Raw genomic sequence first — 110676 nt, forward strand, 5'->3', positions numbered from 1 at the left:
ATGCGCTGGTGCAGCTGCAGGGCGGGGCTGATGGGCGGGACCTGCCGCGCTTTGATGCGGATCGCATCGACGCCGAGCTGGCGCTTTTTCCGGACTGGTATGTGCGCCGGCATCTGGGCGTCGAGCCGGACGCCGCCTGGTGGTCGCGCTGGGCGGCGGGAACCGCGGTCCTGCGCGAGGCCATGCGGGCTCAGCCGACTGTCGTGGTGCATCGTGACTTCATGGTGCGCAACCTGCTGGTGGCGACACCCAATCCCGGTGTGATCGACTTTCAGGATGCGCTGGTGGGCCCGGTGACCTATGACCTGGCGAGTCTGCTACGCGATGCGTTTTTCAGTCTGACGCCTGACGCGGAGCAGGCCCTCGTTGGCTATTATCGGGACCGCGCCGCTGCCGCCGGTATCCGTCTGCCGGCGGACCTGTCCCGGGCGCTGGATCGCACCGCCGCGCAGAGGCATCTCAAGGTGCTGGGAATATTCGCGCGCCTCTACCACCGCGATCGTAAGCCCGGTTATCTGGCGGATGCGCCGCGCTTTCTCGATTACCTCTGCCGTGAACTCGGTGATGATCCGGCTGGCCATGACCTGGCCGCGCTGATTGCCGAGCTGCCGCGGCCCGAGCGGGCGGACTCACCATGAATGCAATGATTCTCGCAGCGGGTCGGGGTGAGCGCATGCGACCGCTGACCGACCACTGTCCCAAGCCGTTGCTGAGTGTGGGCGGACGGCCGCTGCTCGACTGGCATCTGGCCCGCCTCGAGGCCGCCGGCTTCGAGCGGGTGGTGATCAACACCGCCTGGCTGGGCGAGGCGATCCGCGCGCATGTGGCCGGGCTGGCGCCGACGCGGCTTGAAGTGCGGATGATCGACGAGGGCGATCAGGCCCTGGAGACCGCCGGTGGCATCGCCAATGCATTGCCGCTGCTGGGCCCGGAGCCGTTCGTGGTGATCAATGGCGATGTCTGGTGCGACCTCGACCTCGCCATGCTGCCGCGAGAGCCCGAGGGGCTGGGGCATCTGGTGCTGGTGGACAATCCGGCGCATCACCCGCAGGGCGACTTCCACTTTGACGGCTATGCCATTCTCCGCGACGGCGATACGCCGCGTTATACCTTTGCCGGGATCGGCTGTTATCGCCCCGAACTGTTCGCCGGTCTGCGGCCGCAGGTGGCGCCGCTGGCGCCGCTGCTGGTGCGCGCCTGCGAGCGGCGTCAGCTCACCGGTCACCATCATCATAGTGAGTGGTGGGATGTGGGGACCCCGGCGCGTCTGCACGCGCTCGATGCCCGCCTTACACCGGACTGAGGCGGGCCACCACCGCGCGGGTCAGCCCCTCGCGGGCCTGTGCCACAGTACAGTCGACGCCCAGCGTGGCCAGGTCGGTGACCGCCATGCCGGCATGGCCGCAGGGGTTGATGCGGTTGAATGGGGCAAGGTCCATGGCAATGTTGACCGCCAGTCCGTGATAGCTGCAGCCGCGGCGGATGCGTAGCCCCAGCGCGGCAATCTTGGCGCCATCGACATAGACCCCGGGGGCATCGGCGCGCGGCGCCGAGTCGATGCCCTGTCGGGCCAGCCAGTCGACCACGCTCTGCTCGAGGCGGGTGACCAGCTCGCGCGCGCCCATGCGCTGACGGCGCAGGTCGATGAGGGGGTAGAGCACGATCTGCCCGGGGCCGTGATAGGTCACCTGACCGCCACGATCGGTCTGCACCAGCGGCGTGTCGCCGCGATCGAGGACATGCTCGGCCCGGCCTGCCTGCCCCAGGGTGAAGACCGCTGGATGCTCCACGCGCCAGAGCTCATCCGCAGTGTCGGCATCGCGCTCGTCGGTGAAGGCCTTCATCGCCGCCCAGACGCGGGCGTAGTCGCACCGGCCCCAGTCACGGATCGCGATCGCGTCGCTCATCAGAGGGTGGCGAGAACGCTCTCGTGCGCCTTCAGGTCGGCGTAAATGGCGTCCAGCTGATCACGGCTGTCGGCGGTAATGGTGGCCGTGACAGAGACATACCGCCCGCCGCTGCTCTCACTGGTGGTGATGCTCTCGGCGGTCAGGGCCGGTGCATGGCGCTGGACGATTTCCACCACGATCCCGGGCAGGGCCGCATCACTGCGCCCCATCGCCTTGATCGGAAACTCGCACGGAAAGGTCAGTCCCGGCGGGGAGTCATTCAGTTCAGCCATAGTCGCACCGTATCGATCGTGCGCCCCACGAATCCAGCCTCGGGCACCGTCTCGAGGGCGATGATATCCCTCTCCCGCACCACCTCGTCATTGCGCGAGACACTGAGGCGGCCGACGCGGTCACCGGCCGCCACGGGCGCCTCGAGTGGCTCGTTCAGACGAATCCGGGCATCCAGCTGATCGTAGGTATCCGCCGGCAGGGTGATGAACACATCCTCGGCGACGCCCACGGGCAGCGTATCGGCCACACCTTTCCACAGCCGGGGCGTCTCGACCGGCTCATCGGCGGCATACAGGCGATGGGTCTCGAAAAACCGATAGCCATAGTTGAGCAGACTCTTCGACTGACTGACCCGCTGCTCCGGCGTCTCGGCCCCCATCACCACTGAGATCAGCCGCATGCCATCGCGCTCGGCGGACGTGGCCAGGCAGTACTGCGCGGCTTCGGTATAGCCGGTCTTGACGCCGTCGACGGATGGATCCTGCCAGAGCATGCGGTTGCGATTGCTCTGGGTGATACCGCCCCAGGTGAACTCGCGCTCGGAGTAGAGGCGGTAGTAATCCGGAAACCGTTCGATCAGCGCCTGCACGAGACGGGCGGTATCCGCGGCGGTGGAGTAATGCTCGTCACCCGGCAGCCCGGTGGCGTTGGTGTAGTGGGTGTTGGTCATCCCCAGCTCGGCGGCGTACTGGTTCATCAGTGCCGCGAAGGTCGACTCGCTGCCGGCGATGTGCTCCGCGAGGGCGATACTGGCGTCGTTGCCCGACTGGATGATCATGCCGCGGATCAGGTCGTTTACCGGGATGTCATTGCCCACCTCGATGAACATGCGCGATCCCGGGGCCCGCCAGGCCTTCTCACTGATCCGCACCGGCTCGTCCATGGCGAGATCGCCCGAGCGCAGTTCGTTGAAAACGACGAATGCCGTCATCACCTTGGTGATGCTGGCCGGGTCGCGGCGGACATCGCTGTTCTGATCCACCAGCACCCGACCACTGTGAAAGTCCATCAGGATGTAGCCATCGGCGCCCAGCTGGGGCGGGTCGGGCACCGGAATGGGTTGGGACTGTGCGGCGGCGTGGCCACCGAGCAGGAGGGCGATGATCAGGATGGCGAGTCTGAGCGGTGTCATGGTCGGTGGTCTCGGTTTTCAGTCGCTGGAGTCAGCGGGAATAATGACATGTCCGGGTGAAAAACGGGCGTTCTCCAGCTCGGCCCGAAGCTGATCGACGCGCGCGGAATCGGGCAGGGGGCCAAGGCGCACTCGATGCAGGCCATCGCCCCCCTCGCGGATCACGGGGGATGCCGACAGCGGGGCCCCTCGCAACTGCCGGGCCAGTTGCCGGGCGTTGCCGGCGTGGCGGAAAGCGGCCATCTGGATCCAGTAATCGCCACGGGTCGGTTCATCGGGCGTGACCACCCGGATCTCCACCGGTGCCGTGCCGCGCTCGAGCATGCCGAGCTTGGCGGCGGCCGCGTAGGACAGGTCAATGATCCGGTCATCGGCGAACGGTCCGCGGTCGTTGACCTTCACGACAATCGACCGGTCGGTGTCCAGGTGCCGCACCTCGACCCACGTCGGCAGCGGCAGGTGCTTGTGCGCGGCGGTCATGGCATACATGTCGTAGGGTTCGCCGCTTGAAGTCCGCCGGCCCTGGAATTTGCTGCCATACCACGAGGCGATGCCGCGCTCGCGATGCCCGTCGGCACTGTCCATCACCCGGTAGGTCTGGCCGAACACCTCGTACTGCTCGGGATTGCCATAGCGACTGGCGGGCACCGACCGGGGCACCGCATCGGGGATGGCCATGGGATCGTCGATGACCCGCCCCGGCCCGTCCTGCGGCTCGGGCACGAGGCCGCTGCAACCGGCCATCAGCAGTGCCAACAGGCCGACGGCAAACCGACTCATCTTCCCCCTCCGCCGATGCGCTCGGCCAGCTGATGAACCGCCATGGCGTAAAGGGCGCTGTGGTTGTAGCGGGTGATGGCGTAGAAGTTGCGCAGGGTGATCCAGTACCTGTCACCGGCCTCGGCCTGGAGTTGCAGCAGACGCGCGTCAAGGCCGGCGCTGAGCGGGGTGGAAGGGTGAACCCCCGCGGCCGCCAGCGTTGCGACGGTGTCCTGCGGGGCCAGAGATTCGTACAGGTGTGACTGCCAGTCTTCGCCCTCGACCCGTGCCGGAACGGCAATGGGCGCATCCGCCTGCCAGCCATGTCGGGCCAGGTAGTGACCAATGCTGCCGATGGCATCGGCGGGCTCCGAGAAAAGGTCCCGCCGACCGTTTTCGTTGAAGTCGACGGCGTAGGCCCGATAGCTGCTGCTGATGAACTGCGGAATGCCCATGGCGCCGGCGTAAGACCCCAGCGGGTCGGTGGGCGCGAAGCCTTCTTCGCGGGCCAGGACCAGGAACGCCTCGAGCTCGTCGCGAAAGAATTCGGCGCGGGGTGGATAGCCGAAGCCCAGCGTGCGCAGCGCGTCGAGGACGCGGTAGTTGCCGGCGTAGCGGCCATAGAAGGTCTCGACGCCAATGATCGCGACCACGATCTCGGCGGGGACGCCGTAGGTGTCCTCGACCGCCGTGAGCCAGCGGCGATGGCGCTTTTGATAGGCACGGCCCGCTTCAATGCGTGCCTCGGTCAGGAAGATCGGCCGATAGCGCGACCAGGGCATTGCTTCGGCGGGTCGGCGGATGGCCTCGATGATATCGGGCTGATGGATCGCCTCATCGTTGATCAGCGCCTCGATACGCCGGGCGTCCCAGTCATGCCGGGCCGCGAGCGCTTCACTGAAGGCGCGGATCGCCCCGGGATCGGCCCGCACGTTGCTCGTGCCCAGCGCCAGTGGGACCAGGATCAGCAGCGCAGCCGCCGTTGTGCCGAAAAGGCGATGGAGCGTGTTCAAGATGACCACATCCGCCGGTGGGTATGAATGGACATGAGAATACCGAAGCCGACCAGAAGCGTCACCATAGCCGATCCGCCGTAACTGATCAGGGGCAGGGGCAGGCCCACCACCGGCAGCAGGCCCGAGACCATGCCGATATTGACGAAGCAGTAGACGAAAAAGGTCAGTGACAGGCCGCCGGCCAGAAGTCGCGAGAAATTATCCTGCGCCTGGTAGGCGATCCACAGCCCGCGCAGCGTGATCAGCAGATACAGAACCAGCAGGGCGCACACCCCGACAAGGCCGAACTCCTCGGCCATGACGGCGAACACGAAGTCGGTATGGCGCTCGGGGATGAACTCGAGGTGGGTCTGGGTGCCATTCAGCCAGCCCTTGCCATGGATGCCGCCCGAACCGATGGCGATCTGCGACTGAATGATGTTGTATCCGGCGCCCAGCGGGTCACGGGTCGGGTCCAGAAAGGTCAGCACGCGTTGGCGCTGATAGTCCTGCATGCCGAACTGCCAGAGCAGTGGCACGGCCGCCGCCACCAGCCCGATCAGCGCGGCGATCAAGCGCCAGCCGATGCCGCCCAGGAACAGGACCCCGGCGCCGGCTGCACCAATCAGAACGGCCGTGCCCAGGTCGGGCTGGCTGCCGATCAGCCCCACCGGTAGCGCGATGATCGCCAGTGTGGCGGCGGCGCGCCCGGTTGATACCGGCATGGCGGACCGGGCGATGACCCAGGCGACCATGATCGGCACCGCCAGCTTCATCAATTCGGAGGGCTGGAAACCCGCCACCCCCAGATCCAGCCAGCGCCGCGCGCCGCCGCCCGATTCACCCACGACCAGTACCGCCACCAGCAGCACCACGCCCAGGCCGAACAGCCAGGGGGCGATGCGCCGCAGCTGCCAGGGTGGGATCTGGGCGGCGACGATCATGCCGGCCGCGCCGACTGCCAGGCGCACGAGGTGGTCCTGGACCGCTGCGATGCTGCCGCCAAAGGCGCTGTAGAGGATGACGACGCCGAGTCCGGAGAGCAGCGCCACCAGACCCAGCAGCACCCCGTCCAGATGCAGGGCCCGCTGCAGCACATCCCCGGTCGCCCGGCGGGCCACGGCGTTAACGCGACTCTCGGCCCAGCTCACTGCCTTACTCCTCCCGATTCATCCAGGCATCGATGACCCGGCGCGCCATGGGCGCTGCCGTCGTGCTGCCACTGCCGCCGTTTTCCACTAGAACGGTCACCACCAGACGCGGTGAGGTGGCCGGTGCAAACGCGGTAAACAGCGCATGATCCCGGTGCCGGGCGTCGATGGCGGCCTCGTCATATTCCTCGCCCTGGGCGATCCCGATGACCTGGGCCGTCCCGGTCTTGCCGGCGATCCGGTAGTCAAGGTCTTCGCCAATGGCGCGGGCGGTGCCCCGCTCGCCGTGGACCACGTCGACCATGGCATCGATGGTCGTCTGCCACAGGGTTTCGTCCTCGAGGCGCATCGGCCCGACGGGGGGTGTGGCGCCGTCGCTGTCCGGGCGTCCCGCCAGCAGATGCGGCACGATGGGCGCGCCGCGGTTGGCGAGCATTGCCGTCGAGGTGGCCATCTGAATGGGGGTCGCCAGGGTGAATCCCTGCCCGATCCCTGTGTTGATGGTCTCGCCGCGGTACCAGGATTCGCCCATATTGCGCTGTTTCCAGGCGCGTGACGGCATGACCCCCTGACGTTCGCCGGGCAGTGCGAGACCGCTGTCGACACCAAAGCCGAAGCGGGTCATCCAGTCATGCATGCGGTCAATGCCCATGCGGTCTGCAAGCTCGTAATAGTAGACATCGCAGGACTCGGCGATGGCCTCGTTGAGATCGACGTCGCCGTGGCCCTCGCGTTTCCAGTCCCGCCACACCCGCGAGACATTGGGCAGCCGAAAGGCCCCGTCGCAGTGGATCTCCTCATCGGGGGTCATGGCGCCATCGGCCACACCGGCCAGGCCCAGAAAGGGCTTGATCACCGAGCCGGGCGGGTAGCGACCGCTGATGGCCCGGTTGTAGAGCGGCTGGTCGGGATCGCGGCTCAGCGTTTCGAATGCCTGGCGGTCCAGCCCGGCGCTGATCGCATTGGGGTCGAAGCCGGGCTGGCTGGCGAGCGCAAGAATGGCTCCATCGCGGGGGTCCATCGCCACGATCGCGCCGCGGTAATCCCCCAGGCTCTGTTCGGCGACGCGCTGCAGGCCGATGTCCAGAGTCAGGGTGAGATCCTCGCCCGGGGTGGGCGGGTCGCGCTCGATCACATCAATCGGCCGGCCCAGTGCATTGGTTTCGATGCGCTCCGAACCCATTTCACCGCGCAGTCGGCGCTCGTAGGCCTTCTCGAGCCCGGTCTTGCCGATGACGCTGCTGCCCCGATACGCCCGGCGGTCACGGCTGCGCAGTTCGGATTCGCTGATGCGACCGACGTAGCCAATGGCATGCGCGCCGATGGGTCCGTAGGGATAGTGGCGGATCAGGTGGGGCTGGACTTCGACGCCGGGAAAGCGATGGCGGTTGGCGGCGATGCGGGCGACGGCCGCTTCGCTGAGCTGACGTTTCAGTGGGATGGCCTGGAATCCGCGGCTGCGCTGCCGCGCGTCACGGAACGCCGCCCGCTCGGCCGCGCTGATATCCACCAGATCATCGAGCTGGTCGAGCAGGCCGCTCAGATCGTCGACGCGCTCAGGGACGATGGTCAGACGGAAGGCGGGCTGATTGTCGGCAAGCACGCGCCCCTCGCGGTCGCGGATGATCCCGCGGGTCGGCGCGACGGATGCGATGCGCACCCGATTATCCTGGGATTGGGCGGCGAAGTGGTCGTAGCGCGCGGTCTGGAGATAGGCGATGCGGCCGGCGAGTAGCAGGCACAGCAGCGCCCCGATGACGCCGGCGATCAGTAACCGGCGGCGAACGACCTGCCGCTCGCGGGGGGTGTCGCGGAACGTGCCGAGATCCATGTCAGTTGACCTGAAAGCGCCGGCGCAGGAAACGCAGCAGCACAAAGACCGGTGGCCAGACCAGGGTGCTGGTCAGCGCCGGCAGCCAGAAGCGCCAGTCGACACCCGCGCTGTCGCTGAGCCCGCGGGTGATGAACAGCAGCGCGCGGGCCAGCAGCACCAGGCCCAGCACCGTCAGGGTCTGTTGCCAGATTGGAACGTTGCGCAGGCGCTGACACAGCTGAATGGTCAGGTAGGCGACCAGGGCGAAGGCGAGTGCATGCGAGCCCAGCGCGGTCGCCTGGATGACGTCCTGCAGCAGGCCGATCAGCCACGCAACCCCCACACCCACCCGAACCGGCAGCGCCAGACTCCAGTAAAGGATGACCAGCATCGCCCATTCCGGGCGATAGGGTTCGAGCCCTGCCGGCAGCGGCAGGATCATGAGGGTCAGCGCGACCACCAACGTGACGGCGATCACCCATCGCGCGTGGGGCTGGGCGCTATTCATCGCCGCTGCCCCGGTCTTCGATCAGCAGTACCTCCTTGACCTGCCCGATCCGTCCCAGCGGCTCGACCTGGATCTCGGAAAACGCCCTGCCGTCGTCGCGTTCAATGCGCCGCACCTCGCCCACCGGGTACCCGGCGGGGAAACGTTCCCCCAGGCCCGAGGTGACCAGCAGATCCCCCTCGCGGATATCGGCGTTATTCGGCAGGCTCGAAATGGTGAGGGTATCGGTCCGGCCGGTGCCAAAGGCGACACTGCGCAGTCCATTGCGATTCACCTGGACCGGAATCCCATGGCTGGGATCGCTGATCAGCCGCACCGTGGCGGTGAACGCGGCGACCGTCTCGACCTGTCCGAGCACGCCCTCAGCGTCGATGACGGGCTGGCCGACCCGGATGCGGTCGCGCAGACCCTTGCTGATCTGGATGACATGGTTGAACGGGTCGAGATCGACGCCGGTGAGCTCGGCGATGACCACCGGACGCTCGAGCTCGTAGGAGGAGTCCAGCAGGCGGCGCAGCCGGATGTTTTCAACCTCGAGGGCGTCGAGCCGCTGCAGACGGGCCTCGTAGACCTTCTGTCGATCCTCCAGGCGCTGATTCTCGGCGATCAGTTCGCGGCGGCTCGTCAATGTCTGTTCGGCCCGATCGCCCAGCCGGGCGGGCAGGGCGGCCATCAGGCGCAGGGGCTCGGTCACCACGGACAGTGCGTGGTGGACCGGTTCGAGCAGCCCGATCCGGTGATCGGCGAGCAGCAGGCTGATGGACACGATCGCCGCCAGGACAAACCGGGCAGTGACGGATGGCGTCTGTGAGAAAAGCGGTTTAATGGTCCTGCAGCCTCCAGTGAAACACTGTGCCGGTTACACGGGAGCAGGCACGGTCACTCGCTGGTGAAAAGATCCGCGCCTTTTTCGTCCATGAGCTCGAGTGCCCGCCCGCCGCCGCGCGCCACGGATGTCAGCGGTTCTTCGGCCAGCACCACCGGCAGTCCGGTTTCCTCCATGAGCAGGCGGTCGATGTTGCGTAACAGCGCGCCGCCGCCGGTGATCACGATGCCACGATCGGCGACGTCGGCGCCAAGCTCGGGCGGCGTCTGCTCGAGCGCCGTCTTGACCGCCCCCACGATCCCCGAGAGCGGCTCCTGCAGGGCTTCGAGGATTTCGTTGCTGTTGAGGGTGAAGCTGCGCGGGATGCCCTGGGCGAGGTTGCGCCCCTTGATCTCGAGCTCGCGGACCTCGTTGCCGGGAAAGGCCTGGCCAATCTGCTGCTTGATCTGCTCGGCGGTGGATTCGCCGATGAGGATGCCGTAGTTGCGCCGCACGTAATTGACGATGGCTTCGTCGAAGCGGTCACCGCCGATGCGCACCGATGCCGAGTAGACAATGCCATTGAGCGACACCACCGCGACCTCCGAGGTGCCCCCGCCGATGTCGAGCACCATCGAGCCGCGCGCCTCGCCCACCGGCATGTCGGCGCCGATCGCAGCGGCCATGGGCTCTTCGATGAGGAAGACCTCGCGGGCACCGGCCCCGGCGGCGGATTCGCGGATCGCGCGCCGCTCGACCTGGGTGGAGCCGCAGGGCACGCACACCAGCACCCGCGGGCTGGGGCGGAAAAACCGCGCCTCGTGGACCTTCTTGATGAAGTGCTGGAGCATTTTCTCGGTGACGGTGAAGTCGGCGATGACGCCGTCCTTCAATGGCCGGATCGCCTTGATGGTGCCCGGGGTGCGCCCCAGCATCATCTTGGCTTCGCGTCCGACGGCGGCGATGGTCTTGGGGCCCCCATCGCGATCCTGACGAATGGCAACCACCGAGGGCTCATCAAGCAGGATCGACTGGCCGCGGGAATAGATCAGGGTATTCGCCGTACCTAGGTCGATTGAAAGGTCGTTGGAGAAAACACCCCGTATGCCCTTGAACATGAAGAATTCCAGACGCGTTGAAAAGACGCATCAATCTACCAACCGGCGGGGGTTTGGGCAAGATACGGCCTATGGTAGTTTTAATCGCTTAACGAACCGACACTCAGGGAATCGACGATGCCCATCGATGCGAATGAAGTCGGCCAGATCGCCCATCTGGCGCGGCTGTCCATCAGTGAACCGGCCAGTCAGGCCTACGCCCGCAACCTCTCCGAGATTCTCGATTTCGTCGAGCAGCTCAGTGCCGTCGACACCGAGGGCGTCGAGCCGCTCGCCCATCCGCTGGAAATGACCCAGCGCCTGCGGCCCGACGAGCCCACCGAGCCGGATGAGCGCGAGCGCTTCCAGGCGATCGCCCCGGCAACCGAGGCCGGTCACTACCTCGTCCCCCGCGTCATCGAGTAAATCCCATGCATGATCAGACCATTGCCGAACTGGCGACGGCGCTCGAGCGCGGCGAGTGCTCCAGCGTCGAGTTGACCCGCGCCGCGCTCGAGCGCATCGAGCGAGCGGCCGACCTGAACGCCTTCATCACCGTGACGCCTGAATCGGCGCTGGCCGAGGCTGAAGCGGCGGACGCCGCCCGCGCCCGCGGCGAGGCGGGGCCGCTGACCGGTATCCCCATCGCCCACAAGGATATCTTCTGCACCGAGGGCGTCCGCACGAGCTGCGCCAGCCGCATGCTCGAGAACTTCGTGCCGCCCTACGACGCGTTCGTCGTCGAGCGGCTGCGCGCGGCCGGCACGGTCAGTGTGGGCAAGACCAACATGGATGAGTTCGCCATGGGCTCATCCAATGAGACGAGTTATTTCGGCGCGGTGAAAAACCCCTGGGACCGTCAGGCGGTGCCCGGTGGGTCGTCGGGCGGTTCGGCGGCGGCCGTCGCGGCGGGTCTGGTACCGGCGGCCACCGGTACGGACACCGGTGGCTCCATCCGCCAGCCTGCGGCACTCACCGGGATCAGCGGCCTCAAGCCGACCTACGGCCGCGTCTCGCGATATGGCATCGTCGCCTTCGCCTCGAGTCTGGACCAGGCCGGCCCCATGGCCTCGAGTGCCGAGGATCTGGCGATTCTGCTGCAGGGCATGGCCGGCTTCGACCGCCGCGATTCCACCTGCGTCGAGCGACCGGTACCGGATTACCGGGCACAGATGGCCGCGACCGATCTGCGCGGCCTGAGGGTGGGGCTGCCCCGTGAGTTCCTCGAAGCGGAGGGCGTCGACGCCGAGGTGTCGGGCAGCATCAGCGCGGCCGCCCAGGCCCTGGGCGATGCCGGCGCCGAGGTCCGGGAGATTTCCCTGCCCAACGCCGGCATGGCGGTGCCGGTGTATTACGTGATCGCACCGGCGGAGGCGTCATCCAACCTGTCGCGATTCGACGGTGTGCGCTACGGCTACCGCTGCGAGGCGCCGGCCGACCTCGAGGATCTCTACAAGCGCAGCCGCGGCGAGGGCTTCGGCGAAGAGGTCAAGCGCCGCATCATGGTGGGCACCTACGCCCTGTCGGCGGGCTACTACGATGCCTACTATCACAAGGCCCAGCAGGTGCGCCGACTGGTGCAGCAGGACTTTGCCCGGGCGTTCGAGTCAGTGGACGTCATCGCCGGGCCCACGGCGCCGTCGACGGCGTTCCCGCTGGGCGCGAAGGCGGACGATCCGGTGCAGATGTACCTGTCCGACATCTTCACCATCGCCGTCAATCTGGCCGGCCTCCCGGCGCTGTCCGTGCCGGCGGGATTCGGCGGCGGCCGGCCCATCGGGCTGCAGCTGATCGGCAGTCATTTCGATGAGGGACGGCTGTTGGGCGCGGCCCATGGCTATCAGCAGATCACCGACTGGCACCGTCAGCGGCCGCCGGTGGAGGAGTAGCGGACATGCAATTCGAAGCAGTGATCGGGCTTGAGCTGCACGCGCAGCTCGCCACCCGGACCAAGATCTTCTCGGGCGCGCCGACCGCCTACGGGGCCGAGGCCAACCGGCAGGCGTCAGCGATCGATCTGGGCATGCCGGGGATGCTGCCGGTGCTCAACGAACGCGCCGTGGACTATGCCATCCGCCTGGGGCTGGCGCTGAACGCCGACGTGGCGGGCCGCTCGGTGTTCGCGCGCAAGAACTACTTCTACCCGGATCTGCCCAAGGGCTACCAGATCTCGCAGTACGAACTGCCGGTGGTGGGCGCCGGTCACCTTGATATCGAGCTGGACGACGGCACCCGCAAGCGCATTGGCGTCACCCGCGCGCACCTCGAGGAGGATGCCGGCAAGAGCCTTCACGAGGGGTTCACGCGCATGACCGGTATCGACCTCAACCGGGCGGGCACGCCGCTGCTCGAGATTGTCTCGGAGCCCGAGCTGCGGTCGGCCCGGGAGGCGGTGGCGTACATGAAAAAGATGCACTCGCTGGTGCGCTACCTGCGGATCTGCGACGGCAACATGCAGGAGGGCAGTTTCCGCTGCGATGCCAACGTATCGGTCCGGCCGGTGGGGGAAAACCGTTTCGGCACCCGGGCCGAGCTCAAGAACCTGAACTCATTCCGGTTTGTCGAGCGCGCCATCAACTTCGAGATCGAACGCCAGATCGAGTTGATCGAGGACGGCGGTGAGGTGATCCAGGAGACCCGGCTGTTCGACCCCGACCGGGGTGAGACCCGGTCGATGCGGGGTAAGGAGCAGGCCCACGACTATCGATACTTCCCCGACCCTGACCTGCTGCCGCTGGAGATCACTCCCGCGCACATCGACCGGGTGCGCGACGAACTGCCCGAACTGCCCGACGCCAAGTCCGGGCGTTTTCAGCGCGACTATGGCCTGTCCGCCTACGATGCCGGCGTGCTCACCGGCTCGCGCGAGCTGGCCGACTACTTCGAGGCGGTGGCGGCCGCTGCCGGCGATGCCAAGCTGTCGGCCAACTGGGTGATGGGCGAATTGTCCGGAGCGCTCAACAAAGCCGGCCTCGAGATTACCCAGAGCCCGATCGATGCCGCCATGCTGGCGGGGCTGTTGCTGCGGATCCGTGACGAGACCATTTCCGGGAAGATCGCCAAGGAGGTGTTCGAAGCCCTCTGGAACGGCGAGGGCGATGCCGACACGGTCATCAACGACCGCGGCCTGCGCCAGGTCACCGACAATGCCGCCATCGAGGCCATGGTCGAGGAAGTGATCGCCGCCAACCCCGGACAGCTCGAGCAGTACCGCGCCGGTAAGACGAAACTGATGGGCTTTTTCGTCGGTCAGGTGATGAAGGCCTCAGGCGGCAAGGCGAATCCGCAGCAGGTCAACGAGATCCTCAAACGCCGGCTGGACGGTTGATGCATAATGACTGATCGGCTTCATCGATTTCTGTTCGAAAACGCGGACGTGCGTGGCGAAGTCGTGCAGCTCGACGAATCGTTCACCGCCATCACCCGGCGCACCGACCACGAGCCGGCCGTCGATCGGCTGATTGGCGAAGGCCTGGCGGCGGTGGCGCTGCTGGCGGCCACGCTCAAGTCGGCCTGCGATCTGACCCTGCAGCTGCAGGCGGACGGGCCGCTTCGGCTGCTGCTGGTGCAGGCCGGCAGCGATGGATCGCTGCGCGCCATGGCGCGGACCGGCGATCGGGTGCCGGCGGATGTCCCGATCGATGAGCAGGCCGTGCAGGGGACGCTGGCGATCACCATCGACCCCGAGAAGGACGGCGAGCGCTATCAGGGGGTGGTGGATCTGCGCGGCGGCAGTCTGGGCGCCGCGCTGGAGCATTATTTCAGTGAGTCCGAACAGCTCCCCACCCGGGTCTGGCTGTCCGCCCGTGAGGGGCATGCCGCGGGCATGCTGATCCAGCGCCTGCCGGCCAGCGATGCCGCCGATGGCGACGCCGACGCCTGGGCCCGGGCCGATCAGCTGGCGGCCACCATCACCGGCCCGGAACTGCGCGAACTGGCGCCGGGCGAGGTCATCCGGCGCCTGTTCCATGAAGAGGACATCCGGCTGTTCGACCCGATGCCGTTCCGCTTCCGCTGCCGCTGTTCACGTGAGCGAGTGGCGGCCATGCTGGAAGGCCTTGGCGAGGCGGAGATGCGCGAAACCCTCGAAGCCGAGGGGCGCGTGGAAGTGCACTGCGACTTCTGCAACGAGCCCTATCGGTTTGACGCCGTCGACATCGAGGCGATGTTCACCGACCCTGCCAGTCGCTCACCCGACAGCCGTCAGTCCCACTGACCCGCGGCGCTGCCACACACCGGACAGGCGGGGTCGCGGCGCAGCTCGATGCGCCGCCAGCGCTGATCCAGTGCATCCACCATCAACAGCCGATGATTGAGCGGCTCCCCGAGCCCGGTCAGTACCTTGATGGCCTCCACGGCCTGCAGGCTGCCGACGACACCGGGTAGCGGCCCGAGCACCCCGGTTTCGCTGCAGCCAAGGGTTTCTTCGCCGGTATCGGCGTACAGGCAGCGGTAGCAGGGGCCCTCCAGATCCGGTCGCAGGACCGCCACCTGTCCGTCCATGCCGATGACAGCGCCGGTGATCAGTGGGCGGCCGGCCCGCACACAGGCCGCGTTGACGGCAAAGCGGGTGGAGAACCGATCGGAGCCGTCGATCACCAGATCCACATCGGCGACCAGTGCGGGCAGATTATCGGCGTCCAGGGCCTGCTCGATGGGCTCGACGGTGACCTCCGGGTTGAGCGCGGTGACATGGTCGCGGGCCGAGTCGGTCTTCAGCCGGCCGATGTCCGCCGTGCCGTGGAGGATCTGGCGCTGCAGGTTGGTGAGCTCGACCCGATCGAAATCCGCCACCCGCAGATGCCCAACCCCCGCCGCGGCCAGATAGAGTGCCACTGCCGAGCCCAACCCCCCGGCACCCACCAGCAGGATGCGGCTGGCCAACAGCCGGGCCTGACCGTCAAGGTCCAGACCCGGCACCATGATCTGCCGGCTGTAGCGGATCAGCTGCTCGTCATTCATGGCGCTGTGCTCCCCGGCGGCCACCGCTGATCCGCTCGTGCCCGGCCAGATCACGCCGGGTCTCGATGGCCTCAAAACCCTGGGCGGCCAGGTATTCCCGCACCGCCGGCCCCTGGGTATGCCCATGTTCGACCCAGAGCCGGCCGGCGTCTTCGAGATGCGCGGCGGCGCCCTCGATGATGATGCGCAGCGCGGCCAGCCCCGATTCGTCCGCGCGCAGCGCCGCACGCGGCTCAAAGCGGGCATCGCCCTGGTCCGGCTCCGGCTCGGCGGGCCCGATGTAGGGCGGATTGGACACGATCAGGTCGTAGCGTGCGGTGCCAACCGGCTCGTACCAGTCACCCTGGCGCAGGCGCAGATTGTCGACGCCGAGCAGCGCCGCGTTCTGGTTGGCCACGGTCAGCGCCTCGGCAGACTGGTCGGTGGCGTCGATGCGCGCGTTGGGCCAGGCACGGCCCAGCGCAATGGCGATGCAACCACTGCCCGTGCCCAGCTCGAGCACCCGGGCGGCCGGGGACTCGAGTGCCGCCTCCACCAGATGTTCGGTTTCGGGGCGCGGGATGAGCACCGCCGGCGTCACCACCAGTTCAAAGTCCATGAAGCCGCAGCGGCCCAGCAGATAGGCGACGGGCTCGCCGCGATAGCGCCGCTGGAGCAGTCCCTGATAGCGCCGCCAGGCCGGCTCCGCCAGGGGTTGCTCGGGATGGGCCCGGCGCTGCGCGGCGGATTGCCCGGTGGCGGCGCCCAGCAGCCAGTCCGCATCCACGGCGGCACTGACGCTGACCGCGTCGAGCATCCGCTGCCCGCGCTGCCGGGCCTCGGCCAGCGTCACCGCCCCGGTCACTTCAGGTCGGCGGCCCGCAGGTTGATGGCGCGCTCTTCGAGCATCACGGGGATGCCGTCATCCACCCGGTAGATGCGCTCTTCATTGGCGGTGACCAGGCCCTCCTCGAGCGGCGTCTCCACGGGGCTGTCGTCCTGGTAGTGGACGTCGCCCGCGTTGATGCGCTCGTTCAGCGCCTTCAGCTCGCGTCGTCCCAGCACGTGCACCGGCTGCTTGGTCACCGGGCAGCAAAGAATGTCGAGTAATTTGCGATCGATAGCCATGACGATTGAACCTGTCGGAATGATGGCCAAGGATAGCAGACTGCCGGCCGGCAGCGCCCCGGGGCGTGGAGAAAATCCGGCCGCCGGGCTACCATGCGGGTATCGACGATAACGTTCATAGTGAGACCAACACGCCATGAGTGAGACCCCCATCGACAACCTGAACGTCCTGGCCCAGGATCCGCTGCCCACACCGGCCGAGCTCAAGGCGCGGCAGCCCCTCTCGGCGTCGGGCGAGGAGACCGTCAAGGCCGGCCGCGCTGCGGTGGAGGCGATCCTCGACGGCCGGGACCCGCGCCTGCTGGTGGTGATCGGCCCCTGCTCGATCCACGACCTTGACGCGGCCAAGGACTACGCCCGGCGACTGAAGGCGCTGCATGACGAGCTCAGTGACTCGCTGTTCATCGTCATGCGGGTGTACTTCGAAAAACCGCGCACCACGGTGGGCTGGAAGGGCCTGATCAATGACCCTTACATGGACGACAGTTTCGACATCGAGGAGGGGCTCCGCCGGGCCCGCGATCTTCTGCTGTATCTGGCGGAACTCGGGCTGCCCGCCGGTACCGAGGCGCTCGACCCGATTACACCGCAGTACCTGGGTGATCTGATCAGCTGGACCGCGATCGGTGCCCGCACCACCGAGTCGCAGACCCATCGCGAAATGGCCAGTGGCCTGTCAACGGCGGTCGGCTTCAAGAACGGGACCGACGGCAGCCTAGATGTGGCCATCAACGCCATGCGCTCGGCGGCGAGCCCGCACAGTTTTCTGGGGATCACCCAGCACGATGGCCGCTCGGCGATCATCCGCACCGCCGGCAATCGCTATGGACACGTGGTGCTGCGCGGCGGTGATCAGCCCAACTACGATTCGGTGAGCATTGCGCTGTGCGAAAAGGCGCTGGCGGACGAAGGGCTGTCGGCCTGCCTGATGGTGGACTGCAGCCATGCCAATTCGAACAAGGATCCGGGGCTGCAGCCGCTGGTCATGGATAATCTGGTCAATCAGATTGTCGAAGGAAACCGGTCGATCGTCGCAGTGATGATCGAGAGCCAGATCGGCTGGGGCAAGCAGAAGCTCGGCGACGATCCGTCGGCCCTTGAGTATGGCGTGTCGATCACCGATGGCTGCATTGACTGGGCGACCACTGAGCGTGTGCTGCGCGAGGGCGCGGCAAAACTCTCACAACCGCTTCAGGCGCGGATCGCCTGAGGCCGACAAGGAAAGATCGCGCTTGACCGCTCGGCCGGCGCGCAGTTGAATGAGCGGTCGAGCCAATGGAGGTAACCATGACCGATAATGCTTCTCTGCCCGTGCGCGGCATCGAGCCGTACCAGCCCGCCGACGATGAGGCCTACATGAGCGAGGCCCAGCTGGCGCATTTCGAGGCGATCCTCGGCGCGTGGAAACAGCAGCTGCAGGAAGAGGTGGAGCGCACGGTCAGTCATGTGCGTGATGACGCCAATCATTACGCCGATCCGGCCGACCGGGCGACTCAGGAAGAGGAGTTCGCCCTCGAGCTGCGCACCCGCGATCGCGAGCGCAAGCTGATCCGCAAGATCGACAAGACCCTGGAGCGGATCCGCAAGGACGACTACGGGTACTGCGATGAATGCGGTGTCGAGATCGGCATCCGCCGGCTCGAGGCCCGGCCGACCGCCACGCTGTGCGTCGACTGCAAGACGCTCGAGGAGATCCGCGAGAAACAGCGCGTCGCCTGAGCCGCGACGCCGGGTTTACTGTTCGGCCGACAGCTCGGTGAGCTGGTCGGCCTGGTGCTCGTTGATCAGCGGGTCGATCACTGATTCAAGATGGCCGGCGAGGATCGACTCCAGCTTGTACAGGGTCAGGTTGATCCGATGGTCGGTGACCCGGCCCTGCGGGAAGTTGTAGGTACGGATGCGATCGGATCGATCACCGGTGCCCACCAGCTGGCGTCGGGTCTCGGTCCGCTCGGCCACCGCCGCATCCCGCTGCTGGTCCATCAATCTCGCCTGCAGCAGGGACAGGGCCCTGGCCCGGTTTTTGTGCTGAGAGCGTTCCTCCTGGCATTCCACGACCACGCCACTGGGCAGATGCGTCATGCGCACGGCCGAGTCCGTCTTGTTGACGTGCTGCCCTCCGGCGCCGGAGGCCCGGAAGGTGTCCACGCGAAGATCCGCGGGGTTGATCTCGATTTCATCAATTTCCGCGGCTTCGGGCAGGATGGCGACCGTGCAGGCCGAGGTGTGGATGCGGCCCTGGGACTCGGTGGCGGGCACGCGCTGGACCCGGTGAGCGCCGGATTCGAACTTGAGCCTTGAGTAGACCCGATCGCCGGCGATGCGCGCCACCACTTCGCGGTAGCCGCCCTGTTCGCCGGGGCTTTCACTGAGCAGCTCGGTCCGCCAGCCCTGCTGTTCGGCGTAGCGTAGATACATCCGCAGCAGATCGCCGGCGAAAAGCGCGGCCTCGTCCCCGCCGGTTCCGGCACGGATCTCGACGAAGGTGTTGCGGGTGTCGTTGGGATCTTCGGGGATCATCAGCAGCGTCAGATCCCGCTCAAGCGACTCGAGACGGCGACGGGCGGTGGCAATTTCCTCTTCGGCCAGCGCCCGCATCGCCTCGTCGCCGTCCTCGGCCAGCTCCTCGGCGTGGGCCAGATCGGTTTCCGCCGATTCGAACGCCGTCAGCGTGGCCGCCAGCGGTTCGAGTCGCGAGTACTCCTGCGAGAGGCGGGTGAACTCGCGGTTGTCGCCGATCACCTCGGGGTCGGCGAGCAACTGCTCGATCTCTTCATGGCGCTCCAGAAGGCTCTGGAGCTTGCGGCGCAGATTGTCGTTCATTCGTCGTCGTCCCGGCTTTCGTCGATGCCCAGCATGCGACGACTCTGCCGGATGGTTTCCGGATCGCCACTGCGGGCCGCCTCACGCAGGCCCAGCGTGGGCAGATGCAGGAGTTTGCGGGTCAGCCGGTGCGCCAGTGCCTCCAGCACCTGTTCCGGGGGCTGGCCGGCGCTGATCTCGCGGCGTGCCTGCTCCAGGGCATACTCGCGCTGTCGCTCGCCGTGGCGCCGAAAGCGTCGGATGGCGCTGACCGCATCGAGGGTGCGCACCCAGTCCATGAACCGGTCGGCCTGCTCCTGGACCAGGGCCTCCGCCTCGGTAGCGGCCGCCGCGCGGTTGCGCTGATTGCGGTCGATGACATCGCGCAGGTCATCGACAGTGTACAGGTAGACATCCTCGAGCTGGTCGATGCGGGTCTCGATATCCCGCGGCACTGCCAGATCGACCATGAACACCGGCTCATGGCGGCGCTGGCGCAGGCTTGCGCGGACCTGATCATAGTGGAGGACCGGCTCGGGGCTGGCCGTGCAGGAGATGATGATGTCGGCACGGGGCAGGAACGCCTCAAGCTCGTCCAGTCCCAGCGCGCTGCCGCCACAGGTGCTTGCCAGTGACTCGGCCCGTTCGCGGCTGCGGTTGGCGATGACCAGCTCACCCATGCCCTGCTCGCGGAAGTGCCGGGCGGTGAGTTCGATCATCTCCCCGGCGCCGATCAGCAGCGCGCGCCGGCGATCCAGTCGATCGAAGATCTGACGGGCCAGGGTGACCGCGGCAAACGCCACCGACACCGGATGGGCCCCGATCGCCGTCTCGGTGCGCACGCGCTTCGCCAACGAAAACGCATGCTGGAAAAGCCGGTCCAGGATCTGCCCCAGAAGACCGGCGCCGGCGGCCGAGTGATAGGCCAGTTTGGCCTGGCCGAGGATCTGCGGTTCGCCCAGCACCAGCGAGTCCAGGCCCGCGGCCACCCGCAGGAGATGGACAACGGCATCCCGGCCCTCGAGTGTGTAGAGATACGGATCGAGCCAGTCCGGGTCCAGATCCTGTTGCTGGGCCAGCCAGCGATGCAGGATGGCCGGAGTGGCCTCGGGCGCCAGGACCGCGTAGATCTCGGTGCGGTTGCAGGTGGACAATACCGCCGCTTCGCGCACGCCGGGGCGCTCGGCGAGCGCGGACAGTGCACTGTCCAGCGTTTCCGCCGACAACACCACCTGCTCGCGGACGGCGAGCGGTGCGGATTCGTGGTTGAGCCCCAGGGTGACGACTGGCATCGGGATCCGGTTGACTGGAATGTGGCAGATTGTAGGGCAGCATTGCCTCAACACAAGTAGGATACGGGGTCGATGAAAAGGTTCGCGACTCGACATTGGCGACAGGCCCGCTGGCGGCGGGGGTTGGGGGGCTTTCTGGCCGTTGCCCTGATGGTGGCCTGTGCGCCGGTGAAGGACGACGGCCGGGCGGCGGTGGATCCCGTTGAAGCCTCGCCCCTGACCGGCGTGATGGCCGCCGAGCTCGCCGCCGCGCGGGGTGATGTGGAGCGCGCCAGCCGGCTCTACGATGCCGTCGGCGGACGCCTTGGCGACGCCGCCGCGGTGGAGCGGGGCGCGCGGCTGGCACTGCTTGCCGATGACCTGGCCGCCGCCCGGCGGCTGTCCGCGCGATGGATCGAGCTCGCTCCTGACAGTCGTGACGCCCTGCGCCTGCAGGGGCTTGTGAGGCTACGCAACGACGATGTCGAGGGGGCCGCGGCCCGGTTGCTTGAAAGCCTCCCGGATGACCCCGGGGAGCGTGATGTGGCCCTTGATGGGCTGGCGCGGCGCCTGTCCGATCGGGCACTGCCAGCGCAGTCCCTGCAGGTCATGGCGGCGATTGCCGACGCCCTGCCGCAATCCCGGGCGGCCCGACTGGCCCTGGCCCGGGTGGCGATCGCTCGTGAGGCGCCGCGGATCGCCCTCGAGGCGGTCGATCAGGCGCTCGATCGGCAACCGGACCTGCGCAGTGCCCGCCTGCTGCGCGCCGATGCCCTGCTGGCACTGGACCGGCCTGACGCGGCATTCGCGATCTTTGCTGAATTGCTGGCGGCGTCGCCGGATAATGCCTCGCTGCGCTTCGAATACGCCCGGGCCCTGCTCGAGCGCGAGCGTGAGGCCGCCGCCCTCGAGGAATTCCGGCAGCTGGTCGAGGCGGGCGCGACACAGCCGCGGATGCTCAATGCCGCCATTGTTCTGGCGTTGCGCAGCGGCGCGGATGAACTGGCGCTGACGGCGCTGCGCCGGCTCAGGGCGGGCGCCGGCTCGGCCACGCGCCGGAGTCTGCTGCTGGAGGGCCGGCTGCTGCGCCGGCTCGGCCGGACCGGTGAGAGCCTCGAGGTCTACAACCGTGCGCTCGAGGGGCGGAGTGCGGATGCCGAACTGCGCTACGCGCGTGCCATGGCGCGGATTGCCACGGATGATCTCGCCGGTGCGGAGACCGATCTGCGCCGCATCATTCGGGACGATCCGGCCCATGCCGAGGCCCTCAATGCCCTCGGCTACACCCTGGTGGATCAGACCCCGCGCATCGACGAGGGCGCCGCCCTGATTGAAGAGGCCTACCGGATCCGCCCCGAATCGGCGGCGATCATCGACAGCATGGGTTGGGCGGAATACCGTCAGGGCCGGCCTGCCGCGGCGCTTGAGTATCTGCGGCGTGCCCACGAAATGACCGATGGCGCCCCGGAGATCGCCGCGCATCTGGGAGAGGTGCTCTGGGTGCTGGGACGGCGCGACGAAGCACGGGCCATCTGGCGGGCGGCCGCGTCCGGTCACAGTGATCACCCGGTGCTGGAGGAGACCATGGAGCGTTTGAATTGAACCGGTGGCGGCGCTTTGCGGGTCTGGCGGCGGCGTTGACGCTGGGCGTGCTGCTGGCCGGCTGCGCGGTTCGGCCGCCAGCCCCCGAGGTGAGCGATGACAGCGTGCGGCTGGCCGACTGGACGCCGCCGGCCGCCCCGGACGCGTGGCAGCTCAACGGCCGCACGTCGCTGCAACTGGGTGAACAGGGGGCGACCGCTGCGCTGACCTGGCGTCAGGATCAAGCGGCATACCGAATAGATCTGCGCGGCGCGCTGGGTGCCGGAAGCCTGCGCATCACTGGCGACGCCGACGGGGTTACGGTGCGTACGGCCGATGGCGGACGCTACCGTGCCGAGAGCCCGCGTGAACTGGTACGGGCGGTCACTGGTTACGATCTGCCGGTGGGTTTTCTGCGCTACTGGGTGACCGGGCAACCGGTGCCATGGCTCGAGGGGCGCGTCACTCTGGATCCCGCGGGGCGCCCGGGCGTGATCCGTCAGGGCGGCTGGCGGGTGAGCTACGAGGCCTTCGAGTCGGTGGGCGGTTTCTCGCTCCCCGGACGCGTGGCCGTGACCCGGGCGGAGACGTCGGTCCGCATGGTGGTCCGCCACTGGTCGCCGGGGGGATGAGCCAGCGATCAACGGGCTGGCCGGCGCCGGCCAAGATCAATCGCTTCCTGCACATCACCGGCCGGCGGCCGGATGGCTATCACGCCCTCCAGACCCTGTTTCAGTTCATCGAACCCTGCGATGGGCTCGACTTTACGCTGACTGACGGCCCGGAGATCACCCGTGACGGCGGCGTTGCCGGGCTGCCGGCGGCGGATGATCTGGTGGTCCGCGCCGCCCGCGCCCTGCAGGCCCGGACCGGTTGCCGGGCCGGCGTGCATATTCATGTCGATAAACGCATCGCCGCCGGCGCTGGCCTGGGAGGGGGGTCCTCGGATGCCGCGACGACCCTCGTCGCCCTCAACGCGCTCTGGGGATGCGGCCTGAGCGGGACGGCCCTGGAGGCCATCGGTCTGGAGCTGGGGGCCGATGTCCCGGTCTTTGTCCGCGGCCGGGCGGCCTGGGCGGAGGGCGTGGGCGAGCGGTTGACGGTGGTGGAGGCCGACCGCCCGTGGCTGGTGGTTGTGGACCCGCGGGTCGAGGTCAGCACGGCGGCGGTGTTCGGTGATCCCAAATTGACACGGCATACTGAGCGTATAACAATATCCGGCTTCAAAACGATGGCCTTGCGCAATGACTGCGAGGCAACCGTCCGGCGGCTTTATCCGCCGGTCGCGAGCGCGATCGACGCGCTCTCGGAGTATGGGCCGTCGCGGCTCACAGGCACGGGGGGGTGTCTTTTTGCCTGTTTTGACGATCGCGACGCCGCCGAGCGGGCGCGCAGGGGCGTCGATGATCGTGGGACGGTCTGGGTGACGCGGGTAGCGAATCACTCGCCACTGCTCGATCGGCTCGCAATGCAGCAGGCATCATCAAATGGGGCGTAGCCAAGCGGTAAGGCACGGGGTTTTGATCCCCGGATGCGCAGGTTCGAATCCTGCCGCCCCAGCCACATATCAGGAGCAGGGTGCACACGCCATGGAAAACGGAAGCATGATGGTGTTCGCGGGGAACGCCAATCCGGATCTCGCCCGAGCCGTGGCCTCGCACCTCAAGACCCGCCTTGGCGATGCCGTGGTCACCAGCTTCAGCGATGGCGAGGTCCAGGTCGAGATCAACGAGCATGTGCGCGGCCATGACGTGTTCATCATCCAGCCGACCTGCGCGCCCACCAACGACAATCTCATGGAGCTGATGGTCATCGCGGATGCCCTGCGGCGATCATCGGCGGCGCGCATCACGGCGGTGGTTCCCTATTACGGCTACGCCCGTCAGGACCGCCGGCAGCGATCGCAGCGCGTGCCGATCACCGCCAAACTCGCCGCCGACATGATCACCACCGCGGGCATCAATCGGGTCATCACCGTTGATCTGCATGCCGACCAGATCCAGGGGTTTTTCAATATCCCCGTCGACAACGTCTATGCCTCGCCGGTCCTGCTGGGGGATATCTGGCGCCAGACCCATGCCGACAAGATCGTGGTATCGCCGGATGTCGGCGGTGTCCTGCGCGCCCGGGCCGTGGCGCGGCGCCTCGACAATGCCGATCTGGCCATCATCGACAAGCGCCGGCCGCGGGCCAATGAACTCGAGGTCATGAACATCATCGGTGATGTCGAGGACAAGACCTGCGTGATTGTCGACGACATCATCGACACCGCCGGGACGCTCTGCCAGGCGGCCGCCGCGCTCAAGGAACGGGGCGCCGGACGCGTGGTGGCGTATATCACCCACCCGGTCCTCTCGGGCCCCGCCATCGAGCGCATCGAAAACAGTCATCTGGACGAGCTGGTGGTCACCGACAGCATTCCGCTGTCCCCCGCCGCCGAGGCCAGTGACCGGATTCGCCAGCTGTCGCTGGCGGAAATGCTCGCCGAGACCATGCGGCGGGTGAACAACGACGAGTCGGTCAGCGAGCTTTTCGTCGACTGATCGTCCCAATCGCCCCTGGTCGCGGGGGCCCTGACGGAGAAAACTGCAATGAGTGTTGAACTGAAACTGGATGCCGCCGTACGCGACGACCAGGGCAAGGGTGCGAGCCGCCGCCTGCGTCGTGCCAAGCGGGTGCCCGGCATCCTCTACGGGGCGGGCAAGAAACCCGTGTCGCTGTCCTTTGACGAGGAACAGGTCCTGCGCCTGATGCGCGAGGAGACGTTCTTCTCCCAGATCCTCGATATCAAGGTCAAGGGCAAGCGGACCGAGAAGGCGATCCTCAAGGATCTGCAGCGTCACCCCTTCAAGCCACTGGTGACCCACATGGATCTGCTGCGGATCAAGGCCGGCGAGAAAATGCGCCAGCAGGTTCCGATCCATCTGCTGCATCAGGACGAGGCCATTGGCGTCAAGCAGGGCAACGGTGTGGTCCACCATGACCTGATCGAAATCGACGTGGAGTGTCTGCCGGACGATCTGCCGACCTCGATCGACGTCGATATCGCCCAGCTGGATGTCGGTGAATCCATCCACCTGTCACAGATCGATGCCCCCGAGGGCGTGGTCTTTCCCGGGCTGGATGTCGAGCACGACCATGATCCGGTGCTGGTCAGCATCCACATGCCGCGCAAGGCCGTCGAGGAAGACGAGGAAGGCGGCGAAGAGGGCGATGACAGCGCCGGAAGCGAGGCCGGTGAGGGCTCGGAGGAGCAGGACTGAGGCCTGTTGGTGCGTCTGATCGTCGGGCTCGGCAACCCCGGGCCCAAGTACGCGGGGACCCGGCATAATGCCGGGTTCTGGTTTGTGGAGCGGGTCGCGGAGCGACTCGGCGTGGATCTGCGCGCCGAGCGCAAATTCCACGGTGCCATCGGCCGTTATCGCGACGCGGGCCTGGATCTGCACCTGCTCTGCCCCGATACCTACATGAATCACAGCGGCCGGGCGGTGGCGGCGCTGGCGCGGTTTCATCGCATCCCCCCGGAAGCCATCCTCGTCGCCCACGACGAGATCGATCTGCCCGCGGGTGTGGTGCGGCTCAAGCGCGGCGGGGGGCATGGCGGCCACAATGGCCTGCGCGACATCATCCCGGCGCTGGGCAGCCGCGACTTCGCCCGACTGCGCATTGGTGTGGGACATCCGGGCAGCAGCGATCAGGTCATCGCCTACGTGCTCCACGCGCCGGGTCGGGCCGAGCGTACGGCCATTGATTCAGCCATTGATGCCGCCGCGGCCCAGGCACCGGCGCTGGCCGCCGGCGACTGGGACCGGGCGCAACAGCAGTTACACACGCGGGAGTAGAGCAATCCATGGGCTTTAAGTGCGGCATCGTGGGTCTGCCGAATGTCGGCAAGTCGACCCTGTTCAACGCCCTGACCAAAAACGGGATCCCGGCGGAGAACTATCCGTTCTGCACCATCGACCCGAACGTCGGCATTGTGCCGGTGCCGGATCCGCGCCTGGATCGGCTGGCTGCGCTGGTGCAGCCGAAAAGCGTCGTCCCCACCACCATGGAGTTCGTCGATATCGCCGGTCTGGTGGCGGGTGCGTCGCGCGGGGAGGGGCTTGGCAATCAGTTCCTCGCCAACATCCGCGAGACGGATGCGATCGCCCATGTGGTGCGCTGTTTTGAAAGCGATGATGTTCATCACGTCGAGGGTCGGGTGGATCCGGTCGCCGATATCGAGACCATCAACACCGAACTGCTGCTCGCGGACATGGAAACCGTTGATAAGGCCATTGACCGCTACGGCCGCCGCGCCAAGTCCAACGACAAGACCGCGATCGCGATGCGTGACGCCCTGCGATCCATGGCGGAAGGCCTTGATGCCGGCGAGCCGATCCGCGCGCAGACGCTGGATGACAGTGGCCGGGAGGTGCTCGGTGAGCTGCACCTGCTGACCGCCAAGCCGGTGCTCTACGTCGCCAATGTCAATGAAGAGGGTCTGGGCGGCAATGCCGCGCTGGCCCAGCTCGAGCAGCTGGCGGCCCGCGAGAATGCCCGCGTGGTGCCGGTGTGCGCGGCGATCGAGGCCGAGCTCTCGCAGCTTGACGAGGATGAGCGCAACGAGCTGCTGGCCGCCTATGATCTTGATGAGCCGGGCCTCAACCGCGTCATCCGCGCGGGCTACGCGCTGCTGTCGCTACAGACGTTCTTCACCGCTGGCCCCAAGGAAGTGCGGGCCTGGACGGTAACGGAGGGGGCCACTGCCCCCGAGGCCGCCAGTCGCATCCACAGCGACATCCAGCGTGGCTTCATCCGCGCCGAGGTGATCGCCGTCGACGAGTACCTGAGTGCGGGCGGCGAGCAGGCGGCGAAGGAAGCCGGGCGGATGCGTCTCGAGGGCAAGGAGTACATCATGCGGGACGGTGATGTCTGCCACTTCCGCTTCAACGTCTGAGGCATGGCGGGGGTTTGACAGCCACCCCCCGATCACCGGATACTCTGCGGTCTTCCGATCAGGCTACGTAGCTCAGCTGGTTAGAGCACATCACTCATAATGATGGGGTCGGTGGTTCGAATCCACCCGTAGCCACCACTTTCCCTAGAGCAGAAACAGCGTCGCCAGCCCCAGAAAGGCGGTAAAACCGACGATGTCGGTGACGGTGGTCAGAATGACGCCGCCGGCCAGGGCCGGGTCGATGCCAAACCGCTTGAGCACCAGGGGCACCAGCACGCCCGAGGCGGCCGCCGTGCCCAGGTTGATGGTCATGGCCGCGGCGATGATGATGCCGATGGTCGGCCGGCCGAACCACAGCAGCGCAATGCCCGCCAGAACCGCCGCCCAGAGCAGGCCGTTGAGCAGCCCGATCCCCAGTTCCTTGAGCAATAGCGCGCGACTGTTACGCGGTGCGATCTGGCCCAGCGCGAGGGCGCGGATGACCAGCGCCAGGGTCTGTGTGCCGGCGATGCCGCCCATGCTGGCGACCACCGGCATCAGCACGGCCAGCGCCACCACTTCCTGGATGGTCCCCTCGAACAGACCGATCACATAAGCGGCCAGCAGCGCCGTCACCAGGTTCAGCCCCAGCCAGCCGGCCCGCCGCCGGGTGCTGGACCAGACCGGCGCAAACAGGTCTTCTTCTTCGCCCAGACCCGCCATGCTCAGGATGGACTGCTCGGCCTCGTCGCGGATCACGTCGACCACGTCGTCGATGGTGATGCGCCCGATGAGACGGCCGCGGCCGTCGAGTACCGGCGCCGATATCAGGTCGCGGTCCTCGAACATGCGTGCCACTTCGCGATCCGACATCTCGGCCGGGATGACGACGGCCTCGGTATCCAGCAGGTCCTCGACCCGGCCCGCGGGGTCGCGGGTCAGCAGATCGCTGACGCGCAGGATCCCCAGGAAATGGTCATAACGGCTGACGACGAACAGATGATCGGTCAGCTCGGGCATCTCGCCGCGCATGCGCAGGTAACGGAACACCACGTCGAGGCTGACGTCCGGGCGCACGGTCACCGTATCGGTGTTCATCAGACCGCCGGCGCTGTCCTCGGGGTAGGCCAGGACGGCCTCGAGGCGCTGACGGTTCTGGTTGTCCATCGAGCGCAGGATCTCGCCGGTGAGCGTTCTCGGCAGGTCCTGCATGAAATCGGCCAGATCGTCCATGTCCATGCCGGAGGTGGCGGCCAGGAGCTCACGATCGTCCATTTCGCGGATCAGCCCGCCGCGCACCTCGTCGTTGACCTGAAGCAGCACTTCACCGCCGATTTCCTCATCCACCAGCTCCCAGAGGACCTTGCGCTGCGCGGTGGGGAAGGATTCCAGGAGATTGGCGATCTCCGAGGGATGAAGCGCGTTGAGCATGCGCTGGGCCTCGGGGACCGTCCCATCCTGCAGGAGGTCGGTGACCGTCTCGGCGATCCGGCCCTGTTTCTGCTCGCGCTCTTCGACCATGGAATGTTCCTGTCCGGGCTCAGTCGGCCTCGCCGAAGCCGTCGGCGATCAGCGCGGCGATGGCCTCCAGTGCCGCCTGCGCATCATCGCCGCGGGCGCGGAGTTCAATGTCGCTGCCCTGGCCGGCGGCCAGCATCATCAGGCCCATGATGCTCTTGGCGTTGGCGGTGTGGGTCTGGTGGCTGACCTGGATCTCGGCGGCATACTCACCGGCCAGGGCAGCGAAGCGGGCCGCTGCCCGGGCATGCAGCCCCAGCCGGTTGGCGATCTGCACGCGGCGTCGGTGAAGGGTCTCATCCGACGCCATGATTCGCTCCGGGCGGGTCAACGGCCGGCGCCACGGCCTCGAGGATACCATCACGGGCCGCCGCCAACGCCATACGCGCCAGCGACTCCAGCGATAACTCCGGGTAATTGAGCACACGCAGCAGCATGGGCAGATTGACGCCGGTGATCACCGGATAGCCCTGTCCGCGGGCCACCGCGATGGCGATATTGGCCGGCGTGGCGCCGAACGCATCCGTGAGGATCAGCACCCCGTCACCACTGTCCACGCCCGCCGCAGCCGCCTCGACCCGGCCGAGGGTGGTCTCCGGCGGGTCATGGGGGCCCGGGCTGAGGGTGGCGATGGCCAGCGGCAGCCGCGGCAGAATCCCTTCGGCGGTCTCCCGCAGGGCCTTGCCGACTCCCGGATGGGTGACAAGCAGCAGCCCGGCGCTCATGGCAGTTCCCGGTGCCGCACGGTGACGGCGGTGGCGTGCTCGCGCAGGTGGGCACCCAGCGCCTCGACCAGATAGACCGAGCGGTGCTGGCCCCCCGTGCAGCCGATGGCGATGGTCAGATAGCTGCGGTTCTCGGCCTCGAAGACCGGCAGCCAGTCATCCATGAACCCCTGGATCTGCTTGAGATAGCGGGCGACCAGCGGGCTGTCGGCCAGGAAGTCGGCCACGGCCCGGTCGCGCCCGGTCATCGGCCGCAGGGCGGGCTGCCAGTGCGGGTTCGGCAGGCAGCGGCTGTCAAAGACGAAATCGGCGTCGGTGGGGGTGCCGTGCTTGTAGCCGAATGATTCCAGCTGCACCGACAGATGCGTGCGCGATTCGGCCAGTCGGCTGCGAATGATCTGGCGCAGTTCATGCAACGTGGTCTGCGAGGTGTCCACGGTCAGATCGGCACGCTCGTGGAGCGGGACGAGGCGGGCACGTTCCCCCTTGATCGCTTCATTCAGCGGGATATCCGGCCCGCTCAGCGGATGGCGGCGGCGGGTTTCCGAGAAGCGCTTGAGCAGGGTGGCGTCATCCGCATCCAGAAAGACGATTTCGGTGTCCAGGCCGTGGGCGGCGATGGCGTCGAGGATGCCGGGAAAGCGACTCAGCGATGCGGGCTGGTTGCGTGCATCGATGCCCACGGCGTAGTCGGCTTCCTCGCCACTCATCGCAATGTGCTGACCGAATGCATCCAGCAGATCCACCGGCAGGTTGTCGATGCAGTAGAAGCCCGAGTCCTCCAGGGTGGCAAGGGCGACGCTCTTGCCCGATCCGGACAGGCCGCTGACGATGATCAGTCGCATGCGCTGGCCTCCGGGACCTTCCAGGGCCGCGGTGCGGTCACTGCCACAAGCTCGATGATCGCCGCGACCGGCCGCTCGGGCGACAGCGCCAGTTGGGCCAGTCCGATGCCGTGGATCGTCAGGGTCTGCCAGTCCGCCGTGGCGCTTGCCGGGCGTCGGGCCCGGGTCAGTTCGATGGCGCAGTCGATGGGTGACCAGTCGGCCACCGCACCGGTGCCGAAGTGATCGCCGACCGCAATGATCCCAGGCCCGCGCAGGCACAGCCGCCCGCGACCGGCGTCCGGTGCCCGGCCGATCAGCCGGTCACCGCGGTGTATGACCATCACGGCGTCATCGGCCACCAGCTGATGACCGGCGCGCAGCAGCATCAGCGCGGTGTCACTCTTGCCCATGCCCGCCTCGCCCCGAATCAGGACGCCCACACCGTTGACCCGCATCAGCGTCCCGGGGATCTGGCTCATGCGTCGGGCGCCCCGTCGTCGCTGCCGGTCATGGTGGCGTAGAGCTCGGCGTCGCTGCGGCACTGGCGCAGTCGCGTGCACAGGTGTTCGTCGCGAAACAGCTCCGCGAGCCGGGCGAGAATGCGCAGATGCTCATCGTTGCTGTGCTCAGGGACGAGGAGGGCGAGCAGCAGATCCACCGGCTGGCTGTCGGCGGCGTCGAAGGCGACGGGTGTATTCAGACGGACCAGGGCGGCACGCGGGGTCTCGATATCGGGACTGCGGGTATGGGGCAGTGCCACCCCGCGCCCCAGTCCGGTGCTGCCCAGACGCTCACGCACGATCAACCCCTCGAAGATGGCGCGCGTGGCGTCGCCGCCCGCCCGGGTATCGGCCATGAGTTGCTCGCTCATGCGCTCCAGGGCGCGTTTCTTGCTGGTGACGTCGACCCCGCACTGCGTGCGCGTCACCGACAGCAGTCGGGTAAGCTCCATGGTGCTCAGGGTTCCAGATTATCGCCGACGCGTCCCTGCTCCGGATGATGGTCGCTGCGCTTTTCCTTGTGCTTGACGACTTGGCGGTCCAGCTTGTCGACCAGCAGGTCGATGGCGGCATACATCTCGCTGGCGGTGGACTCGGCGAACAGCCGGGCGCCGCTGACCACCAGGGTGGCCTCCGCCTTACGGGTCTTTTTCTCGACGGTCAGAATCACATGGACGTCGACGACATGATCAAAGTGGCGCTCGAGGCGCTGGAATTTCTCCTCGACGTAGTCACGCAGCGCGTTGGTGACATCGACGTGATGGCCGGTGATGTCGATTTTCATGATTTCCCCTTATGTTTTCTTCTTCAGCGTAGCCGTTTGCGTTGGGTTGACGAGGCGATCCCCATGACTTCCCGGTATTTGGCCACGGTTCGCCGCGCCACGTGAATGCCCTCCCCACGCAGCGTCTCGGTCAGCCGTGAATCGCTGAGTGGCCTGGCCGGATCTTCTGCCGCCACCTGCCGGCGGATGCGCGCGCGAATGGCCGTCGCCGAGCACTCACCGCCGTCGGCCGTCGGGACATGGCTTGAGAAAAAATGCTTGAACTCCAGCGTCCCCTGGGGCGTGAGGATGTATTTCCGCGAGGTGATCCGCGATACGGTCGATTCATGCATGTCGATGGCCTCGGCGACATCGCGCAGCACCAGTGGCTGCATCGACTCTTCACCATACTCCAGAAACGCCTGCTGGCGCTCGACGACGCATTCGGCCACGCGCTGCAGCGTGTCGCGCCGCGACTCCAGGCTTTTGATCAGCCAGCGTGCCTCCTGCAGGTGATCGCGCAGCAGGCTGTTGTCACGGCTGCTGTCGCCCCGCCGGATCAGGCTCGCGTAGTAGTCGTTGATGCGCACCCGGGGCGAAGCCTCGGGGTTGATCTCGACCTGCCAGCGGCCGTTGACCCGCCGCACCCGACAGTCGGGGACAACGTAATCGGTGCGGGTTTCGCCGAATCGCGATCCGGGATGGGGGTCGAGTCGGCGGATCAGCGACAGGGCCACGTCCAGCTGTTCCTGGTCGACCTTCAGGTGCTCGCGCAGCGCGACCTGCCGGCCCGGGCTGAACAGTGACCAGTCGGCTTCAATGGCCTGGCGGGCGGTCTGGCGCCCGGGCGTGTCCGGCGGCATGGCGTCGATCTGGATCTGCAGTGCCTCGCGGGCGTCACGGGCGCCGATGCCGATCGGGTCCATGTGCTGGAGGATCGTGAGGACGGCGTTGATGTCGTCCTCGTCGATGTCGGCGTCGACATCGGCGTCGAGGGCGGACCGCAATTCGCTGACCGGCTCGGCCAGATGCCCGCGCTCGTCCAGGGCATCGATCAGTGCGGCGGCGATCTGGCGGTCGGTCGCGCCCAGGCTGGACAGATCGACCTGCCACTGCAGGTGATCGCGCAGCGAATCGGCGGGGGCCGCCTGGCGATCGAGAAAGTCGCTGCCGCCGTCGCCTTCCGCCGTGGCGCCCGCCGGCCCGTTATGACCGGTGTCATCCCAGTGCTCGGAGACCGCCATGCCCTCGCCCAGCTCGGTGGCGTCGGTGGCGTTCGAGCCCAGACGCTCTTCCGACGGATCGGGGGTGGCCGGCGTCGCCCCCTCGGGCGCGGCGGCTGCGGCGGCGTGATCGGTGTCGTCTTCGGGCTCGAGCATGACGTTGGACTCGAGCGCCTCGCGGATCTCGAGCGCCAGCTCGGCCGCCGGCAGCTGCAGCAACCGGATCGCCTGCTGCAGCTGGGGCGTCATGGTGAGCTGTTGACTGGCCCGAAGTTCAAGCGACTGCTTCATTGTTCCCCGCGTGCGAATTGGTCTGGACAGCGTAACGCCGGCTGTCCGGCGCCCGCCAGTCTCACAGGTGGAAGTCCTCGCCCAGGTAGACCGCCCGCACCTCGGCGTTGTCGAGGATCATGCCGGGGGTCCCGTCGGCGATCACCCGGCCGGCGTTGAGGATGCTGGCACGGTCGACCAGGGCCAGCGTCTCGCGGACGTTGTGATCGGTGATCAGTACGCCGATACCGCGCTCCGCCAGGTGTCGGACGATGCCCTTGATGTCGCCCACCGAGATCGGATCAACGCCGGCGAAGGGCTCGTCCAGCAGGATGAAGCGCGGATCGGCGGCCAGCGCCCGGGCAATCTCAACGCGCCGTCGCTCGCCGCCCGACAGGCTGATCCCGGCCTGGTCACGCAGATGCCCGATGCCGAACTCCTCCATGAGTGCCTCCGCCTGCTCAAGCCGTGCCTGGCGTGACAGCCCGTCACGGGTCTCGAGCACGGCGAGCAGGTTGTCGAGCACCGACAGCCGCCGGAACACCGATGCCTCCTGCGGCAGGTAGCCGATCCCGCGCCGCGCCCGGGCATGCATGGGGAGGCTGCCAATGTCATCGCCATCCAGCCGGATGACCCCGGCGTCCGCCCGGATCAGGCCGACAATCATGTAAAAGCTGGTGGTCTTGCCGGCTCCATTCGGGCCCAGCAGACCGACGATCTCCCCACTCTGCAGGCCGATGGAGACCCCATCCACCACTGAGCGTCCGCGATAGGTTTTTGACAGCCCGCGGGCCTCGAGCTGGTTGCGCGCCATGCCGGTCAGTCCGTCGAGGGGTTGACGCTGACATTGACGCGCTCGTCGTCGTCAGCGCCGCTCTCGGCAACGGTACGGGCGGTTTCGGGGTAATGCGTGACGGTGCGTCCGGTCACTGTATTGTCGCCCTGCCAGAGGCGTCCGCCCTGTTTGAGGATCAGCCGCTCGGGGCCGGCGACGAAGTATTCCATCCGCGGTGCCTCGGCCCGTCGCGGGGCGGCATCCGCCACGGTCTCGCGATAGGTGGCCGGGGTGCCATCCACGGTCACCTGCTCGAGCTCGCCCGCGCCATTGCTGAATACCCGCATGACGTCGCCGGTGATGCGCAGGGTGCCGCGCGTCAGCACGACGTCGCCGCGATACACGCTGATGCCCTCGGCCTCGTCAACCTCGGCGCGGTCGGCCACCAGCTCCACCGGTGGCGGGGCGGACGCCCCATCGCCGTCCTGGCCATGCGCGACCGGCACGGCCACCACAAGCGCCAGCAGGGCGCCGATCCAGAGTCGCTCAGGGTGAAGCCGCATCGTACACTCCCTCTACATCGTCCAGCAGTTCAAGGCGCTCCTGCGCAAACCATACCCGTGCGCCGACGGCATCCACCCGCAGCCCGGGGCGGGTCATTGTGACGGGCTGATCCGTCTCGGCGTAACGCTCGGGGATTCTTGCATCCAGTCGCTGGGTGGTCAGCCGGGTCCGACCCTCGGCGGTCTGGCGCGTCATCACGACATCGCCGCGCAGCCGGGCACGGGTGTCGTCATCACCGATCCAGCCATGGTTCGAGCGGCCCCGCCAGGGCGGGCCCCGATCCGTCTCCACCCGCCAGTCCGGGGAGACGAGGCGCCAGCTGCCTTCCCGCGGGTTGTGGCGCGCGTCGGGTGATCGTACCCGCCAGCTGATCGCGCCGTCCGCATTGGTGGTGGTCAGTGTAACCGTGCGGGCATAGGCATCCAGGCGGGGGTCCGTCACCGTCCTGACCGCATCCGGGTCGCCACCCGCGCCAAACAGCCGCCAGCCGAGCAGGGCGGCCAGGGCCAGCGCCAGCAGCATGACCACTCGGCGGCGCATTCAGACCACGCCGCCACGCAGCAGATCGTGCATGTTCAACGCGCCCGTGAGCCGGCCTTCCGCGTCATTGACCAGCAGGCCGTTGATGCTGTGCCGTTCCATCAGCGCCAGCGCCTCGGCGGCCAGCTGCGCCGCTTCGACGCAGCGCGGGGCCGGCGTCATCACCGTGGCGATCGGGGTGGCATGCACGTCCACCCCCTCATCCAGGGCGCGGCGCAGATCGCCATCAGTGAAGATGCCGGTGACCCGCTGATCGGCATCGACAATCGCGGTCATGCCGAGCCCTTTACGGGTCATTTCGAGCAGCGCGTCCGCCATGGGCGTGTCCGGCCCCACGGCGGGCACCGCCGTGCCCGTGTGCATGAGATCGTCGATGCGCAGCAGCAGCCGCCGGCCGAGCCGGCCGCCGGGGTGCGAGCGGGCAAAGTCTTCGGCGGTGAAGCCGCGCGCGTCGAGCAGTGCGATCGCCAGCGCGTCGCCCATGGCCAGCGCCGCCGTGGTGCTCGCGGTGGGCGCGAGTCCCAGCGGGCAGGCTTCGGCGTCAACGCCGGCATCGAGATGGACGGCCGCGGCCTCGGCCAGGGTCGAGCCGGGCCGCCCGGTGATGGCGATCAGGTCCAGCCCGCGCCGTTTGATGGCGGGGAGCAGGCCGTTGATCTCCTCGGTTTCACCTGAGTTCGACAGGGCGATCACGCAGTCGCCGGCGGCCAGCATGCCCAGGTCGCCGTGTCCGGCCTCGCCCGGATGGACAAAGAACGCCGGCGTGCCAGTGCTTGCCAGTGTTGCCGCCAGCTTGCCAGCGATGTGCCCCGATTTGCCCATGCCCAGCACCACCACCCGGCCGCTGCAGGCCAGAAGGATTCGGCAGGCATGGGCGAAGGTGGCATCGATGCGATCGCGCAGTGCGGCCAGGGCGGCGGTTTCCGTGTCGATGACGGCCTGTCCCAGGCGGCAGAAATCGGTATCGGCGGTCATTGCTCTCGCTCTTAACGGTGACTGAAGAACAGCAGGGCCTGATAGGCAATGTACGCACCCACCAGCAGCCCGCCTTCCCATCGGCCCAGGCGGCCGCGCCTGCCCAGGCCATAGCCCACGACCAGGATGGCCAGCATGAAGCCGGTCATGATCCCGTAATCGCGCGCCAGATCCCCCTGATCAAAGGCGAATGGCGCGATCGCCCCGGCGATGCCCAGAACCGCGAGCAGGTTGAACAGATTGGAGCCGATGATGTTACCCACGGCAAGCTCGCTCTCGCCACGCCGCACGCTGGCGAGGCCTGCCGCGAGCTCGGGCAGGCTGGTGCCGATGGCGACGATGGTCAATCCGATGATCAGGTCGCTGACCCCCAGCTGGCCGGCGAGCAGCACCGACGCCCAGACCAGCAGGCGCGAGCTGGCGATGAGCAGCACCAGACCCAGCAGCGTCCAGCGCAGCGCTTGGGCGAGCGGAAGGGGTTCGGGCACTGCCGATTCCAGTTCGCGGGCGATCATGGCATCGCCGCGCTCCGGATGCCGGGCCTGCCAGGCCATCCAGGTCAGCACGGCCAGCATGCCGGCGAGAAGTGCCACCCCATCGAATCGGGACAGCGCCCCATCCGCCAGCAGCGCGCCGGTGGCCACAACCACCAGCATCAGCAGCGGGATCTCGCGCCGGAGGATTCCGGGGCTTATGACCAGCGGGCTGACCAGGGCGGTGGTCCCCAGGATCAGGCCGACATTGGCGATGTTCGATCCCAGCGCATTGCCCAAGGCAATGCCGGGGGTACCGTCGATGGCGGCAATGGCCGAGACGAGCATTTCCGGCAGTGACGTGCCGATGCCGACCACGGTCAGGCCGATCAGCAGGCTGGAGACACCCAGCTGGCGGGCCAGTGCCGAGCTGCCGTCGACGAATCGCTCGGCGCTCCAGGCGAGGGCGACGAATCCGGCGGCGATGACGACAAGCAGCGCGGCGATCAGCATGCAGGCCCTTCCATGACAGGTGTAACGGCACAAAGTATCGCATTTGACCGCCTTTATGGCTTGACGGATACTCCCGGCATTCCTCATCGCACCGACATCAGCGAAGCCATCCGCATGCCAGTTACCCAGTCCGAGGCCCTGATCGACCTGAGCGGCGTTGTCTTCAGCCGCGGCAGCAATCGGCTGTTCAACGGCGTCGATCTGCAGGTCAGGCGCGGTGAGGTCGTGGCGATCATGGGGCCCAGTGGGACGGGCAAGACCACGCTGCTGCGCCTGATCGGCGGTCAGCTGCGGGCCGCCGCCGGGCGCGTCGCCGTCGACGGGCAGGCGGTTGATCGGCTCTCGCGGCGTGATCTCTACCGGCTGCGCCGACGCATGGGGGTGCTGTTCCAGAGTGGCGCCCTGTTCACCGACATGACCTGCTTCGAGAACGTGGCATTCCCGTTGCGTGAGCACACCGACCTGCCGGAGACACTGATCCGCACGGTGGTGCTCATGAAGCTTGAGGCCGTCGGCCTGCGCGGGGCCCGCGACCTTTATCCCGGCGAGCTCTCCGGCGGCATGTCGCGACGCGTGTCGCTGGCGCGGGCGCTGGCGCTTGATCCCGAGATCATCCTCTATGACGAGCCCTTCGCGGGTCAGGATCCGATCTCCATGGGCGCGCTGATGCAATTGATCCGGCAGCTCAATGATGCGCTCGGGCTGACCAGCGTGGTGGTCTCGCACGATGTCGACGAGACCCTTCGCATCGCCGACCGGGCCTATGTGATCTCCGGGGGCGAGGTGATCGCGTCGGGGACGCCCGAGGCGCTGCGGCATAGCGAAAGCCGCTGGGTGGATCAGTTTCTCAATGCGCTGCCCGACGGGCCGGTGCCATTCCATTACCCGGCGCCTCCCATCGCCGAGGATCTCCGCGGGGCGGATCGATGATCGGCATGCTCCAGCAGCTGGGGGGCTCAACCCTGGCGACGGCGGCCACACTCGGCCGGGCGGTGCTGTTTCTGCTGCGGGTCCTGCGGGGCTCGGGCGAGCTGGTCCGACGCCCCGGTTTGCTGGTTCGCGAGATGTACTCGGTGGGCGTGCTGACGCTGGTCATCATCATCGTCTCGGGGCTTTTCGTGGGTATGGTGCTGGCCCTGCAGGGCTATTACACCCTGGTGGACTTTGGCGCCGAGCAGTCGCTGGGTGTTCTGGTGGCGCTGTCACTGACCCGCGAGCTGGGCCCCGTGGTCACCGCACTGCTGTTCGCCGGCCGGGCCGGCTCGGCGCTGACGGCGGAAATCGGGTTGATGAAGGCCACCGAACAGCTCGCCGGCATGGAGATGATGGCGGTGGATCCCGAGCATCGCGTCATCGCGCCGCGACTGGCCGCCGCGATCCTGTCACTGCCGCTGCTGACGCTGATCTTCAATGTCCTCGGCGTGACCGGCGCCTGGCTTGTCAGCGTCAATCTGCTGGGCGTGGATGGTGGGTCGTTCTGGTCGCAGATGCAGTCCCAGGTCAGCTTCTCCGACGATATCCTGAATGGGTTGATCAAGAGCGTGCTGTTCGGCGTGGTGGCCGGCTGGATCGCGGTGTTCAATGGCTACGACTGCCGGCCCACCTCCCATGGTGTGAGCCGAGCCACGACCCGCACGGTGGTGGTGACATCGCTGATCGTGCTGGGACTTGATTTTGTGCTGACGGCACTCATGTTCGACTGACGGAGGTTTGTCCGGTGGATAATTCCCGAACGATGGAAATTGCGGTCGGCGCCTTCGTGGCCGCCGGCCTGGCCGCAGCGTTCGTGCTGGCGATGCAGGTGAGCAACATCACCGCATTCCAGCGCACTGAGGGCTATACGGTGGAGGCTTACTTCCAGAATGTCGGTGGTCTGCGCGAGCGCGCTCCGGTGAGCCTCAGCGGCGTACAGATCGGGCGGGTCAGTGCGATCACCCTCGACCCTGGCCGGTTCGAGGCGCGCGTCGAGCTCACCATCCATTCGGAGTATGACGATCTGCCCAGTGATACGGCAGCGCGGGTGCGCACATCGGGGCTGCTCGGCGAGCAGTACGTCTCGCTGCAGCCCGGCGGCATGCCCGACTCGCTGGGGCCGGGTGACGAGATCACGCTGACGCAGTCGGCGCTGGTCCTTGAAGAGATTGTCGGTCAGTTTCTCTACGAGCAGTCCAGCGGAGACGCCCAGTGACACCGGCGCAGATCACGGGAACCGCGCCCCAGGCGCTGGGCATTGACGGCGACCTGACCGCGCGGACCGTGCCGGACCTGCTGGGCACACTGCCGGTCGCCGCCGGCGTCCACCGGGTCGATCTGACCGGGGTGCGCCAGGTCGACAGTGCCGGGCTGGCGCTGCTGGTGGATTGGCAGCGGCTTCTCAACGCCGATCAGGGCCAGCTCGAGCTGGTGGGTGTGCCGGAAGGGCTCCTGCGGCTCGCGCGGATCAGTTCGGTTGATACACTGTTGGGCTTTCAGGCGACAGATGCGGGGAATACAGGGCAATGATGGAACCGGAAGCCATTCGGGCGCTTTTGCAGACGGGCCTGAACGAGGCCGATGTCGAAGTCGTGGGCGACGGCCGGCACTTTCAGGCGCGGATCGTGAGCCCGGATTTTGAAGGCATCCCGCTGCTGCGGCGGCATCGCATGGTCTACGACCTGCTCCAGACCCACATCGACAGCGACGTGCTGCATGCCATCTCGATGCGAACACTGACCCCGGCGCAGGCCGCGGCCGAACAGGATTGAGCCGGTGGAACGACTGCTGATCCGCGGGGGGCGGCCCCTCGATGGTGACATCCGCATATCGGGGGCCAAGAACGCCGCGCTGCCCATCATGGCGGCGACCCTGCTGGCGGACGGGCCATCGGTGATCGGCAACATCCCCGATCTGCATGACATCACCACCACCATGGAGCTGCTCGGGCGCATGGGTGTGCGGCTGACGGTTGATGAGCGCATGCGGGTGGAAATCGACCCCAGCTTCATCGAGAACTGCCACGCCCCCTACGAGCTCGTGAAGACCATGCGCGCCTCCATTCTGGTGCTGGGGCCGCTGCTGGCGCGCTATGGCGAAGCCGAGGTCTCGCTCCCCGGCGGCTGCGCCATCGGGACGCGTCCGGTCAATCTGCACGTCCAGGGGCTCGAGGCGATGGGCGCGGAGATTTCGGTGGCGGGCGGCTACATCCGCGCGCGCTGCGAGCGTCTCAAGGGGGCGCGTCTGGTCATGGACCTGGTGACCGTCACCGGGACCGAGAACCTGATGATGGCGGCGACCCTTGCCGAAGGGCGCACCGTGATCGAGAACGCCGCCCGCGAGCCCGAAGTGGTGGATCTGGCGAACTGCCTCAACGCCATGGGCGCGCAGGTGAGCGGCGCCGGCACCGACACCATTGTCATCGACGGCGTCGAGCGGCTGCAGGGCGCTCACTACAACGTGCTGCCCGACCGGATCGAGACCGGAACCTTTCTGGTGGCCGCCGCGATGACGGGGGGCCGGGTCCATCTGCGCAATACCGCGCCGTACCTGCTCGATGCGGTGATCGCCAAGCTGCGTGAGAGTGGCGCGGACATCACTGTCGGCGATGACTGGATCCATCTCGACATGCAGGGTCGCCGGCCCCGCGCGGTCACCGTCCGCACGGCGCCTTACCCGGCCTTCCCCACCGATATGCAGGCCCAGATCTGTGCGCTCAATGCGGTCGCGGAGGGCGTCGGGATGGTGACGGAAACCGTTTTCGAAAACCGCTTCATGCATGTCCAGGAAATCCAGCGCATGGGCGCGGACATCCGCCTTGAGGGCCATACCGCCATCAGTCACGGCATCGAGCGGCTGACCGGCGCACCGGTCATGGCTACCGACCTGCGCGCCTCGGCCAGCCTGGTGCTGGCGGGACTGGTGAGCGCGGGCGATACCCTTGTCGACCGCATCTATCACATCGACCGGGGTTACGAGTGCATCGAAGAAAAACTGGCGCAGCTGGGCGCCGATATCCGCCGCATGCCGGGAGACAGCGTTCCGAACCATGACTGAACAGCTTACCGTGGCGCTTTCCAAGGGCCGCATCCTTGAACAGACCCTGCCGTTGCTGAGCCCGCTGGGCATCGAGCCACTGGAGGACCCGGAGCGCAGTCGCAACCTGGTGCTGCCCACCAGCCATCCCGGCGTCCGCCTGATCATCGTGCGCGCCACGGACGTGCCGACCTATGTTGCCCATGGCGGGGCGGATCTGGGCGTCGCGGGCAAGGATGTGCTCATGGAGCAGGGCGGCCACGGGCTTTATGAGCCGGTGGATCTGGGGATCGCCCGTTGCCGCCTGATGGTGGCGGGTCATCCCGGCGGGGTGCCGGCCGGGCAGCGCCTGCGTGTGGCCACCAAGTTCGTCAACATGACCCGGCGCCACTTCGCCGAACAGGGCCGTCAGGTGGATCTGATCAAGCTCTATGGATCGATGGAGCTGGCGCCGCTGGTGGGTCTTGCCGACCTGATCGTGGATCTGGTCGACACCGGTAACACCCTGCGGGCCAACGGCCTTGAGCCCCTCGAGACCATCGCGGATATCAGTGCCCGTCTGGTGGTCAATAAGGCGTCGATGAAGCTCAGACATCGCGAACTCAAACCGCTGATCGGCCGGATTGCCGAGACGGCGGCCACACGCGCCGACAGGTGAATCGCATGGTGGAAATACAGCGCCTCAGCACGACACAGCCCGACTTCGAGCAGCAGCTGCGCTCGCTCACCGACTGGGATGACGGCGCCACGCATGGCGTGGAAGCAGCCGTGGCGGAGATCCTCGCCGCGGTGCGCGGGCAGGGCGATGCCGCGCTGCGTTACTACAGCGAGCACCTTGACGGGCTGGCGGTGGAATCCGTCAGCGAGCTTGAGGTGGATGCCGCGCAGTGCCAGGCGGCGCTGGAGGGCCTCGAGCGCGCCGATCGCGATGCCCTGGAGACCGCCGCGGCGCGGATCCGCCACTATCACCTGCACCAGCGCCAGGCCGACTGGGAGAAGACCGAAGCGGACGGCAGCCGGCTTGGCCAGCAGGTGCGGCCACTCGAGCGGGTCGGGATCTATGTGCCCGGTGGCAAGGCAGCCTATCCGTCTTCGGTGCTGATGAATGCGATTCCGGCCCACGTCGCCGGCGTCGGGGAGATCATCATGGTGGCCCCGGCACCGGGCGGGCATATCGCACCCATGGTGCTGGCGGCGGCGGCCGTGGCGGGCGTGGACCGGCTGTTTCTGCTGGGTGGCGCCCAGGCCGTCGCGGCGCTCGCCTATGGCACGGAGACGCTACCGGCGGTGGACAAGATCGTCGGCCCGGGCAATGCCTATGTGGCCGAGGCCAAGCGACGGGTGTTCGGCCATGTCGGCATCGACATGGTGGCGGGTCCGTCCGAGATCCTCATTGTCTGCGATGGCCAGACCGATCCGGAATGGACGGCCATGGATCTGTTCTCGCAGGCCGAGCATGACGAGGATGCCCGCGCGCTGCTGATCTGCCCCGAGGCGCGCTATCTGGATGACGTTCAGGCCGCCATGGAACGCCTGCTGCCCGATATGGAACGCTCGGAGATCATCCGTGCCTCGCTCGCCCGGCGCGGGGCGATGATCTGTGTGCGTGATCTGGCCGAGGCGGCGGACGTCGCCAACTCGATCGCTCCCGAGCATCTTGAGCTGTCCGTGGTCGAACCTGAACGGCTGGCGGCATCCATCCACCACGCCGGGGCGATCTTTCTGGGCCGGTACACCCCCGAGGCGTTCGGCGATTACTGTGCCGGGCCGAGTCACGTACTGCCCACTTCGCGCACCGCCCGTTTCGCCTCGCCGCTGGGCGTCTATGACTTCTGCAAGACCACCAGCCTGGTGCAGTGCACCGCTGATGGAGCCGCCGTGCTGGGGCCGATTGCCGCCAGGCTCGCACGCTGTGAGGGCCTCACTGCGCACGCGCGGTCAGCGGAGATGCGCTACCGCGACTGACCCTCGGGTTGCGGTGGGCGCTGTGGGGCATCGCCGTTGAGGTCGGTGGGCCGCTCGGCGATCTCCACTTCCCAGCGCCGGGTCTCGCCGTCGCGCCGGCCGTTGAGGATGACTTCACGCCCCGGCGCCTGTTCGGTGATCCAGCTGAGCAGTCCCTGAACCGTGCGCACCGGCTCGCCGTTGGCGGTCTCGATGACATCCCCCGATGCAAGGCCGGCGCGGTCCGCGGGCCCGCCCGGTAGCACGGCGGCAATACGCAACCCGCTGCGCCCCTGATTGGGGAGGATCTGGGCACCGATCCAGCCCCGGATGACGCGGCCGTTCTCGACGATGTCGGTGAGCACCGACTGGGCGAGGTCCGCCGGGATGGCGAAGCCGATGCCGGTCGAGCTGCCGCTGTCACTGAAAATGGCGGTATTGATCCCGATCACCTCGCCCCGCGCGTTGATCAACGCACCGCCGGAGTTACCCGGGTTGATCGCCGCATCGGTCTGGATGAAGTTCTCGAAGGTGGTCAGTCCGACCTCGCTTCGGCCGAGGGCACTGATGATCCCCTGGGTGACGGTCTGCCCGACCCCGAACGGATTGCCGATGGCGAACACGACATCGCCGACGCGGGTCTCGCGCCGGTCCGCCAGCGGGACATGCGGGAGGTTGTCGGCATTGACCTGGAGAACGGCCAGGTCCGACTCCGGATCGGTGCCGATGACCCGCGCCGGGGCGTTTCGGCCGTCGGCCAGCATGACCTGGATGCGGGCGGCGCCGCGGATGACATGGTGGTTGGTGAGCAGTTGTCCGGCTGCATTGACCAGCAGGCCCGATCCCAGCGACGTATCAAGCCGCTCCTGCTCCTGCGCGGTCATGCCGCCAAGCAGCTCATCGAGGGCCGGGGAGTCGAGGAAGACATTGCGCGGATCCGGGTTGCGCGATGCGGTGTAAATGTTGACCACCGAGGGGGCCGCGACCTCGACGGCATCCGCGTAGCTGAAACGCTGGCCATCGGCCGATGACGGGCGCGGATCAGCGCGGGCGGCATCCCCGCCGCTGATGGCCGTGGGACCGGCGGGACGGCCGCCGAGCAGTTCCGGTGCCAGCCAGACCACGGTGATGGCGACGATCACCCCGACGAGGACATAACTGGTGACAAAACGAGTAAAACGTTTGAAGGCCATGCGCGCTATCCGGTCCAGCACTCCATGAATAAACCGCGATGATACACCCAAAGCGCTGTCCGCGGCGCGTTCGGACAGGGCGTTGGGCGCAGTCGTCGGGGCCCGCCGATCTTGACGATGGACGCTCGATGCGGGATTCTACCGCCATTGCGGACAGTGTCCGATTGTGCGCGCTCAGCGGGCCGTCCGGCCCCCGGTGACGATGCTGCTCCCGCCCAGAGACAGGCCTGACCCAGAGGATCCAGATGTCAGAGGACAAAGCAAACAACAGCCGTCGCCGGTTCCTGACCGGTGCGGTCGGTGTCGTCGGTGGTATTGGTGCGGCCTACGTCGCGGTGCCCTTCCTCGCGTACTGGAACCCCAGCGCCCGGACACGGGCCGCGGGGGCGCCGGTGGAGGTCGATGCCTCGACCATGCAGCCCGGGCAGAAGGTCAACGTGACCTGGCGCGGTCAGCCGGTCTGGGTGATCCGTCGCTCCGAGACGGCGATCGACTCGCTGGCCGGTCATGATGATGTGCTGAGCGATCCGGAATCCGCCGTCGCCAGCCAGCAGCCCGCCTACGCGCAGAACATGTATCGCTCGGTGGAGCCGGAATTCTTCGTGGTGGTGCCGATCTGTACCCATCTGGGTTGCATTCCTTCGTTCATGCCCCAGCCGGGATCGCTTGATACCAACTGGCCGGGGGGGTTCTTCTGCCCCTGTCACGGCTCCAAATTTGATAACGCGGGACGGGTCTACGCCGGGGTGCCGGCGCCGACCAATCTTGAAGTCCCCCCCTACCGGATCGCTGACAATGGCGTGATCGTGGTCGGGGAAGACCAGGAGGCGGCCTGATGAGTGACACGACCAAGGTGCAGGGTGGCGTGCTGGGCTGGGTGGACGCCCGTTTCCCGCTCAGCCGCATGTGGAACGAGCATGTCGGCGAGTACTACGCCCCCAAGAATTTCAACATCTGGTACTACTTCGGCGCGCTGTCGCTGTTCGTGCTGGTCAATCAGCTGCTGACCGGCATCTGGCTGACGATGAACTACAACCCCTCGGCCGAGGGGGCGTTCTCGTCGGTGGAGTACATCATGCGGGATGTCGAGTGGGGGTGGCTCATCCGTTATATGCACTCCACCGGCGCCTCGGCGTTTTTCGTGGTCGTCTATCTGCATATGTTCCGGGCACTGCTCTATGGCTCCTACCAGAAGCCCCGCGAGCTGATCTGGGTGTTCGGCATGATCATCTATGTCGCGCTCATGGCCGAGGCCTTCATGGGCTATCTGCTGCCTTGGGGACAGATGTCGTATTGGGGCGCGCAGGTCATCATCTCTCTGTTCGGTGCCATTCCGGGGGTGGGCGAGGAGCTGGCCCTGTGGATCCGCGGTGACTACAACATCTCCGGCGTTACCCTGAACCGGTTCTTCGCCCTGCATGTGGTGGCGCTGCCGCTGGCTCTGGTGGGTCTGGTGGTGTTCCACATCCTCGCCCTCCACGAGGTCGGGTCGAATAACCCCGACGGCGTCGACATCAAGAAGAACAAGGGTGCGGACGGCAAGCCGAAAGACGGCATCCCGTTCCATCCCTACTACACGGTCAAAGACACCTTCGGTCTTGGGGTCTTCCTGATCTTCTTCTCGGCGGTGGTCTTCTTCGCCCCGGAAATGGGTGGGCTGTTCCTGGAGCCGCCGAACTTCCAGCCGGCCGACCCCATGCAGACGCCGGCGCACATCGCACCGGTGTGGTATTTCACCGCGTTCTACTCGATCCTGCGGGCGATTCCCGACAAGCTCGGGGGCGTGATCGCGATGGGCTCGGCGATTTTCCTGCTGTTCCTGCTGCCATGGATCGATCGCGGGCGGGTACGCTCGGTGCGCTACCGCGGGCTCGGTCACAAGCTTGCGCTGGGCCTGTTTGCAGTGGCTTTCGTCTGCCTCAGCTACCTCGGCCTGCAGGCACCCTCGGACCTGTACTTTGGGCTGACGGTGACAACGTGGGCGCAGATCTGGAGCGCGGTGTACTTCGGCTTTTTCATCTTCCTGTTCGCCTACACGGCGTTCGGGTTCGAGCGTACCAAGCCGGTACCGGATCGGGTGACGGACTGATGAGAAAACTCCTCCTGATTGCCCTGCTTACCTGCCTGTCCGCGCCGGCATGGTCCGCCGGCGGCGGCGGTGACCTGATGGACGCCCGCGTCGATGTCTCCGACGAGGCATCGCTACAGCGCGGGGCGAAGCTATTCGCCAACAACTGCATGGGCTGCCATTCCGCCGAGTATGTCCGCTGGAACGCCCTGCCCGAGGCACTGGGCGTGTCCATGGAAACGGTCGAGTCCAATCTGATCTATGGCGACTACACGCCCGGCGACACCATCAACGCCGCGATGCGCAGCGCCGATGCATCGGACTGGTTCGGCGCAGAGCCGCCGGACCTCTCGCTGACCGCCCGGGCACGGGGAGCCGACTGGGTCTATACCTATCTCAACAGCTTTTACCGGGATCCGGATGCCAGCATTGGCTGGAACAACACCTTGCTTGCCAACTCCTCGATGCCCCATGTCCTCTGGCGGATGCAGGGGGTGCCCGAGGCCCGCTACGAGGAAAGCCACGGCGAGCAGCAGGTGGCTGAGGTGGTTCTGCCAGAGGGGCAGCAGGGCACGCTGACCGAGTCGGAATACCACCGGGCGACGCGTGACATCACCAATTTCATGGCCTTCATGGCCGAGCCGGTCCGGGCCAAGCGCCAGGAGATCGGCGTCTGGGTGATCGGCTTTCTGGTGATCTTCACCATCCTTGCCTATCTGCTCAAGCGCGAATACTGGAGGGACATCCACTGAGGAGTCAGCGAAGCGCGTCGACGGTCCCGCTGAGTCAGCGGCCGTCCATCGGGCTCTACAGTGACCCGCTCTCGGTGGACAGCCACCGGGTGCGGGTCGTCCTTGCGGAAAAAGGCATCGACGCCGATGTGGTCGAGGTGCTGCCCGACGGGCCGCCCCCCGAGGACCTGCCACAGCTCAACCCCTACGCGGAAACACCGACGCTGGTCGATCGTGATCTGGCGCTCTATGACCCGCGGGTGATCTGCGAGTATCTCGACGAGCGCTTCCCACACCCCCCGCTGATGCCCATCGATCCCGTCTCGCGCGCCAAGTCGAAACTGGTGATTTCGCGCATCGAGCGCGACTGGTACGGTCTCATGCATCAGCTCGAGCGTGCCGACCGGCGCCGGCGGCCGCCGATCCGCCGTCAGCTTGCCGAGAGCCTGCTGGCAGGGGCGGACGTATTTGATACCGGGCGTCAGTACTTCCTCAGCGATGACATCACCATGATGGATTGTGTGCTGGCGCCGGTGCTCTGGCGGCTTGGGCATTATGGTGTCGAACTGCCGGAGGGCGCTTCGGCGGTGGCCGCCTATGCGGATCGGCTGTTCAGCCGCGATGCGTTCGTGGCCAGTCTCACGCACACGGAAAAGGGAATGCGCAAAGCCTCATGACGCCGAGTCGGCCCTACCTGATCCGCGGTCTCTACGAGTGGATCGCGGACAACGATCTGACGCCCCATCTGCTGGTCAACGCCGAAGGCGAAGGCGTGGTGGCTCCACTCGAATTTGCCGACGCCGGTCAGCTGGTGCTCAACGTGGCCCCGGCGGCGGTGCGCGGGCTTGACCTGGGCAATGAACTGATTGCCTTCAGCGCTCGATTTGGCGGCCAGCCACGCCAGGTCAGCGTGCCGGTCGCCGAAGTCATGGCGATCTACGCCCGGGAGAATGGACGTGGAATGCTGTTCACTCCCGAGGATGGTGAGCACGATCCACCGCCGGATGGCAGTGACGGGGACTCGTCCTCCGATTCGTCGCCGGGCGGCAGGGGGCAGCCCGGGCTGCGCGTCATCAAGTAGCGGCCTGTTTTTGCCCGGGCGGGCGGTCAGCCGCCAAACAGCTGGTGGTCAATCAGATCACAGAGACAGTGAATGACCAGCAGATGGACCTCCTGAATGCGGGCGGTCACCTCGGCCGGGACACGGATCTCGATGTCTTCCGGGCCCAGCTTCAGCGCCATGGGTCCGCCATCGCGACCACTCAGGACCACCACTCGGGCACCGCGATCGTGGGCGGCGTCAATCGCGCGGATGATGTTGTCGCTGCCGCCACTGGTGCTGATCGCCAGCACCACATCGCCGGGCAGCGCAAGCGCGCGGATCTGCCGGGCAAAAACCTCGTTGAAATCGTAGTCGTTGGCGATGGACGTCAGCGTCGAGCTGTCAGTGGTCAGGGCAATGGCGGGCAGCCCCGGGCGCTCCATCTCGAAGCGGTTGAGCAGCTCCGAGGAAAAGTGCTGAGCGTCCCCCGCTGAGCCGCCGTTGCCGCAGCTGAGAATGCGCCCTTCGCGCTGCAGGCAGTCGACCATGACGTGACCCGCCTGCTCGATGAACGCGGGCAACTGATCAAGCGCGGTCTGCTTGGTCTGGATGCTGGCGTGAAATTGTTGCGCGATCCGGTCGCTGGCGCTCATGGGTGTCCTCTATTCGGTGGTGTTGGGTCATTCATCGGCGTGGAATGCATCCCGGATCCATTCCACGCGGCCGGTGTCAGGCGTTACCGCGATCACGTCAAAGCGCGTCGGTGGCTCACTGCGCTGGCGCTGCAGCCAGGCCTTGGCGGTGGCGATCAGCCGCCGGCGTTTGGCCGCGGTAATGCTGTCGATGCCGTCGCCAAATCCGCTTCGGTGACGGGCGCGTACCTCGACAAAGACGATCTCGCCGTGGTCCTCCATGATGAGATCGATCTCGCCGCGGCGAATCCGGAAATTGCGCGCCCTGAGTTTCAGGCCCTCAGCCTCGAGGTATTCCAGGGCCAGGGCCTCGGCGGCTGCGCCGGTCTGGTGCGCGTGGGTGGTCACGGCACCCGGTCCGTGACGGCCTCGCCGTCGACACGATTCAGTCGTCGGATGCCGGCCTCGGTCATCTGGACGGGCAGCAATGCGCGCTGGATCTGCTGGCGTTCATTGATCGAAAGCCGTCCTGAGGCACCCGGCATGCTCAGTTCCGGGTCCCGAGCCAGTGCCGGGAGGCCGGAGAGCAGGCGATAACTGTCGATGCCCAGTGACTGCAGTCGCAGGCGGGCCGCCGACGGATCGGCGGGGGACAGCTGTTGCTGGAGTGCGTCGGCCGCGGGCACTGGGGCGTCATCCAGCAGCCAGGGCATGCGGGCAAAGAGCAGCCCGTCGAGGTCGCTCCGCGCGCTGCTGTCGGGGTCGCCCGGGACGCTGGTGCCAACCCCGAAGATGGGCAGACCGATGCCGCGGTGGAAGCGCAACTGCGGCAGCACCAGTCGGGCGTCGCGCTCGCGGGCGGCCATGAACAGGCCATCAATGTCCTGGCGGCGGCGCGCCTCGAAGCCAAAGCGCTCGCCGGTGATGGACTCAAGGCGTTCGTGCCGGGTTTCGCTGGCATCGATGCCCAACAGTGCCTTGATCGGAAAGCTCAGGTCCTGCTGGTCGGGAGGGTAGCGCTGCTCGCCGACGATGGCCGCGTCCGCCTCGGTCAGTGCGGTTTTAAAAGCCGTGGCAACCCGGCTTCCCCAGTCGTCGTCGCGGCGGATGACCAGCATTCGCTCCTGACCCATCTGATTGGCCAGCGCGGCGGTGGCCCTGGCGTCGTTCTCGGGCGCCAGCCCGAATTGCTGGAGGCGCGGCCCGCCGCGATCGCTGTCAATGCGGTTGAGGGCCAGGACCGGAACCGACAGATCCGTCGAGGCCACCAGATCGCGCAGCGCGGATTTTCGCAGCGGACCGATCACGCGCCCCGCCCCCTCCGCGCGTGCCTGCTGATAGGCGGCGGTCACGCTCAGGCCGTCGGCGCCAACATCGAAAAATGCCAGTACGGGTTGGTCGCCGCTGTCGGTGTGATAGGCGGCGAGCAGACCGTCGCGAATCCGCCGCCCGGCGCCGGCCCAGTCACCGCTCAGGGGGAGCAGTACCGCGACGCGGCGTGGCGGTGACAGATCGGCGCGCTGCATGGCAAGGATCCGCCGGATCAGGCGCTGGCTGATGCCAGCGTCCACCGCTGAGCGTCGATGATCGGCCAGAAAAGCCCGGGTGGCTTCGGCGTCCAGGGCGCGTTGACGCACGCCGATGGCAAGCTCAAGCCACTGCGTCGTGACCGGCTGACGAGCGGAATCCGCAGCGCGCCGCAGCGCTGCCATCGGCGCCGCCTGCAGCGCCTGCCACAGGCGCGCCTCGCTACGCCCGCGTCGGGCCGGCGACAGGGCCTTTCGATCCAGGGTGCGCCAGTCATTGATGGCCCCGATCCAGTCCCCGCTGGCCGCCTTCGCGTCGATCAGTGCCTGAAGGCGGTACGGCACCATGCGTGCGGAAAGCGGGGCGGGCAGGTTCTCGAGTCGATCGATGATCTGGCGATCGCCGAGGGTCTCGTCAAGGCGGGTGCGCAGGAGAATGGTGATGGCCTCGTTGTCCGCGCTGGCGATGGCGTCACGCTCGTTCAGCAGTCGCTGGGCGGCGGCCGGGTCGCCCATGGCCAGTGCAACGCGGGCCGCCTCCAGGCGCAGGCCGGTGGCGGTTGGCCCGGAGAAGTCGCTCGCCGCCATGCGCAGCAGCGCGACGGCGCTGGCGGGGTCATTCACGGCGAGGGCCGACTCGGCCGCGTCGATGCGCGGGTGTTCCAGCGATGTCAGCGGGGCCGTAGCCTCGCGGGTGTCGAGGGACGAGCATCCGGCGACCACCAGCGCGGTGAACAGGGCAATGAGCGGCAGTCGCGGGGTGGGCACAGGCAGGCCTCGCGGTGGCATGGGCGGGCGGTTAAACTGTCAAACTGTCCGAAAGTATCGAGTCCGGGGATAAACCGTGTCAAACCGCACCGGGACCCTCCATGTGGTCGCAACACCCATCGGTAATCTGGGCGATATCAGTCCCCGGGCCTGTGAGGTGCTTGGCAGTGCTGATCACATCGCCGCCGAGGACACCCGCCACAGTCGTCAGCTGCTGCAGCGCCTGGGGCTTCAGGGTTCGCTGATCAGTCTTCATGAGCACAATGAAAGCGCCCGGGTGGAGCGGCTGACCAACTGGCTTGCCGATGGCGAGTCGGTCGCGCTGATCAGTGATGCCGGCACCCCGCTGATCAGCGATCCGGGCTATCGGCTGGTGCGGGCCGTCCATCAGGCCGGCTACCCGGTGCTGACCGTGCCCGGGCCGTCCAGCGTGATCGCGGCGCTGTCCATCGCCGGGCTGCCCACGGACCGGTTCAGCTACGAGGGCTTTCTGCCGTCGCGGGCGGGCCCACGCCAGCGTCGGCTGCAGGCCCTTGCGGATACGGCCTGCACGCAGGTGTTTCTAGAAGCCGGGCGGCGTCTGCCCGGCACGCTCGAGGCGATGGAGCATGCCTTCGGCGCCGAGCGCGAGGCAGCGATCTGCCGTGAGCTGACCAAACGCTTCGAAACGACCCGTGTCGACGCGCTGGCCGGTCTGCGCGCATGGGTTGCGGGCGACAGCGATCAGTGTCGGGGCGAGTTCGTGCTGGTGGTCGGGCCGGCGCCAGAGCCGGCCGTCGCCCCCGCGCCGGGTCTGCCCGCGACGGATGAGCTGGTGCGTCTGCTACGCCACGAGGGGCTTGGGGCGAAGTCGACGGCGCGGGTGCTGGCGAGACTGACCGGCGCGTCGGTCAATCAGCTCTACCAGCAGGTGCTCGAGCAGGACTCGAATCCCCGCGGCTGATGCGGCCGGGATGATAGACTACCCACGGAAGTCGGCCGGGCAGTCGCGGCGCCCCAGGGCGTCGAGGAAAGTCCGGGCTCCATAGGGCAGGGTGCCAGGTAACGCCTGGGCGGCGAGAGCCGACGGAAAGTGCCGCAGAGATCAGACCGCCGATGGCCGTGTCCGCACGGCACAGGCAAGGGTGAAAAGGTGCGGTAAGAGCGCACCGCACGCATGGCAACATCGCGTGGCACGGTAAACCCCACCCGGAGCAAGACCGAATAGGGGAGTGCAAGCACGGCCCGTGCGAGCTCCCGGGTAGGTCGCTTGAGGTGCGTGGCGACACGCATCCCAGAGGAATGATTGCCCTCGACAGAACCCGGCTTACAGGCCGGCTTCCACTCTTTTTGATCCCCCGCCCCTGCGCGATTCACCGGTCCGCGAATCGAGAAAACCCCCCACTAATCGGCCTGTTTTCGTAAGTCTCTGTCAGGACGGGGAAAATCCCTTCTGCGTCGGCTTGACGGGGCATGCCCGGCTGTCTACAGTGTGGTCATAAGTGGGAAAAAGTGGTGAAGAATGGCAGCCACGGGTCGATTAAGGGGAATAAATTGTTTCGCGGTGTCACCCAGATCAATCTTGACGCAAAGGGGCGCATAGCCTTTCCCAGCCGCTATCGCGAGCGGCTGTCGAGCCTTTGCGACGGGAACCTGGTGGTCACCGTCGACCGCGACCACTGCCTGTTGATCTACCCCCTGCCGGAGTGGGAGGACATCGAGCAGAAGCTGGTCCGGCTGCCCAGCCTCAACCCCACGGCCCGACGTCTGCAGCGGCTGCTGATCGGTCATGCCACCGAATGTCCGCTGGACGGTAACGGCCGGATACTGCTGCCGGGTCCGTTGCGGAGCTTCGCCGGACTCGACAAGCGCACCGTGCTGATCGGTCAGGGCAACAAGTTCGAGCTCTGGGACGAGGACAGCTGGACGACGCGCCGGGATGAATGGCTGGCGGAAGGAACCGATGCCGAGGAGCTGCCCGATGACCTGCAATCGTTATCGCTCTAAGGGGGGTGAGTGGTGAACTCGCCACGGGAGCATGCGGCCGTCATGCGCGAAGAGGCGGTGGCCGCCCTCGCTCCGCGCATCGACGGTGTGTATGTGGACGCCACCTACGGACGCGGCGGCCATGCCGGGGCGCTTCTCGAGGCGCTGGGCGAAGGGGCCCGTCTGTGGCTGGTGGATCGTGATCCCGAAGCCGTCGCGCAGGCACACGAACGCCACGGTCATGACCCACGCTGCCGGATCCTGCAGGCCAACTTCGCCGAATTGGGCATAGAGCTTCGCGCCGCCGGTCTGGCGGGCCGGGTCTCCGGGATCCTCCTGGATCTGGGCGTGTCCTCTCCCCAGCTTGATCAGCCCCAGCGTGGCTTCAGCTTCATGCGCGAGGGACCGCTCGACATGCGCATGGACAACGGCGGGGGCGAAACGGCAGCCGAGTGGCTCGAGCGGGTCGACGCCGGCACGCTGGTGCGTGTGCTCAGGGAGTACGGCGAAGAGCGCTACGCCCGTCGCATCGCGGCGGCGATTGTGGCGGCGCGGGACGCCGCCGCGCTGCCGCAGACCACCACGGGACTGGCTCGGCTGATCACCGAGGCGGTGCCGCGGCCCGAACCGGGTCGCCATCCGGCGACACGCAGCTTTCAGGCGATCCGTATCCACCTCAATGGCGAGCTGGAATCGCTGAGCCGGCTGCTCGATGACATCTGCGAGTTGCTTGAGCCCGGCGGCCGCCTGGTGGTGATCAGTTTTCATTCCCTCGAGGACCGTCGCGTCAAGCGTTTCATGACGCGCAACAGCCAGGTCGGCGATCTGCCGCCCGGGGCCGGTGTCGTGCCCGCGGAAAAGCGCCCGGGGCTGCGCCGCGTCGGGCGCGCCCACCGGCCCGCCGAAGCCGAGGTGCAGCGCAACCCACGCGCACGCAGCGCCACCCTGCGCATCGCGGAGCGGTTGCCATGAAACGCCCGATCCTGACATTGCTGCTACTGGGCGTGCTGGCGGTGGGCTCGGCGGTTGCGGTGGTGGAGGTGCGCCACGAAACCCGCAGTCTTTTCGTCACCCTCGAGTCACTGCGCGACAACCGTGATCAGCTCAACACCGCATGGCGGCAGCTGCAGCTCGAGCAGGGTGCCCTTGCCATGCAGTCCCGGGTCGAGCGCATTGCCCGTGAGTCCATCGGTCTCAAGGCGATCGATCCACAGAACACGACGCTGATCCGGCTGGAATCCGGGGGCGAGCGACAATGAACCGGCGCAAGGCCCGCTCCGTGGCACCGCCGGCGTGGCGTCGTGTGCTGGTGCTGGTCTTGCTGCTGGCGCTGCCGGTGGTGTTGATGGCGCGGGCCGTATCGCTGCAGCTGATCGATGGGCCGTTCCTGCAGGGACAGGGGGACCAGCGTCATCTGCGGGTGGAATCCCTGCCCGCGCATCGCGGCACGATCCGCGACCGGCAGGGCCAGCCGCTGGCCATCAGCGCACCGGTGGACTCGGTCTGGGCGGATCCGCGCGTGACCACACAAGAGGCTTCGCAGCAGGATCTGGCCGCGCTGGCCCGCCTGCTCGACACCGATCCGGCCAGGCTGCGTTCGGACCTGAACGAGCGCCGCGAACGGGCGTTTTTCTACCTCGAGCGCCATGTCAGCCCGGACCTCGCCGCCCGGGTGAGCGCACTGGATGTCCCCGGCGTCGCCCTGCAGCGTGAATACCGCCGGTTCTATCCCACCGGCGAGGTCAGTGGCCATGTGCTCGGCTTCACCAACATCGATGATCACGGCCAGGAGAGCGTCGAACTCGCCTACGACGACTGGTTGTCCGGCGAGCCGGGCGCCAAGCGTGTTCTGCGCGACCGCCACGGGCGCAATATCGAGGATGTCGAGCGACTGCGCGAGCCTGATCCCGGGCATGACCTGACACTGACCCTCGACAAACGCCTGCAGTACGTCGCCTACCGCGAGCTCAAGGCCGCCGTCGAGCGGCATCAGGCCGCCAGTGGCTCCATCGTGCTGATGGACGCGGACAATGGCGACATCCTGGCGATGGCCAATCAGCCTTCGTTCAATCCCAATCGCCGCTCGGAGATGACCGGTGGGCGTTACCGCAACCGCGCTGTCACCGACACCTACGAACCCGGCTCGGTGGTGAAGCCGTTTACGGTACTGGCGGCGCTGCGCACGGGTCGCTATACCCCCGAGACCGTCGTCGAGACGGCGCCGGGTGTCATGCGGGTGGGTGGCCATCAGGTGCGTGATGTCCGCAATTTCGGCGAGCTCACGGTCGCCGGCGTGCTGCGCAAGTCGAGCAATGTCGGTGCCGCGCAGATGGCGCTGTCCCTCGAGTCGGGGCAGGTCTGGCAGACACTCAACAGCCTCGGCATTGGCGAGCCCAGTGGCGTGGGGCTGCCTGGCGATAGCGCTGGCAGGCTTTCTTCCATGCCCTCGGAGCGCCCCATCGAGCGGGCGACCCTCGCCTTTGGTTACGGCCTGTCGGTGAGCAATCTGCAGCTGGCAAGGGCCTACTCGGCCATCGCCTCCGGTGGGGAACTGCCCACGCCCGCGCTGATCGCGGACGGGCGCCGGCCGGACCCCGAGCGGGTGATGAGCGCCCGGCGCGCCGCCCAGCTCCGCGAAATGCTGACCGCTGTGACCGAGTCCGGAGGCACGGCGACACAGGCGGCCATTCCCGGCTATCAGGTCGCCGGCAAGACCGGCACCAGCCGCAAGGCCGTGTCCGGCGGGTATGCGGAGGACCGTTACATCTCGACCTTTGCGGGCATGGCACCGGCCAGTGACCCGCGTTTTGTGGCCGTGGTGACAATCGATGAGCCCCGCGGTGACGCCTACTACGCGGGCCCTGTGGCCGGGCCGGTGTTTGCGGCGGTGATGGGTGACGCGCTGCGGTTGTATAACGTGATGCCCGATGCAGCCTTCGACCAGCCGGGTCTGACCGTGGCCGGCGGAGAGTCGCCATGAGCCGGGTCTGGTCCGCCGAAGCGCTGCTTGCCCCCTGGCTGGTGGATGCCCGGTTGAAGGGCGTTGGCGTGACCGGTATCGCGCTAGATGCCCGGCAGCTTGCCCCGGGTGGCCTGTTTCTGGCGCTGGCCGGTAACCGGGCCCATGGCCTGGACTATCTCGATCAGGCCCTCGCGGCCGGGGCGGGCGTGGTGCTCTATGAACCCGCGGCCGGGCAGGACCACTCCGCCATCGCCGCGCGCTGCGACGCCGCCGGCGCCGTGGCCATCGCCCGGGCCGGCGTCGGCGCGCTGGCTAGCGCCATCGCCGGTCGATTCTACGATGAGCCATCGCGGGCGATGACGGTGATCGCGGTCACGGGCACCGATGGCAAGACCTCGGTCTCCCACTACATCGCCCAGATGGCCGAAGATCTGCAGGGACCGGCGGCGGTGATGGGGACCGTGGGCTGGGGGCGCCCGGGGCAGCTCCGCGCCTCGACACAGACCACCGCCGATCCGGTCAGTATTCAGGCGCGCCTGGCGTCGCTGCGGGACGACGGCATTTGCTGCGTGGCGATGGAAGTCTCCTCGCATGCCCTGGCGCAACACCGAGTGGATGGCGTGACGTTTGCCACCGCAGTGCTGACCCATGTGGGGCGCGATCATCTTGACTACCACGGCTCGGCGGCGGCCTATGGCGCCGCCAAGCGCCGTCTGTTCGCGTGGCCCGGCCTGCGCCGTCAGGTCCTCAATGGGGAGGATGCCGTGGGCGCGGATCTGGCCGCGCATCCGCTATCGGACGCGACCCCGGTTGTCTACGGCCGGACGGGTGCCGCTGATCTGTGCCTGTCGCGGCTCGAGCGTCGGGCCGAAGGGCTCGAGCTGGGCATCGATCATGCCGATCGGCAGCATACCGCTCAGCTGCCGCTGATCGGCGATTTCAATGCCCTCAACGCCCTCGCGGCGCTGGGCGCATTGATCGAGCCCGGCAATGTGCCGGCGGCGCTGGGCGCGTTGGGCCGGCTGCAGCCGGTACCGGGTCGCATGGAGCGATTCACCGTGGAGGGCGGTCCGGTGGTGATTGTCGACTATGCGCACACCGCCGGGGCCCTCGCGGCGGCGCTCGATGCCCTGCGACCCCATGTCCGCGGCCGGCTATGGGTGGTCTTTGGCTGCGGTGGCGATCGTGACACCGGCAAGCGGCCCCTGATGGGAGCGGCTGCCGGCCAGCGCGCTGATGGCATCATTCTGACCAGCGACAACCCCCGTTCCGAGTCGCCGGCGGCGATTCTCGAGGCCGTCCGTGCCGGCTGCGCGGGCCACGGTGACTGCCGGGTCATCGAGGATCGCGCAAGCGCGATCACCGCCGCCATCGAGATGGCCGGTCCCGGCGATGCCGTGCTGATCGCCGGCAAGGGCCACGAGACCGAGCAGCAGATCGGCGCCACGGCCCACGCCTTCAGTGATCGTGACTGTGCGGCCAGCGTGCTGTCGCGGAGGGCGGGCTGATGGAAGCGGTGCGGTTGCTGTCCCTGGTGACTGAGTTCGGCGGCGAATCGCGGGGCGGTGAGGTGACCGTCACAGGGGTCGCCATCGATTCACGCCGCGTCAGCCCCGGGGATCTGTTCATTGCCCTGCGTGGCGAGCGGATCGACGGACACGAATGCATCGATGCCGCGGCCCGGGCCGGTGCCGCGGCCGCGCTGGTCGATCACTACACCGACGCGGCGCTGCCGCAGTGGCGGGTGGACAACCCGCAGCGGGTGCTCATCGAGCTGGCCTGCCGCGCCCGGTCGGCGAGCCGTGCCCGGGTGGTGGGTGTGACCGGCAGCAATGGCAAGACCACGGTCAAGGAAATGCTCGCCGCCATCCTCGGGCGCTGCGGTACCACGCGGGCCACTGAAGGCAACCTGAACAATGAGCTGGGCGTGCCGCTGACGCTCTGTGGCATCGATCCGGATGATGACTTCGCCATCGTCGAGATGGGCTGCGGCAAACCCGGCGATATCGCGCTGCTGGCAAGCTGGGCGCGTCCATGGGTCGGTGTGGTGACACATGCCGGTCCGGCCCACCTGGAGGGTTTCGGCAGTGTGGCCGCCGTGGCCGACTGCAAGGGCGAGCTGTTCGAGGAACTGCCGGCCAAGGGTTATGCCATCGTCAATGCCGACGACCCCTACGCCGCGGTCTGGGAGCAAAAGGCGGCGCATTGCCATATAAAGCGCTTCAGCCTCGACGGCCATGCCGCCGACGTCACAGGGGTGGAGCGGGCTGACGGCCGGCTCGAGATCCGTTTCGAGGATGCCGCCATCACCGCGGCGGTGGCCCTGCCCGGGCGTCATAACCGGGCCAATGCGCTGGCGGCCGCCGCCGCGGCGCGTGCCGCCGGGGCCAGCCTCGAGGCCATCGCCGACGGGCTCATGGCCGTGGCCCCCGTCGCGGGACGACTTCAGTATCGCGACGGCCTCGCCTCGATGACGCTGGTGGATGACAGCTACAACGCCAACCCGGCCTCCCTGACGGCGGCACTCGAGACACTGACCGCGACCGGGACACCGCTCTGGCTGGTCCTGGGCGATATGGCGGAGTTGGGCGATGCAGGCCCGGCGCTGCATCGCCGCGCCGGCGAGCAGGCCCGCGAGCTGGGGGTCGAGCGCTTATTCGCCACCGGTCCGCTCGCGGCCCATGCGGCCGAGGGCTTCGGTGCCGGCGGTGCCGGGTTTGCGACCCGCGCTGAACTGGTGGAGGCGGTCAAGACCGCCGCCCGGCCCGGGATCAACGTGCTGGTCAAGGGGTCGCGCTCGGCGGCGATGGATGAAGTGGTCGCCGCACTGGCGGCCGGCGGGTCAGGGGAGGGACGCGCATGCTCCTGATGCTTGCCGAACAGCTGGAGGCGTTCTACAGCGCGTTCAATGTTTTTCAGTATCTGACCTTCCGGGCCATCCTCGGCACGCTGACGGCGCTGGGCATCGGTCTGCTGGTGGGGCCCTGGCTGATCGGTCGGCTGGAGCGTCATCAGGTCGGCCAGTATGTCCGCACCGATGGGCCGGTCAGTCATTATTCCAAGGCCGGCACACCCACCATGGGGGGCGCCCTCATGCTGGTGGGCATTGGTGTGGCCACGCTCCTGTGGGGGGATCTGACCAATCGCTATGTCTGGCTCGTGCTGCTCACGACGCTGACCTTCGGGGCGATCGGCGGTACCGACGACTGGCTGAAACTCACCCGCGGCAGCAGCGAAGGGCTGCGGGCCCGCTCCAAACTGCTGCTGCAGAGCATTGCCGCGCTGATTGCCGGCGCGGCCCTGTTCGCGATGGCCACCTCACCCGTCCAGACCACGCTGATCCTGCCCTTTCTCAAGGATGTGGCGATCCCGCTGGGCATCCTGCTGATTCCGCTGACATGGCTGGTGGTGGTGGGCGCCTCGAATGCGGTCAATCTCACCGACGGGCTCGATGGCCTTGCCATCATGCCAACGGTCCTCGTCGGCGGTGCCCTGGGGATCTTCGCCTACGCCAGCGGCAATGTGAATTTCGCCGATTATCTGGCGATCCCCTACGTCGCCGGGGCGGGCGAGCTGACGGTTTTCGTCGGCGCGCTGGTGGGCGCGGGGCTGGCCTTTCTGTGGTTCAACACCTATCCGGCGCAGGTGTTCATGGGCGATGTCGGGTCGCTGGCGATGGGTGCCGCCCTGGGCATGATCGCCATGGTGGTCCGTCAGGAGGTCGTGCTGTTCATCATGGGGGGCGTGTTCGTCGCCGAGACGGTATCGGTGATGATCCAGGTGCTCTGGTTCAAGCGCACCGGGCGTCGCATCTTTCGCATGGCGCCGCTTCATCACCACTTCGAGCTCAAGGGTTGGCCGGAGCCGCGGGTCATCGTGCGGTTCTGGATTGTCTCGGTGGTGCTGGTGCTCATCGGTCTGGCCACGTTGAAGCTGCGATGACTGGAGAGGCGCACATGCACACCCGCATCGAATGGGATCAGATGGTGGTCGGTCTGGGCGAGTCCGGCCATGCGGCGGCCTGTCATCTGGCCGATGCGGGCCATCGCGTCGCGGTCATGGATACCCGCGTGGACCCGCCCCGGGGCGCTGCCCTGCGGGCGCAGCATCCGGATGTTCCGGTCATCACCGGCGATCTGGATGAGCGGCTGCTGGCTGACGCCGATGAAATCGTCCTCAGCCCCGGGGTCGATCCCCGCCATCCCGCACTGCGGGCGGCGCAGCGGCGCGGGCAGTCGATCATCGGCGAGATCGAGCTGTTTGCCCGGGCGGTGAACGCCCCGCTGATCGCGATCACCGGCTCCAACGGCAAGACCACCGTCACCCGTATGGTCGCGGCGATGGCCGAGCAGGCCGGAATCGATGTCGCCGCCGGTGGCAACCTTGGCCCGGCGGCGCTTTCGCTGCTGGCGAGCCAGCCGCGCGCCGAATTGTTCGTGCTCGAGCTGTCGAGTTTCCAGCTCGAGACCACCGTATCGCTGCAGCCGCAGGTGGCGGCCGTCCTCAATCTGAGCCCTGATCACCTTGACCGCTACGATGACATGGCGGCCTACGCCGCAGCCAAGGCGCGGATCTTCCGCCATGCCGGACACGCGGTCCTCAATGCTGACGACCCATGGGTAAGGAGCATGGCGGGCGATGCCGCCGCCGTCCACCGGTTCGGCGAGGCTGCGCCGCCGGCATCGGCCTGGCGAATCGGCTGGCACCACGGCGACGCCTGGCTGATGGCCGGCGAGACGCCGGTGATGCCGCGCGACGCCCTCGCCCTGCCGGGGCACCACAATGCACTGAATGCGCTGGCGGCGCTTGCCATCGGCGAGGCCGCCGGTCTTGACCGCGACGCGATGGTGACTGCCCTGACTGCATTCCGGTCACTGCCGCATCGCACCGAGTCGCTCGGCTGGCGGGAGGGCCGCCAGTGGGTGAACGACTCCAAGGCCACCAATGTGGGTTCCGCGATTGCGGCGATCCGTGGGCTGGAAGGGCCGCTGGTGTTGATCGCCGGCGGTGACGGCAAAGGCCAGTCGTTCGCCGCCCTGGGGGCGGCGCTGGCGGAGACCGGCCGCGCGGCGGTGCTGTTCGGCCGCGATGCGGCAGCGCTCGCCGACGCCCTTGCCGGCCATGTGGACGTGACCACGGCGGCCGATCTGGACGCAGCCCTGGAGGTCGCACGGCGGGTATCCCGGCGCGGGGATGTGATCCTGCTGTCGCCCGCCTGTGCCAGTCTGGATCAGTTCACCGACTACCGTGCACGCGGCGATCACTTCCGCCGTTGGGTGGAGGCGCTACCCCATGACTGAGCGCCTGTCACTGTCCGTACTGACCGCGCCCTTCGCAGGCCGGCTTCCGGCCGCTGGCGAATTCGACCGCCCGCTGCTGGTGGCGATCCTGGTACTGGCGGCGCTGGGACTGGTGATGATGGCGTCGGCCTCGGTGGCGATTGGCGAGGCATCCAGCGAGTCGGCCACGCATTTCCTGCGGCGTCAGGCGGCGTTTCTGGGGCTTGGGATGCTGGCCTTCGCGGTCTGTCTGCGCATTCCCCTGACCTTCGTGGCCGCCGTGTCCGCGCCGCTGCTGGTCCTGTCGTTCGCGCTGCTGATCGCCGTGCTCATTCCGGGGGTCGGGCGCGAGGTCAATGGCGCCACCCGCTGGATCCCGCTGGGACCGGTCAATTTTCAGGTCTCGGAATTCATCCGACTGTTCGTGCTCATCTATTTCGCCGCCCTTCTGGCGCGTCATGGGGAGCGGGTCCGGGCCTCCGCGGCGCCGATGCTGCCGGTTGCGCTGGTGATGGCGGCGGTGGGCGCGCTCCTGCTGGCGCAACCCGACTTCGGCGCCCTCGCGGTGCTCGCGGCCACGGTGGGTGGTGTGCTGTTCATCGCCGGCGTGCCGCTACTGATCTTTGTGGTGTTGGGCACTGTCGCGGTGTTGGCGGGAGCCGCGCTGATCATTGCCGAACCCTATCGCCTGGAGCGCTTCACGGCGTTCACCGACCCCTGGGCGGATCCGTTCGCCAGTGGCTTTCAGCTCACCCAGTCGCTGATTGCCGTCGGCCGTGGCGAGTGGCTGGGGGTTGGTCTCGGCAACAGCGTCCAGAAGCTTTTCTATCTGCCCGAGGCGCATACCGACTTCGTCTTTGCCGTGATGGCCGAAGAGCTCGGCGTGGTCGGCATGGCGGTCACCATCGGCCTGTACAGCTTCATCGTGTGGCGCGGCTGCGGCATCGGGGCGGCCAGTCTGCGCAGCGGGCGGCTGTTCGGTGGCCTGCTGGCCTACGGGGTGGCCATTGCATTCGGGCTGCAGGCGTTCGTGAACATGGGCGTCAATCTGGGACTTCTGCCCACCAAGGGCCTGACCCTGCCGTTGATGAGCTACGGCGGTAGCAGTCTGATCGTGACCGCGCTGGCACTGGGGCTGCTGATGCGGGCCGATCTCGAGTGCCGGCAAGCCGGCCGGGCGGCCAGTCAGCGGCCGCGGCGGAGGGCGGCATGACCCCGCGACCGATCCTGATCATCGCCGGTGGCACCGGCGGGCATGTCTTCCCGGCGCTGGCCGTGGCCGAGGTCCTCGCCCGGCAGTCGGTGCCGGTGATCTGGTTGGGAACGCCGCTTGGCCTCGAGGCCCGCGTGGTTCCCCAGGCCGACATCCCCCTCGAGACAGTGACTGTGCGGGGCCTGCGCGGTAATGGCTGGGCCGGATGGCTCAAGGCGCCTTGGATGGTGGCGCGGGCGGTTTTTGAAACGCTTGCGGTACTGCGTCGGCATCGGCCACGGGCGGTCCTGGGAATGGGTGGCTACGTGGCGGGGCCGGGAGGCATCGCCACCTGGCTCCGGAAGATCCCGCTGATCATTCACGAGCAGAATGCGATTGCCGGGCTGACCAATCGGCTGCTCTCGCGGCGGGCCACCCGCGTGCTGACCGGGCTGGACGCGACGTTCCCCGGTGATCGGGCGACGACCTTTACCGGCAATCCGGTGCGCGGTGCCATTACCGCACTGGCCGAGACGGACCCGGCGCCGGCGGCGCCCCATCCGCGGCTGCTGGTGATCGGCGGCAGTCTCGGGGCGCGCACCCTCAACCGGGTGGTACCCGAAGCGCTCGCCCGGCTGCCTGTGGCGGAGCGGCCGACGGTGCTGCACCAGGCTGGCGAGCGGAGTCTGGAGACGGCCCGGTCCGGCTATCGCGAGGCGGCCATTGAGGCGGATGTCCGTGCCTTCATCGATGATATGGCGGGCGCCTATCACGCCGCCGATGTGGTGATCTGCCGGGCCGGCGCGCTGACCGTCTCGGAACTGGCGGCGGTGGGACGCGCCGCGATCCTGGTGCCGTATCCCTACGCCGTGGACGATCATCAAAGCGCCAACGCCCGGTTTCTGGTGGAGGCCGATGCGGCGCGGATGATCGCCGACGATGCGCTCTCGGCGGAGGGCCTGGCGGCGGTGCTGCGGCCGCTGCTGACCGAGCCGGCGACGCGGGCCCGGATGGCTGCCAACGCCCGGCACGTCGGACGCCCGCGGGCGGCCGAGCAGGTCGCCGATATCTGCCTGGAGGTGAGCGCATGACCAGCCTGCAGCCCCAGACCCCGGGTGGCCCCGGCGCCATGGGCCCGGTCCAGCGTCTGCATTTTGTGGGCGTCGGCGGAGCCGGCATGGGCGGCATCGCCGAAGTCCTGCTCAACCTGGGCTACACGGTCAGCGGTTCGGATCTGCGTGAGAATGCCGTGATCGAGCATCTCCGCGGTCTGGGTGCGGGCATCGCCATCGGGCATCGGGCCGAGCAGGTGCGTGACGCCGATGCGGTGGTCATCTCCAGCGCCGTCACCGAAGACAATCCCGAGGTGATCGCCGCCCGGGCCGCGCGGGTGCCCGTGGTCCCACGCGCCGAGATGCTCGCCGAGCTGATGCGCTTCCGGTTTGGTATTGCGGTGGCGGGCACCCATGGCAAGACCACCACCACCAGCCTGGTGGCGAGCATCCTCGGTGAGGCGGATCTGGATCCGACCTTCGTGATCGGCGGCCGGCTGAACAGCGCCGCCAGTCATGCACGCCTTGGCACCGGCCGTTATCTGGTTGCCGAGGCGGATGAAAGCGACGCCTCGTTCCTCTATCTCAACCCGATGCTCGCGGTGGTCACCAATATCGATGCCGACCATCTGGAGACCTATGGCGGTGATTTCGATCGGCTGCGCGCGACGTTCATCGAGTTTCTCCACCACCTGCCGTTCTACGGGCTGGCCGTGCTCTGCGACGATGATGCCGAGCTGCGCTCACTGGCCGGCGAACTGGCGCGGCCGGTGCGAACCTACGGGTTTTCCGCCAGCGCCGACGTCCGGGCCACCGATGTCGTTGCCGACGCCGGCCGCAGTCATTTCACGGTGCGGGCCGAGGGATTCGAGCCGATGCCGGTCACCCTCAATCTGCCCGGCCGCCACAATGTGCTCAATGCGCTGGGAGCGATTGCCGTGGCCCGGGCGCTGAATGTTGCCGATACCGCGATTCAGCAGGCCCTCGGGGCGTTCGCCGGCATCGGCCGGCGCTTCCAGCAGCTCGGGCGGCTGCCCGTCGCCGGCGGCAGCAGCCTGCTCATGGACGACTATGCGCATCATCCCCGCGAGATCGAGGCGGTCACCGAGGCGCTGCGCAGTAACTGGCCGGGACAGCGGCTGGTGGTGATTTTCCAACCCCATCGATTCACCCGCACCCGCGATCTGTTTGACGACTTCGCGCGGGTCCTGGGCGAGGCCGATCTGCTGCTAGTCACCGAGGTCTACGGCGCCGGTGAAGCCCCACTGCCCGGCGCCGACGCCCGCAGTCTGTGCCGCGCCATCCGGCTGCGCGGTCAGGTGGATCCGGTGTTCGTCGGCGACCTCGATGAGCTGATCTCGATCCTGCCGGCCATGCTGCGGCCCGACGATGTGGTGATCACCCTTGGTGCCGGCAGCATTGGCACGGCGCTGCCGCGGCTGCTGGCCGGGGAGGCACGGTCATGACGATGGCTCACGGCCAGCTGCGTCAATCCGTTCCCATGGCGCGCCACACGACCTGGCGCGTCGGTGGCCCCGCGGCGCGGGTCTATGAACCCGTGGACAGCCGTGACCTGGCCCGCTTTCTGGCCAGCGACCAGGCCGTCGAGCCGTTCCACTGGCTGGGTCTGGGCAGCAATCTGTTGATCCGCGACGGCGGCCTGCAGGGGACCGTGATCCGCCTGCACCGGGGACTGTCCTCGCTGCAGGATCAGGGCGACGGGCGGATGCGGGTCGATGCCGGTGTCCCCTGCGCGAAGCTGGCGCGGGAATGCGGCCGACGGGGTTATGTCGGGGCGGCGTTCTTTGCCGGCATCCCGGGTACGACCGGCGGCGCACTGGCGATGAATGCCGGTGCCTGGGGCGGTGATACCTGGTCGCAGGTGGAGTCGGTGGAAACCGTCGATCGTCACGGCACGCTCCGCGAGCGTGATCCCGCCGACTTCGCCGTGGGGTATCGCGAGGTACGCGGAATGGAGGGTGAGTGGTTTACTGCCGCGACCTTCCGTTTTCAGCCGGGCGGTGATCCGGCTGCACTCAAGGCCCGGGTCAAGGACCTGCTCGCCGAGCGGGCCGAGAAGCAGCCCACCGGCATTGCCAGTGGTGGGTCGGTGTTCCGGAACCCGCCCGGTGATCATGCGGCGCGGCTGATCGAGGCGGCCGGGCTCAAGGGCGCCCGCCAGGGTGGCGCCCGGGTGTCCGAGAAACACGCCAACTTCATCGTCCACGACGGTGAGGCCTGCGCGGCCGATATCGAGGCGCTCATCGACCGGATCCGGGCCACCGTGCAGGCCGTTTACGGCATCACCCTGGAGACCGAGGTCCGCATCATCGGGGAGGCGTTGTCCCATGACGCTTGATGCACACCTCCAGGGGCATGATCCCGGCCGGGTGGCGGTGCTGATGGGCGGCCACTCGGCGGAGCGCGAAATCTCACTGGCCAGCGGCGGCGAGTGCCTGGCGGCGCTGCAGGCGATGGGAGTCGAGGCCACGGCCTTTGACCCCGCCGAGCGCCCGGTGGCGGCCCTTGCGGACTATGACCGCGCGTTCATCGCCCTGCACGGGCCGGGCGGCGAGGACGGCGTGATGCAGGGTGCGCTGGAGGCCATGGGCATCCCCTATACCGGCAGTGGCGTGCTGGCCTCGGCCCTGGGCATGGACAAGCTGCGCAGTAAATGCATCTGGCAGGCGATGGACCTGCCCACGCCGGCCTTCCGTGTGCTGCGGGATGGCGACGACCCGCAGGCGGTGGTCGAGGCGCTGGGGCTGCCGCTTTTCGTCAAGCCGCTGCGTGAGGGGTCAAGCATGGGCACGGCCCGGGTGGATCGCGGCGCCGACCTGGCCGCGGCGGCCGAGCAGGCGCGGGCGTTTGGTGGGGCGGCGCTGGTCGAGCGCTGCATCGACGGCCCCGAATACACGCTTGCGCTGCTGGCGGACCGCGACCTGCCCGCCATTCGCATCGAGGTGGATGAACCGTTTTATGACTACCGCGCCAAGTACCAGTCCGAGTCCACGCGGATGGTCCTGCCCTGCGGTCTGGACGTGGCGGCCGAGGCCCGGATGGCGCAGCTGGCGCGTCGCGCTTTTGCCGCGATCGGCGCCTGCGGCTGGGGGCGTGTGGATGTCATGGCGGATTCGCAGGGCGGTCTGTGGCTGCTCGAGGTGAACACCATCCCGGGCATGACCGATCACTCGCTGGTGCCCGCTGCGGCCGCATCCGCCGGGATCGGGATGCACGAGCTGGTGGCGCGGATTCTGCTGACGAGCTGGAGGCATGGTGACGGACAGTGAGCGGTTTTGTGAGCCAACGCGCGGCGCTGTTGCTGTTGCTGGGATGCCTGACGGCACTCGGCGCCGGCGCCCTGCATGCCCTCGACCGGGGCTGGGTGGGGCCGTTGCTGCCCCTCGAGCGGATCGGCTTCGACGGCGAGCTGGCGCGCCTGCAGGCCTCGGAGCTGCGCGCGGCGCTGAGTGGATCGCTGCAGGGCGGGTTGCTGACCGCCGACGTGACGGCGATCCGCGAGGCGGTCGAGTCGCGGCCGTGGGTGGCCACGGCGACGGTCCGGCGGGTCTGGCCGGATGCCCTGCGGGTCACCATCGATGCGCATCAGGCAGTGGCGATCTGGGGGGAGGGCGCGCTGATGAACACCGATGCCGACCTGTTCCGGCCCAGCCCGCTGCCGGATCTGGCGCTACCGGCCCTGGCCGGTCCGCCGGGCAGTGCCGAGCGGGTGCTCGCCCGTTATCGGGCGCTGCAGGCCCGGCTCGAGCCAGTCTCTCTGAAGGCCGTGGCGCTGACGCTGAACGAGCGTCGGGCATGGACGCTGACACTCGACGGTGGCGCGGTCGTGCGTTTGGGCCGCGACTCGGTCGACGCCCGCCTGGCGCGCTTTGTCGCCGCCTGGCAGCAGTTGCCCGAGACCGATCAACGACAGCCGGCGGTGGCCGATCTGCGCTACCCCGATGGATTTGCCCTGCGGTGGCAGGACGAGGAATGAGTCAATGACAAGAAAACAGGAACGCAATCTGCTGGTGGGCCTGGATATCGGCACCTCGAAGGTCGTGGCGATTGTGGGTGAGATGCAGGCGGGCGGCGATGTCGAGGTGATCGGCATCGGTTCGCACCGCTCGCGGGGCCTGAAAAAGGGCGTCGTGGTCAATATCGAGTCCACGGTCCAGTCCATCCAGCGTGCGGTGGAGGAGGCCGAGCTCATGGCCGGCTGCCAGATCCACTCGGTCTATGTGGGCATCGCCGGCAGCCATGTGCGCTCGCTCAACTCCCACGGCATCGTCGCCATCAAGGACCGTGAGGTGACCCGCAGCGATGTCGAGCGGGTCCTCGACGCGGCGCGGGCCGTGGCCATTCCCGCGGATCAGGAGATCCTCCACACCCTGCCGCAGGAGTACATCATCGACAGCCAGGAAGGCGTCCGGGAACCGGTGGGGATGTCCGGTGTGCGTCTCGAGGCCAAGGTCCACATGGTGACCGGTGCGGTCAGCGCCGCCCAGAACATCGTCAAGTGCATCCGGCGCTGTGGGCTTGAGGTGGACGATGTGATCCTCGAGCAGCTGGCATCGAGCCACGCCGTGCTGACCGAGGACGAAAAGGAACTGGGCGTCTGTCTGGTGGACATCGGCGGCGGCACCACCGACATCGCGGTATTCACCGATGGCGCCATCCGTCATACCGCGGTGATTCCCATTGCCGGCGACCAGGTCACCAACGACATTGCGGTGGCGCTGCGCACGCCCACCCAGCACGCCGAGGACATCAAGATGCGCTACGCCTGCGCACTGTCCCAGCTTGCGACCAGTAACGAGACCATCGAGGTGGCCTCGGTGGGAGATCGCCCGCCGCGGCGGCTGTCCCGCCAGACCCTTGCCGAGGTCGTCGAGCCCCGCTACGAGGAGCTCATGACGCTGGTCCAGGCGGAACTCCGGCGGAGTGGGTTCGAGGATCTGATTGCCGCCGGCGTCGTGCTGACCGGCGGCAGCTCGAAGATGGAAGGCGCGGTGGATCTCGCTGAGGAGGTCTTCCACACCCCGGTGCGTCTGGGGCTACCGCAACACATGACGGGGCTGACGGATGTCGTCCGCAACCCCATCTACTCCACGGGCGTCGGTCTGCTGCATGGCGGCTGGCAACACCGTGACGAATCGCGTCCGGAACTCTCAGCCGGCGGAGCCCAGGGCTTCACGGCGGTATGGGGCCGGATGAGGGACTGGTTCAAGGGAAATTTCTGATTCATCGACGGAGGGTGAAGCAATGTTCGAGTTAATGGATAGCTACAACCAGAATGCGGTCATCAAGGTCGTCGGCGTCGGCGGTGGCGGCGGCAACGCCGTGCAGCACATGGTGGCCGCCGATGTGGACGGGGTGGATTTCATCTGCGCCAACACCGATGCCCAGGCACTGCGTAACAGCTCGGCCCGGACCACGCTGCAGCTGGGTCAGGGCATCACCAAGGGGCTGGGCGCCGGGGCCCATCCGCAGGTCGGCCGCGAGGCCGCCGATCACGACCGGGAGCGGATCGCCGAGGTGCTGGAAGGCGCCGACATGGTGTTCATCACCGCCGGCATGGGCGGCGGGACCGGCACCGGGGCGGCGCCGGTGGTGGCGCAGATCGCCCGCGAAATGGGCGTGCTGACGGTGGCCGTGGTCACCAAGCCGTTCCCGTTCGAGGGCAAGAAGCGCATGAGCGTGGCCGAGGAGGGGATCCGCGAGCTCGAGCGTGAGGTCGACTCGCTGATCACCATCCCCAACGAAAAGCTGCTTGCGGTGCTGGGTCAGGAGCTGACGCTGCTGAACGCGTTCAAGTCGGCCAACGATGTCCTGCTCGGGGCCGTCAAGGGCATTGCCGAGCTGATCACACGCCCCGGCCTGATCAACGTCGACTTCGCTGACGTGCGCACGGTGATGTCCGAGATGGGCATGGCGGTGATGGGATCCGGTGAGTCCAGCGGCGAGGGCCGGGCGCGCGAGGCCGCGGAACGGGCCATTGCCTGCCCGCTGCTCGAGGATGCCAATATCGCCGGCGCCAATGGCGTGCTGGTGAATGTGACCGCGGGGCTGGACCTGTCCATCGGCGAGTTCGATGAAGTGGGTAATGCCGTCAAGGAGTTTGCCTCGGACGAGGCGACCGTCGTGGTGGGCACCGTGATCGATCCCGAGCTCGAGGGCGAGATCCGGGTCACGGTGGTGGCGACCGGCCTGGCCGCTGATCGCCCGGCGCAGGAGCCCGAGGCGGCGCCGGCCGCACGGCTGGTTCCGCGGAAGGCGGCGAGTGGTGATCCGGCCAGCGAGACCCCCGAACGGCCGGCCGCCCGTCAGTGGAGTGCCAACGGCAGCAATGCCGCCGCAGCGGGTAGCGACATGGAATACCTGGATATTCCGGCATTTCTCCGCCGCCAGGCCGACTGACCGAGCCTGCCGGGTGGGCCGGGTTTCTGCTATGCTGCAACGCTAATTTGCCGCGCACTTTTCTGGACAGGGTTGATGATTCGACAACGCACGCTCAAAAACAGCATCCGGGCGACCGGTGTCGGGCTCCACACGGGGGAGAAGGTCTACCTGACCCTGCGCCCGGCACCGGCCAATACCGGCATCCGCTTCTGTCGGATCGACCTTGACCCGGTCGTCGAGATTGCCGCCGATCCGGAGAATGTGGCCGATACCGTGCTCTCGACCTGTCTGAGCCGGGATGGCGTGCGTGTCGCCACGGTCGAGCATCTGCTCTCGGCCATGGCGGGGCTGGGCATCGACAATGCCTACATCGACCTCTCGGCACCGGAAGTGCCGATCATGGACGGCAGTGCCGGGCCCTTCGTGTTTCTGATCCGCTCGGCCGGGACCCTTGAGCAGGCCGCTCCCAAGCGGTTCGTGCGCATCACCCGCCCGCTGACCATCGAGGAGCCGGACGGCAAGCGCGTCAGTTTCGCGCCTCATGACGGCTTCAAGGTGAGTTACACCCTCGAGTTCGATCACCCGGTGTTCCGGGCCGGCGAGCGCACGGCCGAGGTCGACTTCTCATCCACCTCGTTCGTCAAGGAGGTCAGCCGCGCCCGTACCTTCGGCTTCATGCGCGACATCGAGTACCTGCGCCAGAACAACCTCGCGCTGGGGGGCAGTCTCGACAATGCCATCGTGGTCGATGACTACCGGGTGCTCAACGAGGATGGCCTGCGGTACCAGAATGAGTTCGCCAAGCATAAGATCCTGGATGCCATCGGCGATCTCTATCAGCTCAACCGCAGCCTGATCGGCGCCTTTCACGGCTACAAGTCGGGCCACGAGCTCAACAATCGACTGCTGCGCAAGCTGCTGGTCGAACGCGATGCCTGGGAAGAGGTGACCTTCGAGGGCGACGAGGTGGCGCCGATCACCTACGATCAGCCGCTACCCGTCACCTGAGGCGCCGCGACGGCGTGAGGCCAGGCGTCGCAGCGACTCGGCGAGACGCTCGTCGTCCATGCCGCGGGCGGCGGATTCCAGGTGCCGGGCCGTCTCATCGCTCAGGGTGGCACTCCGACGCCGCGGCGGTCTCGCCGGGGGAGGTGTGGCCAGGCGGATCTGCAGTCGGGCCGGCCGCACCCCCAGGGATTCGCCGGCCGTAGCCAGCAGCGCCGATTGATAGGCGCGCAGCGGCGTCGCCCATGCCGAGCTCTCGGCGGTCACGATCAGCGCATCGGTGGACAGGGCGGCGACCTGCCAGTGGCCGTGCAGGCGCCCGGGCAGGGCGCCGTTGAGTGTGCGCGTCGCCCGCTCGAGCAGGGCGGTCTGGCGCCGGATGGCCTTCATGTCGCTGCTCGATCGCCGCATGATTCCCTGTAGGCGGCCGGGGCCGCCGGCCCTGCGCTCGCTCATCGCCGACTCCTGATTTTCCCGCGTCCGATGCGCTATAGTGATGCGTTCATTCTAAAGCGCATTGGATCGGCATGCTCAGCGGAATCGCAAAAAAGGTCCTTGGCACCCGCAACGACCGTCTGGTCAAACGGCTGCGTCGTCAGGTCACCCGCATCAACGCCCTGGAACCGACCATGCAGGCATTGTCGGACGATGCGCTGCAGGGCATGACGGACAGTCTGCGTGAGCGGCTGAATGGCGGCGAGCGCCTGGACAGTCTCCTGCCCGATGCCTTTGCGGTGGTCCGGGAAGCGGCCCAGCGCGTCCTCGGCCTGCGCCATTTCGACGTCCAGCTCATCGGTGGGATCGTCCTGCATCAGGGCCGCATCGCCGAGATGAAGACCGGTGAAGGTAAGACCCTGGTGGCCACCCTCGCGGCCTACCTCAACGCCCTGTCCGGTGAGGGTGTGCACATCATCACCGTCAATGATTATCTCGCGCGGCGTGATGCCGAGTGGATGGGGCGGCTCTACCGCTTCCTCGGCCTGGAGGTGGGCGTCGTCGTGCCCGGCATGGACGGCGAGACCAAGCGCGCCGCCTATCAGGCCGATATCACCTACGGCACGAACAACGAGTTCGGCTTCGACTATCTGCGCGACAACATGGCGCTTCGGGCCGAGGATCAGATGCAGCGCGGCCGGCATTTCGCCATCGTCGACGAGGTCGACTCGATCCTCATCGACGAGGCGCGCACGCCACTCATCATCTCCGGTAAGGCCGAGCAGTCGAGCGACCTGTACGTGAGCATGAACCGGATCGTGCCGGCGCTCGAAGCTCAGGAAGAGGAAGACGGCCCGGGGGATTACTACCTCGACGAGAAGGCCCGTCAGGCCTTTCTGACCGAGTCGGGCCAGGAGCGGGCCGAGGCCCTGCTGCAGGAGGCTGGCCTGCTGAACGAGGGTGAAAGCCTGTACGACGCCCGCAACATCGTCATGGTCCATCACCTCAATGCCGCATTGCGCGCTCAGGTGCTGTTCCAGCGCGATGTCCACTATCTGGTCCGGGATGGTCAGATCGTCATCGTCGACGAGTTCACCGGCCGGGCCATGCCCGGGCGGCGCTGGTCCGAGGGGCTGCACCAGGCCATTGAGGCCAAGGAAGGCGTCGAGATCCAAGCCGAAAACCAGACCCTCGCCTCGATTACGTTCCAGAACTTCTTCCGCCTCTACGACAAGCTCTCCGGGATGACCGGTACGGCCGACACCGAGGCGTACGAGTTTCAGCACATCTATGGCCTGGAGGTGGCGGTCATCCCGACGCATCGGCCAATGGTGCGCAAGGATCATCATGATCTGGTGTTCCTTAACGAGGATGACAAATACCAGGCGATCGTTGACGACATCAAGGACTGCAACGCGGGGGGCCAGCCGGTGCTGGTGGGCACGACCTCCATCGAGAGCTCGGAGCTGATCTCCGGCGCCCTGCGCAAGGCGGACATCGCCCACGAGGTGCTCAACGCCAAGGAAAACGAGCGCGAGGCCGGCATTATTGCCGAGGCCGGTCAGCCGGGCGCCGTGACCATCGCGACCAACATGGCCGGTCGTGGCACTGACATCGTGCTGGGCGGCAATCTGGATGTCGAGCTGGCCGAGCTCGGCGCCGAGGCCGACGAGTCGCAGCGTGAGGCACTGCGGCGTGACTGGCAGGCGCGTCATGACCGGGTCATCGAGGCCGGCGGGCTGCATGTGATCGGCACCGAGCGCCACGAGTCACGGCGCATCGACAACCAGCTGCGGGGTCGCTCCGGTCGTCAGGGCGATCCGGGATCGACGCGCTTTTTCCTGTCACTGGATGACAGCCTGCTGCGGATCTTTGCCTCGGAGAGAGTCTCCGGGATGATGCAGCGCCTGGGTATGCAGGAAGGCGAAGCCATCGAGAGCGGCATGGTCTCGCGGGTGATCGAGAACGCCCAGCGCAAGGTCGAGGCGCACAACTTCGACATGCGCAAGCACCTGCTCGAGTTCGACGATGTGGCCAACGACCAGCGCAGCGTCGTCTATGCTCAGCGCAATGAGCTGCTGGTCTCCGATGATATTTCCGGAACCATCGTTGACATGCAGAACGATGTCCTCTCGGAGCTGCTCGATACCCACATGCCGCCGGGCACCATTGATGATCAGTGGGATATTCCGGCCCTCGAGGAGGCCCTGCAGGGCCAGTTCGGCGTGACGCTGCCGGTGGCGCAGTGGCTGGAGGAAGAGGACGAGCTGGATCGTGAGGGCGTGCTCGAGCGGTTGCAGCAGGCGGTCGTCGAGCGCTATCGCGAAAAGGAAGAAGCGGTGAAGGCCATTGGCGTGAACATGCGCGAGGTCGAGAAAAGCTTTCTCCTGCAGGTCCTCGACAACCAGTGGAAAGAGCATCTGGCCGCCATGGACTTCATGCGCCAGGGCATCGGGCTCCGCGGGATGGCGCAGCGCAATCCCAAGCAGGAGTTCAAGAAAGAAGCCTTCCAGATGTTCCAGGAGATGCTCGACGGCATCAAGCGCGAGACGATCCGCATTCTGTTCAACGTCAACGTGCGCAGCCCCGAAGATGCCGAGGCGGCGGACAGCCAGCGGGAGGCGGAGCGTGCCCGGGCCATGCAGTTCGAGCATGCCCAGGCGAGTGCCCTGCAGGGCGCTGGTACGGCGCCGGCGGCGGCTGCCGATGAGGGCGGGACGGACGCGGATCGTCAGCCCTTCGTGCGTGGTGAGCGCAAGGTCGGTCGCAACGAGGCCTGCCCCTGCGGTTCGGGCAAGAAGTACAAGCACTGTCACGGCCGGCTGTAGCGGGGACATCCACGATGGCCGTTGCCCAGTCCGAGTTACCGCGCCTGCATCCCGTCGCCGGGGTTCAGCTGGGCGTGGCCGAGGCCGGCGTCCGCAAGGCCGGCGCCAATGATCTGGTGGTGATGGCCCTGCAGCCCGGTACCCGGGTGGCCGGGGTCTTCACCCGCAATCTGTTCCGCGCCGCGCCGGTGCGACTCGCTGAAAGCAACCTGCGTGATGACCAGCCGCGTTACCTGCTGATCAATACCGGGAATGCTAATGCCGGCACGGGCCCGGCCGGCGATCAGGCCGCCCGACAGAACTGCGCCGCCCTGGCCGGGCACGCCGGCTGCCGCGCGAGTCAGGTCATTCCGTTTTCCACCGGCGTCATTGGCGAGCCCCTGCCCGCGGCGCGCATCGATGCCGCCCTGCCCGCCGCGCTCGAGGGCCTGCAGCCCGATCATTGGGCGCTGGCCGCCGATGCCATACGCACCACCGACACGCGTCCCAAGGGACGCAGTCAGCGGCTTGCCCTGAGCGGTGGCGAGATCACGCTCACCGGCATTGCCAAGGGATCGGGGATGATCCGGCCGGACATGGCGACCATGCTCGCGTATGTCGCCACGGATGCGCAGATCTCCACCGCGGCGCTGCGCCAGCTTCTGCGCGGGGCGGTGGCGGTCAGCTTCAACCGCATCACCGTTGACGGTGATACATCCACCAACGATGCCTGCATGTTGATGGCTACGGGTGCCAGTGGGGTGGCCCTGGAGGCGGACAGCGACCGCCAGCTGTTTGCCGAGGCCCTGACCGACCTGTGTACCGCACTGGCGCGGGAGATCGTCGCCGACGGCGAGGGAGCGACACGGGATGCGGCGATTCAGGTGACTGGTGCACGGAGTATTGGCGAGGCTGAGCGGGTCGCCTTCAGCGTCGCCGAATCGCCCCTGTTCAAGACCGCACTGTTCGCCGCCGATCCCAACTGGGGCCGGATCCTGGCCGCCGTAGGGCGTGCCGGGGTGGAGGACCTGGACGTCGAACGCGTGCGCATCGCCATCGATGACTGCCCCATCGTCGCCGACGGCGGGTTGAGTCCGGACTACGACGAGGCGCTGGCCGCCCGTCGCATGGCGGCCGACCATGTCCCGGTGGTCATCGATCTGGACCGCGGCGGGCAGGCCGCGACGGTCTGGACCTGTGACTTCTCCTACGACTACGTCCGCATCAATGCCGAGTACCGCAGCTGACCGGACCCGGCTGTCGGTGGCGGTGGGCGTGATCCGCGACCATCGGGGCCGGGTCCTGATCAGCCGGCGCGCCGCCCATCGCCATCAGGGTGAGCGCTGGGAGTTTCCCGGTGGCAAGGTCGATGCCGGCGAGTCGGTGGAGGCGGCGCTGGCCCGTGAACTCGATGAGGAGCTGGGTATCCAGGTGCTGGACACCGAACCCCTCATCGAGATCGCCCATGACTATGCCGATCGTCGGGTGCGGCTGCAGGTCCGCGCGGTGGAGTGGCGCGGCACGCCGACCGGCCGCGAAGGCCAGCCCCTGCGCTGGCTGGCCCCCGAAGCCCTCGAGCCCGCCGAGTTTCCGGTGGCCAACCGACCCATCATCACTGCGCTTCAGTTGCCCCGCCATTACGTGATCAGCCGCGACTGTGACGATCCGGCCGAGTGGTTGATGGCACTCGACCGGACACTGGCGGCGGGTGCCACCATGATCGCATTCCGCGTCCGCCTGGACGCAGCGGCAAGGCGGGCCCTCGCGCGGGAGGCGCTGGCACGCTGCCAGGCCGCGGGCGCGTCGCTGATGATCAACGGGACCGCCGCCGAGGTTCGTGAGATCGGGGCTGCCGGACTGCATATGAATGCCGCTCAGCTGGCCGCGTGCCCATCCCGGCCACTGCCCGCGGACTATCGCGTGGCGGCCTCATGCCACAGCCCCGAGGCGCTCCGGCAGGCCGCGGCATGCGGTGCGGACTTCGCCGTTCTCAGCCCGGTCCAGCCCACCGCGAGTCATCCCGATGCGGCGCCACTTGGCTGGGACACGTTCGCGCAGTGGGTGGCGGACGCGACGCTGCCCGTGTACGCGCTTGGCGGCCTGCAGCCCGGTGATGCGGCGATCGCCCGGGCCCGCGGCGGGCAGGGCGCCGCCGGTATATCGGGGTGGTGGGGTCAGGCGTCGGCGTCTTCGTCGTCACCATCCGGCATGGCGGGCTCGCCCGGGATCTGATGACGCTCGTCAAGCCAGTCGCCCAGATCAATCATCCGGCAGCGACGCGAACAGAACGGCCGATAGGTGGATTCCGCCGTCCAAGCGACTGGTCTGCCGCACTGCGGGCAGGAAACGCTGGGGGGTGTGTCAGATCGCACAGCGCTCAAGGATGAATGAGACATCGTCGTTCACCTGCTGAGGACGTTCGCCCTGCACGGGCTGTTCGAGGAAACGGATGTTGCAGAAATGTCGGCTGCCGCTGACCTCAGGATAGCACTGGATCGAGCGTGGCAGCCGCACCCGAAGCATCTGATAGGGCGTCGCACGGTCCAGACTCGCCTGGAAACTGCCGCTGTCGGCCACCTCGTCCACCGGATCGGCGCTTTCGCGCAGCAGCCGCAGCACCAGCGCCGTGCCCTGGTCCATGAGTCGGAACGCGCCGTGCCACTGCTCGAGCAGGTCCCGACGGTGGGCGCTGTCGCTCTCGAGCCATAGGTGGTAGCCGGGTAGATCGAAGGCGCAGGTCCCGCCCGGTACGCCGGCGCGCTGTTCGATGCTGGTCAGGAATTCATTGTTGCGGACGATGGCGGGGATGCCGGTGGGCGCTTCCCGCAGTTCGGTGGCAACATCCCGGCACTCGGCCAGTACCGGCTCGAGCCGGCGTTCATCCACTTCGGGACGGGCCTGTAGCTTCTCGAGACTGGCGAGGATGCGTTCAAGCTCTTTCTGCAGCTCCGAGCGGACATCACTGCGGGTGAGCAGCGCGGTGATGTCGAGCAGGGCGTCCACGGCGGCACGCGTATGCCAGGGGCTGTCGCCGGAGCGCCCGAACCGCAGGTTCTTGAACAGAAATTCCAGCCGCAGGAAGGTGCGCATCCGCTCGTTGAGCGGATACTCATAGATCATCAAATCGGTGCCGCTGCTGGTGGTGTCCACGCCTGCCCCCTGTTATTCGTGATTGATTGTCACCCAGAAGGCCGGCCTGCACAAAACCACCCGTTCAGACCGCATTGCCCGCCTGCCGGCAATACTGCGCATGCAGGGTGGCCACCCGGGTGTCCAGGGCGGCGGGATCGGCATCGTTGTGAATGACATCATCAGCGATGGCAAGCCGGGCGTCGCGGGACGCCTGACTGGCGAGAATGCGCTCGGCTTCGGCGCGGGATGCGCCGTCGCGCGCCATGAGTCGCTCGCGCTGCTGCGCCGGCGGTGCATCAACCACCAGGACCCGGTCCATGAGATCGGTCCATCCGGCTTCGACCAGCAGCGGCACGACGAGCATGGCATAGGGCGCCTGAACGGCTGCCAGCGCCCGGGCGACGGCCCGGCGGATCCGTGGATGGGTGATTGCCTCAAGGTCGCGCCGGGCGTCGGGATCGGCGAATATCCGTGCCCGCAGGGCGCCCCGATCGAGCTGGCCATCGGTATCGATGACGGCGTCGCCAAAGCGCTCGCGCACCGCGTTCAGCCCGTCGGTGCCGGGTTCGACCACCGCCCGGGCGAGGACATCGGTGTCGATGACGGCGGCACCCTGCGCCTCGAAGCGCCGGCTGACGGCGGTCTTGCCGCTGGCAATCCCCCCGGTCAGTCCAACGACCAGATTCGGGCGGTGGTTCCGGGTGGGCTGTGTCGCTTCCATGGCGACAGTCTAATCCCTCAACGGCGTTGATGGCTGCTTTCAGATAACCGATCCGAGCTGGAAGACCGGCAGGTAGAGCGCCAGCACCAGCCCCCCGACCAGAAGCCCGAGGAAGCTCATGATGAGCGGCTCGAGGGTGCTGCCCAGCGTATCTACGCCCTGACGCACCTCAGCGTCGCGGCGATCGGCAATGCGCTCGAGCACTGCGGGCAGACGTCCGGCGGCCTCACCGGTGGCGATCATCCGCGTGGTGGTGGCGGCAAAGCAGCGTGTGCGCTCGATGGCAAAGGCCAGGGAACGCCCATCCCGCAGGTCTTCACCCATGCGTCGGACCGCCCGCTTGTAAGGCCGGGTGCCGAGGGTATCGGCAACCGTCGGCAGGGCCTCGGCCAATGGAGCGCCGGCCTCCATAAGCAGGGCCAGGGTGCGGGCGAAGCGGACGGTTTCGGCGCCGGCGATGAGGCCGCCGGTGACTGGCATCGCGAGCTTGATCCGGTCGCCGACCTCGCGGACGGCGGGGTAGCGGCGTGTCAGTGCCAGCATCGCCGGTACGGCGCCCAGTGCCGCCAACAGCGCCGGCCAGCCGTTACCGCGCAGCCAGTCCGAGAGCCCGATCACCTGACGGGTAAAGCTCGGCAGCTCGGCGCCGAACCCGTTGAAAAGGGACTCGAACCGCGGCACGACGAACATCAACAGCGCTGTGCTGACCGCCAGTGCCACGAGCAGCACGATGCCGGGGTAGAGCATGGCGTGGCGCAACCGATGACGCAGGGCTTCGGCACGCTCGCGATCACTGGCGATCCGCTCGAGCAGTGTGTCCAGTTGTCCCGACTGCTCGCCGGCGCGGACCAGGCCGCAGATCAGCGGATCGAAATGCCGGGGATGGTCCGCCAGCGCGATCGACAGCGGTGTGCCGGCGGCGATGGCTTCGCGAAGCGCGTCGGCCAGACGTCGCAGCCCGGCATGCTTTTCCTCGCGGGCGATGAGTGTGACCGCGTCGATGAGCGGCACACCGGCGCGGCTCAGTGTGGCCAGCTGGCGCAGCAGGGCATTGATCTGACGGTCATTGGCCTGTGGCGTCTGTGACACGAACAGGCGCTCGAGCCCGGCTGGAACCCGCACGGATCCGCCCAGCGCCAGCCCGCGCGTGCCGAGCCAGCGGCGCAGCTGTTCGACGTCGCCGGCAGGCGTGAAGCCGCCGCGCCGACGACCATCAATATCCCGCCCATGCCATAAAAATGCCCTTACCCTGCCCATCAGCGGGTGACCCGATCGATCTCGCCGGCACTGGTGAGTCCCCGCGCGGCCTTGGCCCAGCCGGCATCCCGAAGGCTCTGTCGGGCGGCGGGCGCCGGCGGTGTCGAAAGCCCGGTGTCGGCATCCGCCTCGAGGAGTCCCTCGCTCAGCGCATCGGTCATGGGCAGGAGTTCGTGAATGCCGATGCGGCCCTTGTAGCCGTGATGGCAGCGCGGGCAGCCGCCGGGCTCGTGGAATCCCGCCGGCGTAGTGGCGGGTCGCCGGCAGTGCGGGCAGAGCTGACGGATCAGCCGCTGGGCACTGATCAGGATGACCGATGCGGCGATACTCCAGCGCGGGATGCCCATGTTGATGAGCCGCGTGATCGCCCCGGCCGCATTATTCGTATGCAGGGTCGAGAGCACGAGATGCCCGGTCTGGGCGGCCTTGATGGCGATTTCGGCGGTCTCGCGGTCGCGGATCTCGCCCACCATGATGACGTCCGGATCCTGGCGCAGGAACGCCCGCAGCAGATGCGGAAAGTCGAGTCCGATGCGGTGGTTGACGCCGATCTGGTTGACGCCGGGGAGTTTGATCTCGACCGGGTCCTCGACGCTGAGGATGTTGCGGGTGCTCTGGTTGAGCTGTTGCAGGGCGCTGTACAGCGTCACCGTTTTCCCCGAGCCGGTGGGCCCGGTGACGAGGATCATGCCATGGGGACGTTCGATGGCGGCCCGGTAGACCGCGAGCTGATCGGGCTCCATACCCAGGCGCTCGAGGTCGAGCGATGTCGCGGTGGCGTCAAGCAGGCGCAGCACGAGCTTTTCGCCAAACAGCGTCGGCACGGTGCTGACGCGGAAATCGACGCCACCGGAATCGGTATCGAGCCGCAGCCGGCCATCCTGGGGCAGGCGTCGCTCGGCGATATCCATGCGCGCCATGACCTTGATGCGGGCGGCGAGTCGGTCGGCCATGTCGCGCGGTGGCCGGGTGGCCTCCTGGAGGATGCCATCGTGGCGAAACCGCACGCGGCAGTGGGTTTCGAAGGGCTCGAGATGGATATCCGATGCCTGTTCGCGGATCGCGCGCCGCAGCAGCTCGTTGATATAGCGGATCACCGGGGTGTCATCCTCGCCATCCGGTGCCGGCGCATCGCGGACAGCTTCGGCGCGGGCGGCCGTGACCAGCTCGTCGGCAGCGCCGCTGACACCGCCGGTAAGGCGCCGGATGCTTGCCGTGAGGTGGTCGTCATCGGCCAGCACCGGCGCCACCGGCAGACCGGCGTGAAATCGCAGCTCGTCCAGCGCCGCGGTATTGGCGGGGTCGGAGACCGCGATCTGCAGGACCCCGTCACGCCAGCGCAGTGGTAGCGCGTGATGGCGCTGGATGAGATCGGGGTCCACCCGGTCGAGCAGCTCGGGGACGGGTTCAAGGCCCTGCTCGGTGACCCGCTCGATACCGAATACCAACGATGCCGCCTCGGCGATGACGGCCGGCGCCAGCGCATCGCTATCCAGCAGCTGCTGGACCAGTGGCCGTCCGGATCGACGCGAGTCGGCGACCAGTCGGTCGGCGGTCTCAGGGGTCAGGGCGGCCCAGTCGACGAGCCGTCGAGCCAGGGCGGGACGCCGATCGGCGGATTCCATGGGGCCTCTCCCGAAGCGTCTGGGAGGGGCATGATCGAAGAACTGCGGACCCGCGGACCGCGGACCGGATCACAGAATAGGGAGTCAGGTGGGGAAAGTGGTCGGAGTAGCAGGATTCGAACCTACGACCTCTGCCTCCCGAAGGCAGCGCTCTACCAAGCTGAGCTATACTCCGACTGTCGATCAGTAGTCGCGGCCGACGGCGAATGCGGCGAGACGACCGAGCGCTTTACGGAACCGGCTTTGCTCGAGCGCGTCAAGCGCTTCGATGGCCTGGTCGGCCTCCCGTTCCGCAAGCCTGCGAGTATAGGTAATCGAGCCGGTGCGCGCAATCGCCGCCACCACGGCGTCGATATCCTCCCGGCCCCCGTTTTCAATCGCATCGCGGACGATGCCACGGTCATCGGCCCCGGCATTCGCCATGCAGTGGATCAGCGGCAGCGTCGGCTTGCCCTCCGCCAGGTCATCGCCAATGTTCTTGCCAATGGTGGCGGCATCGCCGTCGTAGTCGAGGGCGTCATCGGCGAGCTGGAAGGCGATCCCCAGGTGATGGCCGTAGGCGGCGGCCGCCTGCAGTCGGGCGGTGTCGGTGGGGTGGTTGATTTCGACCGCCAGCTGGCAGCCGGCCTCGAACAGCACCGCCGTCTTGCGGTCGATCACCTGCTGGTAGCGCGCCTCGGTCACGTCGGGGTCGTGGACGTGCATGAGCTGCATGACCTCGCCCTCGGCGATGCGGTTGGTGGTCCGCGAGAACAGGGACATCACCGCCATGTCGTCGAGCTCCACCATCATTTCAAAGGCGCGGGTATAGAGGAAATCCCCCACCAGCACACTCGCCTCGTTGCCCCATATCTGATTGGCCGTGTCACGCCCCCGTCGCACCGCGGACTCGTCGACTACGTCGTCGTGCAGCAGGGTCGCGGTGTGGATGAGCTCCAGCGTTGCACCCAGCAGGGCGTGGCGGTGGTCATCAGCGGGGTGGCCGGCGGCACGCGCCATGAGAAGCGCGACCATCGGGCGCAGCCGCTTGCCGCCACCGCCGATGATGTACTGGCCGAGCTGGTTGATCAGGGCGACGTCTGACTGCAGCCGGTCTTGGATGATCCCGTCGACCGCGGACATGTCGTCCGCAACGGGGTTGCGTATGGCGGCGATCTCCATTCGGATGGCATCTCGAGAGAGGGTGGTGGGAGGATGCTAGGAAGGCCCGATGGGGGTGTCAAGCGCGCCGTGCCGGGCGCGTTGACCGCGGGGACGAATCCGACTATCCTCTCACGGTTTTGGAACAACCTTCTGGAGTCGGTCGGATGTACGCGGTAATCAAGTCGGGTGGCAAGCAGTATCGAGTCGCTGAGGGCGATCTCCTGCGGGTCGAGAAGATCAATGCCGAGGCCGGCGAGACCGTCAGTTTCGACGAGGTTCTGCTCGTGGCCGACGGGGACGATGTCAAAGTCGGGACGCCGCGCCTTGAAGGCGGCGCCGTCTCGGCCGAGGTGGTGTCGCAGAGCCGGGCGCGCAAGATCGAGGTGGTCAAGTTCAAGCGCCGTCAGGACTATCAGCGTCATTACGGCCATCGTCAGCACTACACCGAAGTCCGTATCACCGGTATTCAGGCGGGCTAGTCAGCCCCCGGCAACGGAGAGATCAGCAATGGCACATAAAAAGGCAGGCGGCAGTACTCGCAACGGCCGTGATTCGCATTCCAAGCGGCTGGGCGTGAAGCGCTTCGGCGGCCAGGCGGTCAACGCCGGCAGCATCATCGTGCGCCAGCGTGGCACGCACTTCCATGCCGGGCAGAACGTGGGGATCGGTAATGACCACACCCTGTTCGCCAAGGTCGACGGCAATGTCGTGTTCGCGCGCAAGGGCCCGCTGAAACGCCGGGTCGTGAGCATTCAGCCGGCTGGCTGAGCGCGGCCGGCAGTCTGCCCGGATACGGCCCCGCCTCGTGCGGGGCTTTTTGATGGTGACGCCTGGGTAACCCATGAAATTCGTTGACGAAGCGAGCATACGCGTGACGGCCGGCGACGGCGGCAACGGCTGCGTCAGCTTTCGTCGCGAAAAATACGTCCCACGCGGGGGACCGGATGGCGGTGACGGTGGGCATGGCGGCAGCGTCTGGCTTGAGGCCGACTCCGGACTGAATACGCTGGCCGATTTCCGGCACTCGCGCCGGTTTGGCGCCGAACGGGGTCACGACGGCCAGGGGCGGCAGCGAACCGGCCGCTCCGGCGAGGACGTCACCGTCCCGGTCCCCGTCGGCACACTGGTCAAGGACCGGGAAACCGACGAGGTCATCGGCGATCTCACCGGCCATGGCAAACGCCTGTGCGTCGCCGAGGGCGGCCGCGGCGGTCTTGGCAACGTCCACTTCAAGAGCGCGACCAACCGCGCGCCGCGGCGGGCGATCCCTGGCACCGAGGGCGAGCGGCGGGAGCTGGCCCTTGAGCTGCAGCTGCTCGCGGATGTGGGCCTGCTGGGCCTGCCCAATGCCGGCAAGTCGACCCTGCTGCGGGCCATTTCCGCAGCCCGCCCGCGGGTGGCCGACTACCCGTTCACCACCCTGCACCCCGGTCTCGGCGTGGTCCGCATTGGACCGGGCAGCAGCTTTACCGTGGCGGATATCCCCGGTCTCATCGAGGGCGCAGCCCAGGGGGCGGGGCTGGGCACGCGGTTTCTGCGCCATCTCGCCCGAACCCGGCTGTTGCTGCATCTGGTGGATATCGCCGGTATCTACGAGGGCCGCGATCTGGCCGCGGATGTGCGCACTGTCGCCGACGAGCTGACCGCCTACGGACAGGACCTGGCCGAGCGTCCCCGCTGGCTGGTGGTCAACAAGGCCGACCTGTTCCCCGAGGAGGATCGCCCGGGTGTGGTGGCCTCGCTGCGCGAGTCGCTGGGCTGGGATGGCCCGCTGTATCTGATCTCCGCGGAAACCGGCTGGGGGACGGATGCCCTGTGCCAGGCGGTGATGCAGTCCCTGCAGGACGATGATGAGCCGGCCTGACCCGCAGCGCCGCCGTCGGTGGGTGATCAAGGTGGGCAGCGCGCTGGTCACCGACAACGGTCGTGGCCTGGATCATCACCGGATCCAGGACTGGGTCCGCCAGATTGTCGAGGCGCGTGCCCAAGGGATCGAGGTGGTGCTGGTCTCATCGGGCTCGATCGCCGAGGGTGTCCGGCGGCTCGGCTGGGATCAGCGCCCCGCCGCGCTGCACCAGCTGCAGGCAGCGGCGTCGGTGGGCCAGATGGGGCTGGTCCAGGCCTATGAAGGCGGGTTTCAGCGCTTTGACGTGCGCACCGCCCAGGTCCTGCTGACCCACGAAGACCTCGCCGATCGCAAGCGCTATCTCAACGCCCGGGTGACGCTGCGCGCGCTGCTTGAGCTCGGTGTGGTGCCCGTGGTCAATGAGAACGACACCATCGCCACCGACGAGATCCGCTTTGGCGACAACGACACCCTCGCGGCCTTGGTGAGTAACCTGGTCGAGGCGGACGAGCTGGTGATCCTGACCGATCAGGCCGGACTGTTCGATGCCGACCCCCGTGCGAATGCCGACGCCCGGCTGATCGATCGGGCGGCGGCGGAGGATGAATCCCTCGAGCGCCTGTGCTCCGACGCCCCCGGGGTGCTTGGCAGTGGTGGCATGCGCACCAAGGTGGTCGCGGCCCGGCGGGCGGCGCGCGCCGGTGCGCTGACGCGGATTGCGTCCGGGCGTGCCGCGGATGTGCTGACGCGCATCGCCGCGGGCGAATCGGTGGGTACACGCCTGGAACCGTCCCGCGAACCGCTTGTGGCCCGTAAGCAGTGGATTGCCGGGCAGCTTCAGGTCCGTGGGCGGTTATGGTTGGATGCCGGCGCGGCCGCGGTGCTGCGTGGGCATGGCCGCAGCCTGCTGGCGGTGGGCGTCACGGCCGTGGAGGGGCGTTTTCGCCGCGGCGAGATGGTGGCCTGTCTGGACCCGGCGGGTCAGGAAGTCGCCCGTGGTCTGGTCAACTACGACGCACCGGCGGCCCGGCGGATCGCGGGTCAGCCGAGCAACGCGATTGAATCGATTCTGGGCTATCTGGCCGAGTCGGAACTCATTCACCGGGACAATCTGGTGCTGACCGACCCGGTGCGTCTGCCGGAATGACTAGCCGAGCTGCTTGATCTGCTGGGCCAGCCGGCTTTTGTGACGGGCGGCCTTGTTCTTGTGGATGACGCCCCGGGTGGCCATGCGGTCGAGCACCGGCACCGCAGCGGCGTAGGCGGCCTCGGCAGCGGCCTTGTCGCCCTTGGCAACGGCGCTGGTCACCTGCTTGAGCTTGCTGCGCATCATCGACCGGCGGGCCTGATTATGACGGCGCTGCTGTTCGGCCTGACGGGCCCGTTTGCGGGCGGAGGCGATATTGGCCAACGTGCTACTCCTGTTGAGTCTTTAGCGTGAGAAAAGAGCGGTAATATGCGAAGGCAGCGCCCGAATGTCAACTCATAAAGCGATCAGGCCGGCAGCCAGGCTCTGGCAGTCGGTGATGACGTTCGGCAGCTGGACGCTGGTGTCGCGGGTCATGGGGCTGGCGCGGGACATTGTCCTGGGCGTCATTTTCGGGCCCTCCGCGGCGACGGACGCCTTTTTCGTGGCATTCAAGATCCCCAATTTCCTGCGCCGGCTCTTCGCCGAAGGCGCCTTCCAGCAGGCCTTCGTCCCGGTGCTGGCCGACGCCCGCCAGCACGGCGGGGATGCCGCGGTGCGCCAGCTGCTCGGGCGTGTCAGCGGCTGTCTGGCGGTGATCCTGCTGGTCATGACGGGGCTCGCCATGCTGGGCTCGCCGGTGCTTGTGCGGGTGTTCGCACCGGGGTTTGTCGATCAGCCCGACCAGCTCGCTCTGACTGCCGAAATGCTTCGGCTCACGTTTCCGTACCTGCTGTTGATCGCCTTGACCGCCGCCGCTGCAGCGGTGCTCAATACCTACCAGTCCTTCGGTCCGCCGGCATTCGCGCCGGTGCTGCTCAATCTGTGCCTGATCGCGGCGGCCATTGGTGTGGCGCCACGCCTTGAGGTCGGGGTCATGGCCCTGGCCCTGGCGGTGCCGGTGGCCGGCGCCCTGCAGCTCGCGGTGCAGCTGCCTTTCCTGTGGCGACGCGGCGTACTGGCCGCACCCTGGCCACGCTGGTCCGACCCGGGGGTGCGGCGGATCCTGCGCCTGATGGGGCCGACGCTTTTCAGTACGTCGGTCCAGCAGATCAACCTGCTGCTCGATACCATCCTGGCGTCATTCCTGATCGTGGGCTCGATCAGCTGGCTCTACTGGTCGGACCGGCTCATGGAGTTTCCGTTGGGGGTATTCGGGATTGCGCTGGGCACGGTCATTCTGCCGCGGCTGTCGGCCCAGCATGCCGAAGCCAGTCCCGAGCGCTTCAATGCCACGCTGGACTGGGCGCTACGGCTGGCGTTGGTGATCATTGCGCCGGCCACCCTGGGTCTGATCGCGTTGGCCTCGCCGCTGCTGGCCACCCTGTTCGGTTATGGCGAGTTCGGCGCCGCTGACGTCGAGGCCGCTCACTGGAGTCTGATGGCCTATGGCATCGGGCTTTTCGGCTTCGTACTGGTCAAGGTCCTGGTGCCCGGCTACTTCTCGCGTCAGGATACCCGCGGACCGGTCCGCTGCGCGGTCATCGCGATGGGCGTCAACATGGTCCTCAGCCTCTCGCTGGTGGCACTGCTGATCGGTACGGGGATCGCCCATGCCGGTCTGGCCCTGGCCACGGGCCTCGCGGCCTGGGTGAACGCCGCCCTGCTGCTGCGGGGCCTGCGCCGGCAAGGCATTTATCAACCCTTACCCGGCTGGGGGCGGTTGTTCCGGCGAGTCCTGGCGGCCCTGCTGGCGATGGCGTTCAGCCTGCAGGCCGCGGCCGGGGAGCCCGCCCTGTGGCTGGCCCTGGACGCCCCGTTGCGGATCGCCTGGCTGGCCGGCGTGATCGTGCTTGGCGCCGGGGTCTATGGACTGGTGCTGTGGCTGCTCGGCGTGCGGCCGGGCGAGTTCCGCGAGCCACCGGCGTGAACATGGCTGGATGGCCACCGGCTCCCGTATACTACGAATTGATCATGATCGGGTTGGATACAGAGCATGGAACTCATCCGCGGCGCGCATAACCTCGAGCAGCGGCACCGGCCGTGTGTGGCCACCATCGGTACCTTCGACGGCATCCATCGCGGCCATCAGGCGGTGATCGAGGCCCTGCATGCGGCCGGCCGCCGGCTTCAGCGGCCGGCGACCGTCATCCTGTTCGAGCCCCAGCCGCGCGAATTCTTCACGCCCGACCGGGCACCGGGGCGCATCACCCGCCTGCGTGACAAGCTGCGCATCCTCGAATCGCTGGGCGTGGAGCGCACCCTGTGCCTGCGCTTTGACCGTCGCCTTGCCCGGGAGCCGGCGGAGGATTTCATGCGCCGACTGCTGATCGACGCCCTGGACGTGCGGTTTCTCATGGTGGGTGATGACTTCCGCTTCGGTCATCGACGCCGGGGCGACTTCAGCATGCTCCGCTCGGCGGCGCAGGCCTTCGGCTTTGAGCTTGAGCGCATGCCCACAGTCCATGATGGCGATTCGCGGGTCAGCAGTACCCGCGTTCGTGAAGCCCTCGAGGCGGGTGATCTGGCCACGGCCGAACGTCTGCTCGGCCACCGCCTGCGCATCACCGGGCGGGTCGCCCACGGCGAGGCGCTGGGTCGGGAGCTGGGCTGGCCGACGGCCAATATCCGCTTCGGGCCGCATCCGCCGCCGATGCGCGGCATTTTCAATGTCCGGGTTCATGGCCTGGGCGAACCGCGCCCCGGGGTCGCGAGCCTGGGCACGCGCCCGACCGTCAACGGTGTGGAGACGCTGCTCGAGACGTATCTGCTGGACTTCTCCGGCGATCTCTACGGTCGCCCCATTGAGGTGGAGTTCCTGACCCGGCAACGCGGTGAAGAACGCTTCGATGGCCTCGACGCCCTGAAAGAACAGATTGCCGCGGATGTCGCCGCGGCCCGGACGTGGTTCGTGGACCACGGTTATCTCACAGCCAACAGCGCAGGATGAATCCGTGAGCGATTACAAGGACACCCTCAACCTTCCGAGGACCGCATTCCCGATGCGCGCCGGCCTGGCCAAGAGCGAGCCCCGGCGCCTGGCGCGCTGGCGCGAGGAGGGCGTCTACGAGCGTCTGCGCGAGGCGCGCCGCGGGCGGACCCGTTATGTACTGCATGACGGGCCACCCTACGCCAATGGCAGCATTCATATCGGCCATGCCGTCAACAAGATCCTCAAGGATGTGATCGTCAAAAGCCGCAGTCTGGATGGCTTCGATTCGGTCTATGTGCCGGGCTGGGACTGCCATGGCCTGCCCATCGAGCATAAGGTCGAGCAGACCATCGGCAAGGCCGGCGAAGCGGTCAGCGAGCGCGCTTTCCGCGATGCCTGCCGCGAGTTCGCCACCGAGCAGGTCGCCGGGCAGAGCGAGGATTTCCAGCGCCTGGGCGTGCTCGGCGACTGGCAGAACCCGTATCTGACCATGGCCCCCCGGACCGAGGCGAACATCCTGCGGGCGCTGGGCGAGATCGTGCGGAATGGCCATCTCAAGCGCGGCTTCAAGCCCGTGCACTGGTGCATGGACTGCGGCTCGGCGCTGGCCGAGGCCGAAGTCGAGTACGAGGCCCATACCTCGCCCGCCGTCGATGTGCGGTTCCGCGCGCTGGATGGCGAGGGGCTTGCGCGGCGCTGTGGGGCCAGTGTCGACGTGGGCGACGCGCCGGTCTCAGTCATGATCTGGACCACCACACCGTGGACGATCCCGGCCAATCAGGCGGTGGCGCTGCACCCGCAGTTCGACTACGTGCTGGTGTCCGTCGAGCATGGCCGCGAGTACATGCTGCTGGCCGAGGCCCTGCACGAGACCGCGCTGGCCCGTTATGGCATCGAGCATTTCGGTATCGTCGGACGCTGCCGGGGCGAGCATCTCGAGGAACTCACCCTTGTGCATCCATTCCTGGACCGCCATGTGCCGCTGATCATGGGCGAGCACGTCACCACCGAGGCCGGCACCGGAGCGGTTCATACGGCGCCCGACCACGGTGCCGACGATTTCGAGGTGGGTCAGGCCTACCACCTGCCGCTGGAAAACCCCATCGACGACGCCGGACGCTTCCGCGGCGGCGAGTTCGCCGGGCAGTTCGTTTTTGATGCCAACCGCGGCATCGTCGAGCGCCTCGAGGTGTCGGGGGCCCTTGCCCATCACGAGCCCTATGCCCACAGCTATCCGCACTGCTGGCGGCACAAGACACCGATCCTGTTCCGCGCGACCCCGCAGTGGTTTCTCAACCTCGAGGCATCGCAGGTCCGTGCCCGTACCCTCGACGCACTGCCGCAGGTGAACTGGCATCCCGCCTGGGGCGAGGAGCGCATGGCCGCCATGATCGCCAACCGGCCCGAGTGGTGCATCTCGCGACAGCGTAACTGGGGAGTGCCGATCGCGCTTTTCATCGACCGCGAGACGGGTGAACCGCATCCGCAGACTGATCGCCTGATCGAGGCAGTGGCGCAGCGCATGGAACAGGACGGGATCGATGCCTGGTTCGAGCTCGAGGCCCGGGAGCTGCTCGGTGACGAGGCCGAGCGCTACGAAAAGGTCACCGATATCCTCGACGTCTGGTTCGACTCCGGGACCACGCACGCCACGGTGCTGCGCGGGCGGGATGACCTGCAGTGGCCGGCCGACCTCTATCTGGAGGGCAGCGACCAGTACCGCGGCTGGTTCCAGTCGTCACTGCTCACCGGCATGATGATCGACGGCAGGCCGCCGTATAAGACCGTGCTCACCCACGGCTTCACGGTGGATGAGCAGGGCCGGAAGATGTCCAAGTCAAAGGGCAACGTCGTCGCGCCCCAGTCGGTCATGAACGCCCTGGGGGCGGATATCCTGCGACTCTGGGTGGCCTCGTCGGATTACACCGGCGAGATCGCGGTGTCCGACGATATCCTCAAACGCACCGCCGATGCCTATCGCCGGCTGCGCAACACGGCGCGTTTCCTGCTGGCCAATCTGGACGGCTTCGAACCGTCGGCCAATGCCCTCGCGCCCGGGCAGATGCTGGCCCTTGACCGCTGGGTGGTCGACCGCGCCCTGCAGCTGCAGGAGGCCATCATCGATGATGCCCAGCGCTTCGACTTCCATCAGCTCTACCAGCGTGTTCACCATTTCTGCGTGCTTGATCTGGGCGGTTTCTACCTGGATGTCATCAAGGATCGCCAGTACACCACCGGGGCGGACAGTCTCCCGCGGCGTTCCGCGCAGACGGCCATGTGGCATATCGCCGAGGCACTGGTCCGCTGGCTGATGCCGGTGCTGTCCTTCACCGCCGACGAAATCTGGGAGCATCTGCCCGGCGAGCATGCCGGGACGGTCCTGGAGGCCGAGTGGTACGGGGGGCTGACGCCGCTCGACGACGGGCTGATGAACCGGGCTTTCTGGGAGGATGTCCTGACGCTGCGCGACGCGGTGGCCAAACGGATCGAGGCCATGCGCAACGACCAGCAGCTGGGCGCGACACTTGAAGCCGAGGTTGATCTGTACTGCCCTGAGCCGCTGGCGGCGCGCTGGCAGGCCCTGGGTGATGAGCTGCGCTTTGTCCTGATCACCTCCGCGGCGCGGGTGCATCCGCTATCCGAGGCGGATGACCAGGCCCGGGCCGCGCATCTGGGCGACGGGACGCGGTTTCTGTTCAGCGTCCAGGCAAGCGGGCATGACAAGTGCGAGCGTTGCTGGCACCGGCGCGCCGATGTGGGAGAGGATCGGGACTATCCGGCAATCTGCTCGCGCTGTGTCAGCAATATCGCCGGCGACGGTGAGACACGCCGGTTCGTCTGATGCGCAGCGGACTGCGATTCGGGTTACTGCTCGGTCTGACGGTGCTGGTCGTCGACCAGGCCAGTAAGTGGCTGGCCTTCAACAGCCTGTCGCCCTACACGCCCGAAGCGCTGCTGCCCCTGGTCAATCTGACCCTCGCCTTCAATACCGGTGCGGCGTTCAGCTTTCTGGCCGATGCCGCAGGCTGGCAGCGCTGGCTGTTGATCGGGGTGGCGGTGGCCGTCAGCCTGTATCTGCTGCACTGGCTGCGCAGCCTGGCGGGCGGGCGACGCCTTGAGGCCGCGGGGCTGGGACTGATACTGGGCGGCGCCGTGGGAAACCTCATCGACCGCGTCCGGCTGGGCGCGGTCATCGATTTTATCGACGTTCATTACGGTGGCTGGCACTGGCCGGCTTTTAACGTGGCCGACGCGGCGATTACGGTGGGCGTCGTGATGATCCTTCTCACGGCCTGGCTGGACTGGCGACGCGCTCGCTGAGTCGCCGGGGCCGTACCTGATCCGCCATGGGAGACTCGCACAATGCAGGAAATCAGACTCGCCAACCCCCGCGGCTTCTGCGCGGGCGTCGACCGTGCCATCAGTATCGTCGAACAGGCGCTGGAGGCGTTCGGACGGCCGATCTATGTGCGTCATGAAGTGGTGCATAACCGTCTGGTGGTCGACGACCTGCGGGACAAGGGGGCGATCTTCGTCGAGGAACTGGATGGCGTGCCCGCCGGGTCGACGCTGATCTTTTCGGCCCACGGGGTATCCCAGTCGGTCCGGGACGAGGCGGTGGAGCGTGGCCTGCACGTGTTCGATGCCACCTGTCCGCTGGTGACCAAGGTGCATATGGAGGTGCGCAAGCACGCCCGGCAGGGCCGTGAAGTGATCCTGATCGGTCATGATGGCCACCCGGAGGTGGAGGGCACCATCGGTCAGTACGTCGGGGAGCGCGCCGACCAGGGCGGCATCCATCTTGTCGAGACGCCGGCGGACGCCCACGCGCTGACCGTCAAGAACCCGGATGATCTGGCCTTCGTCACCCAGACCACCCTGTCCATGGATGACACGGCATCGGTGATCGAGGCCCTTCAGACGCGGTTTCCGCGCATCGAGGCGCCGCGCAAGGACGACATCTGCTACGCCACCCAGAATCGTCAGGACGCCGTTCGCGAATTGGCCGGCGAGGTGGACGTGATGGTGATCGTGGGGTCGACCAACAGCTCGAACACGCGGCGCCTCACCGAGCTCTCCGAGCGCCTTGGTGTGCCCGCCCACCAGATTGATCGCGCCGTCGAACTCGAGCGCGACTGGGTGGCCGATGCCGGCCGCATCGGCGTGACCGCCGGCGCCTCCGCCCCCGAATCATTGGTGCAGGCGGTCATCGATCAGCTGGTGGACTGGGGGGCACAGCGCCCGGACACCAGCGGCAGCTACACCGAGGATGTGGTGTTCTCAATGCCGCGTGATCTGCTGCGGGCGATCCCCAAGCGTGGCGAGATCAAGACGGTCGTCGACTGATTAGCAGGCCGATGCCGCGGCGGACTCGATGCGGGCCCGTCCGGCGGCATTGACGATCATTGACCGGGCCGCGCGCAGCCGGCCCGTCGGCGTGCGCTGACACAGCGACAGTGTGCCCATCTGCAGGCTGCCACCGGGACGGCGGGTGGCGCCACTGGGTTGGTAGTGCAGCGCTCCCCCAATGCCGGCATTGGTGGCCGCGGTGATGGAAGTGGGTAAAGCGGCCGCGGTCGCAAGCCGCTCCTCGCCGGGTTGGCGGCGGCCGTCGCCGTTGGCATCGACAAAGATCATCCAGCCCTTGTGCCAAGCCTTGTCGGTGGCGGCGATCACCACCGCCCGCCCGCGTGTCACCGCCGCGTGGCGGGCATGCCGGACCGCCCCGTGCAGGCGGTCGGTGGCGCTGTCGAGCCGCGCCTTATGGGCCAGGTCGGAGAAACCCGGCGCACTCAGCATGACGAGCACCGCCGCCAGCGCGAGCGTGACGAGAAGTCCGAGCAGGGTGTGGCCGTGCTGTGCGGGCATTGAAGATCGCCTTGACCCCGGTGATCGTCCAATCTAGCGCACTGGTCCGCTGCGTCGAGGCCCGCTGGTCGGAGTCTGGCAGCTTGGAGGCATGCGCCCTTCGAACGGATTCACGCTGCTGGAGATGCTGATCGCCCTGGCGATCGTGGCCATCCTCGCCCTGGCGGCCGTGCCGGCGTACCTCCAGCCCATGAGTCGGGTTGAATCCACCCAGGCCGGCGCCTGCCTGCTCGAGCTTGCCGGCCAGCTGGACCGGCATCGTCTGGAGGGTAAGGACTATGCCGGCTTTGCGGTGGCCGGCTCGGACGCGGCCTGCCGGTTACGTCTGTCGGATCGCTATCGTTTTGAGGCCGGTGTCCCCGGCGAGCCGACCTGGGGTGGCATGACCACCGACCCGGTTGCCTGGCAGCTGCGGGTCCGACCGCGGGCCACCGATGGACATGGGGCTCAGGCCCCGGGGTGTGCGGCTCTGGTGGTGCGGGATGATGGCCGCCGTGGCGTGATGGCCGACCTGGCGGGAGCGGTCCAGACCGCCGCGGATCGCGTTCGGCGCTGCTGGCGCTAGTCTTGTCTGAACCGCACGCCTCGTCTACCATTATGCCCCGATTGCCGGCGTAGCTCAGTTGGTAGAGCAACGCATTCGTAATGCGTAGGTCCGCGGTTCAAATCCGTGCGCCGGCACCAGTCTTCCCGCCGCACCTCATCTCCCAAGGCCAAAGACCAGCAGCAGGGCAAGGACCACCGCCGTCCAGAGCGCCATGGAGCCGGTCGGCCAGCTGCGCAGGGGCCAGCCGCTGAGTCGCAGATGCGTGGCCCAGCCCTCGAGTGCCTGAAAGCGTGCCATGAACGCCTGCCGCGCCGCCGCATCAACCCGGCGGACCCCGCCACCGAGGCGGTCCAGCGCCCGCTTGCCGGGCACGCGGTAGAACCAGTCCAGATCGAGGCTGATCTTGTTCTTGCCGCCGAGCACGCCCACCAGCAGGAAGAATCCCAGCCCGGTGAACAGCAGCAGCTGCATTTCCTTGATCAGATGACCGGCGGTATACGCCTGATACTCCACCGGGTAGGGCAGGATGGCGTACAGCCACCCCGGTGCGATGCCGATGACAAAGCAGAGCAACGCCGCGATTCCCATTGCGATGCGCATGTTCAGGGGCGCCTCCGGCGGCCGCAGGCCCGAATCCTGGCCCATGAAGGTGTACCAGGGCAGCTTCAGGGTGGTGCTCATGAAGGTACCAACGCCCGCCAGTGTCATCAGCAGAAAGATCACCCCGCGTCCCTCCACCGCGGCCGCTTCAATGATCATGGTCTTGCTCACGAAGCCGCTGAACAGCGGGAAGGCCGAGATCGACAGCCCGCCGACCATATAGAGCAGAAAGGTCACCGGCATGGTGCGGTAGAGGCCGCCAAGTTCGGTCAGCCGGCTGCGTCCGGTCATCTGCAGGACCGCCCCGGCGCCCATCAGCAGCAGCGCCTTGTAGAGGATATGGGTGAAGGCATGGGCGGTCGTGCCGCTGATGGCCAGCGCGCTGCCCAGCCCGACACCCGCGACCATGTAACCCACCTGGCTGATGATGTGATACGACAGCAGCCGGCGGATGTCGTTGACCAGAAAGGCATAGATCACGCCGTAGAGCGTCATGAAGACACCCAGCCATACCAGCAGCTCCGTGCCCGGAAAGCCCCGTGCCAGGACATAGACTGCCGTCTTGGTGGTGAAGGCGCTGAGAAACACCGTCCCGGTGACGGTGGCCTCGGGATAGGCATCGGGCAGCCAGGCATGCAGTGGCGGCGCCGCGGCATTGATCAGGAATGCCACCAGAATCAGATAGAAGGCCGGGCCACCGCCGTCAAGCGCCTCGAAGGCGAGGCTGCCGGTGTGAAGCCAGTAGGCGATGATGCCCGCGAGCAGCAGCATCCCCCCGAGGGCATGAATGATGAGGTAGCGGAACCCCGCCTCGTAGGCGGCCTGGCGGCGACGCCGCCAGATCAGCCACACCGAGGCGATCATCATGATTTCCCAGAACACGTAGAGCGTGATCAGATCGCCGGCGAACACCGCCCCCAGGCCGGATGCCGCATAGAACGCCGCGGCCACATGCTGGGCCCCATCGTTGACCTGGAGCGCGAACACGTTGCCGATGAAAATGATCAGCGCGAAGACGTAGGCGAAGGCGAGACTGAGCTTGTCGACCCGCAGTGGCACCAGCTCGAGTCCGGCAAGCTCCAGGCGAATGGTCAGCCCCGCGGGCAACGCGACCACCGCCGCCAGCACCAGCAGTGGCAGGACCAGCTGCCAGACCTGTCGCTGCCGCCCCTGGAGCACCGCCAGGGGCAGGGCGCCCAGCATCAGCAGCAGCGCGGGATGCAGCCACTCACCCATGTTCGGACGCTCCGTGATCATCGGTGTCGTCGTCCGGCTCGGCATAGTAGTCCGGGCGCCGATAGACGAGGCCATAGCCGATGGCCTTGTACACGCCAATCAACAGCAGCGCCCCGAGAAACGCGAAGACGGCCGTAAAGCCGGGTATGCCGTCCCAAGGAAAGCGGCTGTAATGCGATGGCTTGAGCACGTCGAGCAGCACCGACAGACCCATAAGGCCGATCATCGTCCCCCGCACCAGCCGGCCGTGCCGGACCAGTGCACCGATCATCGCGGCAGTCGCAGTCGTCATTTTCATGCGCGCTTCCTTGCGGTCATCACGGTATCCCCATGGCCAGCAGTCGATAGGCGGGATCGGCGAGGATGAACAGCACCAGCGTGCCGGCGGCGGTCACCAGCAGTGGGACAAGACACAGCGCCGGCGCCTCGGACACCCGGTAGCGTGCCGGTTCGTCATCGGGCGGCGGGCGCAGGAACGCCCGCATCACCGGCGGCATCAGGTAGCCGATGTTGAGCAGTGTGCTCAGCACGAACGCCCCCACCACCAGGTACTGCTGCGTGCTCCAGGCACCGCTGATGAGGTACCACTTGCTCCAGAAGCCGCCCGTGGGCGGCAATCCGATCACACATAGTGCGCCGATGAAAAAGGCCAGCATGGTCAGGGGCATGCGGCGGGCGAGGCCGTCCATACCGGAGACCGTGTTGATCCCACTGGCCACATAGATCGCACCGGCACAGAAAAACAGGGTGATCTTGCCAAAGCCGTGCATCAGCATGTGCAGCCCGCCACCGATCGCCGCCAGCTCGGTGGCCAGCAGGGCACCGGTGACGATGTAGGCCAGCTGGCTGACGGTGGAGTAGGCCAGCCGCGCCTTGAGATTGTCCTGCCGAAGCGCCACGAGGGAGGCGGCCAGCATGGTGAATACGGCGATGTACAGCATCAACGGCTGGGTCAGCAGCGACTGCGTATAGTCCAGCCCGAAGATATAAAGCACGACGGTGAGCACGCTGAACACGCCCGCCTTGACCACCGCCACGGCATGCAGCAGGGCGGAAACTGGCGTCGGTGCCACCATGGCCGCCGGCAGCCAGCGGTGGAAGGGCATGATCGCCGCCTTGCCAATGCCGTAGAGCAGCACCACCAGCAGCAGCGCGCCCGCACCCGGTGATACCGAGTCGTCGAGGATGCCGCCGGTGGTGAAGCTGAGCGTGCCGACCGAGGCCCCGATCCAGATGATCGCCGGCAGCATCAGTCCGATGCTCGTCACCAGCAGCAGCGCCAGATAGGTCCGCGCCCCGCTGCGGGCCTTTTCAGTGCCGGTATGCGCCACCAGGGGATAGGTGGAAATCGACAGGATCTCGTAGAACAGGTACAGCGTGAGCAGGTTCTCGGCGAACGCGATGCCCATGGTGGCGCCCAGCGCGATCGCGTAGCAGGCCATGAACCGGGTCAGGTGGTGGTAGCCGCCCGCGCGCAGATAACCGATCGCGTAGGGCGTGGCGACGATATAGAGCGTCGAGGCGAGCAGCGCGAAGATCAGCCCGAGGGGCTGGGCCGACAGGGTGATGGACACGCCGGGGATCCAGTCCACCAGGGTCTGCTCCATGGCATCGTCGCCGCCGACCCGCCGGATGAGCACCCCGACCACGGTCAGGAACAGCGGCACCGGCAGGGCAAAGCACAGGCCGTCGCGCAGGCGGGGCCGGTTGGCGGCAAGGCCGATCGCGGCGGCGCCGAGGAACGGGATCAGGACCGCCAGAAACGGTGTCATGACCACACTCCGCCCGCCAGCGCCTGGGCCGCCCGGGTGGCGCCCCCCACGGTCAGGCGGGTATCGATGCCAAACCAGAAGTTCGCTGCGACCAGCACCCAGACCGGCAGCAGCAGTGTCCAGTGCGCCTCCTGCACGGTGGGGGCATCCTCGGGGCGGGGCTGCATCCAGGCGATTTCCACCACCCGCGCGATGTAGATCAGCGCCATCAGCGAGGTGATGAGGATCAGCCCGACAAGCCAGAGCTGGTCGGCCTCCACGGCGGCGCTGAGCAGATACCACTTGCTGATGAACCCCGCCGTCGGCGGCAGCCCCACCAGGCTGACCCCCGCGAGTGCAAACGCGGTCAGGGTCCAGGGCATCTGCCGGCCGATGCCTCGCAGGTCACTCATCGCCAGGCCGCCGCAGCGGTAGGCGATGAGCCCGGCGCTGGCGAACAGGGCCGCCTTCATCAGGCCATGGTTGAAAAGATGCAGAAACGCGGCGCTCAGCCCGGCAAGCGTGGTCAGGCTGACGCCCAGGACCATGTAGCCGACCTGCGCGATCGACGAGTAGGCCAGCATGCGCTTGAGGTTGCGCTGCATGATCGCCAGCCACGAGCCGGCGAACATGCTGCCGATGGCAAGCGACATCAACCCCGCCGCCAGCGGCAGCGCGGCAAAGCTGTAGGCGGCGCCGAAGACGTCGAAGATGAACCGCAGCATCACATAGAGCGCCACCTTGGTCGCGGTGGCGGCGATCAGGGCACTGATCAGTGATGGCGCGTAGGTGTAGGCATTGGGCAGCCAGTGATGCAGCGGGAACAGCGCCAGCTTGATGGCGAGACCCACCACGACGAAGCCCAGTCCCACCTGGAGCGCCCGGGCGCCCTCCGTCACCGGCAGTCGCTCAGCGATATCCACCATGTTGAGCGTACCGGTGAGGATGTAGAGCACGGCGATCCCGATGAGCAGGAAAGTGGCACCCACCGTGCCCATGATCAGGTAGCGGAAGGCGGCGATCAGGGCGCGGCGGTCGCGGCCGTGGGCGATCAGACCGTAGGTCGCCAGCGACGAAATCTCGAGGAATACGAAGACGTTGAAGACATCACCGGTGAGCGTGATGCCGAGCAGCCCCGCCAGGGCGATGAGCACGAGCGCATAGAAACTGCCCTGCCGCTCAGGCACCTCGGCATCCACCAATGGCTTGCCCCACGGCAGAAGGATCGCCGACACGCCGGTAATGAGCAGTGCGACGAACGCGTTGGCGGCATCCACCCGGTATTCGATCCCCACCGGCGGGGCCCAGTCGCCGAACGCGTAGCTCAGCGTGCCGCCATCAAAAACCGCCGCCAGAACCATGGCGGCCAGGATGAACGCCGTGGTCATGGCGAGAGTCGCCAGCACCCATGGCAGGCCGCGACCGGGCAGCAGGGCGCAGACCGGGCCGGCGATCAGCGGGATGAGAACGACGAAAGGCATCAGCTCGGTGATCGAGCTCATACGCGGTCGTCCTCCTCGGCCGCGTCGATGGCGTCATCGTCGATGCTGCCGTAGGCCTCGCGAATGCGCACGGTCAGCGCCAGGGCGACGGCGGTGGTGGCGATACCCACCACGATGGCGGTCAGGATCAGCACGTGGGGCAGGGGGTTGGAGTAGCGCTCCACGCCCTCGCGCAGCACCGGGGTCGCGCCGCCGATGACCTTGCCCGCGGAGATGAACAGGATGAACACCGAAGTCTGGAAAATCCCCAGACCGATGACTTTCTTGATCATGTTGCCGCGCGTGATCATGCAGTAATAGCCGGTCATCATCAGCACGATCACCGCCCAGTAGTTGATGAAGCTCAGCAGCGTCATTCCCCGTCCACCGTGACATCATCCGTGGCATCGGGATCGAGGCCGGCGGCCAGCGTATCGGCGCGGCGGCGGGCGAACAGCAGGAAGATCAACATCACCACCGCGGCCACGGTGACGCCAACGCCGAACTCGACGAGGATGATCCCGGTCTGCTGCGCCGCCTTGGGCGCATCGAGCAGCGGATAGAAATCGAGAAAGCGGCCGCCCAGTACGACGCCCAGCACCCCGATCAGGGCGTAGAGCAGCACCCCCAGCGAGGCGAGGGCGTAGATCACCCGTTGCGGAATCACGCGCAGACCGGTCTCGAGCCCGTAGATGAACACGAACAGGATCCAGGCCGAGGCGAACAGCACACCGGCCTGGAACCCGCCCCCCGGGGAATATTCGCCGTGAAACTGGACGTACAGACCGAATAGCATGACCAGCGGGATGAGAAAGCGGGCCACGACGACCAGGATGGCGTTGTCTCTCATCGTTCATCCTCTTCCCGCCGGCGTTTCCGGGGCGGCGGCGAGAGCAGGGCATAGACCACGATGCCGGCGGTGAGGATGACCACCGCCTCGCCCATGGTGTCGATGGACCGGTAACTGGCCAGCACCGCCGCCACAAGGTTGGGAATCCCGATGTCCGCATAGGTCTGGTCGATGAAATAAGGCCCCAGGTGCTGATGGACCGGGTTGCCGGGCTGGCCGAAGGCGGGAAGGTCGAACGAGGCATAGATCAGCGCGGCGCCGGTCAGCGTGACGATCGCGAGCGCCGGCAGGCTGTGGCCGGTCCGTCGATGCTCGTAGCGGGGGACGAGGGCAAGCACCGCGAGAATGAGCACGGTGCTGATGCCCGCACCCACCGCCGCTTCGGTGAGCGCCACATCACCCGCGTCGAGGGTGGCGAACAGCCCGGCGATGGTCAGCGAGTAGATGGCGAACAGCATGGTCGCCTTGAGCAGATCCCGGGTGACCACCACGGTGACCGCGACCACGATGAGCAACACCAGCAGGGTGATGTCGATCAGGTGTTCGATGACGATTCTCCCGATGCACGGCGCCGATCCCGCGTGACCGGTTCGATGCCGGCCGCCATGGCCGCCCGTGCCGTGGCGTGCGAGGCCGTGGGTGTGGTGAACAGCAGAAACAGCAGGATCAGCAGTAGCTTGAAGCTCAGTTGGTGCCAGCCGGACTGGAGCACCAGCCCCCCCACGATCAGCAGCGGTGCGATGGTATCGGTGACGCCGCCGGCATGCAGTCGGGTGTAGATATCCGGGAATCGGACCACGCCGATGCCGCCTATCACCGCGAAGGCGCCGCCGGTCAGCAGCATCCCGGCCGAAATGAGGGTGATCAGTGGCTCAATCATCGGATGGCTCGCGGCTGGCGGCCAGATCGCGCTGGCGGACCAGCTTGAGCACTGCGATGACGGCCAGGAAGTTGATCAGCGCGTAGACCAGCGCCACGTCCACCAGGTCGTTGTTGCCCGAGAAATAGGCGATGAGCGCGATCAGCAGCACCGTTTTCGTGCCAAAGACATTGACGCCGACGATGGTGTCGAACACCGATGGCCCGCGGATGGCCCGCCACAGCGCCAGCGCCATGGTGGTGAAGATCGCGAGGATCGTGGCGAGCAGGACGTTCGTCATCGGGGCTTGCCCTCGAGCCACTGCACGCGACGTCCCATGGCGTCGGTCTCAAGCCCCTCGACGGCGTCCGCGAGCAGCGCGTGGACCTGGGCGCGGTCGCTGTCACTGGCCAGCCAGGTGGTCACGGTCCCCGGGGTCAGGGTGATGGAGTTGGCGTAGGTCACGCGCCCCACGTTGGTGTGCTGGCGGACCGGTACCTCGATCAGCGTGGGCTGGATGCGCCGCGGGTCGAGTACCGCCCGCGCCACGGCGATGTTGGAGAGAATCACCTGACCCACGAGCCAGGCCCAGTAGACCAGCAGCCGCCAGGACAGTGTCGCCGGATCGTGCTCGGCGCCCAGGACTTCCATGCGCTCGGTCAGCCATACCACGAGTGCCACCGAGGCCGCCCCCAGCCCGAACAGCAGCGGCTTGTAGACACCGGACAGGCCCAGCCAGAGGATTGCCAGCATCAAGGCCAGCGAGAGGTAGTAGCGCATGGCGTGGAATGTATCAATGTCGCCCCGCCGCTGCCAGCCGGTCAGGGTGACCGCACGCTGTCACAGAGTCGCAATCTGAATGTCATTATACTGGGGCGCAACCAAGGGTAGGGGGATCAGTCTTGGCGAGTATTCTGCTGGTAGAGGACGAATCGGCCATCCGCGAAATGGTGGCGATGGCTCTGGAGCGGGCCGGCTATCGGGTGCGGCACGCCGAATCCGCCGAGGACGGCGAGGCGGCCATCCGGCTCAGTCAGCCCGACCTGCTGCTTCTCGACTGGATGTTACCGGGGCAGAGCGGCATCGACTTCGCCCGTCGGCTCAAACGCGACCGCGCCACCCGGGATATCCCGATAATCGTGCTGACCGCGCGGGGCGAAGAGGCGGATCGGATCAGGGGGCTGGATGCCGGTGCGGATGACTACGTACCCAAGCCGTTTTCCCCGCGTGAGCTGGTGGCGCGGGTGAAGGCGGTGCTGCGACGGGTCCAGCCCACCGCCAACGAGTCGCCGGTGGAGGCCCGCGATCTGCGGCTCGACCCGGTCAGCCATCGGGTGACCGGGACCGGTCGTGCCCTCGAAATGGGGCCGACCGAGTTCAGGTTGCTGCACTTTTTCATGACCCATCCCGATCGTGTGTTCAACCGTGCGCAGCTTCTCGATAATGTCTGGGGAACGAACGTCTATGTCGAGGAGCGCACCGTTGACGTCCACATCCGCCGCCTGCGCAAGGCCCTCGAGCCCTCCGGGCATCATGACCTGCTGCAGACCGTCCGCGGCGCGGGCTATCGTTTTTCCGCCGACTGAACGGATCCGCCCATGTTGATGAGCAACCCGTGGCCGGCCGTGGTGTTCCGCACCGTGGCCGGGGGGGCGTTTCTGGCGGTCTTCGGGCTTGCCACCGGCGTCCCATGGCTGGTGCTGCTGGCGGGCGCGGCGCTGCTGGTCCATCAACTGGTGCAGGTCTATCGTCTGGAGCGCTGGCTGCGGACATCGCGACGCCGCCATCCGCCTCGTGGTCGAGGGCTGTGGGGGCATGTGCTGGATGGCCTCGATCGCCAGCAGAACCGGCAGCGCGCCCGGCGGCTGCGTCTGGTGGGCCTGTTGCGACGGTTTCGCGAGGGCGCCAATGCCATGCCCGACGGCACCATCGTGCTCTCGGCAGCGGGCGAGATGCAGTGGTGGAATCGCCTGGCGTCGCGGTATCTGGGTCTGCAATGGCCCCTGGACCGTGGCCAGCGCATTGCCAACCTGATCCGGCATCCCGACTTTGCCGCGTATCTGACGGCTCGGGACTGGACCGCAGCGGTCAAGATCCCTTCGCCGCAGGATCCGCGCCGCACGCTCGAGATCCGGATCGTCCCCTACGGCGACCATCAGCAGATGCTGCTCGCGCGCGATGTCTCGGAGCTGCATCGGCTGGAGACCATGCGGCGGGATTTTGTCGGTAACGTCAGTCATGAGCTGCGCACGCCGCTGACCGTATTGCAGGGAATGTCGGAACAGCTCGGTGAGATGGAGTCGCTGGACGCCGAGGATCTACAGCGGCCGCTGGCGTTGATGGATCAGCAGATCGGGCGCATGACGCGGCTGGTGGATGATCTGCTGCTGCTCTCGCGGCTCGAGACCGAGCGCCCGGTGGTGGATCGCGCCGCCCTGGACATGCCGCGGCTGCTGGACGAGGCGGTGGAAGAGGCCCGGGCGCTCAGCGGCGGCCAACATGGCATCAGTGTGACAGCGGATGAGTCGCTGAGCATTGAGGGGGATGAGGACGAGATCCGCAGCGCGCTCTCCAACCTGCTGTCGAATGCCGTGAAATACACCGCCGCCGGGGGCCGGATCGACGTGCGCTGGTTTGTCGCTGAGGGGGCGGCCTGCTTGGCGGTCGCGGACACGGGGCGCGGTATTCCCGCCCACCATATCCCGCGGCTCACCGAACGGTTTTATCGCGTGGACGCCGGTCGTGCGGCGCGTGATGGCGGCACGGGGCTGGGGCTCGCCATCGTCAAGCACGTGCTCTCGCGCCACGGCGCCCGGCTTGAGATCACCAGTGAGATGGGCGTGGGGAGTACCTTCACGGCGCTTTTCCCGATTGCCTCGCGGGTCAGCCCGGCACCCGATGCGACGGTTTCATGATCCTGTCACAAAGGGTGGCTACGCTCCTCACAGTCCACAACCGAAGCATCAACGAGGAGTAACCTCATGCAGATTTGGAAAACGAGTGCACTGGCCCTGGCGGCCACGGTCGGCGTGACGACTCTGGCGAGCGCGCAGGAGCGTGAGCAGATCCGGATCGTCGGTTCGAGCACGGTCTATCCCTTTGCCAGCTATGTTGTCGAGGAGTTCGGTGCGACGACCAACTTCCCCACGCCGGTCATCGAGTCGACCGGCTCGGGTGGCGGTCTGCGCCTGTTCTGTGAGGGCGTCGGTGTCGGTACGCCGGATATCACCAACGCCTCGCGCCGCATGAAGCCGAGCGAGTTCGATCGCTGCCAGGAAAACGGCGTCACTGAGATCACCGAGGCGCTGATCGGCTCCGACGGCATCGTCCTCGCCCAGAGCGATGAGAACGATCCGCTGGCCCTGACCCGTGAGCAGATCCTGATGGCGGTTGCCGCCCAGGTCCCGCAGGACGGGGAGATGGTCGACAATCCCTACACCAACTGGAGTGAGATCGACTCCAGCCTGCCTGATCGCGAGATCGAGATCCTCGGCCCGCCGACGACCTCCGGCACCCGCGACGCCTTCGAAGAGCTGGTCATGGAAGAGACCGCCGAAGGGGCCGGCTTCCCGGCGGAGTACACCGATATCCGTGCGGACGGTGTCTACGTCGACTCGGGCGAGAATGATAACCTGATCGTCCAGCGGATCCAGGAGAACACGGACGCGATTGGTGTGTTTGGCTACAGCTTCCTGGTCGAGAACGAGGACACGCTGGATGCGGCCACCGTCGACGGGGTCGAGCCGACCACCGAGACGATCTCGCAGGAAGACTATCCGGTCGCCCGCAGCCTCTGGTTCTACATCAAGGATGCCCACGAGGGTGTGATCCCGGGTATCGACCAGTACGTCAGCCTGTTCATGGATGACATCATGATCGGCGAGGATGGTCTGCTGGTCGAAGAGGGCCTGATCCCCCTGCCGTCCGCGCAGAGCGCCGAGTGGCGTGATCGGGTCGACAACCGGGTTGATCTGCAGCGCAGCGACCTCGAGGGGTAACCTCCAGAGCGACTCGATAATACGATGAGTCGCTGACGTGATGGGTCGCCACTTCCGTTGGGGGTGGCGGCCTTTATGGTCTGAGCAAACAGTGAATCCTGGGGGGTCGCCTTGAGCATTGCGACGACTACGCTTCTGTTAATGGCGGCGATTGCCGGACTCGGCCTGATCGGTTTTCGATGGGGACGGGGTAAGGCGCTGGCGGCCATGGCCAGTGGCATCAGTATGCATTCCCGACCGCAGCAATATGGCTGGTACCCGGTCGTCTGGATGGGCCTGCCGGCGCTCGGTTTTGCCCTGGGAATGGCCCTGCTCAGCGTGACTGGCGTCATCGCACCCGCCAACGAAGTGGTCCTGATGGTATCGCTGGCGGCAGGGGCCGTGGGGCTCAGTCTTGGACTGCGGGCGATCCGCCCGGAACTGCGGGCGCGTAACGCGCTCGACCGTACAATCCGCTGGCTGCTGCTGAGCGCCGCGCTTATTTCCATCTTCACAACCATCGCTATTGTTCTGTCGATCGTGTTCGAGGCGATGCGTTTTTTCCGCGAAGTCAGTGTCTGGGAGTTCGTGACCGGCACCGTCTGGTCGCCGGGTGATACCTTCCTTGAGGCGGCTGGCCGTGGCGATGAGGTTTCCGAAGGGAGCTCTTTCTTCGGCTCCGTGCCATTGTTTGCCGGCACGTTCATGGTCACGGGCATCGCCATGGCAACGGCTCTGCCGATCGGGCTGCTGTCGGCGATCTTCATGTCCGAGTACGCAACGCCGCGGCAGCGCGGCCTCGCGAAGCCGGTCCTGGAGATCCTCGCCGGCATCCCGACCGTCGTCTACGGCTTCTTTGCCGCTATCACCGTGACCCCCATTATCGTCGACATCGCCGCGTTCTTCGGCCTGGATGCGTCATACAGCAATATCCTCTCGCCCGGCATCGTGATGGGCATCATGATCATTCCATTCATCTCATCGCTGTCCGACGATGTGATCAACAGCATTCCGCAGAGTCTGCGCGAGGGCGCCTACGCACTGGGCACGACCCATTCCGAGACGATCAAGAAGGTGATCCTTCCGGCGGCGCTGCCGGGTGTGATCTCGGCGTTTCTGCTGGGCGTCTCGCGGGCGCTGGGCGAGACGATGATCGTTGTCATGGCGGCCGGCGTGCGGCCCAATCTGACCTGGAACCCGCTGGAGGACATGACCACAGTGACGGTGAACATCGTCTACTCGCTCACGGGTGATCTTGCCTTTGACAGCCCCCAGACGCTGTCCGCGTTCGCACTGGGGCTTGTGCTCTTTACCGTGACCCTGCTGCTGAATCTTGTCTCGACCTATCTCGTGCGCCGATTCAAACAGAAATACGACTGAACGGGACGCCTGATCATGCAACGACGACTGACTGGCTCTGCCAATGACCCGCTGATCCGGGCGCGCTACCGGCGGGAAGCACGGTTCAAGGGTTATTCCATCGCCGCACTGTTTGTGGCGTTCGGGATCATCATCGCGTTTTTCACCGATATCATCGGCCAGGGATACGGGGCGTTCTGGCGGACCGAGATCAAGGTGACGCTGGACTACAACGAGCGCGCCGAGCGCATTGGCCGATTCGCGATCGCCGAGGACCTCCGGGATATCGTCTCGCGGGGTGCGGTCCGCGGCATCCCCCTGGAGATCCGCAACAACCCGGAGCGGGCCGGGATCACGCGCGAGGCGTGGGTGCCGGTCAAAAGCACCATCGACCAGTACGTCAAGGGCGAGGATGAGCTCGAACCAGCGCTGGCCCGTCAGGTGGACGCGCTGCTCGCCGAAGGTGTGATGCGCACGACGTTCAACTGGGCCTTCTTCACCAGTGGTGACTCCAAACTCCCGGAACTGGCGGGCATATTCTCCGCGGCGGTCGGCTCGATCCTGGTATTGGCCGTGACGCTGGTGTTCGCCTTTCCAATCGGGGTCATGTCGGCCATTTACCTCGAGGAATTCGCGCCGGATAACAAGCTGACCCAGGCGATTGAAGTCAATATCAACAACCTGGCGGCGGTGCCGTCGATCATCTTCGGCCTGCTTGGCCTGGCGGTGTTCATCAATACCCTCGGCGTGCCGCGATCATCGGCACTGGTCGGTGGACTCACGCTGGGGTTGATGACTCTGCCGATCATCATCATCAGCACCCGGGCGGCGCTGCGCTCGGTACCGGATCCGATCCGGCTGGGCGCCTTCGCGATGGGCTGTTCGCGCTGGCAGGTAGTGCGTGACCACGTCCTGCCGCTGTCACTCCCGGGCATCCTTACCGGCACCATCATCGGGCTGGCGCAGGCCATGGGTGAAACCGCGCCGCTGATCATCGTGGGCATGATCGCTTACATTCCGGAGGCACCGTCGAGCATCTTCGACTCGGCGACGGTGCTGCCGGCCCAGATCTTCACCTGGGCGGGCGAGCCCCGCCAGGCCTTCAGCGAAAAGACCGCAGCCGGGATCATGGTGCTTCTGGCGATTCTACTGACACTCAACGCCACCGCCGTGCTTCTGCGGCGCAAGTTCGAACGTCGCTGGTAGCGACGGGTGAGGAATTCATGGAAACTGAAGTCAAGCAAAATGCCGCTGCCAGGGCGGGAGTAACGATGCCGGAAACCGAGGCAACCACCACACCAACACGCAATGAGTCGGGACTGGCGAAAATGAGCGCCACCGATCTCAATCTGTGGTATGGCGACACCCAGGCCCTGCATGGCATCAACCTGAACATGCCGGCCCAGGAGGTCACGGCCCTGATTGGTCCGTCGGGCTGCGGCAAGTCGACTTTCCTGCGCTGTCTCAACCGAATGAATGACCTGATCCCTCAGGTCCACATCAAGGGTGGCGTGGCGCTCGACGGCGAAGACATCTACGACCCGAGCGTCGATGTGGTCCAGCTGCGGACCTTCGTGGGCATGGTCTTCCAGAAGCCCAATCCCTTCCCGAAGAGCATCTACGAGAACATCGCCTATGCGCCACGGCTCCACGGGACCGGGACCTCCCGGTCGGAGCTGGACGACCTGGTCGAATCATCGCTCAAGCGGGCGGGCCTCTGGAACGAAGTCGCGGACCGTCTGGACACACCCGGGACCGAGCTGTCGGGCGGCCAGCAGCAGCGGCTGTGTATCGCCCGGGCCATCGCCGTCAACCCCGAGGTCATCCTCATGGACGAGCCGGCATCGGCCCTCGATCCGCTGGCAACGGCAACGGTGGAGGAGCTGATCCACGAGCTCAAGGACAACTACACCATTGTCATCGTCACCCATAACCTGCAGCAGGCCGCCCGAGTGGCCGGATACACCGCGTTTTTCCACATGGGTCAGATTGTCGAGGTGAACGACACGGATACGCTGTTCACCAACCCGGCGGAACAGCGGACCGAAGACTACATCACCGGCCGGTTCGGCTGAGCCGGCAGGGAGCGGCAGCAAGCATGGATAAAAAGACGTTCACTCAGCATATCTCGCAGCAGTACAACGAGGACCTCGAGCGTATCGTCACCCGGGTCATGACCATGGGCGGCCTGGTCGAGCAGCAGCTCGAGGCGGCTCTCGATGCCCTGGTGAATGGCGATCAGGAAAAGGGCGAACAGGTGGTGACGTCCGATTATAAGATCAATGCCATGGAGGTCGAGCTGGACGAGGCCTGCACCCACATTCTCGCGCGTCGCCAGCCCACCGCCAGTGACCTGCGCCTGATCATGGCGGTCATCAAGGCCATCACCGACCTCGAGCGCATCGGCGACGAGGCCGAGCGGGTGGGGCGGATGGCGCTGCATTTGCTCGACGAGGATCGGCGCCGCAGTCCAATGGCCGAAATCGCCGCCCTGGGCGAGCAGATCAAGGGCATTCTGCGTGGCGCGCTGGACGCCTTCGCGCGCATGGACTCGGAGCAGGCGGTGCGCGTGGCCCAGGAGGACATCAAGGCGGACGCGCAGTACGACTCGATCATCCGCAACCTGGTGAAACACCTCGAGGACAATCCCAAGTCGGTGCCGCCGGTTCTGGATATCGTCTGGGCGACCCGCTCGCTGGAGCGGATCGGTGACCGGTCCCGGAACATCTGCGAATACGTGATCTACTTCGTGCGCGGCAAGGATGTCCGCCACATCAGTTTTGAGCAGATGGCCGAGGAGGCCACCGGCGACCGCCGCTAACGGCGCGGGGTCACCAGCCACTCCAGCAGGGCCTTCTGGGCGTGGAGGCGGTTTTCCGCCTCTTCCCAGACCACACTCCGGGGGCCGTCGATGACATCGGCGGTCACTTCCTCGCCACGGTGGGCAGGCAGGCAGTGCATGAAAAGCGCCTGCTCGCCGGCCGCCGCCATCAGCGCTTCATTGACCTGATAGGCGGCAAAGTCCTCAAGTCGGGTCTGACGTTCGTCCTCCATCCCCATGCTCGCCCAGACGTCGGTGACCACCAGGTCGGCGCCCTCCACCGCCGCCTGCGGGTCGGTCTCGTGGCGGCTGTTGGGGTAATCGGCCAGGTCTTCCGGGGCATAGGCCGACGGCGCCCCGATGGCAAGCCGGAAATCCATCATTTCCGCGGCCTGCATCCACGAGCGGCACATGTTGTTGCCATCACCCATCCACGCCACGGTCCGCCCCTGAAGCTCGCCCCGATGTGCCTGCCAGGTCTGCAGATCGGCGAGCAGCTGGCAGGGGTGGTGATCATCGGTCAGGCCATTGATCACGGGCACGCGGGAGGCGCCGGCAAAGCGCTCGACGGTGGAGTGATCGAAGGTGCGGATCATCACCGCATCGACCATGCCGGAGAGCACCCGGGCGGTGTCCTCGATGGGCTCGCCGCGGCCGAGCTGGGTGTCCCGCGGCGACAGGAACAGCGCGCTGCCGCCCAGCTGAGCCATGCCAGCCTCGAAGGAGACGCGGGTGCGTGTCGACGACTTCTCAAAGATCATGCCCAGCACCCGCCCGCGAAGGGGCTCATGCAGGCTGCCGTCGTGGTGCAGCGCGCGCAGCTCGGCGGCCCGCCGCAGCAGGGTCTCGAGGGTTTCGGCATCAATGTCGGCGAGGGTGAGAAAGTGGCGCGGTGGCATGGGATTCCCCTGTCAGACTCAGGCGAGCGCCGCCGACGGATCGGCGAGGGCTTCCGCGGTCTGCTGGATCAATGGCGTCAGGGTATCGACCAGCCGGTCGGCCTGCTCGTCAGTGAAGGTCAGTGGTGGCAGTAGCCGCACCACGCGGCCCGCCGTTACGTTGATCAGGACGCCGGCGTCGAGCGCCTGCGGCACCAATGAGGGACAGGGACCCTCCAGCTCGACACCGATCATGAGCCCCTGGCCACGGATGTCATGAACGCCGCGGACCCCGGTCAGGCCGTCGCGCAGTCCGCGCAGAATGCGCTCGCCGACAACCGCCGCCCGATCGAGTAGCCCGTCCCGCTCGATGGTCTCGATCACCGCCAGCGCGGCACGGCTCGACAACGGGTTACCGCCAAAGGTGGTGCCATGGCTGCCCGGCCCCAGCACACCGCTGGCCGGGCCACCGGCCAGGCAGGCGCCGATGGGGACGCCGTTGGCAAGGGCCTTGGCCAGGGTGACGACATCGGGACGGATCCCCGCGTGCTGGTGGGCAAACCACGCGCCGGTCCGGCCCACGCCTGACTGCACCTCGTCGAGCATCAGCAGCCATCCCCGCTGATCGCAGAGTCGCCGCAGGGCCGGCAGATAATCGGCGTCGGGCACCACGATGCCGCCCTCGCCCTGGACGGGTTCGACGAACACCGCAACGGTGCGCTCGCTGGCCACCGCCTCGATGGCCGCACTGTCGTTATACGGGGCGCGCACGAACCCGGTCGGCAGAGGGCCGAAGCCGGTCTGCGCGCTGCGGTTGCCGGTGGCCGTCAACGCGCCCAGGGTGCGCCCGTGAAAGGCATTGTCGGCGACAATGATCTCGGGGGCTTCAATGCCGCGGTGATGCCCATGCAGCCGTGCCAGCTTGATGGCCGCCTCGTTGGCCTCGGCGCCGCTGTTGGCGAAAAACACCTGATCCAGACCGCTGAGCTGACAGAGCCGCTCGCCAAGTCGGGTCTGATGCGGCACCTCGTAGAGATTGGAGGTGTGCACGAGGGTGCCCGCCTGATCGGCAACCGCAGCGGCCACCGCCGGGTGGGCATGCCCGAGGCCGCATACGGCGATGCCCGAGAGCGCATCCAGGTACCAGTGGCCTTCGGTGTCCTCCAGCCAGGCGCCGTCACCGCGCTGGAACGCCACCGGCAGGCGCTTGTACGTGGGCATCAGGGCAGTTGTCATCGTCATGACCTCCAAAAACAAACGGCAGCCTACGGCTGCCGAGCGTTTCATTATAGGATGGGGGCATGAAGGCCACAAGCAAGGCGTCGAAGTCCGCCAGCCGTATTGATCTGCATATGCACAGTACCGCTTCGGATGGCCGTCTGTCGCCCACGGCGGTGGTCCAGCGGGCCGCGGATCAGGGCGTCCGGCTGATGGCACTCACCGACCATGACACCCTCGAGGGCCTCCCCGAGGCGCAGGCGGCGGCCGCACAATGCGGCATCGACTGCATACCGGGTATCGAGCTCTCGGCGCGCTGGGCACGGGGTGTGGTGCATATCGTTGGCCTGGACATTGATATCACGACCCCGATACTGCTCGAGGGCGTGGCCAGGCAGCAGATCGAGCGCCGTCAGCGTGCCGTGCGCATCGCCGAGCGGCTCACCCGGGCGGGCATCAGCGATATCACCGAGCGTCTCGAGCGATTGGCCCAGGGGGTGCCGGGGCGGGCGCACTTCGCCCGGGCCCTGGTCGAGCAGGGTACGGTGCCCACGGTCCAGGCCGCTTTCGAGCGCTACCTGAAGCGCGGGCGGCCGGGTTATGCCGCCGTTGAATGGGCTCGAATCGAAGAGGTGGTGGCCTGGATACACGCCGCCGGGGGGATCGCCGTGTTCGCCCATCCGC

At 67.1% G+C, this 110676-nt stretch carries 120 protein-coding genes, 4 tRNA genes and 1 other RNA gene (1 of these 125 only partly in view); 71 read left to right on the plus strand and 54 right to left on the minus strand.

Annotation, left to right across the window (positions count from 1 at the left end; genetic code table 11):
* Positions 1 to 638: aminoglycoside phosphotransferase family protein (locus BA899_RS06540; protein WP_159300131.1), on the plus strand; the 638-nt coding region annotated here is incomplete at its 5' end.
* The gene (gene murU, locus BA899_RS06545) at positions 635 to 1303 is read left to right on the plus strand and encodes an N-acetylmuramate alpha-1-phosphate uridylyltransferase MurU (protein ID WP_198515203.1); all 669 of its coding nucleotides are present in this window, start codon (positions 635 to 637) and stop codon (positions 1301 to 1303) included. The genes BA899_RS06540 and murU, both read left to right, overlap by 4 nt.
* Here the strand turns inward: murU and lipB are convergent.
* Genes lipB through BA899_RS06595 form a run of 10 tightly spaced genes read right to left on the minus strand, consistent with a single transcriptional unit; the run spans position 1290 to position 10464 of the window.
* Complete coding sequence (lipB, locus tag BA899_RS06550) at positions 1290 to 1907, minus strand: lipoyl(octanoyl) transferase LipB (protein WP_148122404.1); 618 nt, start codon at positions 1905 to 1907, stop codon at positions 1290 to 1292. The genes murU and lipB overlap by 14 nt on opposite strands.
* Complete coding sequence (locus BA899_RS06555) at positions 1907 to 2182, minus strand: YbeD family protein (protein ID WP_144347992.1); 276 nt, start codon at positions 2180 to 2182, stop codon at positions 1907 to 1909. Before BA899_RS06555 ends, lipB begins: the two co-directional genes overlap by 1 nt.
* The gene (locus tag BA899_RS06560; protein WP_159300132.1) at positions 2170 to 3315 is read right to left on the minus strand and encodes a D-alanyl-D-alanine carboxypeptidase family protein; all 1146 of its coding nucleotides are present in this window, start codon (positions 3313 to 3315) and stop codon (positions 2170 to 2172) included. Before BA899_RS06560 ends, BA899_RS06555 begins: the two co-directional genes overlap by 13 nt.
* An 18-nt stretch (positions 3316 to 3333) precedes the next feature.
* Positions 3334 to 4095, minus strand: coding sequence for a septal ring lytic transglycosylase RlpA family protein (locus tag BA899_RS06565; protein WP_159300133.1), 762 nt, complete (start codon positions 4093 to 4095; stop codon positions 3334 to 3336).
* The gene (gene mltB / locus BA899_RS06570; protein ID WP_235013315.1) at positions 4092 to 5087 is read right to left on the minus strand and encodes a lytic murein transglycosylase B; all 996 of its coding nucleotides are present in this window, start codon (positions 5085 to 5087) and stop codon (positions 4092 to 4094) included. Before mltB ends, BA899_RS06565 begins: the two co-directional genes overlap by 4 nt.
* A complete protein-coding gene (gene rodA, locus BA899_RS06575) occupies positions 5084 to 6220 on the minus strand; it encodes a rod shape-determining protein RodA (protein ID WP_200833074.1) in 1137 nt (378 codons plus the stop codon). The genes mltB and rodA overlap by 4 nt, the downstream gene beginning before the upstream one ends.
* Before the next feature lie 4 nt (positions 6221 to 6224).
* Positions 6225 to 8051 (minus strand): penicillin-binding protein 2, encoded by a 1827-nt coding sequence (mrdA, locus tag BA899_RS06580; RefSeq protein WP_159300134.1) that lies wholly within the window; start codon positions 8049 to 8051, stop codon positions 6225 to 6227.
* A 1-nt stretch (position 8052) separates the two neighbouring features.
* Positions 8053 to 8541, minus strand: a complete 489-nt coding sequence (gene mreD, locus BA899_RS06585; protein WP_069134101.1) for a rod shape-determining protein MreD — start codon at positions 8539 to 8541, stop codon at positions 8053 to 8055.
* The gene (mreC, locus tag BA899_RS06590; RefSeq protein WP_083217687.1) at positions 8534 to 9367 is read right to left on the minus strand and encodes a rod shape-determining protein MreC; all 834 of its coding nucleotides are present in this window, start codon (positions 9365 to 9367) and stop codon (positions 8534 to 8536) included. The genes mreD and mreC overlap by 8 nt, the downstream gene beginning before the upstream one ends.
* A 53-nt stretch (positions 9368 to 9420) precedes the next feature.
* Positions 9421 to 10464: a rod shape-determining protein gene (locus BA899_RS06595; protein WP_069134103.1), complete on the minus strand. Its 1044-nt coding sequence runs from the start codon at positions 10462 to 10464 to the stop codon at positions 9421 to 9423.
* A 117-nt stretch (positions 10465 to 10581) separates the two neighbouring features.
* Between BA899_RS06595 and gatC the strand changes: the two genes are divergently transcribed.
* Genes gatC through hslO form a run of 4 tightly spaced genes read left to right on the plus strand, consistent with a single transcriptional unit; the run spans position 10582 to position 14659 of the window.
* Positions 10582 to 10869, plus strand: a complete 288-nt coding sequence (gene gatC / locus BA899_RS06600) for an Asp-tRNA(Asn)/Glu-tRNA(Gln) amidotransferase subunit GatC (protein ID WP_069134104.1) — start codon at positions 10582 to 10584, stop codon at positions 10867 to 10869.
* A gap of 5 nt (positions 10870 to 10874) precedes the next feature.
* Positions 10875 to 12332, plus strand: coding sequence for an Asp-tRNA(Asn)/Glu-tRNA(Gln) amidotransferase subunit GatA (gatA, locus tag BA899_RS06605; protein WP_159300135.1), 1458 nt, complete (start codon positions 10875 to 10877; stop codon positions 12330 to 12332).
* A 5-nt stretch (positions 12333 to 12337) separates the two neighbouring features.
* Positions 12338 to 13771, plus strand: coding sequence for an Asp-tRNA(Asn)/Glu-tRNA(Gln) amidotransferase subunit GatB (gatB, locus tag BA899_RS06610; RefSeq protein WP_159300136.1), 1434 nt, complete (start codon positions 12338 to 12340; stop codon positions 13769 to 13771).
* Positions 13772 to 13777: 6 nt separating this feature from the next.
* Positions 13778 to 14659, plus strand: a complete 882-nt coding sequence (hslO, locus tag BA899_RS06615; protein ID WP_069134107.1) for an Hsp33 family molecular chaperone HslO — start codon at positions 13778 to 13780, stop codon at positions 14657 to 14659.
* On the opposite strand, the gene BA899_RS06620 is transcribed toward hslO, so the two are convergent.
* Genes BA899_RS06620 through BA899_RS06630 form a run of 3 tightly spaced genes read right to left on the minus strand, consistent with a single transcriptional unit; the run spans position 14647 to position 16512 of the window.
* Positions 14647 to 15405, minus strand: a complete 759-nt coding sequence (locus BA899_RS06620) for a molybdopterin-synthase adenylyltransferase MoeB (protein WP_159300137.1) — start codon at positions 15403 to 15405, stop codon at positions 14647 to 14649. The two genes, hslO and BA899_RS06620, sit on opposite strands and share 13 nt — an antisense overlap.
* Positions 15398 to 16249, minus strand: coding sequence for a peptide chain release factor N(5)-glutamine methyltransferase (gene prmC, locus BA899_RS06625; RefSeq protein WP_235013316.1), 852 nt, complete (start codon positions 16247 to 16249; stop codon positions 15398 to 15400). Before prmC ends, BA899_RS06620 begins: the two co-directional genes overlap by 8 nt.
* A complete protein-coding gene (locus BA899_RS06630; RefSeq protein WP_186295108.1) occupies positions 16246 to 16512 on the minus strand; it encodes a Trm112 family protein in 267 nt (88 codons plus the stop codon). Before BA899_RS06630 ends, prmC begins: the two co-directional genes overlap by 4 nt.
* A gap of 136 nt (positions 16513 to 16648) precedes the next feature.
* On the opposite strand from BA899_RS06630, the gene BA899_RS06635 reads away from it, so the two are divergent.
* Positions 16649 to 17722: a 3-deoxy-7-phosphoheptulonate synthase gene (locus BA899_RS06635; protein WP_159300138.1), complete on the plus strand. Its 1074-nt coding sequence runs from the start codon at positions 16649 to 16651 to the stop codon at positions 17720 to 17722.
* Between the two features lie 77 nt (positions 17723 to 17799).
* The gene (gene dksA / locus BA899_RS06640) at positions 17800 to 18231 is read left to right on the plus strand and encodes an RNA polymerase-binding protein DksA (protein WP_159300139.1); all 432 of its coding nucleotides are present in this window, start codon (positions 17800 to 17802) and stop codon (positions 18229 to 18231) included.
* 15 nt (positions 18232 to 18246) lie between these two features.
* On the opposite strand, the gene prfA is transcribed toward dksA, so the two are convergent.
* The gene (gene prfA, locus BA899_RS06645; protein ID WP_159300140.1) at positions 18247 to 19335 is read right to left on the minus strand and encodes a peptide chain release factor 1; all 1089 of its coding nucleotides are present in this window, start codon (positions 19333 to 19335) and stop codon (positions 18247 to 18249) included.
* A complete protein-coding gene (hemA, locus tag BA899_RS06650) occupies positions 19332 to 20606 on the minus strand; it encodes a glutamyl-tRNA reductase (protein ID WP_148122394.1) in 1275 nt (424 codons plus the stop codon). Before hemA ends, prfA begins: the two co-directional genes overlap by 4 nt.
* Before the next feature lie 72 nt (positions 20607 to 20678).
* Between hemA and BA899_RS06655 the strand changes: the two genes are divergently transcribed.
* The 9 genes from BA899_RS06655 to BA899_RS06695 all read left to right on the plus strand — a co-directional run bounded on the left by BA899_RS06655 (position 20679) and on the right by BA899_RS06695 (position 27246).
* Positions 20679 to 22187 carry a tetratricopeptide repeat protein gene (locus BA899_RS06655; RefSeq protein WP_159300141.1) on the plus strand — a complete coding sequence of 503 codons (1509 nt, stop codon included), beginning with the start codon at positions 20679 to 20681 and terminating at the stop codon, positions 22185 to 22187.
* On the plus strand, positions 22184 to 22798 hold the full coding sequence (gene lolB / locus BA899_RS06660; RefSeq protein ID WP_148122392.1) for a lipoprotein insertase outer membrane protein LolB: 615 nt from the start codon (positions 22184 to 22186) through the stop codon (positions 22796 to 22798). Before BA899_RS06655 ends, lolB begins: the two co-directional genes overlap by 4 nt.
* The gene (ispE, locus tag BA899_RS06665) at positions 22795 to 23664 is read left to right on the plus strand and encodes a 4-(cytidine 5'-diphospho)-2-C-methyl-D-erythritol kinase (RefSeq protein WP_159300142.1); all 870 of its coding nucleotides are present in this window, start codon (positions 22795 to 22797) and stop codon (positions 23662 to 23664) included. The genes lolB and ispE overlap by 4 nt, the downstream gene beginning before the upstream one ends.
* A tRNA-Gln gene (locus tag BA899_RS06670) sits at positions 23655 to 23729 on the plus strand. The genes ispE and BA899_RS06670 overlap by 10 nt, the downstream gene beginning before the upstream one ends.
* A gap of 26 nt (positions 23730 to 23755) precedes the next feature.
* Positions 23756 to 24709 carry a ribose-phosphate diphosphokinase gene (locus BA899_RS06675; RefSeq protein WP_110882909.1) on the plus strand — a complete coding sequence of 318 codons (954 nt, stop codon included), beginning with the start codon at positions 23756 to 23758 and terminating at the stop codon, positions 24707 to 24709.
* Positions 24710 to 24757: 48 nt separating this feature from the next.
* Positions 24758 to 25429 carry a 50S ribosomal protein L25/general stress protein Ctc gene (locus BA899_RS06680; RefSeq protein ID WP_148122390.1) on the plus strand — a complete coding sequence of 224 codons (672 nt, stop codon included), beginning with the start codon at positions 24758 to 24760 and terminating at the stop codon, positions 25427 to 25429.
* Between the two features lie 6 nt (positions 25430 to 25435).
* On the plus strand, positions 25436 to 26008 hold the full coding sequence (gene pth / locus BA899_RS06685; RefSeq protein WP_370456326.1) for an aminoacyl-tRNA hydrolase: 573 nt from the start codon (positions 25436 to 25438) through the stop codon (positions 26006 to 26008).
* An 8-nt stretch (positions 26009 to 26016) separates the two neighbouring features.
* The gene (ychF, locus tag BA899_RS06690; RefSeq protein ID WP_159300143.1) at positions 26017 to 27108 is read left to right on the plus strand and encodes a redox-regulated ATPase YchF; all 1092 of its coding nucleotides are present in this window, start codon (positions 26017 to 26019) and stop codon (positions 27106 to 27108) included.
* Between the two features lie 61 nt (positions 27109 to 27169).
* Positions 27170 to 27246 (plus strand) — tRNA-Met (locus BA899_RS06695).
* A gap of 6 nt (positions 27247 to 27252) precedes the next feature.
* On the opposite strand, the gene mgtE is transcribed toward BA899_RS06695, so the two are convergent.
* The 13 genes from mgtE to BA899_RS06760 all read right to left on the minus strand — a co-directional run bounded on the left by mgtE (position 27253) and on the right by BA899_RS06760 (position 36747).
* The gene (gene mgtE, locus BA899_RS06700) at positions 27253 to 28608 is read right to left on the minus strand and encodes a magnesium transporter (protein WP_110882913.1); all 1356 of its coding nucleotides are present in this window, start codon (positions 28606 to 28608) and stop codon (positions 27253 to 27255) included.
* A gap of 19 nt (positions 28609 to 28627) precedes the next feature.
* Positions 28628 to 28915 (minus strand): HPr family phosphocarrier protein, encoded by a 288-nt coding sequence (locus BA899_RS06705; RefSeq protein ID WP_144348011.1) that lies wholly within the window; start codon positions 28913 to 28915, stop codon positions 28628 to 28630.
* Positions 28902 to 29330 carry a PTS sugar transporter subunit IIA gene (locus BA899_RS06710; RefSeq protein ID WP_144348012.1) on the minus strand — a complete coding sequence of 143 codons (429 nt, stop codon included), beginning with the start codon at positions 29328 to 29330 and terminating at the stop codon, positions 28902 to 28904. Before BA899_RS06710 ends, BA899_RS06705 begins: the two co-directional genes overlap by 14 nt.
* Positions 29327 to 30175, minus strand: coding sequence for an RNase adapter RapZ (gene rapZ / locus BA899_RS06715; RefSeq protein WP_144348013.1), 849 nt, complete (start codon positions 30173 to 30175; stop codon positions 29327 to 29329). The genes BA899_RS06710 and rapZ overlap by 4 nt, the downstream gene beginning before the upstream one ends.
* Entirely contained in the window at positions 30166 to 30636 is a 471-nt protein-coding gene (locus BA899_RS06720) for an HPr kinase/phosphorylase (protein WP_159300144.1), read from the minus strand. Before BA899_RS06720 ends, rapZ begins: the two co-directional genes overlap by 10 nt.
* Positions 30633 to 31109: a PTS sugar transporter subunit IIA gene (locus tag BA899_RS06725; protein WP_159300145.1), complete on the minus strand. Its 477-nt coding sequence runs from the start codon at positions 31107 to 31109 to the stop codon at positions 30633 to 30635. Before BA899_RS06725 ends, BA899_RS06720 begins: the two co-directional genes overlap by 4 nt.
* Before the next feature lie 5 nt (positions 31110 to 31114).
* Positions 31115 to 31441, minus strand: a complete 327-nt coding sequence (hpf, locus tag BA899_RS06730; RefSeq protein ID WP_148122384.1) for a ribosome hibernation-promoting factor, HPF/YfiA family — start codon at positions 31439 to 31441, stop codon at positions 31115 to 31117.
* Positions 31442 to 31464: 23 nt separating this feature from the next.
* On the minus strand, positions 31465 to 32934 hold the full coding sequence (locus BA899_RS06735; RefSeq protein WP_159300146.1) for an RNA polymerase factor sigma-54: 1470 nt from the start codon (positions 32932 to 32934) through the stop codon (positions 31465 to 31467).
* Between the two features lie 61 nt (positions 32935 to 32995).
* A complete protein-coding gene (gene lptB, locus BA899_RS06740) occupies positions 32996 to 33727 on the minus strand; it encodes an LPS export ABC transporter ATP-binding protein (protein ID WP_110882919.1) in 732 nt (243 codons plus the stop codon).
* A gap of 5 nt (positions 33728 to 33732) precedes the next feature.
* Positions 33733 to 34251 (minus strand): lipopolysaccharide transport periplasmic protein LptA, encoded by a 519-nt coding sequence (gene lptA, locus BA899_RS06745; protein ID WP_159300147.1) that lies wholly within the window; start codon positions 34249 to 34251, stop codon positions 33733 to 33735.
* Complete coding sequence (gene lptC / locus BA899_RS06750) at positions 34235 to 34792, minus strand: LPS export ABC transporter periplasmic protein LptC (RefSeq protein WP_144348018.1); 558 nt, start codon at positions 34790 to 34792, stop codon at positions 34235 to 34237. The genes lptA and lptC overlap by 17 nt, the downstream gene beginning before the upstream one ends.
* Entirely contained in the window at positions 34793 to 35767 is a 975-nt protein-coding gene (locus tag BA899_RS06755; RefSeq protein ID WP_110882922.1) for a KpsF/GutQ family sugar-phosphate isomerase, read from the minus strand.
* A gap of 11 nt (positions 35768 to 35778) precedes the next feature.
* A complete protein-coding gene (locus BA899_RS06760; protein WP_370456331.1) occupies positions 35779 to 36747 on the minus strand; it encodes a calcium/sodium antiporter in 969 nt (322 codons plus the stop codon).
* Positions 36748 to 36867: 120 nt separating this feature from the next.
* On the opposite strand from BA899_RS06760, the gene BA899_RS06765 reads away from it, so the two are divergent.
* From BA899_RS06765 to hisD, 8 genes are read left to right on the plus strand one after another with little or no spacing between them, the layout of a single operon-like run.
* Positions 36868 to 37683, plus strand: a complete 816-nt coding sequence (locus BA899_RS06765) for an ABC transporter ATP-binding protein (protein WP_110882924.1) — start codon at positions 36868 to 36870, stop codon at positions 37681 to 37683.
* Positions 37680 to 38456 carry a lipid asymmetry maintenance ABC transporter permease subunit MlaE gene (gene mlaE, locus BA899_RS06770; protein ID WP_110882925.1) on the plus strand — a complete coding sequence of 259 codons (777 nt, stop codon included), beginning with the start codon at positions 37680 to 37682 and terminating at the stop codon, positions 38454 to 38456. The genes BA899_RS06765 and mlaE overlap by 4 nt, the downstream gene beginning before the upstream one ends.
* A 32-nt stretch (positions 38457 to 38488) precedes the next feature.
* Positions 38489 to 38941, plus strand: coding sequence for an outer membrane lipid asymmetry maintenance protein MlaD (gene mlaD / locus BA899_RS06775; RefSeq protein ID WP_235011841.1), 453 nt, complete (start codon positions 38489 to 38491; stop codon positions 38939 to 38941).
* Positions 38938 to 39255, plus strand: coding sequence for a lipid asymmetry maintenance protein MlaB (locus BA899_RS06780; protein ID WP_159300148.1), 318 nt, complete (start codon positions 38938 to 38940; stop codon positions 39253 to 39255). Before mlaD ends, BA899_RS06780 begins: the two co-directional genes overlap by 4 nt.
* A complete protein-coding gene (locus tag BA899_RS06785) occupies positions 39252 to 39497 on the plus strand; it encodes a BolA family protein (RefSeq protein WP_235011840.1) in 246 nt (81 codons plus the stop codon). Before BA899_RS06780 ends, BA899_RS06785 begins: the two co-directional genes overlap by 4 nt.
* Before the next feature lie 4 nt (positions 39498 to 39501).
* Positions 39502 to 40782 (plus strand): UDP-N-acetylglucosamine 1-carboxyvinyltransferase, encoded by a 1281-nt coding sequence (gene murA / locus BA899_RS06790; RefSeq protein ID WP_148122378.1) that lies wholly within the window; start codon positions 39502 to 39504, stop codon positions 40780 to 40782.
* Positions 40775 to 41419: an ATP phosphoribosyltransferase gene (hisG, locus tag BA899_RS06795; RefSeq protein ID WP_110882930.1), complete on the plus strand. Its 645-nt coding sequence runs from the start codon at positions 40775 to 40777 to the stop codon at positions 41417 to 41419. Before murA ends, hisG begins: the two co-directional genes overlap by 8 nt.
* A gap of 5 nt (positions 41420 to 41424) precedes the next feature.
* Positions 41425 to 42726, plus strand: a complete 1302-nt coding sequence (hisD, locus tag BA899_RS06800) for a histidinol dehydrogenase (RefSeq protein WP_159300149.1) — start codon at positions 41425 to 41427, stop codon at positions 42724 to 42726.
* Here the strand turns inward: hisD and BA899_RS06805 are convergent.
* A complete protein-coding gene (locus tag BA899_RS06805) occupies positions 42714 to 43898 on the minus strand; it encodes a S1C family serine protease (RefSeq protein WP_159300150.1) in 1185 nt (394 codons plus the stop codon). The two genes, hisD and BA899_RS06805, sit on opposite strands and share 13 nt — an antisense overlap.
* 245 nt (positions 43899 to 44143) lie before the next feature.
* Between BA899_RS06805 and petA the strand changes: the two genes are divergently transcribed.
* The 5 genes from petA to BA899_RS06830 are packed head-to-tail and all read left to right on the plus strand — an operon-like array spanning position 44144 to position 47778.
* Positions 44144 to 44734: a ubiquinol-cytochrome c reductase iron-sulfur subunit gene (petA, locus tag BA899_RS06810; protein ID WP_110882933.1), complete on the plus strand. Its 591-nt coding sequence runs from the start codon at positions 44144 to 44146 to the stop codon at positions 44732 to 44734.
* Complete coding sequence (locus tag BA899_RS06815; RefSeq protein ID WP_110882934.1) at positions 44734 to 45987, plus strand: cytochrome bc complex cytochrome b subunit; 1254 nt, start codon at positions 44734 to 44736, stop codon at positions 45985 to 45987. Before petA ends, BA899_RS06815 begins: the two co-directional genes overlap by 1 nt.
* On the plus strand, positions 45987 to 46718 hold the full coding sequence (locus BA899_RS06820) for a cytochrome c1 (protein WP_159300151.1): 732 nt from the start codon (positions 45987 to 45989) through the stop codon (positions 46716 to 46718). The genes BA899_RS06815 and BA899_RS06820 overlap by 1 nt, the downstream gene beginning before the upstream one ends.
* A gap of 29 nt (positions 46719 to 46747) precedes the next feature.
* Positions 46748 to 47374 carry a glutathione S-transferase N-terminal domain-containing protein gene (locus tag BA899_RS06825; RefSeq protein ID WP_370456332.1) on the plus strand — a complete coding sequence of 209 codons (627 nt, stop codon included), beginning with the start codon at positions 46748 to 46750 and terminating at the stop codon, positions 47372 to 47374.
* Positions 47371 to 47778 carry a ClpXP protease specificity-enhancing factor gene (locus tag BA899_RS06830; RefSeq protein WP_144348028.1) on the plus strand — a complete coding sequence of 136 codons (408 nt, stop codon included), beginning with the start codon at positions 47371 to 47373 and terminating at the stop codon, positions 47776 to 47778. The genes BA899_RS06825 and BA899_RS06830 overlap by 4 nt, the downstream gene beginning before the upstream one ends.
* A gap of 26 nt (positions 47779 to 47804) precedes the next feature.
* Here the strand turns inward: BA899_RS06830 and BA899_RS06835 are convergent, their stop codons facing one another.
* Genes BA899_RS06835 through BA899_RS06845 form a run of 3 tightly spaced genes read right to left on the minus strand, consistent with a single transcriptional unit; the run spans position 47805 to position 50686 of the window.
* Positions 47805 to 48392 (minus strand): phosphoheptose isomerase, encoded by a 588-nt coding sequence (locus BA899_RS06835; RefSeq protein ID WP_144348029.1) that lies wholly within the window; start codon positions 48390 to 48392, stop codon positions 47805 to 47807.
* A 27-nt stretch (positions 48393 to 48419) separates the two neighbouring features.
* The gene (locus BA899_RS06840) at positions 48420 to 48779 is read right to left on the minus strand and encodes a YraN family protein (protein WP_148122376.1); all 360 of its coding nucleotides are present in this window, start codon (positions 48777 to 48779) and stop codon (positions 48420 to 48422) included.
* The gene (locus tag BA899_RS06845) at positions 48776 to 50686 is read right to left on the minus strand and encodes a penicillin-binding protein activator (protein WP_159300152.1); all 1911 of its coding nucleotides are present in this window, start codon (positions 50684 to 50686) and stop codon (positions 48776 to 48778) included. Before BA899_RS06845 ends, BA899_RS06840 begins: the two co-directional genes overlap by 4 nt.
* An 82-nt stretch (positions 50687 to 50768) precedes the next feature.
* Between BA899_RS06845 and rsmI the strand changes: the two genes are divergently transcribed.
* From rsmI to lpxC, 19 genes are all read left to right on the plus strand, one after another.
* Positions 50769 to 51608 (plus strand): 16S rRNA (cytidine(1402)-2'-O)-methyltransferase, encoded by an 840-nt coding sequence (rsmI, locus tag BA899_RS06850; RefSeq protein WP_235013317.1) that lies wholly within the window; start codon positions 50769 to 50771, stop codon positions 51606 to 51608.
* A 27-nt stretch (positions 51609 to 51635) separates the two neighbouring features.
* An RNA gene (gene rnpB / locus BA899_RS06855) (RNase P RNA component class A) lies at positions 51636 to 51990 on the plus strand.
* 208 nt (positions 51991 to 52198) lie between these two features.
* On the plus strand, positions 52199 to 52651 hold the full coding sequence (mraZ, locus tag BA899_RS06860) for a division/cell wall cluster transcriptional repressor MraZ (protein WP_110882941.1): 453 nt from the start codon (positions 52199 to 52201) through the stop codon (positions 52649 to 52651).
* Positions 52652 to 52660: 9 nt separating this feature from the next.
* On the plus strand, positions 52661 to 53602 hold the full coding sequence (gene rsmH / locus BA899_RS06865) for a 16S rRNA (cytosine(1402)-N(4))-methyltransferase RsmH (RefSeq protein WP_370456327.1): 942 nt from the start codon (positions 52661 to 52663) through the stop codon (positions 53600 to 53602).
* Positions 53599 to 53889 carry a cell division protein FtsL gene (ftsL, locus tag BA899_RS06870; RefSeq protein WP_144348033.1) on the plus strand — a complete coding sequence of 97 codons (291 nt, stop codon included), beginning with the start codon at positions 53599 to 53601 and terminating at the stop codon, positions 53887 to 53889. Before rsmH ends, ftsL begins: the two co-directional genes overlap by 4 nt.
* Entirely contained in the window at positions 53886 to 55610 is a 1725-nt protein-coding gene (locus tag BA899_RS06875) for a penicillin-binding protein 2 (RefSeq protein WP_159300153.1), read from the plus strand. Before ftsL ends, BA899_RS06875 begins: the two co-directional genes overlap by 4 nt.
* Entirely contained in the window at positions 55607 to 57100 is a 1494-nt protein-coding gene (locus tag BA899_RS06880) for a UDP-N-acetylmuramoyl-L-alanyl-D-glutamate--2,6-diaminopimelate ligase (RefSeq protein WP_159300154.1), read from the plus strand. The genes BA899_RS06875 and BA899_RS06880 overlap by 4 nt, the downstream gene beginning before the upstream one ends.
* Complete coding sequence (gene murF, locus BA899_RS06885) at positions 57100 to 58461, plus strand: UDP-N-acetylmuramoyl-tripeptide--D-alanyl-D-alanine ligase (RefSeq protein ID WP_144348036.1); 1362 nt, start codon at positions 57100 to 57102, stop codon at positions 58459 to 58461. Before BA899_RS06880 ends, murF begins: the two co-directional genes overlap by 1 nt.
* Entirely contained in the window at positions 58452 to 59534 is a 1083-nt protein-coding gene (mraY, locus tag BA899_RS06890; RefSeq protein WP_159300155.1) for a phospho-N-acetylmuramoyl-pentapeptide-transferase, read from the plus strand. The genes murF and mraY overlap by 10 nt, the downstream gene beginning before the upstream one ends.
* A 14-nt stretch (positions 59535 to 59548) precedes the next feature.
* A complete protein-coding gene (gene murD, locus BA899_RS06895; RefSeq protein ID WP_235013318.1) occupies positions 59549 to 60892 on the plus strand; it encodes a UDP-N-acetylmuramoyl-L-alanine--D-glutamate ligase in 1344 nt (447 codons plus the stop codon).
* The gene (gene ftsW, locus BA899_RS06900) at positions 60885 to 62084 is read left to right on the plus strand and encodes a putative lipid II flippase FtsW (RefSeq protein WP_159300156.1); all 1200 of its coding nucleotides are present in this window, start codon (positions 60885 to 60887) and stop codon (positions 62082 to 62084) included. Before murD ends, ftsW begins: the two co-directional genes overlap by 8 nt.
* Positions 62081 to 63154: an undecaprenyldiphospho-muramoylpentapeptide beta-N-acetylglucosaminyltransferase gene (gene murG, locus BA899_RS06905; protein ID WP_159300157.1), complete on the plus strand. Its 1074-nt coding sequence runs from the start codon at positions 62081 to 62083 to the stop codon at positions 63152 to 63154. The genes ftsW and murG overlap by 4 nt, the downstream gene beginning before the upstream one ends.
* On the plus strand, positions 63151 to 64581 hold the full coding sequence (gene murC, locus BA899_RS06910; RefSeq protein WP_110882948.1) for a UDP-N-acetylmuramate--L-alanine ligase: 1431 nt from the start codon (positions 63151 to 63153) through the stop codon (positions 64579 to 64581). Before murG ends, murC begins: the two co-directional genes overlap by 4 nt.
* Entirely contained in the window at positions 64578 to 65474 is an 897-nt protein-coding gene (murB, locus tag BA899_RS06915; RefSeq protein WP_159300158.1) for a UDP-N-acetylmuramate dehydrogenase, read from the plus strand. The genes murC and murB overlap by 4 nt, the downstream gene beginning before the upstream one ends.
* Positions 65464 to 66405 carry a D-alanine--D-alanine ligase gene (locus BA899_RS06920; RefSeq protein ID WP_159300159.1) on the plus strand — a complete coding sequence of 314 codons (942 nt, stop codon included), beginning with the start codon at positions 65464 to 65466 and terminating at the stop codon, positions 66403 to 66405. Before murB ends, BA899_RS06920 begins: the two co-directional genes overlap by 11 nt.
* On the plus strand, positions 66402 to 67112 hold the full coding sequence (locus BA899_RS06925) for a cell division protein FtsQ/DivIB (RefSeq protein WP_159300160.1): 711 nt from the start codon (positions 66402 to 66404) through the stop codon (positions 67110 to 67112). The genes BA899_RS06920 and BA899_RS06925 overlap by 4 nt, the downstream gene beginning before the upstream one ends.
* Positions 67113 to 67116: 4 nt before the next feature.
* Entirely contained in the window at positions 67117 to 68358 is a 1242-nt protein-coding gene (gene ftsA, locus BA899_RS06930; protein ID WP_144348045.1) for a cell division protein FtsA, read from the plus strand.
* 22 nt (positions 68359 to 68380) lie between these two features.
* Entirely contained in the window at positions 68381 to 69535 is a 1155-nt protein-coding gene (gene ftsZ / locus BA899_RS06935) for a cell division protein FtsZ (RefSeq protein ID WP_144348046.1), read from the plus strand.
* A 75-nt stretch (positions 69536 to 69610) separates the two neighbouring features.
* Complete coding sequence (lpxC, locus tag BA899_RS06940) at positions 69611 to 70525, plus strand: UDP-3-O-acyl-N-acetylglucosamine deacetylase (protein WP_110882954.1); 915 nt, start codon at positions 69611 to 69613, stop codon at positions 70523 to 70525.
* Here lpxC and BA899_RS06945 read toward each other — a convergent pair.
* Positions 70511 to 70978, minus strand: a complete 468-nt coding sequence (locus tag BA899_RS06945) for a DciA family protein (protein ID WP_144348047.1) — start codon at positions 70976 to 70978, stop codon at positions 70511 to 70513. The genes lpxC and BA899_RS06945 overlap by 15 nt on opposite strands.
* A gap of 71 nt (positions 70979 to 71049) precedes the next feature.
* Between BA899_RS06945 and secA the strand changes: the two genes are divergently transcribed.
* The 3 genes from secA to BA899_RS06960 are packed head-to-tail and all read left to right on the plus strand — an operon-like array spanning position 71050 to position 75996.
* A complete protein-coding gene (gene secA, locus BA899_RS06950) occupies positions 71050 to 73785 on the plus strand; it encodes a preprotein translocase subunit SecA (RefSeq protein ID WP_159300161.1) in 2736 nt (911 codons plus the stop codon).
* 14 nt (positions 73786 to 73799) lie between these two features.
* The gene (gene argJ, locus BA899_RS06955; RefSeq protein WP_159300162.1) at positions 73800 to 75011 is read left to right on the plus strand and encodes a bifunctional glutamate N-acetyltransferase/amino-acid acetyltransferase ArgJ; all 1212 of its coding nucleotides are present in this window, start codon (positions 73800 to 73802) and stop codon (positions 75009 to 75011) included.
* The gene (locus BA899_RS06960) at positions 74992 to 75996 is read left to right on the plus strand and encodes a Nudix family hydrolase (RefSeq protein WP_159300163.1); all 1005 of its coding nucleotides are present in this window, start codon (positions 74992 to 74994) and stop codon (positions 75994 to 75996) included. Before argJ ends, BA899_RS06960 begins: the two co-directional genes overlap by 20 nt.
* On the opposite strand, the gene yacG is transcribed toward BA899_RS06960, so the two are convergent.
* The 7 genes from yacG to BA899_RS06995 all read right to left on the minus strand — a co-directional run bounded on the left by yacG (position 75939) and on the right by BA899_RS06995 (position 81660).
* On the minus strand, positions 75939 to 76160 hold the full coding sequence (gene yacG / locus BA899_RS06965) for a DNA gyrase inhibitor YacG (protein WP_148122764.1): 222 nt from the start codon (positions 76158 to 76160) through the stop codon (positions 75939 to 75941). The two genes, BA899_RS06960 and yacG, sit on opposite strands and share 58 nt — an antisense overlap.
* Entirely contained in the window at positions 76126 to 76914 is a 789-nt protein-coding gene (gene zapD, locus BA899_RS06970; RefSeq protein ID WP_235013319.1) for a cell division protein ZapD, read from the minus strand. The genes yacG and zapD overlap by 35 nt, the downstream gene beginning before the upstream one ends.
* 64 nt (positions 76915 to 76978) lie before the next feature.
* On the minus strand, positions 76979 to 77617 hold the full coding sequence (coaE, locus tag BA899_RS06975; protein WP_159300164.1) for a dephospho-CoA kinase: 639 nt from the start codon (positions 77615 to 77617) through the stop codon (positions 76979 to 76981).
* A gap of 39 nt (positions 77618 to 77656) precedes the next feature.
* Positions 77657 to 78874 carry a type II secretion system F family protein gene (locus BA899_RS06980; RefSeq protein WP_159300165.1) on the minus strand — a complete coding sequence of 406 codons (1218 nt, stop codon included), beginning with the start codon at positions 78872 to 78874 and terminating at the stop codon, positions 77657 to 77659.
* Entirely contained in the window at positions 78874 to 80499 is a 1626-nt protein-coding gene (locus tag BA899_RS06985) for a GspE/PulE family protein (protein WP_159300166.1), read from the minus strand. The genes BA899_RS06980 and BA899_RS06985 overlap by 1 nt, the downstream gene beginning before the upstream one ends.
* A 98-nt stretch (positions 80500 to 80597) precedes the next feature.
* A tRNA-Pro gene (locus BA899_RS06990) sits at positions 80598 to 80674 on the minus strand.
* 8 nt (positions 80675 to 80682) lie between these two features.
* Entirely contained in the window at positions 80683 to 81660 is a 978-nt protein-coding gene (locus tag BA899_RS06995) for a polyprenyl synthetase family protein (RefSeq protein WP_159300167.1), read from the minus strand.
* Positions 81661 to 81806: 146 nt separating this feature from the next.
* On the opposite strand from BA899_RS06995, the gene rplU reads away from it, so the two are divergent.
* From rplU to proB, 4 genes are all read left to right on the plus strand, one after another.
* On the plus strand, positions 81807 to 82121 hold the full coding sequence (gene rplU, locus BA899_RS07000) for a 50S ribosomal protein L21 (protein ID WP_144348056.1): 315 nt from the start codon (positions 81807 to 81809) through the stop codon (positions 82119 to 82121).
* A gap of 28 nt (positions 82122 to 82149) precedes the next feature.
* Complete coding sequence (gene rpmA, locus BA899_RS07005; protein WP_110882965.1) at positions 82150 to 82410, plus strand: 50S ribosomal protein L27; 261 nt, start codon at positions 82150 to 82152, stop codon at positions 82408 to 82410.
* Between the two features lie 73 nt (positions 82411 to 82483).
* Positions 82484 to 83506, plus strand: a complete 1023-nt coding sequence (cgtA, locus tag BA899_RS07010; RefSeq protein ID WP_159300168.1) for an Obg family GTPase CgtA — start codon at positions 82484 to 82486, stop codon at positions 83504 to 83506.
* Positions 83490 to 84635, plus strand: a complete 1146-nt coding sequence (gene proB, locus BA899_RS07015) for a glutamate 5-kinase (RefSeq protein ID WP_159300169.1) — start codon at positions 83490 to 83492, stop codon at positions 84633 to 84635. Before cgtA ends, proB begins: the two co-directional genes overlap by 17 nt.
* On the opposite strand, the gene rpsT is transcribed toward proB, so the two are convergent.
* Complete coding sequence (rpsT, locus tag BA899_RS07020) at positions 84636 to 84899, minus strand: 30S ribosomal protein S20 (RefSeq protein WP_110882968.1); 264 nt, start codon at positions 84897 to 84899, stop codon at positions 84636 to 84638.
* A 64-nt stretch (positions 84900 to 84963) separates the two neighbouring features.
* On the opposite strand from rpsT, the gene murJ reads away from it, so the two are divergent.
* The 5 genes from murJ (at position 84964) to ispH (ending at position 91893) form a co-directional block, all read left to right on the plus strand.
* Positions 84964 to 86544 (plus strand): murein biosynthesis integral membrane protein MurJ, encoded by a 1581-nt coding sequence (gene murJ / locus BA899_RS07025; protein WP_159300170.1) that lies wholly within the window; start codon positions 84964 to 84966, stop codon positions 86542 to 86544.
* Between the two features lie 66 nt (positions 86545 to 86610).
* Entirely contained in the window at positions 86611 to 87564 is a 954-nt protein-coding gene (ribF, locus tag BA899_RS07030; protein ID WP_110882970.1) for a bifunctional riboflavin kinase/FAD synthetase, read from the plus strand.
* A gap of 4 nt (positions 87565 to 87568) precedes the next feature.
* Complete coding sequence (gene ileS / locus BA899_RS07035; RefSeq protein WP_200833075.1) at positions 87569 to 90388, plus strand: isoleucine--tRNA ligase; 2820 nt, start codon at positions 87569 to 87571, stop codon at positions 90386 to 90388.
* Positions 90388 to 90867: a signal peptidase II gene (gene lspA, locus BA899_RS07040; protein ID WP_110882972.1), complete on the plus strand. Its 480-nt coding sequence runs from the start codon at positions 90388 to 90390 to the stop codon at positions 90865 to 90867. The genes ileS and lspA overlap by 1 nt, the downstream gene beginning before the upstream one ends.
* A gap of 42 nt (positions 90868 to 90909) precedes the next feature.
* Entirely contained in the window at positions 90910 to 91893 is a 984-nt protein-coding gene (gene ispH / locus BA899_RS07045; RefSeq protein WP_159300172.1) for a 4-hydroxy-3-methylbut-2-enyl diphosphate reductase, read from the plus strand.
* On the opposite strand, the gene BA899_RS07050 is transcribed toward ispH, so the two are convergent.
* The gene (locus BA899_RS07050; RefSeq protein WP_159300173.1) at positions 91894 to 92415 is read right to left on the minus strand and encodes a GspH/FimT family protein; all 522 of its coding nucleotides are present in this window, start codon (positions 92413 to 92415) and stop codon (positions 91894 to 91896) included.
* A 91-nt stretch (positions 92416 to 92506) separates the two neighbouring features.
* On the opposite strand from BA899_RS07050, the gene BA899_RS07055 reads away from it, so the two are divergent.
* Complete coding sequence (locus BA899_RS07055; protein WP_110882975.1) at positions 92507 to 92980, plus strand: prepilin-type N-terminal cleavage/methylation domain-containing protein; 474 nt, start codon at positions 92507 to 92509, stop codon at positions 92978 to 92980.
* Between the two features lie 43 nt (positions 92981 to 93023).
* Positions 93024 to 93099 (plus strand) — tRNA-Thr (locus BA899_RS07060).
* Between the two features lie 16 nt (positions 93100 to 93115).
* Here BA899_RS07060 and BA899_RS07065 read toward each other — a convergent pair.
* From BA899_RS07065 to BA899_RS07110, 10 genes are read right to left on the minus strand one after another with little or no spacing between them, the layout of a single operon-like run.
* Positions 93116 to 94798: a Na(+)/H(+) antiporter subunit D gene (locus BA899_RS07065; RefSeq protein WP_159300174.1), complete on the minus strand. Its 1683-nt coding sequence runs from the start codon at positions 94796 to 94798 to the stop codon at positions 93116 to 93118.
* Entirely contained in the window at positions 94791 to 95096 is a 306-nt protein-coding gene (locus tag BA899_RS07070; RefSeq protein ID WP_159300175.1) for a hypothetical protein, read from the minus strand. The genes BA899_RS07065 and BA899_RS07070 overlap by 8 nt, the downstream gene beginning before the upstream one ends.
* A 19-nt stretch (positions 95097 to 95115) precedes the next feature.
* Positions 95116 to 96570 carry a proton-conducting transporter membrane subunit gene (locus tag BA899_RS07075; protein WP_144348066.1) on the minus strand — a complete coding sequence of 485 codons (1455 nt, stop codon included), beginning with the start codon at positions 96568 to 96570 and terminating at the stop codon, positions 95116 to 95118.
* Entirely contained in the window at positions 96567 to 98051 is a 1485-nt protein-coding gene (locus BA899_RS07080; RefSeq protein WP_144348067.1) for a monovalent cation/H+ antiporter subunit D family protein, read from the minus strand. The genes BA899_RS07075 and BA899_RS07080 overlap by 4 nt, the downstream gene beginning before the upstream one ends.
* Complete coding sequence (locus BA899_RS07085) at positions 98048 to 98407, minus strand: cation:proton antiporter subunit C (RefSeq protein WP_110882980.1); 360 nt, start codon at positions 98405 to 98407, stop codon at positions 98048 to 98050. The genes BA899_RS07080 and BA899_RS07085 overlap by 4 nt, the downstream gene beginning before the upstream one ends.
* Positions 98404 to 98880 carry a Na(+)/H(+) antiporter subunit B gene (locus tag BA899_RS07090; protein ID WP_144348068.1) on the minus strand — a complete coding sequence of 159 codons (477 nt, stop codon included), beginning with the start codon at positions 98878 to 98880 and terminating at the stop codon, positions 98404 to 98406. Before BA899_RS07090 ends, BA899_RS07085 begins: the two co-directional genes overlap by 4 nt.
* Positions 98877 to 99398, minus strand: coding sequence for a DUF4040 domain-containing protein (locus BA899_RS07095; protein WP_235013320.1), 522 nt, complete (start codon positions 99396 to 99398; stop codon positions 98877 to 98879). The genes BA899_RS07090 and BA899_RS07095 overlap by 4 nt, the downstream gene beginning before the upstream one ends.
* A gap of 17 nt (positions 99399 to 99415) precedes the next feature.
* Positions 99416 to 99760 carry a monovalent cation/H(+) antiporter subunit G gene (gene mnhG / locus BA899_RS07100; RefSeq protein WP_159300176.1) on the minus strand — a complete coding sequence of 115 codons (345 nt, stop codon included), beginning with the start codon at positions 99758 to 99760 and terminating at the stop codon, positions 99416 to 99418.
* Positions 99753 to 100040 (minus strand): monovalent cation/H+ antiporter complex subunit F, encoded by a 288-nt coding sequence (locus BA899_RS07105; RefSeq protein WP_069134124.1) that lies wholly within the window; start codon positions 100038 to 100040, stop codon positions 99753 to 99755. Before BA899_RS07105 ends, mnhG begins: the two co-directional genes overlap by 8 nt.
* Positions 100037 to 100519, minus strand: coding sequence for a Na+/H+ antiporter subunit E (locus BA899_RS07110; RefSeq protein ID WP_159300177.1), 483 nt, complete (start codon positions 100517 to 100519; stop codon positions 100037 to 100039). Before BA899_RS07110 ends, BA899_RS07105 begins: the two co-directional genes overlap by 4 nt.
* A gap of 122 nt (positions 100520 to 100641) precedes the next feature.
* On the opposite strand from BA899_RS07110, the gene phoB reads away from it, so the two are divergent.
* The 7 genes from phoB to phoU all read left to right on the plus strand — a co-directional run bounded on the left by phoB (position 100642) and on the right by phoU (position 107896).
* Entirely contained in the window at positions 100642 to 101325 is a 684-nt protein-coding gene (gene phoB, locus BA899_RS07115) for a phosphate regulon transcriptional regulator PhoB (protein ID WP_083217688.1), read from the plus strand.
* A gap of 12 nt (positions 101326 to 101337) precedes the next feature.
* Entirely contained in the window at positions 101338 to 102654 is a 1317-nt protein-coding gene (phoR, locus tag BA899_RS07120) for a phosphate regulon sensor histidine kinase PhoR (protein ID WP_159300178.1), read from the plus strand.
* Between the two features lie 66 nt (positions 102655 to 102720).
* Positions 102721 to 103737, plus strand: a complete 1017-nt coding sequence (locus BA899_RS07125) for a substrate-binding domain-containing protein (protein WP_159300179.1) — start codon at positions 102721 to 102723, stop codon at positions 103735 to 103737.
* Between the two features lie 111 nt (positions 103738 to 103848).
* A complete protein-coding gene (pstC, locus tag BA899_RS07130; protein WP_200833076.1) occupies positions 103849 to 105096 on the plus strand; it encodes a phosphate ABC transporter permease subunit PstC in 1248 nt (415 codons plus the stop codon).
* A 15-nt stretch (positions 105097 to 105111) separates the two neighbouring features.
* Positions 105112 to 106281, plus strand: coding sequence for a phosphate ABC transporter permease PstA (pstA, locus tag BA899_RS07135; RefSeq protein WP_159300180.1), 1170 nt, complete (start codon positions 105112 to 105114; stop codon positions 106279 to 106281).
* 65 nt (positions 106282 to 106346) lie between these two features.
* Complete coding sequence (gene pstB, locus BA899_RS07140) at positions 106347 to 107150, plus strand: phosphate ABC transporter ATP-binding protein PstB (RefSeq protein ID WP_110882984.1); 804 nt, start codon at positions 106347 to 106349, stop codon at positions 107148 to 107150.
* Between the two features lie 23 nt (positions 107151 to 107173).
* Positions 107174 to 107896 (plus strand): phosphate signaling complex protein PhoU, encoded by a 723-nt coding sequence (gene phoU, locus BA899_RS07145; protein WP_069134130.1) that lies wholly within the window; start codon positions 107174 to 107176, stop codon positions 107894 to 107896.
* Here the strand turns inward: phoU and argF are convergent.
* Positions 107893 to 108795 (minus strand): ornithine carbamoyltransferase, encoded by a 903-nt coding sequence (argF, locus tag BA899_RS07150; RefSeq protein ID WP_144348076.1) that lies wholly within the window; start codon positions 108793 to 108795, stop codon positions 107893 to 107895. The genes phoU and argF overlap by 4 nt on opposite strands.
* A gap of 18 nt (positions 108796 to 108813) precedes the next feature.
* Positions 108814 to 110010 (minus strand): acetylornithine transaminase, encoded by a 1197-nt coding sequence (locus BA899_RS07155; RefSeq protein ID WP_159300217.1) that lies wholly within the window; start codon positions 110008 to 110010, stop codon positions 108814 to 108816.
* A gap of 65 nt (positions 110011 to 110075) precedes the next feature.
* On the opposite strand from BA899_RS07155, the gene BA899_RS07160 reads away from it, so the two are divergent.
* A protein-coding gene (locus BA899_RS07160; RefSeq protein ID WP_159300181.1) for a PHP domain-containing protein crosses the window boundary here: on the plus strand, positions 110076 to 110676 show its 5' portion. The gene runs 284 nt beyond the window's last position; only the first 601 of its 885 coding nucleotides appear in the window; it begins with the start codon at positions 110076 to 110078; its stop codon lies off the right edge, out of view.

The sequence above is a fragment of the Spiribacter sp. SSL99 genome (assembly GCF_009805925.1).
GTDB classification, from domain to species: Bacteria; Pseudomonadota; Gammaproteobacteria; order Nitrococcales; family Nitrococcaceae; genus Spiribacter; species Spiribacter roseus.

Excerpts from the sequence above, each read along its gene's own strand:
- lpxC (WP_110882954.1), top strand. The coding sequence starts at position 69,611 with ATGATTCGACAACGCACGCTCAAAAACAGCATCCGGGCGACCGGTGTC.
- yacG (WP_148122764.1), bottom strand. The coding sequence starts at position 76,160 with ATGTCTCATTCATCCTTGAGCGCTGTGCGATCTGACACACCCCCCAGC.
- mrdA (WP_159300134.1), bottom strand. The coding sequence starts at position 8,051 with ATGGATCTCGGCACGTTCCGCGACACCCCCCGCGAGCGGCAGGTCGTT.
- BA899_RS06720 (WP_159300144.1), bottom strand. The coding sequence starts at position 30,636 with ATGAGCCAGATCCCCGGGACGCTGATGCGGGTCAACGGTGTGGGCGTC.
- BA899_RS07155 (WP_159300217.1), bottom strand. The coding sequence starts at position 110,010 with ATGACAACTGCCCTGATGCCCACGTACAAGCGCCTGCCGGTGGCGTTC.
- hisG (WP_110882930.1), top strand. The coding sequence starts at position 40,775 with ATGACTGAACAGCTTACCGTGGCGCTTTCCAAGGGCCGCATCCTTGAA.
- lptC (WP_144348018.1), bottom strand. The coding sequence starts at position 34,792 with ATGCGCCGCCGAGTGGTCATGCTGCTGGCGCTGGCCCTGGCCGCCCTG.
- BA899_RS07070 (WP_159300175.1), bottom strand. The coding sequence starts at position 95,096 with ATGAAAATGACGACTGCGACTGCCGCGATGATCGGTGCACTGGTCCGG.
- lspA (WP_110882972.1), top strand. The coding sequence starts at position 90,388 with ATGCGCAGCGGACTGCGATTCGGGTTACTGCTCGGTCTGACGGTGCTG.
- BA899_RS07050 (WP_159300173.1), bottom strand. The coding sequence starts at position 92,415 with ATGCCCGCACAGCACGGCCACACCCTGCTCGGACTTCTCGTCACGCTC.
- argF (WP_144348076.1), bottom strand. The coding sequence starts at position 108,795 with ATGCCACCGCGCCACTTTCTCACCCTCGCCGACATTGATGCCGAAACC.
- murC (WP_110882948.1), top strand. The coding sequence starts at position 63,151 with ATGACCAGCCTGCAGCCCCAGACCCCGGGTGGCCCCGGCGCCATGGGC.
- phoR (WP_159300178.1), top strand. The coding sequence starts at position 101,338 with ATGTTGATGAGCAACCCGTGGCCGGCCGTGGTGTTCCGCACCGTGGCC.
- proB (WP_159300169.1), top strand. The coding sequence starts at position 83,490 with ATGATGAGCCGGCCTGACCCGCAGCGCCGCCGTCGGTGGGTGATCAAG.
- dksA (WP_159300139.1), top strand. The coding sequence starts at position 17,800 with ATGACCGATAATGCTTCTCTGCCCGTGCGCGGCATCGAGCCGTACCAG.
- BA899_RS07090 (WP_144348068.1), bottom strand. The coding sequence starts at position 98,880 with ATGAGAGACAACGCCATCCTGGTCGTCGTGGCCCGCTTTCTCATCCCG.
- BA899_RS06820 (WP_159300151.1), top strand. The coding sequence starts at position 45,987 with ATGAGAAAACTCCTCCTGATTGCCCTGCTTACCTGCCTGTCCGCGCCG.
- BA899_RS07065 (WP_159300174.1), bottom strand. The coding sequence starts at position 94,798 with ATGGGTGAGTGGCTGCATCCCGCGCTGCTGCTGATGCTGGGCGCCCTG.
- rapZ (WP_144348013.1), bottom strand. The coding sequence starts at position 30,175 with ATGCGACTGATCATCGTCAGCGGCCTGTCCGGATCGGGCAAGAGCGTC.
- murD (WP_235013318.1), top strand. The coding sequence starts at position 59,549 with ATGCACACCCGCATCGAATGGGATCAGATGGTGGTCGGTCTGGGCGAG.
- BA899_RS06765 (WP_110882924.1), top strand. The coding sequence starts at position 36,868 with ATGCCAGTTACCCAGTCCGAGGCCCTGATCGACCTGAGCGGCGTTGTC.
- BA899_RS06735 (WP_159300146.1), bottom strand. The coding sequence starts at position 32,934 with ATGAAGCAGTCGCTTGAACTTCGGGCCAGTCAACAGCTCACCATGACG.
- BA899_RS06620 (WP_159300137.1), bottom strand. The coding sequence starts at position 15,405 with ATGAATGACGAGCAGCTGATCCGCTACAGCCGGCAGATCATGGTGCCG.
- BA899_RS06835 (WP_144348029.1), bottom strand. The coding sequence starts at position 48,392 with ATGAGCGCCAGCGACCGGATCGCGCAACAATTTCACGCCAGCATCCAG.
- ispE (WP_159300142.1), top strand. The coding sequence starts at position 22,795 with ATGAGCCAGCGATCAACGGGCTGGCCGGCGCCGGCCAAGATCAATCGC.
- hisD (WP_159300149.1), top strand. The coding sequence starts at position 41,425 with ATGGTGGAAATACAGCGCCTCAGCACGACACAGCCCGACTTCGAGCAG.
- BA899_RS06680 (WP_148122390.1), top strand. The coding sequence starts at position 24,758 with ATGAGTGTTGAACTGAAACTGGATGCCGCCGTACGCGACGACCAGGGC.
- BA899_RS06705 (WP_144348011.1), bottom strand. The coding sequence starts at position 28,915 with ATGGCGTCGGATGAGACCCTTCACCGACGCCGCGTGCAGATCGCCAAC.
- hpf (WP_148122384.1), bottom strand. The coding sequence starts at position 31,441 with ATGAAAATCGACATCACCGGCCATCACGTCGATGTCACCAACGCGCTG.
- BA899_RS06755 (WP_110882922.1), bottom strand. The coding sequence starts at position 35,767 with ATGACCGCCGATACCGATTTCTGCCGCCTGGGACAGGCCGTCATCGAC.
- pstB (WP_110882984.1), top strand. The coding sequence starts at position 106,347 with ATGCCGGAAACCGAGGCAACCACCACACCAACACGCAATGAGTCGGGA.
- argJ (WP_159300162.1), top strand. The coding sequence starts at position 73,800 with ATGGCCGTTGCCCAGTCCGAGTTACCGCGCCTGCATCCCGTCGCCGGG.
- BA899_RS06875 (WP_159300153.1), top strand. The coding sequence starts at position 53,886 with ATGAACCGGCGCAAGGCCCGCTCCGTGGCACCGCCGGCGTGGCGTCGT.
- BA899_RS06675 (WP_110882909.1), top strand. The coding sequence starts at position 23,756 with ATGGAAAACGGAAGCATGATGGTGTTCGCGGGGAACGCCAATCCGGAT.
- gatB (WP_159300136.1), top strand. The coding sequence starts at position 12,338 with ATGCAATTCGAAGCAGTGATCGGGCTTGAGCTGCACGCGCAGCTCGCC.
- prfA (WP_159300140.1), bottom strand. The coding sequence starts at position 19,335 with ATGAACGACAATCTGCGCCGCAAGCTCCAGAGCCTTCTGGAGCGCCAT.
- BA899_RS06630 (WP_186295108.1), bottom strand. The coding sequence starts at position 16,512 with ATGGCTATCGATCGCAAATTACTCGACATTCTTTGCTGCCCGGTGACC.
- BA899_RS07125 (WP_159300179.1), top strand. The coding sequence starts at position 102,721 with ATGCAGATTTGGAAAACGAGTGCACTGGCCCTGGCGGCCACGGTCGGC.
- petA (WP_110882933.1), top strand. The coding sequence starts at position 44,144 with ATGTCAGAGGACAAAGCAAACAACAGCCGTCGCCGGTTCCTGACCGGT.
- cgtA (WP_159300168.1), top strand. The coding sequence starts at position 82,484 with ATGAAATTCGTTGACGAAGCGAGCATACGCGTGACGGCCGGCGACGGC.
- BA899_RS06560 (WP_159300132.1), bottom strand. The coding sequence starts at position 3,315 with ATGACACCGCTCAGACTCGCCATCCTGATCATCGCCCTCCTGCTCGGT.
- gatC (WP_069134104.1), top strand. The coding sequence starts at position 10,582 with ATGCCCATCGATGCGAATGAAGTCGGCCAGATCGCCCATCTGGCGCGG.
- pstA (WP_159300180.1), top strand. The coding sequence starts at position 105,112 with ATGCAACGACGACTGACTGGCTCTGCCAATGACCCGCTGATCCGGGCG.
- BA899_RS06995 (WP_159300167.1), bottom strand. The coding sequence starts at position 81,660 with ATGGAGATCGCCGCCATACGCAACCCCGTTGCGGACGACATGTCCGCG.
- phoU (WP_069134130.1), top strand. The coding sequence starts at position 107,174 with ATGGATAAAAAGACGTTCACTCAGCATATCTCGCAGCAGTACAACGAG.
- mlaE (WP_110882925.1), top strand. The coding sequence starts at position 37,680 with ATGATCGGCATGCTCCAGCAGCTGGGGGGCTCAACCCTGGCGACGGCG.
- BA899_RS06920 (WP_159300159.1), top strand. The coding sequence starts at position 65,464 with ATGACGCTTGATGCACACCTCCAGGGGCATGATCCCGGCCGGGTGGCG.
- BA899_RS06815 (WP_110882934.1), top strand. The coding sequence starts at position 44,734 with ATGAGTGACACGACCAAGGTGCAGGGTGGCGTGCTGGGCTGGGTGGAC.
- BA899_RS06725 (WP_159300145.1), bottom strand. The coding sequence starts at position 31,109 with ATGGAGCTTACCCGACTGCTGTCGGTGACGCGCACGCAGTGCGGGGTC.
- BA899_RS06785 (WP_235011840.1), top strand. The coding sequence starts at position 39,252 with ATGATGGAACCGGAAGCCATTCGGGCGCTTTTGCAGACGGGCCTGAAC.
- BA899_RS07075 (WP_144348066.1), bottom strand. The coding sequence starts at position 96,570 with ATGACACCGTTTCTGGCGGTCCTGATCCCGTTCCTCGGCGCCGCCGCG.
- ftsA (WP_144348045.1), top strand. The coding sequence starts at position 67,117 with ATGACAAGAAAACAGGAACGCAATCTGCTGGTGGGCCTGGATATCGGC.
- BA899_RS06710 (WP_144348012.1), bottom strand. The coding sequence starts at position 29,330 with ATGAGCGCCGGGCTGCTGCTTGTCACCCATCCGGGAGTCGGCAAGGCC.
- lptB (WP_110882919.1), bottom strand. The coding sequence starts at position 33,727 with ATGGCGCGCAACCAGCTCGAGGCCCGCGGGCTGTCAAAAACCTATCGC.
- BA899_RS06595 (WP_069134103.1), bottom strand. The coding sequence starts at position 10,464 with ATGTTCAAGGGCATACGGGGTGTTTTCTCCAACGACCTTTCAATCGAC.
- mlaD (WP_235011841.1), top strand. The coding sequence starts at position 38,489 with ATGGAAATTGCGGTCGGCGCCTTCGTGGCCGCCGGCCTGGCCGCAGCG.
- ftsL (WP_144348033.1), top strand. The coding sequence starts at position 53,599 with ATGAAACGCCCGATCCTGACATTGCTGCTACTGGGCGTGCTGGCGGTG.
- lptA (WP_159300147.1), bottom strand. The coding sequence starts at position 34,251 with ATGCGGCTTCACCCTGAGCGACTCTGGATCGGCGCCCTGCTGGCGCTT.
- BA899_RS07080 (WP_144348067.1), bottom strand. The coding sequence starts at position 98,051 with ATGAGCTCGATCACCGAGCTGATGCCTTTCGTCGTTCTCATCCCGCTG.
- ribF (WP_110882970.1), top strand. The coding sequence starts at position 86,611 with ATGGAACTCATCCGCGGCGCGCATAACCTCGAGCAGCGGCACCGGCCG.
- murU (WP_198515203.1), top strand. The coding sequence starts at position 635 with ATGAATGCAATGATTCTCGCAGCGGGTCGGGGTGAGCGCATGCGACCG.
- BA899_RS07085 (WP_110882980.1), bottom strand. The coding sequence starts at position 98,407 with ATGACGCTGCTGAGCTTCATCAACTACTGGGCGGTGATCGTGCTGATG.
- BA899_RS06555 (WP_144347992.1), bottom strand. The coding sequence starts at position 2,182 with ATGGCTGAACTGAATGACTCCCCGCCGGGACTGACCTTTCCGTGCGAG.
- BA899_RS06655 (WP_159300141.1), top strand. The coding sequence starts at position 20,679 with ATGAAAAGGTTCGCGACTCGACATTGGCGACAGGCCCGCTGGCGGCGG.
- BA899_RS06960 (WP_159300163.1), top strand. The coding sequence starts at position 74,992 with ATGCCGAGTACCGCAGCTGACCGGACCCGGCTGTCGGTGGCGGTGGGC.
- hemA (WP_148122394.1), bottom strand. The coding sequence starts at position 20,606 with ATGCCAGTCGTCACCCTGGGGCTCAACCACGAATCCGCACCGCTCGCC.
- mgtE (WP_110882913.1), bottom strand. The coding sequence starts at position 28,608 with ATGGTCGAAGAGCGCGAGCAGAAACAGGGCCGGATCGCCGAGACGGTC.
- lipB (WP_148122404.1), bottom strand. The coding sequence starts at position 1,907 with ATGAGCGACGCGATCGCGATCCGTGACTGGGGCCGGTGCGACTACGCC.
- coaE (WP_159300164.1), bottom strand. The coding sequence starts at position 77,617 with ATGGAAGCGACACAGCCCACCCGGAACCACCGCCCGAATCTGGTCGTT.
- mnhG (WP_159300176.1), bottom strand. The coding sequence starts at position 99,760 with ATGATTGAGCCACTGATCACCCTCATTTCGGCCGGGATGCTGCTGACC.
- BA899_RS06985 (WP_159300166.1), bottom strand. The coding sequence starts at position 80,499 with ATGGAATCCGCCGATCGGCGTCCCGCCCTGGCTCGACGGCTCGTCGAC.
- ftsW (WP_159300156.1), top strand. The coding sequence starts at position 60,885 with ATGACTGAGCGCCTGTCACTGTCCGTACTGACCGCGCCCTTCGCAGGC.
- BA899_RS06880 (WP_159300154.1), top strand. The coding sequence starts at position 55,607 with ATGAGCCGGGTCTGGTCCGCCGAAGCGCTGCTTGCCCCCTGGCTGGTG.
- BA899_RS07055 (WP_110882975.1), top strand. The coding sequence starts at position 92,507 with ATGCGCCCTTCGAACGGATTCACGCTGCTGGAGATGCTGATCGCCCTG.
- BA899_RS07110 (WP_159300177.1), bottom strand. The coding sequence starts at position 100,519 with ATGCGCTACTACCTCTCGCTGGCCTTGATGCTGGCAATCCTCTGGCTG.
- mreD (WP_069134101.1), bottom strand. The coding sequence starts at position 8,541 with ATGAATAGCGCCCAGCCCCACGCGCGATGGGTGATCGCCGTCACGTTG.
- BA899_RS06830 (WP_144348028.1), top strand. The coding sequence starts at position 47,371 with ATGACGCCGAGTCGGCCCTACCTGATCCGCGGTCTCTACGAGTGGATC.
- gatA (WP_159300135.1), top strand. The coding sequence starts at position 10,875 with ATGCATGATCAGACCATTGCCGAACTGGCGACGGCGCTCGAGCGCGGC.
- murG (WP_159300157.1), top strand. The coding sequence starts at position 62,081 with ATGACCCCGCGACCGATCCTGATCATCGCCGGTGGCACCGGCGGGCAT.
- ftsZ (WP_144348046.1), top strand. The coding sequence starts at position 68,381 with ATGTTCGAGTTAATGGATAGCTACAACCAGAATGCGGTCATCAAGGTC.
- BA899_RS07105 (WP_069134124.1), bottom strand. The coding sequence starts at position 100,040 with ATGACGAACGTCCTGCTCGCCACGATCCTCGCGATCTTCACCACCATG.
- BA899_RS06565 (WP_159300133.1), bottom strand. The coding sequence starts at position 4,095 with ATGAGTCGGTTTGCCGTCGGCCTGTTGGCACTGCTGATGGCCGGTTGC.
- BA899_RS06980 (WP_159300165.1), bottom strand. The coding sequence starts at position 78,874 with ATGGGCAGGGTAAGGGCATTTTTATGGCATGGGCGGGATATTGATGGT.
- mraY (WP_159300155.1), top strand. The coding sequence starts at position 58,452 with ATGCTCCTGATGCTTGCCGAACAGCTGGAGGCGTTCTACAGCGCGTTC.
- ychF (WP_159300143.1), top strand. The coding sequence starts at position 26,017 with ATGGGCTTTAAGTGCGGCATCGTGGGTCTGCCGAATGTCGGCAAGTCG.
- murB (WP_159300158.1), top strand. The coding sequence starts at position 64,578 with ATGACGATGGCTCACGGCCAGCTGCGTCAATCCGTTCCCATGGCGCGC.
- ispH (WP_159300172.1), top strand. The coding sequence starts at position 90,910 with ATGCAGGAAATCAGACTCGCCAACCCCCGCGGCTTCTGCGCGGGCGTC.
- BA899_RS06945 (WP_144348047.1), bottom strand. The coding sequence starts at position 70,978 with ATGAGCGAGCGCAGGGCCGGCGGCCCCGGCCGCCTACAGGGAATCATG.
- BA899_RS06845 (WP_159300152.1), bottom strand. The coding sequence starts at position 50,686 with ATGCCACCGCGAGGCCTGCCTGTGCCCACCCCGCGACTGCCGCTCATT.
- rpmA (WP_110882965.1), top strand. The coding sequence starts at position 82,150 with ATGGCACATAAAAAGGCAGGCGGCAGTACTCGCAACGGCCGTGATTCG.
- hslO (WP_069134107.1), top strand. The coding sequence starts at position 13,778 with ATGACTGATCGGCTTCATCGATTTCTGTTCGAAAACGCGGACGTGCGT.
- secA (WP_159300161.1), top strand. The coding sequence starts at position 71,050 with ATGCTCAGCGGAATCGCAAAAAAGGTCCTTGGCACCCGCAACGACCGT.
- murF (WP_144348036.1), top strand. The coding sequence starts at position 57,100 with ATGGAAGCGGTGCGGTTGCTGTCCCTGGTGACTGAGTTCGGCGGCGAA.
- murJ (WP_159300170.1), top strand. The coding sequence starts at position 84,964 with ATGTCAACTCATAAAGCGATCAGGCCGGCAGCCAGGCTCTGGCAGTCG.
- BA899_RS06805 (WP_159300150.1), bottom strand. The coding sequence starts at position 43,898 with ATGGCCTTCAAACGTTTTACTCGTTTTGTCACCAGTTATGTCCTCGTC.
- BA899_RS06635 (WP_159300138.1), top strand. The coding sequence starts at position 16,649 with ATGAGTGAGACCCCCATCGACAACCTGAACGTCCTGGCCCAGGATCCG.
- rplU (WP_144348056.1), top strand. The coding sequence starts at position 81,807 with ATGTACGCGGTAATCAAGTCGGGTGGCAAGCAGTATCGAGTCGCTGAG.